The 115,343-nt window shown below is 35.8% G+C and carries 115 protein-coding genes, 3 other RNA genes, 1 pseudogene and 3 riboswitches (2 of these 122 running past the window's edge); of the genes and pseudogenes, 25 read left to right on the top strand and 94 right to left on the bottom strand.

The features are described from left to right. The 7 genes and pseudogenes from ACXY7N_RS06985 to ACXY7N_RS06955 all read right to left on the bottom strand — a co-directional run. Positions 1-215 carry the 5' portion of a hypothetical protein gene (locus ACXY7N_RS06985; RefSeq protein ID WP_016134062.1) on the bottom strand. It extends 502 nt beyond the left edge of the window, so only the first 215 of its 717 coding nucleotides appear in the window; the start codon lies at positions 213-215; its stop codon lies off the left edge, out of view. A 27-nt stretch (positions 216-242) separates the two neighbouring features. Then, a complete protein-coding gene (locus ACXY7N_RS06980) occupies positions 243-1,580 on the bottom strand; it encodes a transglycosylase (protein ID WP_488592343.1) in 1,338 nt (445 codons plus the stop codon). 29 nt (positions 1,581-1,609) lie between these two features. Beyond that, positions 1,610-3,253, bottom strand: a complete 1,644-nt coding sequence (locus ACXY7N_RS06975; protein WP_016134060.1) for a flagellar motor switch protein — start codon at positions 3,251-3,253, stop codon at positions 1,610-1,612. A gap of 133 nt (positions 3,254-3,386) precedes the next feature. Beyond that, positions 3,387-4,946, bottom strand: a pseudogene (locus tag ACXY7N_RS06970) (Hpt domain-containing protein); the annotation flags it as partial. Between the two features lie 129 nt (positions 4,947-5,075). Continuing rightward, positions 5,076-5,444 carry a response regulator gene (locus tag ACXY7N_RS06965; protein ID WP_000940570.1) on the bottom strand — a complete coding sequence of 123 codons (369 nt, stop codon included), beginning with the start codon at positions 5,442-5,444 and terminating at the stop codon, positions 5,076-5,078. 150 nt (positions 5,445-5,594) lie between these two features. After that, on the bottom strand, positions 5,595-6,272 hold the full coding sequence (locus ACXY7N_RS06960) for an OmpA family protein (protein WP_016134059.1): 678 nt from the start codon (positions 6,270-6,272) through the stop codon (positions 5,595-5,597). A 22-nt stretch (positions 6,273-6,294) separates the two neighbouring features. Further along, positions 6,295-7,128 (bottom strand): flagellar motor protein MotP, encoded by an 834-nt coding sequence (locus ACXY7N_RS06955; RefSeq protein WP_016134058.1) that lies wholly within the window; start codon positions 7,126-7,128, stop codon positions 6,295-6,297. Between the two features lie 172 nt (positions 7,129-7,300). Here ACXY7N_RS06955 and ACXY7N_RS06950 point away from each other — a divergent pair, with 172 nt between their 5' ends. After that, positions 7,301-7,903, top strand: coding sequence for an HD domain-containing protein (locus ACXY7N_RS06950; protein WP_088083532.1), 603 nt, complete (start codon positions 7,301-7,303; stop codon positions 7,901-7,903). 27 nt (positions 7,904-7,930) lie between these two features. On the opposite strand, the gene hfq is transcribed toward ACXY7N_RS06950, so the two are convergent. Further along, a complete protein-coding gene (gene hfq / locus ACXY7N_RS06945) occupies positions 7,931-8,119 on the bottom strand; it encodes an RNA chaperone Hfq (protein WP_071743559.1) in 189 nt (62 codons plus the stop codon). A 49-nt stretch (positions 8,120-8,168) separates the two neighbouring features. Next, the gene (locus ACXY7N_RS06940) at positions 8,169-8,387 is read right to left on the bottom strand and encodes an aspartyl-phosphate phosphatase Spo0E family protein (RefSeq protein ID WP_071743560.1); all 219 of its coding nucleotides are present in this window, start codon (positions 8,385-8,387) and stop codon (positions 8,169-8,171) included. A gap of 239 nt (positions 8,388-8,626) precedes the next feature. On the opposite strand from ACXY7N_RS06940, the gene ACXY7N_RS06935 reads away from it, so the two are divergent. The 6 genes from ACXY7N_RS06935 to ACXY7N_RS06910 all read left to right on the top strand — a co-directional run bounded on the left by ACXY7N_RS06935 (position 8,627) and on the right by ACXY7N_RS06910 (position 13,353). Next, on the top strand, positions 8,627-8,746 hold the full coding sequence (locus tag ACXY7N_RS06935) for a YjcZ family sporulation protein (RefSeq protein WP_000120179.1): 120 nt from the start codon (positions 8,627-8,629) through the stop codon (positions 8,744-8,746). Positions 8,747-8,911: 165 nt separating this feature from the next. Next, positions 8,912-9,379: a VOC family protein gene (locus ACXY7N_RS06930; RefSeq protein ID WP_071743561.1), complete on the top strand. Its 468-nt coding sequence runs from the start codon at positions 8,912-8,914 to the stop codon at positions 9,377-9,379. 5 nt (positions 9,380-9,384) lie between these two features. Beyond that, positions 9,385-10,599 carry an MFS transporter gene (locus ACXY7N_RS06925; protein WP_488592342.1) on the top strand — a complete coding sequence of 405 codons (1,215 nt, stop codon included), beginning with the start codon at positions 9,385-9,387 and terminating at the stop codon, positions 10,597-10,599. Positions 10,600-10,727: 128 nt separating this feature from the next. Continuing rightward, entirely contained in the window at positions 10,728-11,177 is a 450-nt protein-coding gene (locus ACXY7N_RS06920) for an ArsR/SmtB family transcription factor (RefSeq protein WP_488592341.1), read from the top strand. Positions 11,178-11,196: 19 nt separating this feature from the next. Continuing rightward, positions 11,197-12,417, top strand: coding sequence for an MFS transporter (locus ACXY7N_RS06915; RefSeq protein ID WP_488592340.1), 1,221 nt, complete (start codon positions 11,197-11,199; stop codon positions 12,415-12,417). A gap of 219 nt (positions 12,418-12,636) precedes the next feature. Next, entirely contained in the window at positions 12,637-13,353 is a 717-nt protein-coding gene (locus ACXY7N_RS06910) for a sulfite exporter TauE/SafE family protein (RefSeq protein ID WP_488592351.1), read from the top strand. A 208-nt stretch (positions 13,354-13,561) separates the two neighbouring features. Here the strand turns inward: ACXY7N_RS06910 and ACXY7N_RS06905 are convergent, their stop codons facing one another. The 4 genes from ACXY7N_RS06905 to ACXY7N_RS06890 all read right to left on the bottom strand — a co-directional run bounded on the left by ACXY7N_RS06905 (position 13,562) and on the right by ACXY7N_RS06890 (position 16,225). After that, entirely contained in the window at positions 13,562-14,146 is a 585-nt protein-coding gene (locus ACXY7N_RS06905; protein WP_016134049.1) for a type 1 glutamine amidotransferase family protein, read from the bottom strand. 87 nt (positions 14,147-14,233) lie between these two features. Beyond that, complete coding sequence (gene nfsA / locus ACXY7N_RS06900) at positions 14,234-14,968, bottom strand: oxygen-insensitive NADPH nitroreductase (protein WP_098405160.1); 735 nt, start codon at positions 14,966-14,968, stop codon at positions 14,234-14,236. Between the two features lie 213 nt (positions 14,969-15,181). After that, positions 15,182-15,499 (bottom strand): magnetosome magnetite crystal formation protein family, encoded by a 318-nt coding sequence (locus ACXY7N_RS06895; protein WP_016134047.1) that lies wholly within the window; start codon positions 15,497-15,499, stop codon positions 15,182-15,184. Between the two features lie 147 nt (positions 15,500-15,646). Then, positions 15,647-16,225, bottom strand: a complete 579-nt coding sequence (locus ACXY7N_RS06890; protein WP_488592339.1) for a YdcF family protein — start codon at positions 16,223-16,225, stop codon at positions 15,647-15,649. Positions 16,226-16,385: 160 nt separating this feature from the next. Here ACXY7N_RS06890 and ACXY7N_RS06885 point away from each other — a divergent pair, with 160 nt between their 5' ends. Then, positions 16,386-17,051, top strand: coding sequence for a DUF421 domain-containing protein (locus ACXY7N_RS06885; RefSeq protein ID WP_016088556.1), 666 nt, complete (start codon positions 16,386-16,388; stop codon positions 17,049-17,051). Positions 17,052-17,085: 34 nt separating this feature from the next. Here the strand turns inward: ACXY7N_RS06885 and ACXY7N_RS06880 are convergent, their stop codons facing one another. Both ACXY7N_RS06880 and ACXY7N_RS06875 read right to left on the bottom strand, forming a co-directional pair. Next, complete coding sequence (locus ACXY7N_RS06880) at positions 17,086-18,441, bottom strand: MATE family efflux transporter (protein WP_098405157.1); 1,356 nt, start codon at positions 18,439-18,441, stop codon at positions 17,086-17,088. A 138-nt stretch (positions 18,442-18,579) separates the two neighbouring features. After that, positions 18,580-19,410, bottom strand: coding sequence for a MerR family transcriptional regulator (locus tag ACXY7N_RS06875; protein ID WP_488592338.1), 831 nt, complete (start codon positions 19,408-19,410; stop codon positions 18,580-18,582). A 267-nt stretch (positions 19,411-19,677) separates the two neighbouring features. Between ACXY7N_RS06875 and ACXY7N_RS06870 the strand changes: the two genes are divergently transcribed. After that, positions 19,678-20,841, top strand: coding sequence for a cation:proton antiporter (locus tag ACXY7N_RS06870; RefSeq protein WP_016088559.1), 1,164 nt, complete (start codon positions 19,678-19,680; stop codon positions 20,839-20,841). Positions 20,842-20,903: 62 nt separating this feature from the next. Here the strand turns inward: ACXY7N_RS06870 and ACXY7N_RS06865 are convergent, their stop codons facing one another. From ACXY7N_RS06865 to ACXY7N_RS06830, 8 genes are all read right to left on the bottom strand, one after another. After that, complete coding sequence (locus ACXY7N_RS06865; protein WP_116349644.1) at positions 20,904-21,182, bottom strand: DUF3986 family protein; 279 nt, start codon at positions 21,180-21,182, stop codon at positions 20,904-20,906. Between the two features lie 82 nt (positions 21,183-21,264). Then, positions 21,265-22,614, bottom strand: a complete 1,350-nt coding sequence (locus ACXY7N_RS06860; protein WP_116349643.1) for an aspartate aminotransferase family protein — start codon at positions 22,612-22,614, stop codon at positions 21,265-21,267. Between the two features lie 190 nt (positions 22,615-22,804). Next, the gene (locus ACXY7N_RS06855; RefSeq protein ID WP_016088562.1) at positions 22,805-24,355 is read right to left on the bottom strand and encodes a solute symporter family protein; all 1,551 of its coding nucleotides are present in this window, start codon (positions 24,353-24,355) and stop codon (positions 22,805-22,807) included. Between the two features lie 2 nt (positions 24,356-24,357). Further along, the gene (locus ACXY7N_RS06850) at positions 24,358-24,699 is read right to left on the bottom strand and encodes a DUF485 domain-containing protein (RefSeq protein WP_016088563.1); all 342 of its coding nucleotides are present in this window, start codon (positions 24,697-24,699) and stop codon (positions 24,358-24,360) included. Between the two features lie 224 nt (positions 24,700-24,923). Beyond that, on the bottom strand, positions 24,924-25,553 hold the full coding sequence (locus tag ACXY7N_RS06845) for a sterol desaturase family protein (RefSeq protein ID WP_488592337.1): 630 nt from the start codon (positions 25,551-25,553) through the stop codon (positions 24,924-24,926). 82 nt (positions 25,554-25,635) lie between these two features. Then, positions 25,636-25,929, bottom strand: coding sequence for a hypothetical protein (locus ACXY7N_RS06840; protein ID WP_016088565.1), 294 nt, complete (start codon positions 25,927-25,929; stop codon positions 25,636-25,638). Between the two features lie 19 nt (positions 25,930-25,948). Then, positions 25,949-26,581: a LysE family transporter gene (locus tag ACXY7N_RS06835; protein WP_016088566.1), complete on the bottom strand. Its 633-nt coding sequence runs from the start codon at positions 26,579-26,581 to the stop codon at positions 25,949-25,951. A 138-nt stretch (positions 26,582-26,719) separates the two neighbouring features. Continuing rightward, positions 26,720-27,448, bottom strand: coding sequence for a YqcI/YcgG family protein (locus tag ACXY7N_RS06830; protein WP_016134041.1), 729 nt, complete (start codon positions 27,446-27,448; stop codon positions 26,720-26,722). A gap of 262 nt (positions 27,449-27,710) precedes the next feature. Here ACXY7N_RS06830 and cspB point away from each other — a divergent pair, with 262 nt between their 5' ends. Together cspB and ACXY7N_RS06820 are read left to right on the top strand one after the other, a co-directional pair. Continuing rightward, on the top strand, positions 27,711-27,908 hold the full coding sequence (gene cspB, locus ACXY7N_RS06825) for a cold shock-like protein CspB (RefSeq protein WP_001161731.1): 198 nt from the start codon (positions 27,711-27,713) through the stop codon (positions 27,906-27,908). A gap of 119 nt (positions 27,909-28,027) precedes the next feature. Next, a complete protein-coding gene (locus ACXY7N_RS06820) occupies positions 28,028-28,276 on the top strand; it encodes a DUF2564 family protein (protein WP_016088568.1) in 249 nt (82 codons plus the stop codon). A gap of 33 nt (positions 28,277-28,309) precedes the next feature. Here the strand turns inward: ACXY7N_RS06820 and ACXY7N_RS06815 are convergent, their stop codons facing one another. The 3 genes from ACXY7N_RS06815 to ACXY7N_RS06805 form a co-directional block, all read right to left on the bottom strand. Further along, a complete protein-coding gene (locus ACXY7N_RS06815) occupies positions 28,310-28,486 on the bottom strand; it encodes a zinc-finger domain-containing protein (RefSeq protein ID WP_000358801.1) in 177 nt (58 codons plus the stop codon). 12 nt (positions 28,487-28,498) lie between these two features. Next, the gene (locus tag ACXY7N_RS06810) at positions 28,499-29,158 is read right to left on the bottom strand and encodes a ribonuclease H family protein (protein WP_016134040.1); all 660 of its coding nucleotides are present in this window, start codon (positions 29,156-29,158) and stop codon (positions 28,499-28,501) included. A 148-nt stretch (positions 29,159-29,306) separates the two neighbouring features. After that, entirely contained in the window at positions 29,307-29,795 is a 489-nt protein-coding gene (locus ACXY7N_RS06805; RefSeq protein ID WP_016134039.1) for a QueT transporter family protein, read from the bottom strand. A gap of 6 nt (positions 29,796-29,801) precedes the next feature. Beyond that, a riboswitch (PreQ1 riboswitch) is annotated at positions 29,802-29,846 on the bottom strand. Positions 29,847-29,978: 132 nt separating this feature from the next. Between ACXY7N_RS06805 and ACXY7N_RS06800 the strand changes: the two genes are divergently transcribed. The 3 genes from ACXY7N_RS06800 (at position 29,979) to ACXY7N_RS06790 (ending at position 32,227) form a co-directional block, all read left to right on the top strand. Continuing rightward, positions 29,979-30,851: an aldose 1-epimerase family protein gene (locus ACXY7N_RS06800; RefSeq protein ID WP_016088571.1), complete on the top strand. Its 873-nt coding sequence runs from the start codon at positions 29,979-29,981 to the stop codon at positions 30,849-30,851. A gap of 70 nt (positions 30,852-30,921) precedes the next feature. Beyond that, entirely contained in the window at positions 30,922-31,308 is a 387-nt protein-coding gene (locus ACXY7N_RS06795; RefSeq protein ID WP_000573873.1) for a reverse transcriptase-like protein, read from the top strand. 13 nt (positions 31,309-31,321) lie between these two features. After that, positions 31,322-32,227, top strand: coding sequence for a DMT family transporter (locus tag ACXY7N_RS06790; protein WP_016088572.1), 906 nt, complete (start codon positions 31,322-31,324; stop codon positions 32,225-32,227). Between the two features lie 2 nt (positions 32,228-32,229). Here the strand turns inward: ACXY7N_RS06790 and ACXY7N_RS06785 are convergent, their stop codons facing one another. Beyond that, the gene (locus ACXY7N_RS06785; protein WP_001195212.1) at positions 32,230-32,490 is read right to left on the bottom strand and encodes a DUF6123 family protein; all 261 of its coding nucleotides are present in this window, start codon (positions 32,488-32,490) and stop codon (positions 32,230-32,232) included. A 182-nt stretch (positions 32,491-32,672) separates the two neighbouring features. Between ACXY7N_RS06785 and ACXY7N_RS06780 the strand changes: the two genes are divergently transcribed. Continuing rightward, on the top strand, positions 32,673-33,233 hold the full coding sequence (locus tag ACXY7N_RS06780; RefSeq protein ID WP_016134038.1) for a cysteine hydrolase family protein: 561 nt from the start codon (positions 32,673-32,675) through the stop codon (positions 33,231-33,233). Between the two features lie 42 nt (positions 33,234-33,275). Here the strand turns inward: ACXY7N_RS06780 and ACXY7N_RS06775 are convergent, their stop codons facing one another. Next, entirely contained in the window at positions 33,276-34,136 is an 861-nt protein-coding gene (locus ACXY7N_RS06775) for a GNAT family N-acetyltransferase (RefSeq protein WP_098404959.1), read from the bottom strand. A 122-nt stretch (positions 34,137-34,258) separates the two neighbouring features. On the opposite strand from ACXY7N_RS06775, the gene ACXY7N_RS06770 reads away from it, so the two are divergent. Continuing rightward, on the top strand, positions 34,259-49,291 hold the full coding sequence (locus tag ACXY7N_RS06770; protein ID WP_488592336.1) for a DUF7507 domain-containing protein: 15,033 nt from the start codon (positions 34,259-34,261) through the stop codon (positions 49,289-49,291). Between the two features lie 66 nt (positions 49,292-49,357). Here the strand turns inward: ACXY7N_RS06770 and ACXY7N_RS06765 are convergent, their stop codons facing one another. The 6 genes from ACXY7N_RS06765 to ACXY7N_RS06740 form a co-directional block, all read right to left on the bottom strand. Beyond that, positions 49,358-49,498 (bottom strand): FbpB family small basic protein, encoded by a 141-nt coding sequence (locus ACXY7N_RS06765; RefSeq protein ID WP_016088576.1) that lies wholly within the window; start codon positions 49,496-49,498, stop codon positions 49,358-49,360. 349 nt (positions 49,499-49,847) lie between these two features. Next, positions 49,848-50,714, bottom strand: coding sequence for a 5'-3' exonuclease (locus ACXY7N_RS06760; RefSeq protein ID WP_016088577.1), 867 nt, complete (start codon positions 50,712-50,714; stop codon positions 49,848-49,850). Positions 50,715-50,844: 130 nt separating this feature from the next. Beyond that, positions 50,845-51,570 carry a P-type ATPase actuator domain-containing protein gene (locus ACXY7N_RS06755; RefSeq protein WP_098560734.1) on the bottom strand — a complete coding sequence of 242 codons (726 nt, stop codon included), beginning with the start codon at positions 51,568-51,570 and terminating at the stop codon, positions 50,845-50,847. Between the two features lie 343 nt (positions 51,571-51,913). Further along, positions 51,914-52,079, bottom strand: a riboswitch (M-box (ykoK) riboswitch). A 125-nt stretch (positions 52,080-52,204) separates the two neighbouring features. Then, entirely contained in the window at positions 52,205-52,591 is a 387-nt protein-coding gene (locus ACXY7N_RS06750) for a DUF350 domain-containing protein (RefSeq protein ID WP_000606861.1), read from the bottom strand. Continuing rightward, positions 52,588-53,823 carry a glutathionylspermidine synthase family protein gene (locus tag ACXY7N_RS06745; protein ID WP_488592335.1) on the bottom strand — a complete coding sequence of 412 codons (1,236 nt, stop codon included), beginning with the start codon at positions 53,821-53,823 and terminating at the stop codon, positions 52,588-52,590. Before ACXY7N_RS06745 ends, ACXY7N_RS06750 begins: the two co-directional genes overlap by 4 nt. Positions 53,824-53,826: 3 nt before the next feature. After that, positions 53,827-54,138, bottom strand: coding sequence for a hypothetical protein (locus ACXY7N_RS06740; RefSeq protein ID WP_000169030.1), 312 nt, complete (start codon positions 54,136-54,138; stop codon positions 53,827-53,829). Positions 54,139-54,221: 83 nt separating this feature from the next. Here ACXY7N_RS06740 and ACXY7N_RS06735 point away from each other — a divergent pair, with 83 nt between their 5' ends. Continuing rightward, positions 54,222-54,671 carry a hypothetical protein gene (locus ACXY7N_RS06735; RefSeq protein ID WP_488592334.1) on the top strand — a complete coding sequence of 150 codons (450 nt, stop codon included), beginning with the start codon at positions 54,222-54,224 and terminating at the stop codon, positions 54,669-54,671. A 54-nt stretch (positions 54,672-54,725) separates the two neighbouring features. Here the strand turns inward: ACXY7N_RS06735 and ssrS (ACXY7N_RS06730) are convergent. From ssrS (ACXY7N_RS06730) to ACXY7N_RS06710, 5 genes are all read right to left on the bottom strand, one after another. Further along, a non-coding RNA gene (ssrS, locus tag ACXY7N_RS06730) (6S RNA) lies at positions 54,726-54,909 on the bottom strand. Between the two features lie 21 nt (positions 54,910-54,930). Beyond that, positions 54,931-55,113, bottom strand: a non-coding RNA gene (gene ssrS, locus ACXY7N_RS06725) — 6S RNA. A gap of 116 nt (positions 55,114-55,229) precedes the next feature. Then, positions 55,230-56,063, bottom strand: a complete 834-nt coding sequence (locus tag ACXY7N_RS06720) for a sulfurtransferase (protein ID WP_016134032.1) — start codon at positions 56,061-56,063, stop codon at positions 55,230-55,232. A gap of 2 nt (positions 56,064-56,065) precedes the next feature. Continuing rightward, positions 56,066-56,338: a YpbS family protein gene (locus tag ACXY7N_RS06715; RefSeq protein WP_488592333.1), complete on the bottom strand. Its 273-nt coding sequence runs from the start codon at positions 56,336-56,338 to the stop codon at positions 56,066-56,068. A gap of 21 nt (positions 56,339-56,359) precedes the next feature. Beyond that, positions 56,360-56,827, bottom strand: coding sequence for a GNAT family N-acetyltransferase (locus ACXY7N_RS06710; RefSeq protein WP_016134030.1), 468 nt, complete (start codon positions 56,825-56,827; stop codon positions 56,360-56,362). 72 nt (positions 56,828-56,899) lie between these two features. Here ACXY7N_RS06710 and ACXY7N_RS06705 point away from each other — a divergent pair, with 72 nt between their 5' ends. Then, positions 56,900-57,154, top strand: a complete 255-nt coding sequence (locus tag ACXY7N_RS06705; RefSeq protein ID WP_000369740.1) for a DUF3931 domain-containing protein — start codon at positions 56,900-56,902, stop codon at positions 57,152-57,154. Positions 57,155-57,157: 3 nt separating this feature from the next. Here the strand turns inward: ACXY7N_RS06705 and ACXY7N_RS06700 are convergent, their stop codons facing one another. Then, positions 57,158-60,817, bottom strand: coding sequence for a dynamin family protein (locus tag ACXY7N_RS06700; protein WP_488592332.1), 3,660 nt, complete (start codon positions 60,815-60,817; stop codon positions 57,158-57,160). 549 nt (positions 60,818-61,366) lie between these two features. On the opposite strand from ACXY7N_RS06700, the gene ACXY7N_RS06695 reads away from it, so the two are divergent. Beyond that, positions 61,367-62,530: a DUF418 domain-containing protein gene (locus ACXY7N_RS06695; RefSeq protein ID WP_088083514.1), complete on the top strand. Its 1,164-nt coding sequence runs from the start codon at positions 61,367-61,369 to the stop codon at positions 62,528-62,530. Positions 62,531-62,545: 15 nt separating this feature from the next. On the opposite strand, the gene pbuX is transcribed toward ACXY7N_RS06695, so the two are convergent. From pbuX to ACXY7N_RS06630, 13 genes are all read right to left on the bottom strand, one after another. Further along, on the bottom strand, positions 62,546-63,868 hold the full coding sequence (pbuX, locus tag ACXY7N_RS06690; RefSeq protein ID WP_016134027.1) for a xanthine permease PbuX: 1,323 nt from the start codon (positions 63,866-63,868) through the stop codon (positions 62,546-62,548). 3 nt (positions 63,869-63,871) lie between these two features. Continuing rightward, positions 63,872-64,465 (bottom strand): xanthine phosphoribosyltransferase, encoded by a 594-nt coding sequence (locus ACXY7N_RS06685; RefSeq protein WP_000866483.1) that lies wholly within the window; start codon positions 64,463-64,465, stop codon positions 63,872-63,874. 106 nt (positions 64,466-64,571) lie between these two features. Continuing rightward, positions 64,572-64,673, bottom strand: a riboswitch (purine riboswitch). A gap of 116 nt (positions 64,674-64,789) precedes the next feature. Next, positions 64,790-65,536: a type I methionyl aminopeptidase gene (locus ACXY7N_RS06680; protein WP_431153470.1), complete on the bottom strand. Its 747-nt coding sequence runs from the start codon at positions 65,534-65,536 to the stop codon at positions 64,790-64,792. Positions 65,537-65,694: 158 nt separating this feature from the next. Continuing rightward, positions 65,695-66,168: a GNAT family N-acetyltransferase gene (locus ACXY7N_RS06675; RefSeq protein WP_033659654.1), complete on the bottom strand. Its 474-nt coding sequence runs from the start codon at positions 66,166-66,168 to the stop codon at positions 65,695-65,697. 45 nt (positions 66,169-66,213) lie between these two features. Then, the gene (gene ypwA / locus ACXY7N_RS06670) at positions 66,214-67,731 is read right to left on the bottom strand and encodes a carboxypeptidase (RefSeq protein ID WP_016134024.1); all 1,518 of its coding nucleotides are present in this window, start codon (positions 67,729-67,731) and stop codon (positions 66,214-66,216) included. A gap of 101 nt (positions 67,732-67,832) precedes the next feature. Further along, entirely contained in the window at positions 67,833-69,770 is a 1,938-nt protein-coding gene (locus tag ACXY7N_RS06665) for an ATP-dependent DNA helicase (RefSeq protein ID WP_016134023.1), read from the bottom strand. Between the two features lie 138 nt (positions 69,771-69,908). Then, on the bottom strand, positions 69,909-70,091 hold the full coding sequence (locus ACXY7N_RS06660; protein WP_000376898.1) for a DUF3921 domain-containing protein: 183 nt from the start codon (positions 70,089-70,091) through the stop codon (positions 69,909-69,911). Positions 70,092-70,152: 61 nt separating this feature from the next. Beyond that, positions 70,153-71,292 carry a THUMP domain-containing class I SAM-dependent RNA methyltransferase gene (locus ACXY7N_RS06655; protein ID WP_000521222.1) on the bottom strand — a complete coding sequence of 380 codons (1,140 nt, stop codon included), beginning with the start codon at positions 71,290-71,292 and terminating at the stop codon, positions 70,153-70,155. 180 nt (positions 71,293-71,472) lie between these two features. Next, positions 71,473-71,863: RNase P RNA component class B (rnpB, locus tag ACXY7N_RS06650), an RNA gene on the bottom strand. A gap of 87 nt (positions 71,864-71,950) precedes the next feature. After that, positions 71,951-72,286 (bottom strand): cell division regulator GpsB, encoded by a 336-nt coding sequence (gpsB, locus tag ACXY7N_RS06645; protein WP_000622428.1) that lies wholly within the window; start codon positions 72,284-72,286, stop codon positions 71,951-71,953. A gap of 97 nt (positions 72,287-72,383) precedes the next feature. After that, positions 72,384-72,938: an SLOG family protein gene (locus tag ACXY7N_RS06640; protein WP_088083498.1), complete on the bottom strand. Its 555-nt coding sequence runs from the start codon at positions 72,936-72,938 to the stop codon at positions 72,384-72,386. A 56-nt stretch (positions 72,939-72,994) separates the two neighbouring features. Further along, entirely contained in the window at positions 72,995-73,429 is a 435-nt protein-coding gene (locus tag ACXY7N_RS06635; protein WP_016134022.1) for a CotD family spore coat protein, read from the bottom strand. Positions 73,430-73,585: 156 nt separating this feature from the next. Next, positions 73,586-74,086 carry a YppG family protein gene (locus ACXY7N_RS06630; RefSeq protein WP_088083496.1) on the bottom strand — a complete coding sequence of 167 codons (501 nt, stop codon included), beginning with the start codon at positions 74,084-74,086 and terminating at the stop codon, positions 73,586-73,588. Positions 74,087-74,262: 176 nt separating this feature from the next. Here ACXY7N_RS06630 and ACXY7N_RS06625 point away from each other — a divergent pair, with 176 nt between their 5' ends. Next, entirely contained in the window at positions 74,263-74,454 is a 192-nt protein-coding gene (locus ACXY7N_RS06625) for a YppF family protein (RefSeq protein ID WP_088083495.1), read from the top strand. Positions 74,455-74,481: 27 nt separating this feature from the next. Here the strand turns inward: ACXY7N_RS06625 and ACXY7N_RS06620 are convergent, their stop codons facing one another. After that, complete coding sequence (locus ACXY7N_RS06620) at positions 74,482-74,826, bottom strand: YppE family protein (protein WP_016088611.1); 345 nt, start codon at positions 74,824-74,826, stop codon at positions 74,482-74,484. A 15-nt stretch (positions 74,827-74,841) separates the two neighbouring features. Next, a complete protein-coding gene (locus tag ACXY7N_RS06615; protein ID WP_001252039.1) occupies positions 74,842-75,084 on the bottom strand; it encodes a hypothetical protein in 243 nt (80 codons plus the stop codon). Between the two features lie 85 nt (positions 75,085-75,169). On the opposite strand from ACXY7N_RS06615, the gene ACXY7N_RS06610 reads away from it, so the two are divergent. Beyond that, complete coding sequence (locus ACXY7N_RS06610; RefSeq protein WP_001982922.1) at positions 75,170-75,346, top strand: hypothetical protein; 177 nt, start codon at positions 75,170-75,172, stop codon at positions 75,344-75,346. Between the two features lie 309 nt (positions 75,347-75,655). Here the strand turns inward: ACXY7N_RS06610 and ACXY7N_RS06605 are convergent, their stop codons facing one another. Then, positions 75,656-76,681, bottom strand: a complete 1,026-nt coding sequence (locus tag ACXY7N_RS06605) for a DUF2515 domain-containing protein (RefSeq protein WP_016088613.1) — start codon at positions 76,679-76,681, stop codon at positions 75,656-75,658. A 103-nt stretch (positions 76,682-76,784) separates the two neighbouring features. On the opposite strand from ACXY7N_RS06605, the gene recU reads away from it, so the two are divergent. Further along, a complete protein-coding gene (gene recU / locus ACXY7N_RS06600; RefSeq protein ID WP_016088614.1) occupies positions 76,785-77,387 on the top strand; it encodes a Holliday junction resolvase RecU in 603 nt (200 codons plus the stop codon). Positions 77,388-77,452: 65 nt separating this feature from the next. Further along, complete coding sequence (locus ACXY7N_RS06595; RefSeq protein ID WP_088083494.1) at positions 77,453-80,146, top strand: PBP1A family penicillin-binding protein; 2,694 nt, start codon at positions 77,453-77,455, stop codon at positions 80,144-80,146. 23 nt (positions 80,147-80,169) lie between these two features. Here ACXY7N_RS06595 and ACXY7N_RS06590 read toward each other — a convergent pair whose 3' ends face one another. The 10 genes from ACXY7N_RS06590 to panB form a co-directional block, all read right to left on the bottom strand. Further along, the gene (locus tag ACXY7N_RS06590; RefSeq protein ID WP_088083493.1) at positions 80,170-80,688 is read right to left on the bottom strand and encodes a YpoC family protein; all 519 of its coding nucleotides are present in this window, start codon (positions 80,686-80,688) and stop codon (positions 80,170-80,172) included. Between the two features lie 3 nt (positions 80,689-80,691). Then, positions 80,692-81,339, bottom strand: coding sequence for an endonuclease III (gene nth, locus ACXY7N_RS06585; RefSeq protein WP_016088617.1), 648 nt, complete (start codon positions 81,337-81,339; stop codon positions 80,692-80,694). Between the two features lie 15 nt (positions 81,340-81,354). Then, positions 81,355-82,062 (bottom strand): DNA replication protein DnaD, encoded by a 708-nt coding sequence (dnaD, locus tag ACXY7N_RS06580; protein WP_016088618.1) that lies wholly within the window; start codon positions 82,060-82,062, stop codon positions 81,355-81,357. 121 nt (positions 82,063-82,183) lie between these two features. Then, positions 82,184-83,371, bottom strand: a complete 1,188-nt coding sequence (aspB, locus tag ACXY7N_RS06575) for an aspartate transaminase AspB (protein ID WP_016134017.1) — start codon at positions 83,369-83,371, stop codon at positions 82,184-82,186. An 18-nt stretch (positions 83,372-83,389) separates the two neighbouring features. Next, positions 83,390-83,893 carry a cell wall elongation regulator TseB-like domain-containing protein gene (locus ACXY7N_RS06570; protein WP_016088620.1) on the bottom strand — a complete coding sequence of 168 codons (504 nt, stop codon included), beginning with the start codon at positions 83,891-83,893 and terminating at the stop codon, positions 83,390-83,392. 7 nt (positions 83,894-83,900) lie between these two features. Continuing rightward, the gene (locus ACXY7N_RS06565; RefSeq protein WP_000358352.1) at positions 83,901-84,071 is read right to left on the bottom strand and encodes a YpmA family protein; all 171 of its coding nucleotides are present in this window, start codon (positions 84,069-84,071) and stop codon (positions 83,901-83,903) included. 250 nt (positions 84,072-84,321) lie between these two features. Next, positions 84,322-87,126 carry an ATP-dependent DNA helicase DinG gene (gene dinG / locus ACXY7N_RS06560; RefSeq protein ID WP_098986207.1) on the bottom strand — a complete coding sequence of 935 codons (2,805 nt, stop codon included), beginning with the start codon at positions 87,124-87,126 and terminating at the stop codon, positions 84,322-84,324. Positions 87,127-87,254: 128 nt separating this feature from the next. Continuing rightward, positions 87,255-87,638 carry an aspartate 1-decarboxylase gene (gene panD, locus ACXY7N_RS06555; protein WP_000490176.1) on the bottom strand — a complete coding sequence of 128 codons (384 nt, stop codon included), beginning with the start codon at positions 87,636-87,638 and terminating at the stop codon, positions 87,255-87,257. 12 nt (positions 87,639-87,650) lie between these two features. Continuing rightward, positions 87,651-88,499, bottom strand: coding sequence for a pantoate--beta-alanine ligase (gene panC, locus ACXY7N_RS06550; protein WP_016088622.1), 849 nt, complete (start codon positions 88,497-88,499; stop codon positions 87,651-87,653). Next, positions 88,499-89,335, bottom strand: a complete 837-nt coding sequence (panB, locus tag ACXY7N_RS06545; protein WP_016088623.1) for a 3-methyl-2-oxobutanoate hydroxymethyltransferase — start codon at positions 89,333-89,335, stop codon at positions 88,499-88,501. The genes panC and panB overlap by 1 nt, the downstream gene beginning before the upstream one ends. Positions 89,336-89,746: 411 nt before the next feature. On the opposite strand from panB, the gene ACXY7N_RS06540 reads away from it, so the two are divergent. After that, complete coding sequence (locus ACXY7N_RS06540) at positions 89,747-90,136, top strand: cupredoxin domain-containing protein (RefSeq protein WP_016088624.1); 390 nt, start codon at positions 89,747-89,749, stop codon at positions 90,134-90,136. Between the two features lie 121 nt (positions 90,137-90,257). Here the strand turns inward: ACXY7N_RS06540 and ACXY7N_RS06535 are convergent, their stop codons facing one another. The 7 genes from ACXY7N_RS06535 to ACXY7N_RS06505 are packed head-to-tail and all read right to left on the bottom strand — an operon-like array spanning position 90,258 to position 95,812. Then, a complete protein-coding gene (locus tag ACXY7N_RS06535) occupies positions 90,258-91,238 on the bottom strand; it encodes a biotin--[acetyl-CoA-carboxylase] ligase (protein ID WP_016088625.1) in 981 nt (326 codons plus the stop codon). Beyond that, positions 91,223-92,416 (bottom strand): CCA tRNA nucleotidyltransferase, encoded by a 1,194-nt coding sequence (locus ACXY7N_RS06530; protein ID WP_088083491.1) that lies wholly within the window; start codon positions 92,414-92,416, stop codon positions 91,223-91,225. The genes ACXY7N_RS06535 and ACXY7N_RS06530 overlap by 16 nt, the downstream gene beginning before the upstream one ends. After that, positions 92,403-93,548: an N-acetyl-alpha-D-glucosaminyl L-malate synthase BshA gene (gene bshA / locus ACXY7N_RS06525; RefSeq protein ID WP_016088627.1), complete on the bottom strand. Its 1,146-nt coding sequence runs from the start codon at positions 93,546-93,548 to the stop codon at positions 92,403-92,405. Before bshA ends, ACXY7N_RS06530 begins: the two co-directional genes overlap by 14 nt. Next, on the bottom strand, positions 93,545-94,249 hold the full coding sequence (bshB1, locus tag ACXY7N_RS06520; protein ID WP_016088628.1) for a bacillithiol biosynthesis deacetylase BshB1: 705 nt from the start codon (positions 94,247-94,249) through the stop codon (positions 93,545-93,547). Before bshB1 ends, bshA begins: the two co-directional genes overlap by 4 nt. A gap of 11 nt (positions 94,250-94,260) precedes the next feature. Next, positions 94,261-94,656 carry a methylglyoxal synthase gene (mgsA, locus tag ACXY7N_RS06515; protein ID WP_000684760.1) on the bottom strand — a complete coding sequence of 132 codons (396 nt, stop codon included), beginning with the start codon at positions 94,654-94,656 and terminating at the stop codon, positions 94,261-94,263. A gap of 14 nt (positions 94,657-94,670) precedes the next feature. Then, complete coding sequence (dapB, locus tag ACXY7N_RS06510) at positions 94,671-95,471, bottom strand: dihydrodipicolinate reductase (protein WP_088083490.1); 801 nt, start codon at positions 95,469-95,471, stop codon at positions 94,671-94,673. Continuing rightward, a complete protein-coding gene (locus tag ACXY7N_RS06505) occupies positions 95,471-95,812 on the bottom strand; it encodes a nucleotide pyrophosphohydrolase (protein WP_016088629.1) in 342 nt (113 codons plus the stop codon). The genes dapB and ACXY7N_RS06505 overlap by 1 nt, the downstream gene beginning before the upstream one ends. Positions 95,813-96,423: 611 nt before the next feature. Here ACXY7N_RS06505 and ACXY7N_RS06500 point away from each other — a divergent pair. Beyond that, positions 96,424-97,305 carry a YitT family protein gene (locus ACXY7N_RS06500; RefSeq protein ID WP_016088630.1) on the top strand — a complete coding sequence of 294 codons (882 nt, stop codon included), beginning with the start codon at positions 96,424-96,426 and terminating at the stop codon, positions 97,303-97,305. 28 nt (positions 97,306-97,333) lie between these two features. On the opposite strand, the gene ACXY7N_RS06495 is transcribed toward ACXY7N_RS06500, so the two are convergent. The 21 genes from ACXY7N_RS06495 to spoIVA form a co-directional block, all read right to left on the bottom strand. Next, the gene (locus ACXY7N_RS06495) at positions 97,334-97,975 is read right to left on the bottom strand and encodes a uracil-DNA glycosylase (protein ID WP_016088631.1); all 642 of its coding nucleotides are present in this window, start codon (positions 97,973-97,975) and stop codon (positions 97,334-97,336) included. A 99-nt stretch (positions 97,976-98,074) separates the two neighbouring features. After that, a complete protein-coding gene (locus tag ACXY7N_RS06490; protein ID WP_033659816.1) occupies positions 98,075-98,755 on the bottom strand; it encodes a zinc metallopeptidase in 681 nt (226 codons plus the stop codon). Between the two features lie 112 nt (positions 98,756-98,867). Next, on the bottom strand, positions 98,868-99,656 hold the full coding sequence (gene ypjB, locus ACXY7N_RS06485; RefSeq protein WP_016134013.1) for a sporulation protein YpjB: 789 nt from the start codon (positions 99,654-99,656) through the stop codon (positions 98,868-98,870). 107 nt (positions 99,657-99,763) lie between these two features. Further along, on the bottom strand, positions 99,764-100,450 hold the full coding sequence (gene lit / locus ACXY7N_RS06480) for a lipoprotein intramolecular transacylase Lit (RefSeq protein ID WP_016088634.1): 687 nt from the start codon (positions 100,448-100,450) through the stop codon (positions 99,764-99,766). Between the two features lie 25 nt (positions 100,451-100,475). Beyond that, on the bottom strand, positions 100,476-101,066 hold the full coding sequence (gene lhaT, locus ACXY7N_RS06475; protein ID WP_098560751.1) for a lipoprotein heptaprenylglyceryl N-acetyltransferase LhaT: 591 nt from the start codon (positions 101,064-101,066) through the stop codon (positions 100,476-100,478). Positions 101,067-101,186: 120 nt separating this feature from the next. After that, positions 101,187-101,954, bottom strand: coding sequence for a menaquinol-cytochrome c reductase cytochrome b/c subunit (gene qcrC, locus ACXY7N_RS06470; RefSeq protein WP_000554603.1), 768 nt, complete (start codon positions 101,952-101,954; stop codon positions 101,187-101,189). A 43-nt stretch (positions 101,955-101,997) separates the two neighbouring features. Further along, on the bottom strand, positions 101,998-102,672 hold the full coding sequence (gene qcrB / locus ACXY7N_RS06465; protein WP_000932700.1) for a menaquinol-cytochrome c reductase cytochrome b subunit: 675 nt from the start codon (positions 102,670-102,672) through the stop codon (positions 101,998-102,000). Continuing rightward, entirely contained in the window at positions 102,673-103,185 is a 513-nt protein-coding gene (qcrA, locus tag ACXY7N_RS06460; RefSeq protein ID WP_001290420.1) for a menaquinol-cytochrome c reductase iron-sulfur subunit, read from the bottom strand. It abuts the gene before it with no gap. Positions 103,186-103,328: 143 nt separating this feature from the next. Continuing rightward, positions 103,329-103,784 carry a YpiF family protein gene (locus ACXY7N_RS06455; RefSeq protein ID WP_016134012.1) on the bottom strand — a complete coding sequence of 152 codons (456 nt, stop codon included), beginning with the start codon at positions 103,782-103,784 and terminating at the stop codon, positions 103,329-103,331. A 153-nt stretch (positions 103,785-103,937) separates the two neighbouring features. Beyond that, on the bottom strand, positions 103,938-104,474 hold the full coding sequence (locus tag ACXY7N_RS06450) for a ReoY family proteolytic degradation factor (protein ID WP_001095923.1): 537 nt from the start codon (positions 104,472-104,474) through the stop codon (positions 103,938-103,940). A gap of 73 nt (positions 104,475-104,547) precedes the next feature. After that, positions 104,548-105,810 (bottom strand): tetratricopeptide repeat protein, encoded by a 1,263-nt coding sequence (locus tag ACXY7N_RS06445; RefSeq protein ID WP_016134011.1) that lies wholly within the window; start codon positions 105,808-105,810, stop codon positions 104,548-104,550. Between the two features lie 445 nt (positions 105,811-106,255). Further along, the gene (gene hisC, locus ACXY7N_RS06440; RefSeq protein ID WP_016134010.1) at positions 106,256-107,368 is read right to left on the bottom strand and encodes a histidinol-phosphate transaminase; all 1,113 of its coding nucleotides are present in this window, start codon (positions 107,366-107,368) and stop codon (positions 106,256-106,258) included. A 104-nt stretch (positions 107,369-107,472) separates the two neighbouring features. Further along, the gene (gene aroB, locus ACXY7N_RS06435) at positions 107,473-108,558 is read right to left on the bottom strand and encodes a 3-dehydroquinate synthase (RefSeq protein ID WP_016088639.1); all 1,086 of its coding nucleotides are present in this window, start codon (positions 108,556-108,558) and stop codon (positions 107,473-107,475) included. Further along, positions 108,558-109,730: a chorismate synthase gene (gene aroC / locus ACXY7N_RS06430; protein ID WP_016134009.1), complete on the bottom strand. Its 1,173-nt coding sequence runs from the start codon at positions 109,728-109,730 to the stop codon at positions 108,558-108,560. The genes aroB and aroC overlap by 1 nt, the downstream gene beginning before the upstream one ends. Before the next feature lie 273 nt (positions 109,731-110,003). After that, on the bottom strand, positions 110,004-110,450 hold the full coding sequence (gene ndk, locus ACXY7N_RS06425) for a nucleoside-diphosphate kinase (RefSeq protein ID WP_000415885.1): 447 nt from the start codon (positions 110,448-110,450) through the stop codon (positions 110,004-110,006). Positions 110,451-110,574: 124 nt separating this feature from the next. After that, positions 110,575-111,537: a heptaprenyl diphosphate synthase component II gene (gene hepT, locus ACXY7N_RS06420; protein WP_016088641.1), complete on the bottom strand. Its 963-nt coding sequence runs from the start codon at positions 111,535-111,537 to the stop codon at positions 110,575-110,577. Between the two features lie 31 nt (positions 111,538-111,568). Further along, a complete protein-coding gene (menG, locus tag ACXY7N_RS06415; RefSeq protein ID WP_016088642.1) occupies positions 111,569-112,282 on the bottom strand; it encodes a 2-heptaprenyl-1,4-naphthoquinone methyltransferase in 714 nt (237 codons plus the stop codon). 29 nt (positions 112,283-112,311) lie between these two features. Continuing rightward, a complete protein-coding gene (locus ACXY7N_RS06410; RefSeq protein WP_016088643.1) occupies positions 112,312-113,061 on the bottom strand; it encodes a heptaprenyl diphosphate synthase component 1 in 750 nt (249 codons plus the stop codon). A gap of 212 nt (positions 113,062-113,273) precedes the next feature. Then, on the bottom strand, positions 113,274-113,843 hold the full coding sequence (gene folE, locus ACXY7N_RS06405; protein ID WP_001151482.1) for a GTP cyclohydrolase I FolE: 570 nt from the start codon (positions 113,841-113,843) through the stop codon (positions 113,274-113,276). A 120-nt stretch (positions 113,844-113,963) separates the two neighbouring features. Further along, positions 113,964-114,236 carry an HU family DNA-binding protein gene (locus tag ACXY7N_RS06400; protein ID WP_001043860.1) on the bottom strand — a complete coding sequence of 91 codons (273 nt, stop codon included), beginning with the start codon at positions 114,234-114,236 and terminating at the stop codon, positions 113,964-113,966. 299 nt (positions 114,237-114,535) lie between these two features. Continuing rightward, positions 114,536-115,343 carry the 3' portion of a stage IV sporulation protein A gene (gene spoIVA, locus ACXY7N_RS06395; RefSeq protein ID WP_016082263.1) on the bottom strand. The gene runs 671 nt beyond the window's last position, so 808 of the gene's 1,479 nt are visible here — the last part of the coding sequence; its start codon lies beyond the right edge, outside the window; its stop codon occupies positions 114,536-114,538.

Here is a 115,343-nt window from a genome sequence, read left to right as displayed (position 1 = left end):
ATCTCTTTAGAAAGCATTTCCTTCATAACCTTTCCATCACCTAAACTTGCAAGTAAAATCCCTATTTCATTATTTTTCGAAATAATCTTAGACTGTCCAGTAAACACTAGATTGCTATGCTTTCGTTCTTTCTGGATTTCATGTTCCGAAATAGCTGCAGGCTGTTTTAATGGTTGTAGCGTCTTATCTTCAATTGTCGTACGTTTAATTTCCATTTAAGCGCCTCCACTACTATGAAATACTTAGCCCCATTCTTTATTACTCTTTAAAACTAAAAATAGTACGAATAAACCTGACATGATAGCAAATACATTAGAAGCTTGTATTCCCTGTTCACTTTTTGCTTCTTTCTTCTCTTCTGGCTCTTCTTCTTTTTCTTTCTTTTTAGAAACAACTTGATTGTTATTTTTATTATTTTGAGCCTTCGCTTTATTTACTTCCTTGTTGTCTGTGAGAGGCTCTTTTATAACATAAGTAATTTTTTCTTTCTCTATCAATGGTTCTTTTATAAGATCATTTACTTTCTCTTCTTTTTTCAGAATTTGAACAACTGGCGGTTTTTCTTCCAAAAGCGGGATTTCTACTTTCGAGTCTTCCTGCTTCTCAGTTTCTTTCTTATCTTCTAATTTATCTTCATTCTCTCGTTCTTCTACCTTTTTATCATCTTCTGTTTTTTGCTCCAAAACAGAAACGATATACTCACTTTCCTCAATTAGTTTATTGCCGGCCGCATCCACTATCTCTACAAGTAATTCGTATAAGCCAATTGGCAACGCATCCGTTATTTCAAATACTTTTTGCCAATCCATATCACGCTTATTGTAATCTAATAAAAATGTAGTCTCTTTATTTTCTTTCCCCTTTAATGTCACGCGGACCTCTTTCACAACCGATTCTTTGTCTGCTGCCTTCACTCGCACACGTATAGAATCGCCTTGTTTCCGTTCAATTAAGTTCTCTGTTGCTTCATCAATAGTAACCTTCTGCAACCTCGGTAACTCTTTATCTATAGTTGGCGTTTCATTATTTATATGGATGAGCGGGACTTTCACTTCATTTTCAGTGAGTTCTTCTTTCTCATTTTCTTTATAGCTTTGAATGAGCTGCAGATTCCAATCACCTTGCAAATCAAAAGTTTCGACCTTGTAGTTAGCAATCCATCGCTTTGTTTCCTCTTCATACTTAAACGATAGCATTCTTTCTTGTTCATACTGATCGCCGTTTTTTGTCAAGCGCAAAATACCGTTTATACTTTGGACATTTTGCTCTTTCGGCTCTACAATAACCCGCACTTCTTCGCCAACTTTTAATTCCGGCTTATTTACTGTAATAACCCCTTGATCCGTCTCTATCTTTTTTTCGACCTCTTGTTCATTTGCTACTTCTTGTTGTTCCTCTTTATCCTGATTCACTTCCACTTGCTCTGGCCGCTCTTGCACTTCTTTGTTTTCTTCTTGCATATTCACTTCATTTATTTTTTGAGCTGGCTCAATTTGTTCTTCCGCCTGACTTTGCAGAGGGACGAACAGACACATATGTATGAATAACCAGCTCATTAGAAAAAACTTTACGTTTTTCATCTACTAACTCAAACTCCTATTTCAACGACTTATAGCGATTTCGTCACTTTTACTCCGAAAAATCCATCTACATTTACAAGTTCACCATACGCCACTAATACATCATTTACATAAATACGAATCGGTTCATCAATATCCTCATCTAGCACAACTGCTTCATTCTCTTGTAAACTTAAAATATCTTGAATGGTTTTCACTGTACTTCCAAATACAAATTTCACATTCATTTCTACATTTTGTAGAATGGATGTATCCATATACACTGGCTCAATTTGTTTTACTTCTTTAAATTCAATAGGTTGTACAACAGGTTCTACAATTTTTTCTTCTTCAATTTCTTCCGTAACAATCTCTTCTTCCTCTGCCACCATTGGATATAGAAGTCTTCTTACCATTTCTTTCGCTTCTGAAATCGGTAAAATTTGATACATTTTCGATTGAAGCAGGTCGCCAATTTCAAGATTGAACGTAATTTGAACGAGTTCGTCCACTTTCATTGACTCTCCCAAATATTCCATTTCTTCTTTTAAGGTTACAAATTTAACATTTGGCGGTGTCATGTCCATTTTTTCTTGAAACATTTCTGACATCGCCGTTGCAGCATGCCCCATCATTTGGTTCATGATTTCTTTAATACCGCTCAGTTCTAATTCACTAAGCTCTTTCTCTGGATCAACTTCCCCTGTTCCCATCATCATTAAATCTACCATTGTTAAAGCGACATCTTTTGTAAATACGAATACATTCTCATTCTTTAGTCCTTCAACAAAATCAACATTTAAAATAACAAACGGGACTGGTACTCCGTCATAATGACGAACATTGATTGATTCTACATTGGGCGTACTAATTGTAACTGGCTGATTTAAAAGTGTTGACAATACTGTAGAAGCGGAACCAATTGAAATATTTGCAATTTCACCAAGGACATCTTTCTCTTCTTGTGTTAAATGCTCTTTTTCAACTTGTTCTTCTACAATCTCCGTTTCCACTACTTCCGCTGGCTCGTCTTTTTCTTCTACTCCACCAGATAATTGCATTAATTTATTTACCATTCGTTTCGCATGTTCAACTGAAACAATTTGCACAAGTTTAGAGTTTACAAGATTATCTATCTTTAAATCAAACGATACTTTAACAATCGTTTGATTCCCATCAATCTCAGAAATTTTCTCCATTTCTTCTGATAACTTTACAACTTTAATTGTCGGCGGAGACATATCTACTGTATCTTGAAAGAATTCTGACATAGATGTAGCTGCGAACCCCATCATTTGATTCATCGCTTCTTGTACAGCACTTAGCTCTAATTCACCAAGTTCTTTTCCGTCTTCCACTTCACCTGTTCCCATCATCATTAAATCAGCAATGGATAATGCAACATCTTGCTTAAGGACAAGAAGGTTTTCCATATCTAATCCTTTTGTAAAATGAATGTTTAATACAACGTGTGGAACTTCGACGTCGCTTGAATCATATAAATCTACCAATTCTATGCGAGGAGCAGTAATGCTTACTTGCCTATTTAAGATTGTTGATAATACAGTCGAAGCTGAACCAAATGATATATTTGCAATTTCGCCAAGAATATCGCATTCTTGAGGCGTTAAATGCTCATTTTCTTTTTCTAGCACAATTGTGCTCGTATCCCCTTTTGTGTGTTGCTCAGGCATTTTCTCTGCCTCCTCATTTCTGTTTTTCTATCAAACGATATAAACTCTCATTTTATTTTAACAAACTTATTATATAAAACGTTAATATGTATTTATTCCCACTTTTAGATTCGTAACGATTAACCAAAAAGCTCCTAAATGTACTACCTTTTCCTTCTTCAGAATCAATAATTAAATGTCCACCTAAACTATGGATCGTATGTTTTACTACATCTAATCCAACGCCACGACCAGAAAGGTCGGATACAACTTCAGCTGTACTAAATCCTGGTTGGAAAATCAAATCAAATACTTCACGATCCGTTAATTTATTTGCCTCAGATTCTGTTACAACACCATTTTTAATCGCTTTTTCTAATACTTTCCCTTTATGAATTCCATTTCCATCATCCGTAATTTGAATAACGACATGATTTCCACTATGAAACGCTTCTAATTTAATCGTACCTGTCTCATTTTTCCCTGCATCACGACGTTGTTCAACAGTTTCAACACCGTGATCAATTGCATTACGAATTAAATGGACGAGTGGATCACCGATTTCATCAATAACAATTTTATCAACTTCGGTGTCTTCACCTGTAATTTGTAAATCGATTTTCTTCCCTAAATCTTTTGCTAACATACGTACCATACGCGGGAAACGATTGAAGACCGTTTCAATTGGTACCATACGCATGTTTAGTAGTACATTTTGAATATCTTTTGAAATATCGCCTAATCGATTTAAATGCTCAATTAACTCCTTATTTTGAATCCTTTGTGCCAATTCATCAATGCGCCCACGTTCAATTACACTTTCTTCAAACATATTCATTAATCTTTCGATTTTTTCTAATTGAACACGTATGGAACGATTTTCCACTTTACCACTTTTTGTCTTCCCATTACTTTTAGCTGGTGTAGCACTAGCAGGTTGCTTCGATATTTCTTTAGTTGATTCCACCTGCGTAGCCACTTGTATAACTTCTTGTGTAGCCAATTCTTCTGAAACTACTTCTTTTGATGTATGTCCTTGCTTCACTTCTACTTTCTCAATTTCAGAAACATGAAGCACTACTTGTTTTAATTCTTCTTCACTTTGATCAGTATCCATAAATACTGTGAACTCAAAACCGAAAGCATCTGCCTCAATTTCTTCAATACTTGGAACTGTTTTTTGTACATTCCCTACATTTTGCAGTGCCTCAATACACATGATTGCACGTACCGCTTTTAAAATAGCTTGTTGCTCGACAGTTATATGCACTTCATGTGAAACTGCATCATCATTATTTATAGGTTCTTGCTCAATATATCCAACAGGATTTTCTACATTGCCATTCAATAATGCTTCTAATTTCTGCTTAGTTGTAACTACATCAATATTGCCCATTCCGCCTTGTTGCACATCTGCAACCATCTTCTCTAGATTATCAATGCACTCAAAAATCACATCAATAATCTCCGCATTTACAACTATATTCCCATGACGAATTTCATCTAAAACGTTTTCCATTTTATGCGTTAAATCCGCCATTTCCGTAAATTCCATACTCGCTGACATACCTTTGAATGTATGGGCTGAGCGGAATATTTCTCCCACAACATCCATATCGGCAGGATTTTGTTCTAAAGTTAGCACATTTTCATTTAGTGATTGTAAATGTTCTTCTGATTCCTCAAAAAATATATTTAATAGATCTGTTTGCATTTTAATCCCCTACCTGTCTAACAAACATTTCATTTATGTATAACAATTTAGTGTTTTAAAACAAGAAAAAAGGGGGCCACACGCATATCCGCTATCAATGTTTAGATTCCTTGTGGCACCCCTTCTATATTAGCTGTTTGCTACTTTTGTTAAAGCTTCAATTACTCGATCCGCTTGGAATGGCTTTACAATAAAGTCTTTTGCTCCACCCTTAATTGCATCTAATACCATACCTTGTTGTCCCATTGCAGAACAAATAACAACTTTTGCACTTGAATCAATTTTAATAATTTCTTTTAATGCTTCAAGTCCGTCCATTTCTGGCATAGTAATATCTAATGTTACAATATCCGGTTGAAGTTCTTTAAACTTCTGAATTGCTTCTACTCCATTCTCTGCTTCACCAATAATTTCAAATTCAGAATTACTTTTTAATAAGTTTTTAATCATCGTTCGCATAAACATCGCATCATCTACAACTAAAATTTTATGTGCCATTCTTTTTAATTCTCTCCTTCTATGTATAAGTATATCTTAATATTTCATCTTATCATTCTCACTCATTATACAAAATAAAATGATAAAATTTAATATTTTTTAAAAAGAATTTTCGTATTTTTATTATTTTATTATTAAAATGATAATATACTATTCTTTTATGTAAATGACAACGCGACGGTTTTTCTCCCAATTTTGCGGTGAATCATTTGGTACAACTGGCTTTGTGTCTGCATATCCTACCGCAGCTAGCCTTTTATCATCCACATTATACACTTCGATTAAGTGGTGAATCATATTTGCTGCTCTTGCTGAAGACAGCTCCCAGTTAGAAGGGAATTTGTCATTATGAATAGGCCTACTATCTGTATGCCCTTCAACAACAATCGGATTTGGTACTGATTGGAAAAACCCAACTAATTGACTTATTATCTCTTTCGCTTCTGGTTTAACGTTCGCGTCACCCGTATCAAATATTAAATTATCTACTATAACGACGCTTACTCCCGTATCCTCTCGATATACATTCACTTGACTAATACCGTTATTATCTACATATGCTTTTAACTTTTTATATAATTCGTCCATTCTCTTTTTAGAGACCATTTTTTCATCATTTTTTTCATGTGAAATATCTGGTATTGTATTTTCCATTACTTTTGCATCTACTTGCTCCACGTCACTAAACTTTTCAAGCATCTGTGACAATTTTACTGCATCCTGCTTTGATGTAGCAACTAGTAATACAAAGAAAGTTAATAATAACATCGTTAAATCTGTAAAAGTCGTCATCCAACGAGGCGATCCCTTTTGCGGTCGTTGCATCATAACCATACCACTCCTTGAAATATTAGGCTGCTCGTTTTACTTTTTTTATCTTTGTTTCGTATACATATGTATCGAGTTTCAACTTTAATTTAGAAGGAATTTGACCGCGATATAATTCTGAAATTGCTTCAATAACAAACTTCTTCTCTGTATATAAATCTTCAATACCACGATACACTTTTTCAGCAAGAGGGATTGCAATCATATTTGCAAGTACTGACCCATACAATGTCGTTAACATCGCAACTGCCATCCCTGTACCAATTTGCGATGTGTCTTGCAAGTTTTGAAGCATAATGATAAGACCGATTAAAGTCCCTATCATGCCCCAAGCTGGAGCGAAATCGCCAATTTTATCTAGTAATGCTGCCCCTTTTCTTAACTCATACACTTCCGTTTCAACATCTTTCATTAACACTTCTTTTAATTCATCTTCATCGTAACCACTTAACATTAATCGAATTCCTTTTTGAATAAAAGGATTGTCTACTTGCTCTCCATCAACTTCTAAAGAAAGCAGGCCATGTTTTTTAGACTTTTTCGAAAAATCAACAAACAAATCCGTTAACTGTTCTAAATCTGCTTCTCTTCTATGTAAAACAGTAAAAATACTTTTCGTATATTTTTTTATTTCTCCAAATCGATATGCCACAACAATTGTCGCTGTGGTTCCCCCTATGACAATTAAAATAGATGAAACATCTAAAAAGTTTTTAAAAGCTTTTATTCCACCGCCACCAATCATAATTGCCGCTATCACTATAGCAAAACCTACTATAATGCCAACTGGGCTAGAAATGTCAAACTTCCTTTTTCTTCTTTGTGGTCTAGCTAATCCTTGATTTTCGTCTCCCATATTCCTGCCCTTCCCTTTTCATTTTTATAAAACATTTTTTTATTTTAATAATGCGTTTTCACATATAATATGTATTATACGCTTATCATCTATTTATCGCAATATACTCATAGAATTGACACATTTTATTTCCATATTAGAATTACAGTATAGAAATATGAGGAGGATCACGATGGAACATAACATTTTACAAGTCATTGCACTAGCAGAAAAACTAAAATATGAAATGCGGCATAGCTGGCTTTCTAACGGACGTCAAGAAAGCGTTGCTGAACATACGTGGCGCATGTCTCTAATGGCCATTTTAGTTGAGCCTTATTTGGATCAAAAAGTCAATGTTGAAAAATTACTTAAAATGGTTATTATTCACGACCTAGTCGAGGCAGAAGCTGGTGATATTCCTGCTTTTGATACAATGAATAGTCATGAATTACAATTACAAAAACAAATAAATGAGCAAGAAGCAATTTTAAATATTAAACGCACATTAAAAGGTTCTCTCGGTGAGGAATTATATGATTTATGGATGGAGTTTGAAGCGAAAGAAACGTACGAAGCAAAAGTTGCTAACGCACTTGATAAACTTGAGGTGAAAATTCAGCATAACGAAGCTGATATTGATACGTGGCTACCAATTGAGCATAAAATGACATTCCAAGTAGCAAAGCATACAAACTTTGATTCTTTCCTATCTAAATTACAAAAACTCATCGAGCAAGATGGAGAAAAGAAATTACTAGCTGCCGGCATTGACGTTGAAGCTTGCAAGCAATAATGAAATAAGACACTCAATATGAGTGTCTTATTTCATTATTGTTGATACAGCCTGCTTGTAAATAAGTTGTTGTTTTCCATCAACTAACATTAAAACGGTAAATTTGTCTATCGCAACAACTTCTCCTACTATTCTAACGCCACTCTTTAAAAAAACTGTAACAATACCTTTTTCTTCTTTTATTTGTTTATATAGCTCTTCTTGTAAATGTTCCAAATAATTTTCTCTCCTTTTCGCAAAATATCCTAATATAAAAAACTACAAATTATTTATGTAATTTATCTTTTACATTCATAAACTTATTAATAAGTATATCTAAATCTCGGCTAAATAACAAAACTTTATCATGTTCCAATCCATGTCTAGCAACAAGTTGGATTAGCTCTTTCTTTTTGTTTTCTATTTTATTGTGTAATTTTCCCATCTCCATCTCTTTACTAAAACTCCCTTTTCCCATAATATTACTTGTAAAATTATAGTACAAATCTTCTCATAAAAAAATATAAAAATGGCTTTTTTTACAATTTTTATATTTTTTTATGAACAAATCGCAAAATATATAACAATTTCTTCACATATCCCTAGCACAATATACAATCAAAATGACCATACAGGCGTTTGTCTAATTACAAAAGAGACTGGCTCCTTTTCCATACAAAAAACATACTGTATATAGTAGTCCATGAATTATATAGATTAACTTACTCAAAAGGAGGAAAACATATGAGCTATGGTGGAAGTTGCGCTGGTTTCGGCGGTGGATTTGCTTTGCTTATCGTACTATTCATCCTTCTAATCATCATCGGATGTAGCTGCTGGGGTGGCGGCGGATACGGATACTAATATATCCTATCCTTAACAAATGAACGAAAAACTATACGAAAACAGCTCATGTTTGAGCTGTTTTTTCATACTTTCGTATGAAGTGATATCCCTCTTTTTTGTGATTTCAACTAATAAAAAAACGTTTACTATGAAATAAGAAATATTTTACTAAGGAGGATTACAATGATTAAAGGTCTTTACGAAGCACATTTACCTGTCAGTAACTTAGAGATATCAATATCTTTTTATGAATCACTTGGACTGAAATTATATAAAAGAGGAGATGATATTGCTTTCTTTTGGATTAAAGAAAATGAAAGTTGGCTCGGCCTTTGGGAAGGCAAAGAATACAAAGTTAATTATCATCCCTCTTTACGACACATCGCCTTTCAAGTAAGCTTACATGATTTAGAAAATGCGATTCATTGGCTAAATCAAAAAGGCATTTCAGCACGAAAAGATTTCGGAATGGAACCAATTGAACCGATTGTTTTTCCAGAATTAGCACATGCCGCCGTATACTTTAACGATCCTGACGGAAATAGTTTAGAATTGATTGCACAATTACCTGTTGGACTTCCTACAGCGGAGAAAGTGTACTTAAGCGAGTGGAAAAAACAAGTTCAAGCATCATCATTACATAAAGATTAAATTTTATGTCAGTTTCTTATTCCACACTTCTAAAAACAAATAAAAACTTCAATAAACTATTTTACGGGCAAACGTTAAGTGTACTTGGAGATTGGTTTCATACTGTAGCTTTATTAACATTCGTCTATAGCATAACGGAATCTCCGTTTATGATTGCACTCACCTTTATAAGTAAAGGTTTACCACAGCTACTTCTTAGCCCTTTCATAGGCGGAGTTGTAGATCGTTTTTCTAAAAAGAAGATTCTGATTTTCACCGATATTTTACGAGGCATGATCGTCCTCACTTACTTATTTGCACTATATAAAATTGAGATTATTTTCATTTCCAATATATGTTTATCCGTACTTTCTTGTTTATTTGAACCAGCTAAACAAGCAACCTTAAAAAATATCGTACAACAAAATCATTTCGTAACCGCTAACTCTCTTTCTAGTACAATGAATGGTTTTATGTCTATTATGGGAGCTTCTTTAGGCGGGATCATTGCACAATCTTTACATATTGAGTTCGCTTTTTTAATCAACAGCCTGTCATACTTTATTTCAGCCTATTTTATTAATAATATGAGCGTCCCTTCTCATGATACTTGTAACAAGAAAAAAGCATTTTTTACTGATATAAAAGATGGTTATACATACATATTACAAACGAAAATCATTTTAACATTAATTCTTGTCGGCATTTCATGGGGCATTATCGGAGGTGCTTATCAGCTACTTCTAACGATCTATGCCGCAAAAACTTTCCACGCCAATATCGGAATTTTATATACGGTTCAAGGGGCTGGGCTTATGATGGGAAGCCTCCTCGTTAATCTTTATATGTCTCATAATAAAGAAAAAATGAAAAAAGCATTCGGTTGGGCCTATTTCCTACAAGGAATTTTCTTTCTCGGATTCATTTTGTCCGATCAACTTATTATCGGTATCATTACTCTATTCTGTATGCGCATAGCAGGAGGAATCATCGTTCCACTGGATACGACATTACTTCAAACCTACACGCACGAAAATATGATTGGTAAAGTTTTTTCATTTCATTACTCAATTTACGGTTCTCTTATACAGTTATCTACGTTCATTACAGGAGGGCTATTAGAAATCCTTTCTCCTCAAATTATTGGTAGTTTTCTAGCTATATGTTGTATTTTTGTTAGTTTTATATGGCTGTTTTTATTTTATCGCGGGGAATTTAATGAAGAATCTACCTCCACTTAATAGCATGTTTATGTACATGCTATTTTTATTTATGTCGAAATATAAAGAAAAAAGACGATTTATTTTCCTTACGTTCTAATTTTTTAGAATGTACAATAAATTTAGATTATAAGAAAGGGGATAGCATAATGTTTGACGATAGACTTACTATTTCAGCTGAGCAGCAGAAGCTTATTTCCAATGCAACTCGCATTCAAATTCTTCACCTTTTAAAAGACGAAGCACTCACTACAAAGCAAGTAGCTACTAAACTAAACAAATCTGCTGGTAGCGTACATTATCACGTTCAAATTTTATATGATGGAGGGTTACTTGAATTAGTAGACACGAAGGAAAAACGAGGAATTATTGAAAAATATTATAAAGCAAAAGCTGCTCATTTCTATATTGAAGAAAGCGGCACAGAAGGAACGAATACAGGTAGTCATATTGTTTCTCATTTATTTTTAACTCCGGAGGAATTACAACAGCTTACTTGGGAGATTACACAAGTTTTATTACGCTGGGAAAACAAAACCGCTCGTCAATCAAACTCTGAAGAGGAATACGCTATTTCCTGCAGGATTAAAAAACAATGAAAGAAAGGGCCATTTGTTCATGAAAAATAAATTATTATTATTGTCGGGAACAGGAATTTCTCGTTTAGGTGATTTTATGTATCTCATCGCTCTAAACTTAATGGTATTAAATAGCACAAACTCACCTGCTGCTGTAGCAGGACTATGGATTGTTGGCCCAATTGCCACCGTTGTTACAAAAATATGGTCTGGTAGTATAGTAGATCGATTAAACAAACGGTCCATTATGCTCATCACAGATATAATTCGAGCAGCTCTCATCGGCTGTATTCCACTATTTGATTCTATTTGGGCCATTTATATTTTTATCTTTTTGACTCGCATTGCTACATCATTTTTCGATCCAGCTTCATTTTCTTATAAAACAATGCTCATACGAGCTGAAGAACGCGCTCAATTCAACGCTTGGAATAACTTTTGTACAAGCGGGGCTTTTATTGTCGGTCCAGCTCTTGCTGGAATACTTCTCACCACGTACTCTACATCCTTTGTTATTTACTGCAACTCACTTTCATTTCTACTTTCTACTATTCTCATTTATTTCTTACCAAACATTACATTACAAACAAAGCAAAACGAAGAGGTTGCAAATACTTTCGTACAAACATTACGAAGTGATTTGAAACAAGTTTTTTCATTTGCTCGAACTGAAACTTACATTATTCTCATATTCGTTTTATTTCAAGCGACTATGCTTGTTTCTATGGCACTCGATTCACAAGAAGTTGTTTTCACAAATCAAGTACTGTTTTTATCCGATATAGAATACAGTATGCTTGTGAGTATAACTGGAGCTGCTTACGTTTCCGGTTCATTTCTTGTCTCTCTCTTTGCCAAACGATTACCAATTCAACATTGTATCGGGTTAGGGATGATTTTCACAGCAATAGGCTATGTAATTTTCGCCTTTTCAAATTCATTTATCGTCGCAGCGAGCGGTTTCATTTTACTTGGCATTTCTTCATCATTTGCTGGTACTGGCTTTATAACATTTTATCAAAATAACATCCCTGTACATATGATAGGACGTATCGATAGCGTGTTTGATTCCATAAAAAATTTCATTCAAATTTTTTTCGTTTTGGCAATTGGGGCATCCGCACAATTTCTTTCCGTTCAAATTACTGTAATAAGTAGCTCATTACTCATTCTTTTCCTTTCCTGTTTATTAGCAATCCGGGTAATGACGCCTTCACGAGAAAAATATTTTAAAGCTACAGGTTCATCACTAGAATATTAACTGCAAGATAAAAAGCGGCTATTTTGCCGCTTTTTTCCCGTATTAAAGAGCAGTAAGATCCCCGCGAAAGCAAAGAAGCTAGGCGAGGGCGGGCTGCCAGTAAAGGTCCGCTTGATGTGGTTTAATAATCAGTGGGGATGCCCTCCCACTGATTAAAGTTTCACCTTATGTTAAAATATGTATTAGATTTAATTATGTAGGAGGGCTTTTTTAAATACTATATTCATTTTCATATGTATTATATTAGTAGCTTCTATTTTACAAACAAGCACAGGTTTTGGCTTTTCTATTATGGCAACACCTTTCTTACTCATGGTATTTCTACCACAAGAAGCTATACAAATAAATATCATTTTATCGTTAATTATTTCTATATCACTCATTTGGAAAATAAGAATGGACATTGATTGTATTCTACTGAAAAGATTCATTTTCGGAAGTATACTTGGTGTTCCTTTTGGTATTTTCATTTTCATTTCCATTAACATCAACACTTTTAAATTAGCAATCAGTATCCTACTCTTACTATTAACGTTGATGTTAATATGCAACTTTAAGATTACATCAACAAAATCTAGAGATTTCTTAGTGGGCGGATTATCCGGTCTTTTAACGACAAGTATCGGTATGCCAGGACCACCCCTGTTACTTTACTTTACAGGAACTGATACGAAAAAAGAGAAGTTGAGAGCAACTACTTTAGCTTTTTATCTATTTATATATTTCATTAGTCTACTAACTCAAATACTCTTTACTGGCACAAACAAAACAATTTGGCAATCAAGTTTTTATGCTATTCCAATCGTATTTTTAGGTTTGTTTATAGGTCAAATTATTTTCAAATGGCTTAATCAACAGATTTTCAAAATATTCACATATATCCTTTTGAGTTGCACGGGTATGTATCTTCTTATTGAAAGTTTGTATTTATTATAAGTAAGTTTTTCAAAATACAAGATGCTTTAGATTTTGTAATAACATATAAATTCAAACGAATTTATTACTATATTTTTCAGTGCGGTGGAAGATTGCACATCAAAAATAAAAAACATATTTTAGAGATACAAAATCATAAATAAAATACCTAAGTTCAGAAAGTGGTATCCACATTCTGAACTTAGGTATTAACAATTTAATTATTCACTTATACTAACGTTTCATCACAAAGCTCTGTTACATTTTTAAAGTATTGCAAGTTCTCCTTCGCTTCAGTGTCATTAAATAAATTAAGCTGCTTCATTATTTCAGTAGCAAATTCAACGTACGCAGACCCTACAGCTGTTATTATTTTTCCATCAACAGTTACATCTTTATTTTGTTTATATTCCCATTCATGTAAATGCGCTAATTGTTTTTCATCTGATGTTAATGATGTTGAGAATTTCTTCTTATTAAGTACGCCTGCTGCATGTAGTAAAGATGTTCCTGCACAAATACCCGCTATCCATTTATTCTGCTTATGTAATTCGTTCACGATAGATAACAATTGTTCATTTTCTAAATGGTCAAAAATATGCCCTCCTGGCACAATAAACACTTCATAGTCTGCTACTTCAACCTGCTCGATAGAGACATGTGGTTGACACAAAAAACCACCTTCTCCTGTCACTGTTTTTCCGTCTACAGTTGCTGTTATTATTTCAAATTCCTTACTTATCAAAAATAAACTCGCTATATTCACTTCAAATTCTGCAAACCCATCAAATAAAAAGATTAAAGCTTTTTTCATATTATCCCCTCCCCCTATACTTATTCGAAGACAATCACTTTTCTCCTCCAAAAAAGGGCAAACCCGTATGCAGGTCTGCCTTTTTACTCATTTCTTATTAAATCCTTTTTCACTTAAAAACTCTTTCATATGCATTCTTTTTTCTTTAGACATAAACGAACTCATTGATTCCGTCCATGTTATGCTTTTCTTGTTTGCTGATCTTTCTTTGTAATACGAGTTCATCGTTTCATCGTATTCATTTAATAATTCATCATATTTCTTTTCATCATATCCATTTTCATGAAGGATTGCTGCTACTGGTAAACGTGGTTTCACTCCATGATCTTCATCTGGTACACCGACTGTCATTCCAAACACAGGATATACTTTATCCGGTAAATGAAGCAATTCACTCACTTCCCTCGGGTTATTACGAATGCCACCAATATAACAAATACCGTACCCTAACGATTCTGCTACTAACGCTAAGTTTTGCGCAAATAGTGAAGCGTCTACCGTTGCTACGATAAAGTCTTCTACTCCTTCATGCTTTATCTCTGTACCATGTTTTTCACATGCCATTTCAAGTCGTTTTAAATCTGCACAACAAACAAAGAATGCTGCGCAGTCTTTCACGTGACGATTTCCAGATAACTCTGCTAGTTCAGCCTTTAAGTCTGGATCTGTTACATATATAACAGAATAGGCTTGTACAAAATGCGAGGAAGCCGCATGCTGTGCAGCTTGCACCATTCTTTCTACTACATCTTTCGGAATGGATTGTTCTTTATATTTACGAACTGAAACGTGTTGCTTCATTTTATGTATGATCTCATTCATGAAAATCACTCCTTTTTCTCTTCATAATGAAAAATTAACATATCTTTTTCAATATTCACAACTTATAAGCACAAAAAGAGCAATTCTTTTTGAATTGCTCTTTTTTAAATCATTTATTAGTACGATAAATGAAATTATATTGACGATTCGACAAGGAATATCGACTTCACTGACAAATACCGACATATTTACAGCAAATTATTTCTGGTCTTATTACGCCGTTTTCAAAACTTTAATACCTTTTACGATATTCCAAATGAAGTAATAAATCCCTACAAGAATGAATACAGCATATGTGATCATCATGCCAATTCCAGCACCATCAGATTGATTGAAGCTTAAACCATATATGCCTGATAATGCTAATCCACCAAATAAGATTGCATATGGGAAAATATGTGACCAAAATGCTTTTTTCGCGTGGTATTTCACTTCATCCTCCGCAACGAAGTACACGATAATTGGTAGTAAAAATGGTGCAAAAAAGATACTAAAGTAACATAGTGAAGATAATATATTATTTCCTTTCATCCGATTCACCTCTAAATAATTTTTGTTATCTTCATTATGTCAGGAATCCATTCTAGAAACTATCGCTTTACCTTTCATGAACATGACATATTTGTAAGATTTCCCTCCAAAAAAATCCCGTCTGGACTTCCAAACGGGATTTTTTCTCTATATTCGATTCATAAACCAATATTGCGTAATGGCTAAATACTCTCGTATATTTGATGGAATGACAATTCGCGTCGGTGTTTTGGCCGGAAGACCTTCTAATTGTAAACCTTGTTTGGCTGCTATTTTTTTCGCTCTAAACATATGGAAATCGTTTGTTACGATCATTCCTTTTTTCATATTGTCCGGAATTAAAGGTTTTGAGAATTTAATATTTTCATCTGTACTCGTTGACTTATCTTCCATTACTATGCGATTTTCTGCAATTTTTAGTTTCATTAAACCATTTTTCATTGCTACTGCTTCTGAAATATCTTCTCCTTTTCCTTTCCCTCCAGACACAATAGCAATTGTTCTCTCATGTGATTTTAAATACTCAGCTGCTTTATCAATACGATATTGCAAGGAATACGATGGTTCCGTCCCATTTACTTTCGATCCTAATACAATTATATAATCAGCATCATAGGCCGCATTCATTTGCCCATGCTTATAAATGTTATATTGTAAAAATCCCACATAAACAGCGCAAACCATTATAAATCCTATAATATATTTAATTATTTTCTTCTTTCTCATATCCATATACTCCTATGTTTTTTGTTTCTTTCATCATAATATCCATTTATTTGTTTGTATACAGACAAATTCCAATTCACCCTAATTTATCCTCTAGAAAGTAATATTTATTTTCCTTTCGGGAACAGTAAGTACAACTTTGCACGAAGGAGTGTCTCTATTGCTTCTCTTTTTATGTAACGTATCGTTCTTTTTCATCTTATTTTTACTATCACTTAAGATGCTCGGTAAATCAGCTTTAGCACAACTAACTCCTCATGATTTTGGTGCTATTATCTTTTTATCCTATTTAGCTTTTCAAGCCATACCAGTCTCTGGTGCTTTACAAGCTTTTCTTGGTATGGTCGTTATTACATGTTTGCATTTAATCCTTACAAAATTAAGCCTATTCAACAAACTAAATCGTTTTATTCTCGGGCACCCTATCATTTTAATTAAACATGGTGACATTATTTTTGAGAACTTACAAAAAAGTAGATATCCCATCGCTGAATTACTTTCTAACCTTCGCGTCGCAGGATACCCAAGTGTTCATGAAATTGAATACGCTATTTTAGAAGCCAATGGAGCCATTAGTATTTTACCAAAACGTGAACTTGTACCATTAACCCCAAAAGATTTGAACATAGATGTTACGTATGCCGGATTACCAATTGCTCTTATCGTTGATTCACAAATTCAATACGATAACTTAAAGCTAATTCATAAGGACGAAAAGTGGTTATATAAAGAATTAAAAGAAAAAGGCATCACAAATATTAAAAACGTTGCCTTTGCGTCTGTTCAAGAAACAGATGGATCTTTTGCTATTAGTTTAAAAAAATAAAAAATCCCCTTACTTGCTCAAGGGGATTTCTTCATTATATTACTTCTTTCTCTCCTTCCATGTTTAATGGAACAGGATGTTTCATACGATTCATCGTAAATACGATAATCGCTGTCAACACTTCCGCTACTGGCATAACGAGCCAAATTCCGTTTATCCCAAATAACTTTGGCATAATCCATAACAATGGAATTATAAATAGTAACCCTCGGCTCATTATAATAAGCACTGATTTCTTCGTTTGTCGCACTGATTGGAAATACTCTCCATACACAATGTTATAGCCTAAAAATACGTATTGGATAAAGAACAAACTAATACCTGTTAATGTTAACTCCAATAATTCTGGAGATTGGACATCAAATAGACCAATAATATATTTCCCGAAGAATAATCCGACAATTATTGCAACGCCTCCGAGTACAACTGCAATTTTCACAGCAAACTGTAAACCTTCACGCAATCTTTCTGCTAAATTTGCACCGTAATGGAAACTAGCAATTGGTTGCAATGCAGCACCTACACCGAAGAATAATAGTAATGTCATCGCGTGAATACTATTTACCATCGCATAGGAAGCAACTCCTACTTCTCCTGCATATTGGACGAATGCGATATTAAAACCAATCGTTACGATTGCGACCGTACTTTCTGTTGTAAAGCTTGGGAAACCTATTATCATAATTTGTTTAATCGTCTCCCATTCAAAATGGAATTTCGTCCACTTTAAAATACTACTTTTTCTAAAGAAGTGAGTTAATAATACGAGGAAGCCAATTGCTGCTGAAAGAATCGTCGCTGAAGCAGCACCTGTTACGCCCCATCCAAAGATGAAAATAAAGATATAGTCAAACACTATATTTAATACAGCAGTTACAACTAGACCTGCCATTGCTAAATTAGGATTTCCATCATTTCGTATAAATGTACTTAAAATATTTTCTAAAACGTATATCATTCCAAATGTTAATAACACATGTAAATAGTCTAACGCATACGGTAAAATCACTTCATTTGCACCGAATAAGTATGCTAAATCTTCTATTCTCCATAAACAAATCGCTGCTAAAATACCTACGATAATGACTGCTACCGTCATAGATTGAGTAAAAATAGACCTTGCTCTTTCTAATTTATTTTCACCTAGTGCAATGGAATATAGCGTTGCCCCGCCCATTCCGATCCACAATGAAATCGAGAAGAAAATTGAAAACGCTGGAATAGCGACGTTTACTCCTGCTAAACCGTTCGCTCCAACTCCTCTACTAATCATAACCGCGTCAATCACAATATTAACTGACATTAATACCATTCCAAGAACGGCTGGTATTAAATAAGAAATAAATAAACTTTTAATTGGTTTTTCTCTTAATTTTTCTGTTACTTCCATACTAGTATGCTCCTTTTTTCAACGCTCTGTTCACAGTTTAAACCTTCAAGTAACTTGAAGGTCAAGAGAGAATTAAAAAATAGGTAACTGAATTATACTAATGAATGTGAATTTGTAATCATTTCAAAGGTTTTCACCTTATTTTTTCACTACAGGAATTTGAATTTCCGTTACTTGCTCCTCCGGATTTTCTGTTACAGACCAATCAATTAATGCAATCTCAATCGCATCTCCGTCTACTTCATATCCCTCTTGATCAATGTATTTCATTAACTTCTTATATGTTTCATCAGTTTCTTCATATGGTCCATGGTGATATACACAGGCAAATATACCTTCTTTAATTTCATCTGCACTATGTACTTGAAAAGGCATGTAATCCAAAAGAATAAAAACACTGCTATATGCTTGAAACTCATTTTGCATGAGTCCTTTTTTCGCAACAGTTACACCAATATCTCCAGAAAATAAACTATCATCCATTTGCCTCATATTTTTTTGCAACGAATGGATATAGTACTCAAACATATCATCCGTCGTATTCGGGGCAACCGCAATTGCTGTAATTTTTCGCTGCGGGATCTCTTTAATTACCATTTGTTCAGCTTTTGCTTTTGTTGCTTCCTTAATTAAATGAATTCTATGCTCCATTTTCGCCAAAGCATACTCAATTTCTCTTTGTTTTTTCAACATCATTTCTTGTTGTTTTTCTAGTAAATTGAGTGCGTATGCTGGATTTCTTTCATCAATATATTTCTTAATTTCCTTTAATGAAATATTTAATTGGCGTAAAAACTTAATCGTATCTAATAGTGAAAATTGATCGATTGTGTAATAGCGATAATTTGTTTGTGGGTCCACAATGGACGGATGAAAAATTCCCTTTTCATCATAATAACGTAAAGTAGATTCCGCTATATTATGCATTTTTGCCATTTCTCCAATTGTAAAACGTTTATCTAATAACATATTTCTTTCTCCAATTCATAAAAATGTAGCCCTATTTCTTCTTATTATATAGTGATTCCCTCCATATCTAAATCGAATCCTATCATGAAAATCTGCTATTTTTTCATTGATTTTTCATACATTTTATTATATATTAATTACAGGTTCAAATTACGAGTTCAAAAGAACTTGTAATCAGACCCTTTGTTTAATGGGTTTTACATATTTTCATTAGGCAAATTCCGAGAAATCGTATGATAAAAATAAAAATGATAAGGAGAGGATCCGATGGAATTCGAATTTTTCTTTCAAATTGCACTTATTTTATTAAGTACAAAGCTTGCTGGTGATCTTAGTGTTAGATTAGGTCAACCTTCTGTACTAGGTAAATTAATTGTCGGTATCGTTATCGGTCCAGCTGTATTAGGTTGGATTGAAAATTCAGAGCTTCTAACACAATTAAGTAATGTCGGTGTTATTCTTTTAATGTTTATGGCAGGACTTGAAACAGACTTAGAAGAATTAAACGCAAATCGTAATTCTTCTTTAGCAGTTGCACTTGGAGGTATCGTTCTTCCATTCGTAGGTGGTTACGTTTCTGGTCTTATTATGGGAATGGAACAAGGAAATGCTGTATTTTTAGGATTACTTCTATGTGCGACAAGTGTTAGTATTTCCGTACAAACACTTCGCGATTTAGGAAAGATGAAAACACGTGAAAGTACAACGATGCTTGGTGCTGCTGTATTTGATGACATTCTTGTTGTTATTTTATTAGCATTTGCAATGAGCTTCTTAGGTACAGACGATGTTAACTTAACAATGGTTATCTTGAAGAAAGTTGTATTCTTCGCTTCTATTATTTTAATCGGATGGAAAGGTGTTCCTGCGATTATGCGCTGGTTATCACCACTACGCGTATCTGAGTCTATCGTGAGCGCGGCTCTTATCATCTGTTTCTCATTCGCATATTTCGGCGAACTATTAGGAATTGCTGGTATTATCGGTGCTTTCGCAGCTGGTATCGCTATTTCTCAAACGAACTACAAACATGAAGTAGAAAAGAAAGTAGAACCAATTGCTTACGCTATGTTCGTTCCAGTGTTCTTCGTAAGTATCGGTATGAATATTACATTTGATGGTATTGGCAATCAAATTTGGTTCATCCTAGCTTTAACAGTCATCGCAGTATTAACGAAACTAATCGGTTGTGGATTCGGTGCACGAATGACTGGATTTGACGCTAAGTCTTCTGCAATTATCGGTGCTGGAATGGTTTCTCGTGGTGAAGTTGCACTTATCATCGCAGGAACAGGACTTTCTTCAGGTCTACTAGCACAAGATTACTTTACAGCTATCGTTATTGTCGTTATTTTAACTACAATGATTACACCACCAATGTTAAAATACACTTTTGGTGCAAAAGATAAAGCACTGAAAGCAAGTAAATAAGTTTCATATAATAAAAGGAGATTGCTACCTTATAAGATAGCAATCTCCTTTTTATTGTATCTTTAAACAATCCCGTTCTTTTTCAACCATTTTTCAAAAATAATTCGTGCTTCTTCATCATCAATATCATTACGAAATGAATACACCATAATACCATAATCATCTATATATTCACCTAGCTTCATTTCCTCCACTTTCTTATAAAAATTGCCTGCCTCATAGTGCGGAATATAAGCATCCCAAACTGGTTCATGTATTCTTTTGTATGCCGTCACCTCTAAATCATGTCCATCTTCATAATATCCGATGTGATAATGTTGACTAGGATCATATTTCTTCATATTAATTCCCCTCCCTTTGAAAATTTATCATATTTCACATAATAAACAAAAGCGAGCTGTATATTACAGCTCGCTTCATTCATTAAATACGTTCCATCGCCGTCTTCAACGTTCCAACAACGAAAGCAATTTCTTCACTTGAAATAACAAGTGGTGGTGCTAATGTTAAGACGTTATTATATCCTGCTGTTGTCATGCCGTTTCGTCCTATAATTAAACCTTTTTCTTTACAAGCATTTACAACACTTGCAATTTTATCGTTATCAATTGGCTCTTTCGTCTCTTTATCATTTACTAGTTCGATTCCAACTAGTAGACCTTTTCCTCTAATATTTCCAACTAACGGATGTTCCCCGATTTCTTCTTTTAATTGCTCTAATAAAAGCGAGCCCATTTGTGCAGATCGCTCAATTAAATTTTCATTTTCCATAATCTCTAAGTTTTTAAGCGCTAATGCACAAGCCGCAGGATTTCCACCAAATGTATTAATATGACGGAAGAATTCATATTCTCCCTTCCCTTTAAATGCTTCATATATTTCTTTTTTCACAGCTGTCGCTGATAACGGTAAATATGCACTCGTGATCCCTTTTGCCATCGTAATAATATCTGGCTTTACATCATAATTCATAAATCCAAACGCTTTTCCTGTACGTCCGAAACCGCAAATCACTTCATCACTAATGAGTAGTGCACCGTGTTTTTGACACGTTTCATGAACAGCTTTCATATAGTCTTGTGGCGGCATTAAAATGCCTCCGCCCGTAATAATTGGTTCCATAATAAAAGCTGCAATCGTTTCACTTAATTCCCATGTCATGACACGATCTACTTCTTTTACACATTCTACATCATAAATGTTCTCTGTTTCTATTTCAGGCATACGATAACAATCTGGCGGCGTTACATGTAAAAATCCTGAAGCAAATGGCTCATATTGATATCTACGTTGTGCTTGTCCCGTCGCTGCCATCGTTGCCATTGTATTTCCATGATACCCGCGGTAACGTGACATAAATTTATAACGATGTGGTTCACCTTTTTGAGCATAGTATTGCCTTGCTATTTTAAAAGCTGTTTCGTTCGCTTCCGAACCACTATTAGAGAAGAAAATAACATACTCTCCTCCAAGCCACTCATTTAATTTTTCTGCAAGCTTTATAGCCGGTTCATGCGATTGTGACATCGGAAAATATGATAATGTTTGTAATTGCTTATAAGCCGCCTCTGCGAGCTCTTTTCTTCCGTATCCACTATTCACACACCAAAGACCACTCATTCCATCTAAATATCTTTTTCCTTGTATATCTTCAACCCAGCACCCTTCTGCTTTTGCCCCTACCATTGTACTATTTGGACTAAAGGGACGCATTCCGTGCCACACATATTGCTCGTCTTTTGCTAATAATTCATCAGTCTGTTTCGTTTTCATCATTTCTTCCACCTTCCATAACAACTTATTTTTCACAAAAGCTGCGCTGGTGCCATGATGATTTAAATTTCTCCCTGCTTATTTTCATTCCACAAAATTAAGACAAATCCTACTTACAAAGCAGTATTATTTACAAGAAAATGACAAAAGAAAAAGGAGCTTTTCTTATCTATCGAAAAGCCCCTCTTTTTTAATGCGAAGACGCATCACTAATACCATGACCAGTATTAGATTTCACAAGAATTTCATCAAATTTCGCTGCATCTTCTTTCTTACTAGATAACACAGTTCCTAAATACGCTGCAAGAAATCCGAGCGGAATCGAAATAATTCCAGGTGTCGTATATGGGAATATCGCTTCCCCAACAAATATAGCTTTTCCAGCTACAGGGTTCCATACATTTGGGCTTAACGCTACAAGAACAATGGCTGATACAAGACCAACAATCATACCAGAGATGGCACCCGTTGTATTAAAGCGCTTCCAATATATTGTGAATAATATAACTGGCAAGTTTGCACTCGCTGCAACCGCAAATGCTAATGAAACTAAAAATGCTACATTCAATGTTTGAGCAAATAACGCTAATATAATAGATAATACCGCTACTCCAATAGACGCATAACGAGCCATGGACACTTGCTCTTTTTCCGTTGATTTCCCTTTACGAAGAATCTCATTATAAAAATCATGTGCGAATGCTGATGCTGCTGTTAATACAAGTCCTGCCACTACAGCTAAAATTGTTGCAAAGGCAATGGCTGATACGAAAGCAAATAAGAAATCTCCACCTAACGCTTTAGCTAATAAAGGTGCTGCCATATTACCAGCAGGGTTTGCTTTCATAATTGCCTCATTTCCTACAAACGCCGCTGCTCCAAATCCTAAGAAAATTGTCATAATATAAAATGCACCAATTAACCATGTAGCGTATACAACAGATTGACGTGCTGTTTTTGCATCACGTACTGTAAAAAAGCGAACAAGAATATGCGGTAATCCTGCAGTACCAAGGACTAGTCCTAAATTTAAAGATAGCGTATCAAGACCATCTTTATACTTTACTCCTGGATTTAAAAACGAATCTTTTAATGGTGTAGCTGTTTTCATTTGCGCAAACATTTCAGTCACACTGAAATTAAATTTAGAGAAAACGATAACAGAAATAATAAATGTACCAGCCATAAGTAGTACAGCCTTAACAATTTGTACCCAACTCGTCGCAGTCATTCCGCCAAAAATAACGTACACTGTCATTAATGTACCAACGATTAAAACTGATGTCGTATATTCGATTCCTAATAATAATTTAATAAGTGCACCAGCCCCAACTAATTGTGCAATCATATAAAAAATCGAAATCGTCATCGTATTAAGCGCTGCAACTCCGCGAACTTTTTTCGCATCAAAACGCGCCGCAATCATATCTGCTAACGTGTACTTCCCTAAATTTCTAAGCGGTTCTGCGACAAGGTATAGAACAACTAAATAAGCAACTAAAAAGCCGATACTATAAAAGAATCCATCAAACCCAGTTAACGCGATCGCCCCGGCTATACCAAGAAATGACGCAGCAGACATATAATCTCCCGCAATGGCCAGCCCATTTTGCCAACCAGTTAATCCCCCTCCAGCCGTATAAAATTCACTCGCATTTTTCGTTTTTTTCGATGCAAAATAGGTTATGACTAGCGTACCAAGGACAATAATTAAAAATAGTGCAAACGCAGTCGTATTCAAGTTCAGCCCCTCCCTTTTTGCATATCTTGTAGAATTTTTTGCGAGATTTCATCAAATGATTCCGCCTTTTTGCTATAAATCATACATAATGCCCATGTCATAATAAATTGTGCGAAAGCAAATACCCATGCCCATGTAACATCACCAAATGCTGGTGTATTGAGCACCTTTGAATACGATGTTAAAATAGGTAGTGCAATAAAAAAGCTTAAAAAGAAAATACTCATCGGAACGATAAACTTCTTTTTCGTATTTAATAGCAATTGAAATTCTTCTGACTGAACAACCTCTGTATAATTCACCTCATTTTGTAACTTACGTGCTGACGTATCATCTCGTTTCATTCTCCGATCCCCTCTCTTACTAGAAATACAATTCCCCCTTGCATACCTAAAGACTAAATTTTATAAATATTCAGAAACTTATTTTCATTTTAGACAATCCATACATTCCTGCAAAGATTTTTCGATAGACATTTTTCGGCATTTTTCCCTAAGTTTTTAATATACTTTTTCAAAATAAAGCAAAGCTACAATTACTTTTCTCTTCATTAAGACAGAAGTAGCGCTTATCGCACTACTTCTGTCTTTTTCTCTTTTTCTAAATTACGAGCTGTTTCGCTTAATTCAACGTCTTTTCCATCTTTAAGTGTTCCAAATAGGAAATCAAATACTGGATTTGAAACACCAAACCAAAACTTTTCATTTTTATAATGGTGTAATATGTGCTGTTTTTTTAACCATCTTCCAAACTTAGTGAAAGGACGAATTGGCTTATGCGCAATATAATGTTTCCATTCATAAACGAGAAGCATGATAATCATTCCGATTCCGAATGAAAGTGTAATAGTAACACTTTTTGTTATACCGTATGATATAAGTAAATATATAGTAAAGCTAGGTATACTAAACCATACAGGCAAAAATAAAAGTTTTAAATCATCTGGATATACATGATGATCATAATGTAATCTTCTTAACATTTTTAATAAAAATACGTTTTTAGGTGGCTTTAAATGAAATAAAAACCGATGTGTCATATATTCGTTAAGCGTATAAAAAACAATACCAAACAAACACGCTAACATACCGACCCATGTAAAAAATTGCATTTTTAAAATAATGATGAAAATAAATAGAATACTATACATAATAACGATATCATGTTGTAAAAAGAACTCTTTCCCCACTCTCTTCATCTTTCTTCCCCTTCTCCAAAAAAACAGCCGCAACATATCGTTACGACTATTTCTTTTATTTTCTATTCTTATTCTATTCCCTTTACAAATTTGCCTGTTGCTCTATTGTCGAGAAAAAATTATTCGATCCAAATATATTTTGCTTCGGAATAATATGTTCCACCGCAAACACTGTTACTTCTCCTCTTTGTACCTCTCCAATAATGAGCCCAAGTACTTCATGATTTACCGCAAACGTTGGTTGCTTTGTTTGTAGTAATCTTGCTGCATTATGAAATACCGCTTCATATAGTGGATTCCTATCAGTAATTTCTTTTCGGATTTTTGGTGCTAACGTAATAATAATTTCTTTTCCGTCAATAGTGGTTCGATACATAAAAATCTCCCCTTCAATCTTATGTGAACAACTGTAAAGCTTTGTATGCAAAATGGATAGAATATCCTACTAAAATAATACCTGCTCCGGCTGTTATATAGCCAAGTGCTTTTTGCTTTAATAAAGTTCTGCCAAAATGGACAGAAAAAGCAATATTTAAATTCCATAAAATAATACCAACGATAATACAAAGGCTGTACAAAAAGGCTTCTTGTTTCGTTACCTTGGTAAGCAATGAGCTAAGTGTACTTCCGTATATACCAAACCAAAAAACAAGATTTAATGGATTGGATATCGCAATTAAAAAACCTGCCATAAACGATTGTTTAAGGCCACCTACCTCTTCTTTTTTATATTCCATATTCGAGTGGAAGATTCCTTGTTTTACACTTTGAAATCCTAAATAAAATAACAAGAAAAACCCTGTACAATACATAAAAGCTTGTACATATGTATACATAAATACAGAAGATAAACCGAAATAGATGAGAAGCATAAACAAAATATCTGCAGTCATTCCACCAATTCCAACAACCCATGCATGCCAAAAACCTCGTTCAATTCCTCGTTTTAACATTTCAATATTAATCGGACCTACTGGTGCAGCTAATGAAATACCTAATACAATTTGTTGTATAATCGCTCCAAACATAGCTCTATCCTTTCTACTTCCTTTACTATTAAGTAATGATGTAATGTTTAAAAATAGACTAGCTTTCATCAAAATATTTACTACTAAAATACCCTTTTTTATCCAAAATATGCAAAAGAGCCATCCCGATGATGGCTCTTACTTTTCTATCCTATGAAGAAAAGGGCATTTTCCTTTTATCGGCTCTACATCGTCTCCTATGAAGTATTGTTTCCATTCACGATGATCCGGATCACCATAATGACTAATGTTAGGATGTTTCGGCAACTGATCCCACTTTTCAACTCGCTCCCGGACCGTTTGTCTTGAATATGCTCCTTTAGGGCGATCCCCTTCTAATCCATCAAAGATAGTCCGTGGCTGAAACCCAATAACGAGAGAATTCCCTAAATGCCTAGTTTTTCGTTGTTTATAAGCTGGCGCATTTCCAAATGCGAATATCGGTTCCCCACCAAATGAAAATTCCCATAAGTAATGGTCTGGGTCTTCAGGAATTTGCTTCGGCCATGTTTGATTATCGTTTTCATGTAAATATTGTAGTACTTTCCAAAAGTAATCACGATAATATTCAAGTGATTGTTCTTCACATTCCGGCTCTACAAAAAGAAAAAAGCCTCTTCTTACAATTGGCCGCTCTTTCATTAACTCTAAAAAAGATAACATTGTATGTGGCAAATGACTCCAATCATTATGAGAAAGAAATGAATAACGAAGTTCATTCTTTTTCAAAGCTGTTAAGCCGAAATAGCACGGGAAAGTTGGTTCTAACACGACACTCGAAAAATTTTGAAATTCTTTTGTAACCCAATTTGGTATGTCAGTTCTCGTTCTCATTCCTTCATTATCTAATAAATAAGACTCATTCATTCTTTCACCTCATTATGTATAGCATTCAATTAAGAATATTACATACTCGGCCTGTCCTATACCTATTTAAAAATTCGGCTGAAAAATTATTTAAAAATACAAAAAAATAAAATCGCTTACTTGACTAATTTCTACCAATTCGTGTATATTTAAATTAATCATTTAGCAGAATATTCAAGATTATAGCATTTTTAGTTTATCTTATCTTTCAAATGAATTTCACTAAATGAAAAAAGCAAATGTTTTTAGGAGGAATTGTAACATGCAAGGAAAAGTAAAATGGTTTAACAACGAAAAAGGTTTTGGATTTATCGAAATGGAAGGCGCTGACGATGTATTCGTACATTTCTCTGCTATTCAAGGTGACGGCTACAAAGCTTTAGAAGAAGGCCAAGAAGTATCTTTCGATATCACTGAAGGAAACCGCGGACCTCAAGCTGCTAACGTAGTAAAACTTTAATCCAACATATGACAGGAGGTTACCTTACTTGGTAACCTCCTTTGTTATTCCTTTGTATATTTCCGTTTTACAGAGCAAAAACTATGTGAAATGCGCAATATACAAAGGAGGAAGTAATAATGGGATCAGAAGTAAATGATTTTGAAGAAGTGAAATTCCGTGTAGAAACAGCACAAAAAATGGTAGGATCAGCGACAATTTCAATGGATCCAGATACATTAGAGCATGCTACTACTGCTGTAGAAGAAGCTCGCTCTCAGCTTGAAATTATGAAATCTGTTGCGACAGATTTAGACGAGCCCTTTCTAATGAATGAGGAAAAGAAATTAAGCAAGTGTGAGCATCAATTAAATGAAGCGAAGCATTAAAAAAACATCCAGAGAATGTTCTCTGGATGTTTTTTATGACAACTGTTCTCCATACTTTTTCAATGTTTCTCCAACTGTACATTGACGTATACAAAATGAATGGGCATAATATTTACTATTTGTCTTCCGATTATGTTCTCGCAAAAAACACCCTTCACAATATGTTTCTAATAAGTCATTTACCTCTGTAATGAGTTGCTTTTTATCCACCGTTGCACCTCTCTATTCGGTTATTTCTTTATGACTATCGATAACTGTTCCTTCTAATGCTTGCGTTGCTAATTGATGTGCTTCTTTATTTTGTTTTCTAGATATTGGCTCACATACAAGTTTTAATTTCATTTGCTTCGCTTTTTGCTCAATTTGGTCTAAATAATGATTTAAATGCTCATCATAGCAAGGCCATTCCCCAGCCAATTGTTGTAATACCACTTGAGAATCACCGCGAAGTGTAACTGCTTCATACTTAATGCCTAATTCCTCGAGTATATTCATACCGTATAATAATGACGCATATTCCGCTTCATTATTATCATATATACCTTCTATATATGCATTACGGCGAATTCGGTATTTTGTATTTCCTTTTTTATAGTATACACATATACCTACTCCAGCTTCTTTCGTCTGTACATCATAGCCGCCATCAAAATAAACGAGTATTTCTTGGGGTTCTTCCTCCACTTGTTTGCTCAGCTTCTTCATTTCCTTTAATGACCATTCTGCATCCATTTCATCGTAAAATAACAATTCTTTCACTCTTCCTGTTTTCTCGAAATCCTCCGCAAATTGCAATACATCTTCTATGTTTATATAATCTGTCGTTAATTCCGTCTGCAAACCGCTTTTTGTTTTATACAACCAATGAATTTTATATTTCATACTAGATTCCCCTTATATAAGACTTCTTATATGTAGCCAGCTAATGAAAGCCTCAATTTATTTTATTATATTGTATCAAGAGTCGAAGAATTATATTCAATATTATCACATGCAAAAAGAGCTATCCCTATAGGAATAGCTCTTTCATCTATTGCATAAATCTTTCAAATCGTACTCGCTTATTAATCCAGTACATTACAGGCATACCGATCGCCATGACAACAAATTCACCGACTGCACATGTTAACCAAGACAACATAAATGGTAAACCCAATGCAAGATGAAGTTCAATTGCAATCATAAACATTGTAATTGTAAAAATAACTGTATTAAAAATCATACGAGCCCAAATACCTTTAATAAATCGCATAGATATAATCGTTGCAACTAGCGCCAGAATAGATTGCCCTACTCCAAATACTAAATCGTAAGCGATCATAGGTGAGAAAAAGAGATTCGTTAAAAATACACCTAATACAATTCCGTAAATTGCTTTCTTATTAAATACAACAAGATGATTAAACATCTCTGAAATACGAAATTGTACATTCGTAAAGCCAAATGGCTGAATAAGCATAGAAACAGCAATATATAATGCCGCTAAAATACCATTACCGACTAATGTTCTAATATTCATGACAAAATCTCCTTAGTTTTTTTACGTGGGATGGTTTCGAACCACGTTATTCGTTTTTTAAGCAACAAGATTATATTCTACGCAATACACACTCTTTCGTCAATAGATTCCTATCATGAACTACCTTTTTTCTTTTAGACAACGTATAATAAAACATATGAAAGATTTAGGAGGTTTCACTTCATGACAGCAACAATTCAAAATGAAAAAGTGATCGTTTCCATTTCTGACAAAGGTGCAGAATTACAAAGCGTTCGCTTAAAAGAAGATAACACTGAATACTTATGGCAAGGCGATTCTACTTATTGGGGGCGCCGCGCACCAATTTTATTCCCAATTGTCGGCCGATTAGTAGATAATACATACTACGTAGATGGTAAACCATATTCTTTAACACAACACGGCTTTGCTCGTGATCTTACATTCTCTGTACAAGAACAAAGTGAAACGAAAATCACTTATATTGTAACTAGTAATGAAGAAACATTAAAAAAATACCCATACGAATTTGAATTACTCGTTTCTTATGAGCTAGACGGACAAATCGTCCATGTAACATATGAAGTACATAACCCTGCTTCAAAAGAGATGTTCTTCTCAATCGGAGCACATCCTGGTTTCAACTTCCCCTTATTAGAGGGCGAATCATTTACAGATTATCATTTAGCATTTAATGGTTCTGAACGCTTAGAAACAAGCGTATTAGAAGGACCTTATCTTTCAAGTAAAAAACAATTAATCGCTGAAAATACGAATGAATTACCACTTACATACGATTTATTTAAAAATGATGCGCTTATTTTTGAAAATATGAATACGGATGAAATCTCTATTCGTTCTCATAAACATGATAAATTTGTAAAAGTAGAATTTGACGGATTCCCATTTGTCGGCGTATGGACACCAGGTGAGAACGCACCTTTCTTATGTATTGAACCTTGGTACGGAATTGCTGATGAAATAAATCCAGCAAAAGATTTGAAGGAAAAAAAAGGAATTCAATCTTTACAAGCGAATGAAACATTTACATGTCGTTATAGTATTACAATCGGCTAAGTTACTCTATCCCCTACTTCAAAGAAACATATAAGTAGGGGATCATCTTATCATTTGGAGGTTTCACATTTTGATTGAAGTATATATTGATGGTGCATCAAAAGGAAATCCTGGTCCTTCTGGTGCAGGGGTGTTTATTAAAGGGGTGCAACCAGCTGTACAATTATCACTGCCCCTTGGGACAATGTCCAATCATGAAGCAGAGTACCACGCTTTACTTGCGGCATTAAAATATTGCACGGAGCATAATTATAACATTGTCTCATTTCGTACAGATTCGCAACTTGTTGAGCGAGCTGTTGAAAAAGAATACGCAAAAAATAAAATGTTTGCACCACTATTAGAGGAAGCACTGCAGTACATAAAAAGTTTCGATCTCTTTTTTATTAAGTGGATTCCAAGTAGTCAAAATAAAGTCGCTGATGAATTAGCTAGAAAAGCTATCTTACAAAATTAACGGGGGTATGGGTGTGAAAAAAGATTGGATTGCTCCTCTTGCTTTATTATTTGTCTCTTTTATTTGGGGAGCTACGTTTGTTGTCGTTCAAAATGCAATGTCTTTCGTTGGTCCATTTACTTTTAATGGTATTCGCTTTTTATTCGCCGGAATTATTTTATTATTCGTTCAACTGATTTTCTCAAAAAAAACTTCAAAACAAGATATAAAACAGAGTAGCCTCGCTGGATTAATCGTTGGATTCTTTTTATGTGTTGGCTATGTATTACAAACATTCGGCTTACTTTATACAACTTCTTCAAAAGCTGGGTTCTTAACAGGGCTTAGTATCGTTATGGTACCAATTTTGTCTTTTATCTTTTTAAAACAAAAAGCTACCCTTTTTATCGTAATTGGCATTGCGGTAGCAACAGCAGGATTATACTTATTAACGGCGGGTGATTCTTTTCAATTAAACATTGGAGATATACTCGTTCTCGGCTGTGCAGTAGCTTTTGCTGCCCATATTCTTGTTAACGGCTTCTTCTCTAAGAAAATATCACCTTTATTACTAAGCACATCACAAGTATTAGCTGTCGGTATGTTTTCTTCTATTTGCGCCTTTTTGTTTGAAGATTGGGAAAAATTATTTTCAGTAGCACTATGGACGAATTCTTCCTTTTTATTCGCCCTATTTCTAACTTCCTTATTCGCGACATCCATTGCTTTTTTCATTCAAACATCAGCACAAAAACATACGTCTCCAACGAGAGTAGCAATTATTTTCGCAATGGAGCCCGTATTTGCTGCATTAACAGGCGTTCTCGTTGCAAACGAACAACTTTCTATTTCTGCTATTATCGGATGCCTATGTATTTTCCTAGGCATGGTTTTTGTTGAATTACCTTCCAAAACAAAAAAAGAAGCGCAGGCTGCATGAAGTTACGCTTGTAACTTCCGCATAAAAGCCTTAGCGCTTTTTTTATCTGTAATTTCTTCTTCTTTCAACCGTTCTAATAACGCAACAAAATAACTTCCATCAAACTGTAATTGATGTTTAATTGTCGCTTCTATTGCTGCGTTCACAATTCCATCAGATGCACCAGTATATCCTTGTCCGAACATAATAAATCCTTGTGCTTCCTCTGATAATTTAAATCCTTTCGTATGTAAGAATGAAAGATAATCTTCTACTGTTTGCATGTTATTCCCACCTACTCAAAAATTCTCCATCTCCTATCATACATGTTTTTACACGCTATGAGAATGAAATTTCTTTGACAACTTTGTAAATCTATCGTCTACTGCATAGACAATAGAGGATTTCCTTGTAATATGAATGAATATGTATAGTGGAACTTATTTCATATTAAAGGGGAGACACGATGAAACAAGCACTATTAATTATCGATGCGCAGCAAGAATTACTGGATGGAAATGAACAAGAAAAAGAAGTTTTTCGTAAAACCGAGTTATTATCTACACTAAATACAGCCGTACAGAAAGCGATAGATGCAAATGCCCTTATTGTTTTCGTAAGAGATATCGATGTTGCTTCTGGTAGCGGAGAAGGATTTGAAGTACATAATGAAATTAAAGTACCTCAGTCTGCAATCCTTATTAATAAAGCAGCAACAAACTCATTCTATGGCACTTCTCTACTTGAACTTTTAAAAGAAGAAAAAATTAATCATATCGTTATCGGTGGATGTAAAACAGAACATTGTATTGACACTGCTGTTAGAACAGCAACTGTACAAGGCTTTGATGTCACATTAATTAAAAACGGTCATTCCACAACTGATTCTAACGTGTTATCTGCAGAGCAAATTATTAGTCATCACAATAAAATTTTACATGGGCATTATAACGTCGATCATTTTTCAGTTGTTAGGGATGTCGAAGAAGACCTTTTTCAACCTATTCATGATCAATATCGTGATTAAATTAACTGTAAAAAAGAATCCTTTTCACAAAAGGATTCTTTTTTATCCAAAAATTTGTGCTGCAATGCTATATAACTCATTATTCCTTTTTAATAATTGATTGCTATTTTTCATCATAATTGGTGGTGTATTAAGCTTTTTAAAACCAGCAACCTCTAATTCTTTCATAAAATTGTTCTTTCCTTTTGGTACATCAATTCTCAATTTACCATTATGATCTCTTGCTAAATGATGAACAATTCGCATTGCCATCGCATCATTTTTAGCAACGACTGGTCCTATTATTTTATTTTCTGGTGTTTGTACGCTTAAACCATATCCTAGTACATTTTGTTCCTTACCCTTCACAACGATACACTGTTCACTTTGTATAATTCTTTTCTTTAAAAACTCTTTTCTATTTGTTCCAAATGCATATTCATCTATTTTTATTATTTCTTCTAAATTCCCCTCTTCATAATCCATCATATATTCTTCATTTCCTGCATATTTATGATTCGCATTATATGAGTTACATATGTATTTAGAAACATCGCTCACTGCCCTGAACCCTAACTTTTCGTATAAAGGCTTTCCCTCATCCGTAGCAATAAGCATAATTGGAGTTTGAGCTGATACGGTCATAATGCATGAATTCGTTATTGCCTTTCCAATCCCACTTCCCTTATAATTCGGATGTACAATCACCATTCCGATAGACGCTAATTTCTCCCCATATAATATAATTGCCGCGCTAGCAATAAGCTCCTTCCTCTCATTCCACACACCGTATACAATACCTGAGTCAAAAATAGTCTCAATTTCTTTCCTGTTATAATCCCACCCAATATAAGAAGATAATGCTACAATATCGCCTATTTGTTCGTCCCTAAGACGCTCCACCTTAATTTCCAATTCAAGCATACTTCATCCCCTTATCTAGACATTTAAATCATTATTATCAAATCAACTTGTACATGTTTCACTTTATCTGTCACACACATATCCTATTTTGACCAAGACTATATTGTAAATGAGGTGACAACATGCCCATTACGAATCGATTTTCTACCACCACTAACGGCGCACTCGCAATTACAGGTAATACACTCGGGTTAAGTAAAATTAGTAATCAAAACCGTGCTGGTACAATCGGGGCAATTGGTGCATTCGTAACTACGAATACTGCTTTACAAGTACCTACTTTTCCTGCTGGTACAACACTAAACTATACACAAAATAGTTCTACCGCTATATTAAATATCCCTGCTGGTAGTACTATTCTTTACGCAGAACTTGTTTGGGGTGGAAACTATTTATCTCGTGATCAAAACATTACGAGTGTATTAGGGAATCCGGTTTCTTTTACAACACCTGTTTCAACATACTCGATTACCCCTTCAGCTGTTACAGCTTCTAATCAAACATTCGTTTCTGGATCTGTCACATTTGGATTCTATACACGATCCGCAGATGTAACATCACTCGTGCAAGCTGCTGGATCTGGATCCTATACAACTGGCTCTGTCCCTGGACTTGTTGATCCTCTAGATGCTTCTAACGGGGCTATCAATTCTTCTGGATGGACGCTCATTGTCGCTTATCAAAACGGTTCCTTACCCGCAAGAAATTTAACAATTTACGTAGCTGGTAACCGTGTTTCTGTAGAAACTGGTAGTGCAGATGTATCTGTCTCAGGATTTTTAACACCTGCCGGGGGACCTGTAAGCGGGAGATTGTTTATAAGTTCTACTGAAGGGGATGCTGATTTAACTGGAGATCAAGCATTATTCGGACCAAATTTCAGTTCATTAAATGCTTTATCTGGGCCAAATAATGCTGTAAATAATTTCTTCGGTTCTCAAGTTAATAATGCTGCTGGAAATTTAGATACAACTGGGACATTTGGAACAAGAAATCAAAGTGCTTCTACAAGCACAAATATATCCGCCGGCCGGCAAGGTTGGGACATTACTTCCATTGATATTTCTCCTTATTTAACAAACTCACAAGTTTCCGCCGCAATCCGTTTAACAACTAACGGAGATGCCTATATGTTAAATACAGTCGGTTTACAAATCAATATAAATTCACCAAATATACAAGCAACGAAAAACGTGAATAAAAGTGTCGCTGCCATTGGAGATGTTCTCACTTATACCGTTACTATCCCTAATACCGGGCTTCTGCCTGCTAATAACGTTACTTTTACAGACATACTCCCTAACGGCACTTCCTTCATACCTGGAAGCGTGACGATAGATAACGTACCACAAACAAATGCAAATCCTGCCGCTGGTATATCTCTCGGAACAATTAATAATAACTCTTCTCGTACAGTAACTTTCCAAGCAACTGTCGTTTCTCTTCCAAATCAAAACCCTATCTCTAACACCGCTAATATTACCTTTCAATATACACCAATTGCCGGAGGAACAACCTTTAACGGTCTCGCAACAAGCAACTCTGCAGGAACACAAATTAATCTTGCAGATATTAATGGCACAAAATCAGTTAACAAAATCTTTACCGATATTGGCGAAACGTTAACTTACAGTATTGCCTTAGCTAATATAGGAAATATCCCTGCAACTAACGTTATATATACAGATCCAATTCCAAGTGGGACTACTTTCATTCCAGGGAGTGTAACTGTTAACGGAGTTACTCAAGCTGGGGCAAATCCCGCAAATGGGATATCAATTGGATCTATTGCTGCTAATTCTACGACTACTGTTTCATTTCAAGTACTCGTTCCTTCTATCCCGCAAACAAACCCAATATTAAATAGCGGTACAACAACTTATCAATACATTCCTGTACCAAATCAACCAGCAGTAAGTGGGACTGATACGACGAATATTGTCTCTACTCAAGTGAATAATGCTACTGTAACTATGGCAAAAGCAGTAGATAAAAACTATGCAGATATTGGCGATACACTGACTTACACTGTTGCCTTTACAGCTACAGGTAATACGAATGCGAACAATGTTATTTTTACAGATGTCATTCCTAACGGAACCACTTTTGTCCTTAACAGTTTAACAATAGATGGCACGACACAAGTTGGAGCAAATCCTGCTAATAGTGTGAACATTGGATCTATCCCAACTGGTACAACAAAAAATATTTCATTTCAAGTAGTAGTAAACACAATACCTGCGTCAAATGTCGTATCTAATGGATCCAGCGCTTCTTATCAATATACTGTAAATCCTAGCCAATCACCCGTTACAAAAAACATCTCTTCTAATCTTGTTTCCACTCAAATTAACAACGCGAATGTAACAGTAACAAAATCAACAAACAAACAATTTGCCACAATTGGCGAAACGATAAGTTATACAATCCTTATTACAAACAGTGGAAATACAGCTGCAACTAACGTGCAACTAACAGATCCACTTCCAAATGGAACGATATTGACTCCTGGTACTGTAACACTAAACGGCGTTTTGCAAAATGTAGATTCTCTCATTGCCTTACCTATCGGCACAATTCCTGGCGGAGCTACTTTTACCCTTTCTTTCCAAGTAACAGTCATCAATATTACCGCCCAAAATCCTATCATTAATAATGCTTTCGCCTCTTATCAATATACTGTAAATCCAAGTCTGCCACCGACATTGAAAACAGCAAATTCTAATTCTGTAACATCAACAATTAGACTAGCAAATCTTCATACTAACAAGTCTGTAAATCAAACGTTTGCGGAAGTTGGAGATGTATTAACTTATACCTTTTCTCTTACAAACGATGGAAATGTTGCGGCGAACAATGTAGTACTATCCGATTCAATTGCAAATGGTACTGCCTTTGTACCAAACAGTGTTACGATTAACAGTGTTGCTCAACCAGGTGTTACACCAGCTAGCATCAATATTGGTAGCATCAATGCTAATACTACAATTACAGCTTCATTCCAAGTAGTAATAACTAGCATTCCAAACCCAAATCCTATTTCAAATAGCGCTTCCATCTCCTATAACTTTATCGTTGATCCAAACGCTTCACCTGTAAGTAAGAACACTACTTCAACCACTACATTTACTCAAGTAAACGATGCAAATGTCATTTCGGCAAAAACGGTGGATCGAGAGTTCGCTACCGTTGGAGATATATTAACTTATACCATTCTTTTAACGAATGCAGGAAGTGTTTCTGCTGATAGTCCCACTTTCGTAGATACAAATCCAGATGGCACTACCTTTATTCCAAACACTTTCCTTATTAACGGTTTACTTCAAAATAATGCAGATCCAAATATAGGTGTTCCGTTACCTGCCATTCCTGCTAACGGCTCACTTACCGTCTCTTATCAAGTAACTGTCACCTCTTTACCAGTACAAAATCCAACAATAAATTCATCTAGTACACAATATAGCTTTATTCTAAATCCAGGTGATCCACCAACTATAGAAACATCTTTAAGTAATACTGTAAGTACACAAATTAATTTAGCAAATGTAATTATTTTCAAAAATGTAGACTTAACTATCGCAGATGTTGGGCAACCAATCACATATACAATTGCCTTAGCCAATCCTGGGAATACTCCAGCAAATAATGTAGTTGTTACCGATATACTACCTCCTGGCACAACTCTTGTACCAAATAGTATTTTTATAGGTGGTGCTTTACAGCTAGGTGCGGATCCAAATGTTGGCCTTCAAGTTGGTACGATTCCAGCAGGCGGAATTACAACTATTGTTTTCCAAATTAGTACAAATAGTTTACCTTCACCAAATCCAGCGCAAAACAGTGCTACACTTCAATATAGCTTTATCGCCGATCCAAATTTACCTGCTATTGTTAAAAATGCTACTAGCAATATAGTAACAACACAAATTAACACCGCTAGTATTGTTGCTACGAAACTAACAAGTACAAATTTCGCTGATGTTGGCGATATCATAACCTATGCAACTATTTTAACGAATAACGGCAATATCCCTGCCTCTAATGTAACGTTTACAGATAGCATTCCAGCTGGTACCATCTTCCTTCCTAATACTGTAACGATTAACGGTGTCCCTATAGCTAATGCAAATCCTGCTAATGGCATTTTAATTGGTACGATAGGAGCAAATTCATCACGTACTGTTGCATTCCAGGTTTTTGTACCAAGTATCCCTGCTGTAAATCCGATTACAAATCAATCGGGCACAACATTCCAATACACGTACGATCCATCCAAACCTGCTGTAATGCAGATGGTTGCTTCTAACACTGTACAAACAACTATTAATAACGCTACGATTACCTCTACGAAATCTGCAGATAAACAGTTTGCTAACGTAAATGATACGATTACTTACACGACCACTTTAACGAATACTGGAAACACTCTGGCATCAAATGTGATTTTTACAGATGTAATTCCAAACGGAACATCATTTATTCCTAATAGTGTAACAGTAAACGGGAATACACTCCCTAATACAAATCCAGCAAGTGGAATTGCAATTGATCCAATAAGTCCTAATACAAGTACAACAATCTCATTTCAGATAAAAGTAAACTCCATACCTAGTCCGAATCCAATTCCGAACCAAAGTAATACTACGTACCAATACGTCGTAAATCCTAGCTTACCTCCAGTATCCGCCAATACGTTAAGTAACGTAATAACAACTCAAATTAATAATGCTACTATTGTCGCTACGAAGTCTGTAAATACACCGACAGCTGCAATTGGTGATATCGTGACCTATACGATTGCAGTAACAAATACAGGTAATATCCCTGCTAGTGCAACTGTTTTAACGGATGGGCTTGGCGCAGGGGCTTCCTTTATCCAAAACTCCGTAACGATCAATAATGTTCCACAACCAGGATTAGATCCATCACTTGGTGTTCACTTAGCAGATATTTCGCCAGGAGATACTGTATTCATTACTTTTCAAGCACAAATTTTAGCGATACCACCTAGTGGCACATTAACAAATAATGCTCTTGTAAATTATGAATATACCGTGAATCCAAACCAATCACCTGCTGTTGGTAGTACAATTACGAATACGACGGTTACTCCAATTATTGATGCTACTTTAGTTTTAAATAAAAATGCGAGTACAACTTTCGCTACGATTGGTGATACGATTACATTCACTTCATCTGTTACAAACACAGGAAATACTACTGCAAACAACATTGTTTTTACAGATGCAATTCCAAACGGTACTTCCTTTGTCCCAAATAGCTTTAAAATAAATGGTGTAACCGTCCCGAATGCAAATCCACAAAACGGTATCAATATTGGTAACTTGAATGCAAATGCATTGATCACACTCAGTTTTCAAGTAAACATTACAACGCTTCCAAACCCTAATCCAATTCCGAACAAATCATCGCTTCAATATAGCTTTATTGTTGATATAAATGAGCCGCCTGTTTCACGAACAGTTCAATCCAATAAAACTTTTACACAAGTAAATACTGCTTCCGTTATCGCAACAAAAACTGCAAACAGTGCATTTGCTACTGTTGGAGATACAATTACGTATACAACTACCCTCACGAATAGCGGAAATACTACCGCAAACACACCTGTTTTTATCGATATATTACCACCTGAATTTTCATTCGTTCCTGATAGCGTACAAATTAACTCCATCCCACAACTTGGATTTAGGCCAGATAGCGGGATTTCTTTAGACTCAATTCCAGTTGGAGGAACGACAACAATTAGCTTTCAAGCTATTGTCGGCTCAATTCCAGCTACAAATCCAACATTGAACCAATCTAGCACAACATACTCCATCATTGTCGACCCTACCCAGCCACCGGTGACAGAAACAGCTACAAGTAATCCAACTTTAGTTCAAATTAATGAAGCAATTATTCAAGCAACGAAAAGTGTGGACCGTATCTTTTCTGACGTCGCACCTGGAAATTCATTTTTAACGTATACTGTTTTATTAGAAAATATAGGGAACACAACTGCTACTAATATCATTTTTACAGATCCGATTCCAAATAATACAGTATTTATAGAGGATAGCGTTCGAGTAGGTGGGGCTTTATTACCTGGAGTAAATCCAGCGAACGGGATACCAATTGGAGATATTATTGCAGGAGATTTTATAAACGTTACCTTCCGTGTGCAAGTAGTTAGCATCCCAAATCCTATTTTTACAATCGGACCTGGAGGACCAAACTCACCAGTTGTAAACGGAGCTTCCATTGATTATCAATTTATGACAGGACCGAATTTACCACTCGTTTCAAGAAGTACGACATCCAATCCTGTTTCGACACAAATAAATTCTGGGGAAATTGTGGCAATCAAATCTGTAGATAAAACTTTCGCAACGATTGGCGATACAATTTCTTATACAATTACATTAAGTAACCCTGGAAATGTCACTTCACAAAATATAATTTTTACAGATATTTTACCTGAAGGAACAACATTTATTTCCGGAACTTTGACAAATGATTCTGGTACACAGCAAATTGGAAATCCAGCTAGCAGGATTCAGATTGGAAATATAAATCCAAGTGGAACGGCCGTTATAACTCTCAATGTACTTGTTACAAACATTCCAAGTATAAATCCAATTTCTAATTTTAGTTCTGTACAATTTGCACATGTGGTTGATCCTAGCCAACCTGCCGTATCACAAACGAATGTATCTAATGCTGTTTCGACAACAATTAATAGTGCAATATTAACAACCCAAAAAAGTGCTGATAAATCTATCATTTCCGTCGGTGATACAGTTACGTATACAACTACGATTACGAATACAGGAAATACACCAGCTACGAATATTACCTTCACGAGCGCAATTCCAGCTAGCACTACCTTTATACCAAACTCAGTCACAATAAATGGAGTTCAGCAATTTGGTGCGCAACCAGCACTTGGAGTAACTATACCAAACATCGCTCCTGGTGAAACCGTAACCGTTACTTTCCAAGTAAATGTTCTTTCTGTTCCCCCTTCAAGTTCAATTATGGGTAACGATACAATTTTATATTCTTACACTGTTGATCCAAACGGAACTCCTGTTACAGCTTCTACTTCAACGAATATCGTTACAAACCCGGTACTAGATGCTATGATAACGATGGTAAAATCGGTCGATCAAACACTTGTAACATTAGGTGATACCATTACCTACACGACGCTTTTGACAAATACCGGTAATACAAACGCTACGAATATTACTTTCACTGACCTTATACCAGATGGTACAACGTTTATTACTGATAGCGTTATAATAGATGGCATCACACAAATCGGACTCAACCCTAATACAGGTATAACAATTGGATCAATTGCTCCTAACAAATCAATATCTATAGCATTTCAAGTTACCGCTACTTCTACACCAGTCCAAAATCCTATTGCCAATTCCGCTACTGCTTCTTACACATTTATCGCTGATCCAAATGCACCGATTGTTTCAAGAAATGTTACTTCAAACACAACATTTACTACAATTAATACAGCTACCATTCTTTCATCTAAACAAGTTGATAAAGCATTTAGCCACATCGGAGATACTCTCACTTACACTGTCGCTTTAACAAACAATGGAAACTCATCTGCACAAAATGTTATTTTCACAGATACTATGCCGAACGGAACTACATTTATTGCAAACACATTCTCCATTAATGGAATTCCTCAAAGTGGTGCGAATCCAACAAACGGTGTAAATATTGGGCCTATAACAGCGGGGGCTACAGTAAATGTTTCCTTCCAAGTAAACGTGACCTCATTACCAGCCGAAAACCCAATTGTAAATTTCTCATCGACATCATATCAATTAGTCTCACCGCCTGATGCAGAAACTTCAATTAGCAATCCTGTTTCAACGCAAATTAAAGAAGCCATATTATCTATGACGAAGAATGAAAGTGCATCCTTTGCAGATATCGGGCAAACTGCTTTTTACACTACTTCTATTTCCAATATAGGAAATACGGATGCAGCTAATATAGTATTCACAGATGTATTACCAAGTGGACTCACATTTGTTCCTAACACACTAACTGTCGATGGCGTTTTACAACCGAATGCGAATCCAAATACAGGTGTATTACTTGCAACACTTCCACCAAATGAAATATACAGTATCGTCTTTCAAGTTACGGTTAACAGCATTCCACCTATTAATCCAGCACCGAATACAGCATCAACGACATATGAGTTTATTGTTGATCCTGTTAATCCTCCAGTATCGAGTTCAGCTACTTCCAACACTACGCTTCTTCAAATAAACAACGCAAATATTATAAGTACAAAAACAGCAGATCTTACTTTTGCTGATGTTGGTAATACAATAACATTTACACTTAACCTCCCTAATACCGGGAATGTGACCGCAACTGATGTTACCGTTATCGATATACTTGATAGCAATTTAACTTTTGTTCCAAACAGTTTCACAGTTAATGGGCAAACCATTCCAAACGCTGATTTATCTACTGGTGTAAATATAGGTTCCATTAATGGTGGTACTACGGCAATCGTCACATTCCAAGCAACTGTTACTACACTTCCAACACTGAATCCAATATCTAATTCTACTTCAACCACATATCATTACGTCGTTGATCCTAGCCAGCCACCTATTACAACTTCCAATCAATCTAATACAACGACCACACAAATTAATAGTGCTATCCTTACTGCACAAAAAAATTCAAATGTATCAACGGTAGATATCGGGCAGGATATCATCTACACCGTTACAATTACAAATAGCGGAAATGTTAGTGCAACGAATGTTATTTTTACCGACCTTATTCCAGACGGAACTTCCTTTGAACCGAATAGTTTTACACTTAACGGAATTAGCATCCCAAATGCAAATATAATTACAGGTGTTCCAATTGGTGATATCGCGCCAAACCAATCTGTCATCGTAGCATTTCATATTAATGCCAATGAAATTCCGCCTATAAATCCAATTTCCAACCAAGCTAGCGTTAGCTTCCAACATATCGTTAATCCAGCAAATCCTCCAGTTTCAAAAAATATTACTTCTAACAACGTCACAACAAAAATTGAAAGTGCTATTTTAAACACGATTAAAATCGGAGATAAAGCTTTTGCAACGATCGGTGATACAATTACGTATACAACTACGATTACGAACACAGGAAATATTCCAGCTAACAATGTTGTTTTCTCAGACCCTTTACCGACATGGACACAATTTGTTGCAGGATCAGTTGTTGTTGATGGCACTTCATTATCATCCGCTTCTATTATTGACGGTGTTGGTATAAATACAATCAATCCAAATCAAACTGTAACAATCATATTCCAAGTTCAAATTGTAAGCAATCCAACAACATTCACTCCTGAACTCCAAAACTTAGGATTTGTTAACTTCCAATATAACGTAGGCAATGCATTACAGGCTCAACCTGGCAATGTGGAAACGAACGTCTTCGTTACTTCTATTAACTCAGCAATACTTTCAGCTGTAAAAACTGCTAATACAGCTTTTGCAAATATCGGTGACACGATCACTTATACCATTTTAATTCAAAATAGTGGAAATACAAACGCTACGAATGTAAACTTCTCAGACCTGATTCCAGCAGGAACGACCTTTGTTGAAAATAGTTTTGTTGTAAATGGAAGTACCATTCCAGGTGCAAATCCAAATAACGGAGTTAATATCGGAACCGTTAGCGCGGGTAGTTCCTTAACTGTTACTTTCCAAGTCGTAGTTACATCTACTCCACCTTCAAATCCAATTACAAACGTTGCATCTATTCAATACACATTTATTGTTGATCCGACTGCTCCTCCTGTTACAGGCACAATAAATTCTAATAGCGCTTCAACACAAATTAATAACGCTACTGTTACAACTGTTTTAGAAGCAAATCGAACAATCGTATCTATCGGAGATGTAATTACGTATACAGCAACATTAACGAATACTGGAAACTTCCCTGCAAACTCTGTATTACTCATTAACGGAGTTCCTGAAGGAGCATTATTTGTTCCAAATAGTGTCACGCTTAATGGGGTTTCACTGCCAGATGCAAGTCCAACTCTCGGTATTCCAGTTGGTATTATCGCACCAGGTGATTCTGCTACTATTACGTTCCAATTTCTTGCAAACTCTATTCCACCCCAAGGAGCAATTATAAATCAAGCACTTACAAGTTACACGTATATTGTTGATCCGAGTCAACCTCCAGTTACAGCAACATCTTCATCTAATACGGTTACTACAGCTGTCGTTGATGCATCATTATCTGTAATTAAAAATACAGATTCTCTCGTACAATCTACTGACGGTACAATCACTTACACTGTAGTCGTTCAAAATAACGGGAATACTACGGCAAATACAGTTACTTTAACAGATTTAGTACCAGAAGGAACGGCATTCATTCCGAATAGCGTGACCATTAATACTATTTCAGTTCCAGGTGCTGATCCAAACGTAGGGATACCATTAAACTCTATCGCACCGTTAGAAATTGTCACCGTCACATTCCAAGTTACCGTTCAATCCATTCCAAGCGTGAATCCAATTTCTAATATAGCCCGTATTGACTATACTTTTATCGCCGATCCAACTGCTCCTATCATCTCTCGAACAATTACGTCTAACCCAGCTTTCACACAAATTTCGGATGCGAATATTCTTTCTTTAAAAGCAGTCAATGCACAACAAGCAACAACTGGCGACATTTTAACCTACACAATAACACTAGAAAATACCGGAAATATTCCAGCTACAAATCTCATATTTTCAGATACTATTCCAGAAGGGACTACATTCGTAGAAAATAGTTTTACACTTAACGGAACAGCTATACTTGGTGCCAATCCAAATGTAGGTGTTACTTTGCCTAACCTAGCAGCAAACGCTACTCACCTGATTTCGTTCCAAATTCTTATTAACGCTCCATTCTCGCAAGAATCGATTACAAATCAATCTAATACAACTTATACAATTCAGCCAGATCCAGGGCAACCTCCTATTAATGAAACATCTACAAGTAATATCGTCATTACAAATTTCGTGCAAGCACAATTAATAATTACAAAAACATCCAATCCAATAACTGTGGATATTGGTGGAACTATACTTTATATTTCGGAAGCGAGAAATATAGGCAATGTTGACGCAATAAATATTATTTTCACAGATTCTATTCCAGCTGGGACTACATTCGTTCCCGATAGTGTCACAATTAACGGTGTACTTCAGCCTGGTGTAAATCCTGAAAATGGAATACCAATTGGAACGATTCCACCAAACAGTTCAAAAACAATACTATTTCAAGTACAAACAAATAATCCACCTACTGAAACCGAAATTGTAAATCAATCATCTGTAAATTATCAATATGTAAGTATTCCTACAGCTCCACCAGTGAATCGCTCTGCAAATTCTAATATCGTTACAACATCACTACAAAATGCAAATATTATTTCTGTTAAACAGGCCGATGTTACTTTCGTATCAATCGGGCAAAATATTACGTACACAAATACACTGCAAAATGTAGGAACCGTGCCAGCTAACAATACCGTGTTCATTGACAACATTCCAGAAGGTACTATATTCATTGAAGATAGCTTATCAATAAATAATGTGATTCAGCCTGGTGTGAATCCTGAAAATGGAGTAACTCTCGGCACGATACAACCAGATGAAACAGTCACTATTTCATTCCAAGTACAACTTACAAATATACCAGAGGGCAATACAGTCATTAACATTTCAGGCACTTCATATGAATACCAAATTGACCCTAGTTCTCCTATTATTCAGCGTAGATCGTTATCAAATGCAGTAAACACTGAAGTGCGGACGGCGAATGTTCGTGCAATTAAATCCGCTAACAGATCTATTACACGTATCGGTCAAATCATCACATATACAGTCGCCGTTACAAACGCTGGTACAGTACCTATTACAAATACTCTCCTAATTGACGCAATTGCTGCTGGCACCACATTCATTTCAAATAGCATCCTTGTAGATGGCATACCAAGACCTAATGAAAATCCAATTACCGGTATCAATCTTGGTATTATCCTTCCAAATAATACGATTATTGTTACGTTCCAAGTAAATGTAGTCTCTATACCACCACAAAATAACATTAATAATATCGCCGTCATTCACTATGAGTATCGACCAGACTCAAGCGCACCACCAATTTCAGAAACGACCTCTTCCAATAGTACAAATATACAATTTATTGATGCTATTCTTATTGCTACAAAATCCGCTAATACTGTATTAGCTAATATTGATGAAACCATTGTATATACAGTATTCATTCAAAATAATGGATCGACTACAACTAACTCTATCTTTTTTACAGATACTATAGCGGATGGAACAGTATTTATTCCAGGAAGTGTAATAGTTAATAATACTGTACTTCCTGCAGCAGATCCGAATATCGGCTTTTCCATTCCTAATGTCGCAGCAGGTCAAATGGCTACAATAACATTCCAAGTTTCCGTTACAAATTTACCTGCTGTAAATCCAACACCTAATACTGCAAACATCGTCTACGACTTTATTTTCAATCCTGACTTTGCACCAATTCAAAAATCCACTACTTCCAATACTACTTTCGTTCAAATTAATGATGCTGATGTCGTTTCACTTAAAACTGTTGATTTGACCTCTGTAACGATTGGTGACATTTTAACTTATACAACAACTTTAACGAATACAGGGAATACGAATGCCACTGCTGTTATATTTACAGACAATATTCCTGATGGAACAACCTTTATAGACGGTAGCGTTTTAGTAAATAACATTCCACAGCTTAACGCCAATCCAAGTACCGGTATACTTGTAGGAACGATTGCTCCTAACATTTCTATCCCAGTCAGATTTTCTGTTACCGTCGTAGCTCTTCCAGCTAGCGGCCATGTTCAAAATCAATCAACTTCTCGTTATACGATAAACGGGGAAGAAGAAATATCGACTAGTAACATTACCTTCACTGAAGTTATTTCTGCTAATGTAATTGCGACAAAAACAACACCTATCCAATATGCTGACCTACAAACTATCATCCCTTATACAATTTCCATCATAAATAACGGAAATATACAAGTGGAAAACATTATCGTTACAGATATCATCCCAGCAAATACGAGCTTTATAGAGAATAGCGTTATTGTGAATGGCAACGCTCGTCCAAATGACAACCCACTTAATGGTATACAAATTGATAACATTCCGCCTAATACGACAGCCACTATTCTATTCCAAGTACGGGTTACTTCCATTCCACAAACAAATCCAATCTCTAACACGAGTACAATTCAATATGAATACACAGTACCAGATCAACCACCTATTACCGAAACTATTATTTCATCAGCTGCTGTAACAGAAATTCATCATGCGAATTTGAATAGTAATAAAGCTGTTGACCTTGCATTTGCAACGGTCGGTGATACGTTAACGTATACGATTACACTCAATCAAACTGGTAATGTTGCAGCAAATAATGTAATCATTCAAGATATTATTCCTCAAGGTACTACGTTTATAGAAAATAGCGTCATTGTAAACGGAGAAACTCTTCCGGGAGTGAATCCAGTAAGTGGCATACCAATTGGCACTATAATAGTAGGTGGAAATGCTATCACTTCCTTCCAAGTAACTGTAACTTCTATTCCAACACCAAATGAACTCAACAACGAAGCAATTACTACTTTTAACTATATAGTCAACCCAAATAACTTACCTGTTACAAATACGACTACAACAAATACTGTCACAACAACTGTCCAAAATGATAATGTCGTTGCCACCAAGTCTGTTAATACCACGAATGCATTACCTAGTCAAACTTTAACGTATACAATTACAATTACGAATAGCGGTAATGTAACGATTGAAGATCTTCTTGCCATAGACACTGTACCAGTAGATACAACCTTCGTTACGGGCAGCGTTACGATTAACGGAATTAATCAGCCTAACGCAAATCCTGAAAATGGTATTACGTTAGGAAACCTTGCTCCTAATGAATCTGATATTATTACTTTCCAAGTAACAATATCTCCTTCAACTCTTCAATCTGCAATCAATAACGATGCTTCTGTTTCCTACACTGTTACCATTGATCCGAATGAACCGCCTATTACAATTACAAAGCAAACAAATACCGTTACAACAACAGTAGTTGATCCGATGGTTCGCATTGAAAAGACAGCTGATAAATCTATCGTAACAACAGGAGAGACCATAACTTTCACATTGGAAGTAATAAATCATTCACCAATTCCTACAATCAGTACTTCTGTCCTAGATATCATTCCAGCTGGTACAACATTTATAGAAAACAGCGTAACAATTAACGGTACTCCTGTTCCAAATGTTCGTCCAGACACTGGTATGAATATCGGCGCTTTACCTGCAGATGGAGTAGCAACGATAACATTTGAAGTTCTAGTCACTTCTATTCCTTCAAACAATACAATTGTCAATTCCGCAACAGTTACAGCAGCTTTCCAATTGACACCACAAGAACCGATTATTACTTTCATTGTTAATTCAAACATTGTACGCATACCAGTTCAATTTATAACTGCAACAGTAGTAAAAAACGCTTCCGTCAGCTCAGCTTATTTAAACCAATATTTTGATTATACGGTGCGTATTACGAATACTTCTGATATTTCACTTTCAAACGTTTCTTTACAAGATACCATTCCAGCAGGTTTACAATTTATGAACGGTACTGTCTTTATTAACGGTGAACGTTCTCCACTAGCGAATCCAAATATCGGTTTCCTAGTCGCTACTACTTTGGAACCAAACGAAACAATCAGCGTGTTATTCACAGTGCAAGTGATAAGTCCACCTGTTAATAATGAATTTAAAAATACGGCCAATATTTCGTTACAACTTCAAGTCTCGCCTACCGATCCACCAATTACAGTAACCGTTACAAGCAACGAAAACATTGTCGCCTTTATTTCAGACAATCCAGATGAAACACTTCCAAATTTAAATTGCTTCTTTGACGGGGAACGTTTTATACGCGTTACTCCTCGAAATATACGAAATTACTTTTGGGCTTGGATTTGGTGGAGGTAATAAAAAAGAAAAAGCTTGTAGTTTGGATAGTATCCAAACTACAAGCTTTTTTCATAAGCAAAATTATCAATTGCTAGCAGCACTGTATGCTACATGTCGTTTCTCAATTCTCTCTTCAATTTCTTTCATATTTTCTTTATTATTTAATAGTGATTGTTTATTTTCAATTAATAATTGTTTAAAAGATTTTCTCACTTTTTTTCTCATTTTCATTGTCCTCCTTGGGGGATGGTTTATATAAAAGATAAGGAATTATCTGTGTGCCCTTATAATAATTGATTGTTGTGAATTCCATTTGAACTTCATATGAAAATTCTGTTTATTTTCTGACAACTTTGTGAACACACAAAAAGAGATTCTCCTAAAACCATTTTGAAATTGCTTCATTTAATTATACAAATTACCATTTCCATCATCTTATATCGATTTATCTTGTCGAAATATTTAAAGTTTCATTACACATATTCCCACTTACTAAGAAACTGTTTTCCAAAACAAAAAGAAGGTGTCACCAAGTCAAAGTTCGACTTATGCAACATCCCTCTTACAAAACTATTTATAGCATATTGATTAATATTTCAGGTCTTCCCCAATTCATTTCTTCACAAACGAATCTAAGTTTTTCTTCATCCATTGTGTGCAATCCTTCTTCTAGTGAGCATGAAATTGGAACTTCACAGTGAATTTGTGCCAATTGTAATGAAATATCTAAGTTCTCTAAATCACTTTCAATCTTTGTACGCTGCGCTTTCGTTAATGATGATACATTTTCTAGTACAGCTGATACTGTTCCATGCTCTTGAATAAGCTTATACGCTGTCTTTTCACCAATACCTTTTACCCCTGGATAGTTATCACTCGTATCTCCCATGAACGCTTTCGCATGCACGATTTGCCACGGCTCTACGCCTTTTTCTTCCATAATTTTTTCTGGTGTGTAATATTCGTAATTTCCAATTCCTTTGCGCAAGAGCATAACTGTAACGTTCTTATCAACAAGCTGAAGTAAATCCGTGTCACCTGTTAAAATATAAACTTCCGCTTCATTGCAGTATTGTTTTGCAAGCGTACCGATACAATCATCCGCTTCATACCCTTTCATACCGATAACTGGAATGGACAATTTCGCAGTCATTTCTTGTACTAAATCAAATTGCGGAATTAATTCTTCAGGCGGCGCTGCACGATTCGCTTTATAATTTGAGAACGATTCTGTTCTAAATGTCGTACTTCCCATATCCCAGCATGTTACGATGTGTGTTGGTTCAATTGCTTGCATAGCTGTTAATAAATGTTTCATATAACCATGAATCCCGTTTGTAGGGGTACCATCTTGTCGTTTCATAAATTGTCCGTAGACACTTGTTGCGTAAAAAGCACGAAATAATAGTGCCATACCATCAACTAATAATACTTTTTTCATAATTCCTCTCCTACCCAAAAAATAATAACCCCACGTCATCACGTAAGGTTATATAAATAGATTACCATTCTACGTTTTTTCAACTTTGTCTATTATACATTGTTTTTGTATATTTAGCATCATTTACACATTAGGACGTTCTACTACAACAAGTATGAAGAATTCCTGAATACGTATTTTTCCCAGTCGAAACAACTACAGCCTTTGCATTTCCGCCAACAATATACGTCCCTTTGAAACATACATTTTCAAGTTCAAGTGGATTATAGTCTTTCATTCGTTTTAAAGGAATAAATCGTTTACGCTCAAGGTGATAGCAACTTTCAAATTTCTCAATACTTACATCTTTTCCTGTTAGCACAGATTCATTTACTAATAAATCATTCGCGTAAATGATACGTACATCTGCTGGTACTGTATCGCCTTCTGAAAGAAAAATCATATCACCAGGAACAAGTTCTTGTACTGGTAAATTCATCATTTTTAATTCACCGTTTAAACCTGTTACACTTGAACACGCTACTCGAGACACAGTAATTTTCTCACATTGTAATCTATCACGCACATGTTGTTTTGAAAAACCTGGGATCATTCCACTTAGCTTCATCATTACTTCTGCAATACGCGCTCTTTTTGAAGTTAATTCATTTCGGCCGTATACTTGAATGCGTTTTTGTGCCTCTTTCATAGATAATCCGTCTCTTGTTGTTTTAAAATACGCAAATACAGATTTTACATCTCTCGTTGCGATTTCAATTAATAAATCTTTATTTTTTTGAAGCATTGTTTGTTCTTTCATTGATTTTTTACTTAATTTATATGACGTGTTACCCACAGTTTTGTTTGCATATAACATAATATCGTCTCCTCCTGTACAACATAGGAAGAAACGCTTTGTTTCTCAATTTTTCCACTTTACCGCGAAAGTGTCTAGCGCTTAAACGTGCATATAAACGCTACATTACGATAAATATAGAGGGAGGAACAAGTCGTTTCCTGCCTACATCATATATTTTTGATTTGAAGTATATGGGTAACGGAACCGAGTCAGAATTTGACATGCTCCTCACCTCCTCGTTTAATTTTATAGTTTATACTATGAAACTACTCATAGCTTGGTAACAAAAAGACCCTTACTCCGAAAAGAGTAAAGGTCATGACATACACAAATAAACGATTCCTAATACAATTAGAAATCTACGGACCTCTCCCTCGCCGAGTTTTAGCACTGTATAGCATAGGTTCATTACCAGCTACGTTAAGAAAAACCTTAATTCGATCATTCCTGTTGACCCATTGGCGTCTCTCGACATTTTTGGGCAGTAGCATTTCTCTATACAGGAGCCTCACCTAACAGAGACTTATTTTTATTATATAGAAAATGTTACTCTTATTTAAAATAGATGTCAACAGTAGCCTACAATTTTTTCGAAAGGTATGGCAAACTAACGTATATAAAATAAAAAACCTCACGTTGTAACGTAAAGTTTTTAATAAGTTATACAACCAGCAATTACAATCCCAATGGAAAGCGATAAAAACATAAGAAAAAGACCGACTGCTTGATTATCTTCTTCAAGACTTTTGTTTATATTAAAGCGTGGTGTAAGCCACTCAGCTAAATAATAAACGATAATTTGAGCCAAAATACCAACTGCTCCCCACGAAACCATATCAAGAAGTGAAATAGAATTAGCTGCTGTCGAATATAAAACAATAGCTAACCCAAGTAATCGCCCTCCAAGTACATAGCTTACCGCCTTATTTCCTTGGGCCATTAGCTTAAATTCTTTTACTTTCGTTGTTACTTCCATTAGGAAAAGACCAATGCATAAAAGTCCCAATGTTACTGCTAAATATAATAAAAAATTAATCATATACTTTCCTCCTTTTTTATACCTACCGGTAAATAGTAAGATTCATTCCCCGTAATTTTTTCCCCTGCGCGAATACCGATACTGCTCGCTTTTCCGGCAATTAAAAACGAACCAAACACATACGACAGTTTCTCCATCCCTTTCTCTGTTTCCAAGGATACGACTGGAAGTTCTGTATACTTTTGAAATATCGGCAGTGACGCTTTATACGTTTGGTGTGCATTTTGAAGCATAATATGTCTGTCCTTATCGCGAATAGTAATTGTGTCCCCTTCTCTACCAAATGAAGGTTTTTGAACGAAAGAACCTTTTCCTAAAAATAAATCTGGTTCTAGATATGTAGGTAACATATATTCTTTAATCCACTGTTGTTCCTCATTTGTATAAAAGGCCTCTTCTTCTGCTAACCCCCAAATAAGACACTGGATTGATTTTGGCTGAAGTAAAAATGCTGACAATGGATTTATTATAAAAAGCTTTCCAGCTTTTACAAGTTGCAACAGTTCCACACCTACCAAGTCTCCTGTTTCAGGATCTTGATCCTCAATTAAATCTTCTATCGGATATGTTTGGCGATATAAAACATCAATCTGTACTCCATCCCTATCCACTAAAGCATCTTTTGTAATTCTAAGTTCTGACATTGGCACTACTTTATTTTCAACATGACATAACTGACTCAAATACATGGTCGTATTCCAATCCTCAATATGTTCATGATGTGCTGTAAAAACAACATTTGGGTTGTCTATTCCCTTGGTCGCTTCCATTATGGCTTTTGTAATACCAGAAGATAGTAATCGCTCTTGATCCGAGTTTGGATCATCATAGCCTAGTTTCTCGCAAACTTTTCCATTCATTTGAAAACATTCCATAATAAAAGTTGGTGTATCACTATTAAACTCGAGCATTTTAATTTGGTTATCACCTGTTAAAACGAAATCAAACCGCGAAATAACAGATTCAGGATATAACCCTTTCATTCTAATGAACGATAAGCTCGCAGGAGGAAACCCAAGTTCAAGAAGCTGTTCGTTACTTAAATTACGCAAAAGTCTAGCAGTCTTGAAAAATATTTTCCCCATTCGTTCAGTTGCTAATTGTAATTGTTTCATAGTCTGATTTGTTATAGAGAAAATATGAAACAAACTATACTCAGATTCATATAGATCCGACCAAAAATTCGGATATTTCGAATAAAACTCTTTTCGATCCCTTATGTACTGCGACATATTTTAGCCCCCAAATCCTCCCTTTGAACCGCTTCCAATTCCACCTTTAAATTCCGCAGACGATTGATACGATTTAAACGCCGATGAATTTTTAAAAGTGGATTTATTTTGATAGTATCGCCCACCATAAAAGTAATGCCCACGATAACCTGAACTACTATCATCACACTGCCATACCCCAAGTTCATCATCCCAATCCCAATCTGAACAACTATTATCATTCGGTTTTGGGGGAAGATCTTGTGCGCAGCCAAATAAGGTGCCGGTCATTAAAGACGTTACGACACCGCCTACTAGCCATTTCGTTTTTGTCACCTTCGCACTCCCCTTTTTAAATTCTATTCCTATTATATAAGATGGCATGATAAAGTAGAAGAAAAAGGAAGAAGAGGGATAAAATGCGCTTAGAATATCGACTTAATGATAAAACAAAAGGGTATCCTGCTTTATGGAACTACGCAAATATTTCTAATTCTGAAATCATCGCACGCATGACTTGTGAATATTTTATAAAAGATAAAAATACATATGTTGTTACTGCAACTTCAGTAGATCCAGACGGAACAGTAGTTATATATATTCAACAAGAAACTTTTTCTAACGATCCTTCAGATCCTACTTACTTCCACATCGGTTTTGAAATTAGAGAGCTAAAGGATACGAGTTCAAACTTGATTGAAAGTAAAGATGTATGGAACTATGAAGAAATTTTACCATCTCTTCATTCCGATATCATATTTATTCAGCGCGACGGCATGCATATGGAGTTCACTTTAGATTCAAGAGAGATTGATGAAGACAGAAAGTGCTATATTTATTATGGAAACTTCACAGTTGAATCAAGATAACATGGATAAATGTACGCAACAAAAAAACCTTACGTATAAAACGTAAGGTTTTTATTTAGCCCCACATATGCCGTTCTCTCTAGATGTCCATAAACCTGCTCTCACAGGTGGATGTTCTCACAAATGTTTGTAACTTCCTTCTTAAAAAGATGGCATGTTAGCTACATTTAAATATTGAACTTCCATATTAAACTTATTGGTTTAAGACATGCATAAGCTACGTACACCGTAGGAATTTTATATAATGTTAGTTGAAATAAGACCCCCGCACGTGCCGCTCCTCGTAAATGTCCAAAAACCCGCTACTCGCAGGTGGATGCCCTCACAGTTACCGTACATCTTCCTCCACAAGGAAGGCTTGATGATGGTCGCTAAATATTGAGCTTCCGTATAACTAACATCGGTTTTAGACATAAATAAGTTACGTACACCGCAGGATGTATTATTTACTTGTCGTTATATTATCACATTGTTTCCAATGTGTAAAATACAAAGTTTTTCGAGCAATTTCTTGCTTGTGACCTTATTTTAATACAAATTATTTTTGCATGCAAGTGATTAATCTTCTTCTTTAGCAATTTGATTTTCTGGATAAGAAATCCAATCACTCCAGCTACCTGCATACAATTTAACATTTTGGAATCCAGCTAATTTCAATGCAAGGATATTTGGACATGCTGTAACACCAGAACCACAATATACAATTGTTTCCTTATCTTTCGAAAGGTTTTGGAATCGTTCTTGTTGCTGTGCTTCATTCTTAAATTGTCCTGATTGCAGCATTCCATCCTTCCAAAAATAGTTTACTGCTGTTGGAATATGTCCTGCTTTTGGATCAACTAGTTCCTCTACACCAGCATAACGTTTTGCCTCTCTAGAATCAATTAACGTAACATCTGCACCTGCATGAATATTCTCTCTGACCGTTTCCATCGTTACAAGCATACGATCTTGTATATTGGCTTTGAATGTTTTTCGTATAGCAACAGGCATTTCCGTTGTTACCGGTAGTCCATTCTCTTTCCATGCTGGAAATCCGCCATCTAATATATATACTTTCTCATGTCCTACATAGTTTAGTAACCACCAGAAACGGGAAGCATTTGCACTCGCTTGACTGTCATATGCAACTACTGTCGTATGTTCATCAATACCAGCTCGCGAAAGCTTGTCTGCAAACTCCTCGATATTTGGCAACGGATGACGACCACCATGTTCTGTTACAGGACTTGATAAATCTACATTCAAATCAAAATATAACGCATGAAGAATATGTTCTTCCTCATACTTTTCTCTACCCCAATTAGGATTCGCTAAATCAAAACGACAATCGATTATACGGACGTTCTCATCTTCTATATGCTCACGTAACCATTCGACTGTAACTATCATCTTTAACGACCTTCTTTCTCTTGCAAACGACTTACATACTCCATAACCATTTCTTCTGTAACATATTTACGCTGTAGTGTAACACCATTTTTTGCAAGAGCATTAATTTGCTTTGTTACACCATTAATGACATCAACCGAAAATTCTTTCCCATTTGACGCAAGAGATACGGCTGCTTCAATAGCTGCTTCACGCTGCGCATCTAATTGTAAACATGCTTTTACACTTTCATTTTGTTTACGAGAATGTGCTGTAATTGCTTTATGTACTTCCATCTTCTCTTCCCCCTAAATAAGTTATACGTTCTGAGTCAATTCCATTGCAAGCCGAATCATATCACGGCATACAATCCCATTTTCAATAATCTCTTCTTCATAATGCTTCGAAAAGTAATCAAAATCAATAGAAAAAATACGAAATCCACATTTTTGGTATAAAGCAAGTTGTGAAACACTAGAATTGCCTGTACCAACTTCAAGTTTTGACATACCATATCCTTTAGCAATTTCTATGGCATGACTTACTAGCTTCTTCCCAATCCCTTTTCCTTGCAAATGCTCTACAACCGCAATATTCATAATTTCCATCGTCTTCGGCCTTGTTTCCAAAAGAACATATGCACCGATAACACTCTCCTCTTGCTTAGCTACATATGTTAACCCTCTTTGTACATATGCATCAATTTGCTGCTCACTTGGATCAGCAAGCAGCAATAAAGATTTCGGTATAGCTTCTTTCGAAATAGGTTCTATTACAACAGACATAAAAAATTCCCCCTTCTCTATTGTTCTAAACCCTCCTTGTCTACCATAAATAATAAAAAGGAGGGATTCACCATGGACAACAATGAGAAAAAGTGCAACGTCATCTCTATTGATGGAAAGAAGAAAAAAAGCGACACGTATTCCTATCCAAAATTAGTAGTAGAAAACAAAACATATGAATTTTCTTCATTCGTCTTATGCGGTGAAACACCAGACGGCAGACGACTTGTTCTTACTCATATGATTTCTACTGATGAATTTGCAGGGTTTGTAAAATCTTTAGATACAGTACTGCAAAAGAAAATCGAACGAATCTTTTTCTCATAATGATTATATAACATAAATTTCTCTTTCAATCTCTACTAACTGCTTTTGCAATTGTTCTTTACTTTGTTCATATAGTGATACATCGATTGTTTCAGCCAATGCAAATAATATACTTTCATAATAGTTCATCACATCTTGCTGCATCACTTTTTGGAATAAGTTCCATTTCATATCCCACTCTTGCTTATAATGATGAACAAATAAATCTTTTTCATCAGCTACATAATTTGATACAAGCGGTTCTAATACCGCTTTAGCATCTTCTTGCATGAAAGCTTTATCATTTTTTTCAAAAAAGCTTTTTTCATTTTTAAAATGTGCTAGTGCTTTTTTAAAATCTTTTACTTCAACTGACGGGAACGGTTCTTTATGTGTAATATCTTTATATTCATAATCCACTGTTCCACTCATAGAAATTGATTTATTCTCTGCTTTACAGTTCAATACAATTTCATTCTTTGCACGCTTCATCGCTTCATCTATCCATTTTTCAAGACGTAATGATGTCGCACGCATTTCTTGTAATAAATCATGCTGAATAAATGCTACTAATTCCATAACGCATTGTTGCAACTGCACTTTCACATTTCCATCCGTTCGAAGTGACGCTGGATTAATAAATTCAGTAAACACATCGTTATAGCGTAGGAATAGACGCTGGTGCACGTAATAAAGCAATTCTTTCACTTCATTTTGCATTGCCTGCTCTTCGGCAAGCACACTATATGATGAAATAATATGAAGTAGCTGATCACGCTCTGCTTCATATTTTTTTGTTTGCTTCTCTTTCTCTTCATTCCCCTGCTTTGCACCATTTATCATATTTACTAAAAGCTGATCTGCTCCTTGTAATGCACCATATAAAGCATGCACAGATACAAGCATCAAATCTCTCATCATAAAGGATGTAAATGATTCCTCAAACTTAGCAATCCCAGAGTTTTGTAAAATACCATATTTCTCTTTTTCAATATTCTTTCCTTGTTTCTCTTCAAGCGCACATAAACTTGAAATTGCAAATAAACGCGGATTTCTAATACCGTATTGCAGTAGCTGGTCTGCGATATAACCTTTTACCATTTCAAGTTCTTCTTCAGACTCTGCTAAATCGGCTGCATTAATTAAGAAGAACATTTTATCAAGAGCAAAGGTATCCTTTACACGACCAAGCTGAATTAAAAATTCACGGTCAGCACGAGAGAACACATGATTATAATACGTTACAAATAAAATAGCATCTGCGTTTTTAATATACTGGAATGCAACGTCCGTATGGCGGGCGTTAATAGAATCCGCTCCAGGTGTGTCTACAAGCGCTACTCCTTGCCTTGTTAAAGCACAATCATAATAAAGCTCCATGTACTCAACAAAACACGATTTTTCTTCATTCGCTACATAATCAGAAAACTCTTCTAATGTAACTTGTACTTGCTCCCCTAAATGAGCAGAAACCATATCATACCCTTTTTGTACCGCTCGTAAAAAGCTAAATGTTGTTTTTTGCTTCCCAGTTGGTGAAGGATATTTCATAACTTTATCAATTTGTGCTAACGCCTCATCTAACGTAGTAACCTCATAATGAAACAGCTTATAAACAGCTTTCATATCTTCTAATAGAGCTTGCTTTGATTTGAATTGAACCATTACTGTTCCGTGTGGTTTTTCCTCTGTAACCGGCAAAATTTGATTAATCGTTGCCGTTGTCGGATTTGGTGATACAGGAAGTACCTTCTCACCAAGCAATGCATTGGCAAATGATGATTTCCCAGCACTAAAAGCTCCGAATAACGCTACTGTAAATTGTTTCGTTTCCACACGACGCCTTTTTTCTATTACCTCTTGCTGTACATGTTTCAGCGCTGGCAATGGCTCTAATATCGTTTCAGCTTTCTTCACTTTCTCTAATATACGCTGAATATTTAAAGCTGCCGTTCCTTTTATCTCTTCTTCATGAGCCGCTACGTTATCATTTACAATTTCCTGCTCTTGTAGTGTGAATTTCTCACTAACAATTTGTTTTTTACTTTGCAATATCTCCTCTATTTGCAATCCTTCTGGTGTAGCAATACGCTCATGCCAAACATTTTGCAAATAACTTTCATATGTCTCCAAATTGTTACTGTATTGCAATTTCGTTTCTTTTGCCGTTTGCAACATCGTATATTTTTCTATCTCTTCTTCAATACGGGCAACTTCTTCCTTCACCTTTTGCTTTAAAACGACTGCACTTTTATCAAAAATTTGCTGTGCTTTTGCAAAATAACGTTTCTTCAGTTCATTCGCTACATCCGCTGTATAAAGAAGTAAGTAATCACCTGTGAAACCTGCACCTTGTTTAATGACTTCGGCTAACATGTCTGGTCCAAAAGCAATTTCTAATGCATATATGTCTTTCCCAATTTCCTCTGTAAACAATCCTTCTTCTTTTAAGAAGGCAACAATAAATTCTTTCACATGAAAATCAAGTTGTGTTTCAACAGTCTTTTGCAAGGCAGAATAAAAAGCATCTAAACGTCTCTGTTTTTCTTGCTCCGTCTTTCCTTTCGCAAATAGCAAACCGACCTTAAACTTAGTTAATTTCGTTTCTAAATACGCATTTGCCAATTCTCTCATTTCAAATGGCATTAAATACGCGTTATCTAATATAGCTTGTAAGCCCTTTATAAATTCGTTTCTCACATGAGATTCTTTACTAGTCTCGCGATGTTTCGTTTCCGTTAGCTCTTCTTTCTTTTCAACTATCTCTGAAATGGAAAGCGGTGATGCTAACTCTTCCTCATATTTCAAAAGAGCTTTTTCATTTTCAGAAAGAATAAACGAGAAATGTTCCCCCATTAAATATTCTGTTTCTCGCTCCATTCCATCTCTTACATACTGCTCTTTTTCTTTCATAATAGAAGTAATTAATGTTTCTAAGCTTCCAATTTCATTATGTGTATGGTTCATCATTCGTAATGAAGTATAATACACTCCATCTACTTCAATATCCCAGTTAGAGAACGATTGTTTTACACTATCTTTATAATCCTCAAACGATAATTCATTTTCTTTATGTTTATCTATTTGATTTACAACGAGATAAACCGTTTTATTACGTTGTTTCAATTCTTTAACAAATTGTAAATTCACTTCCGATTGGACGTGATTATAATCCATCATATAAAAAATTACGTCTGCTAGATGCAGCGTTGATTCTGTCGCTAGTTGATGGGCATCATCTGTTGAATCAATCCCTGGTGTATCAACTAACATAACACCCTCAGGAATTGGCGCATCATTCCGATAAATGTGAACACCAATTACCTCATCACCGTCTTTACAAATTTGTTTTAATTCTTCAGCTGAATATGCACCGTCATACTCGTACTGTTCTCCAGATTTAACCGTTACAACAACACGATCCATCCCTTTTTCAATTTTGACAACGTTAGCGCTTGTCGGAATTGGACTTGTTGGTAATAACTGTGCTTTATATAGATGATTCATCATCGTTGACTTCCCTGCAGAGAAGTGACCGCAGAACGCTATCATAAGCTGCTCTTGCTTATATTTTTGAATCACCTCAAACAACTTTAAACTATTCTCTGCATCGCCGTGTTTTTGCCACTCTTCATAAAAACAAACAAGTTTTTTCATACCGTTTGTCTGTACTATGTTTGTCATCCCCTTGTTCCCCTTTATCCAAGATGTATATACTATACCCGCTATTTGCGAGCTCGTAATCAGTGAGAGTTACCCCTACCCATTGATTACAGTTTCACTTTACTATCATACTAAATTTTCAGCATATTCTCATTAAAAATAAAAAATCCCTTTCATTCTTTTTACAAATGAAAGGGATTTTATGTCATATCACTCATTTTGCTGTTCCTACTCCATTTAAAACATACTTTGCAATAACTGCATATACAGCAACTGTACCTGCTACTAATGCATATACCATACTCATGCACCAACCTTTTTTTGATAATGATTATCACTTTTGAATACATTTTATCATTAAAGAGAATCATTATCAACACTTTTCATAAAGAAAGCCCCTTATAAGAAGGAGCTTTACTGCCTGTTTTGAAGAAGGTTAAAACTTGTTGTGCACTCTTATTATATCTCATACTACGCAACTTAATAGTTAAAAAAAATGGAAATCTACCCTATACCCTCCATCTTACATTTTGTATAATAAAAGGGAATTACTTAACAAGGAGGAAAATAATGACACAAAATATTACGCAAGGCGAGAGGATACACTCCATCGATATTATTAGAGGAATAGCTGTACTGGGTATTTTTCTTGTAAACTGGCCTGTTATCGCTGGGATTGACTCACGTGATCTTTCAGGAATTTATGAGGGGCTAGATAGCTATATCCGTCTGTTTTACGATATGTTTATTCAAACAAAGTTTTATACTATCTTTTCATTTTTATTTGGCCTAGGCTTTTACATTTTTATGACTCGCGCTGAAGCGAAAACAGATCGACCAAAAACTTTATTTGTTCGTCGCTTACTTATTTTATTATTATTTGGTTTCTTACATTACGTTCTTTTATGGGACGGAGACATTTTACATACGTATGCAATCGCTGGATTTTTCTTATTTTTATTTTATAAGAGAGAGCCTCGTACCATTTTAATATGGGCAATCGTTTTATTAAGTATTTTTCAGTTTCTTATGCTAATTGCTAGTATTGGGATTGCCTTCATACCAAAGGAGGAACTTGGGTTATCCTTACCAATCATGCCACTTGAAGACTGGGTGTCACAAATACAAAATCGTTTCCATGCATTTTATGCTGATGGAATTGAACTAAACGTATTCATGCTCCCAGAAACAGTTGGGCTATTTTTACTTGGTTTATATGCCGGCAAAAAGGATATTTTCCGCCGTACGAAAGAATTAGATCCAAAGCTTAAAAAATGGCAAATTATTATGTTCATTTTAACATTGCCAATGTGGTTCTTCATGGTCCGTTATTTCTTATCAAAACCATCTTATGAACCAATTTATATGCAGGCCTTTACAATGTTTAGCGGAAAGACATTATTCATTTTCTACATTTTCACGCTCATGCGCTTATTACAAAAAGAAAGATGGCAAACATTATTACGACCATTCCAATACGTTGGACGAATGGCGTTAACAAACTACATTTCACATACAATCGTTACGTTACTTGTATTCGGACTATTGTTCAAAAATGATTATCTTGCTCCATTATGGGTAGGACCACTATTCTGCATCGGTTTCTACACATTACAAATCTTTATTAGCCGCTGGTGGCTATCACGTTATCAATACGGACCACTTGAGTACATTTGGCGTCTTGGTACGTACGGGAAAATGATGCCACTTAAAAAGAAAAGCAAGGTCTCATAACGAGACCTTGCTTTTTTACGCTTCCCTTACTGCACTTTGCATAGACACTGGCTCTTCTTTTACTTTCGCTTTACGCTGCGGCACCATATTAAATACAATATTTAAAAGTACTGCTGACGCACTTCCAAGTACAATTCCGTTATCTGTTAAAATACGAATGTTTTCAGGAAGTTGTGAGAATAATGTAGGAACAACTGTAACCCCAAGCCCAATTCCTACAGAACATGCAACGATTAATAAGTTTTCTTGTTTACCAAAATCAACGCTACTTAACATTTTAATACCATATGCCATTACCATACCGAACATCGCTAACATTGCACCGCCAAGTACTGATTTCGGAATGATTGTTGTAATCGCTGCGATTTTTGGAATGAACCCAAGAACGATTAACATACCACCACAAGTATAAATAATAACGCGATTTCTTACTCCAGTTAATTGAACAAGTCCTACGTTCTGAGAGTATGTTGTATATGGGAACGCGTTAAAAATACCACCTAACACCATCGCTAATCCTTCTGCGCGATAGCCTTTTGTTAATTCTTTTTCACCAATCTTTTTATTGCAAATATCAGATAATGCAAAGTAAACACCTGTTGCTTCCACAATCCCTACGCAAGCAACTAAAATCATCGTAATAATTGGCGTCAATTCAAATGTTGGTGTACCGAAGTAAAATGGCTGAATACCATGGAACCAATCAGCCTCTCCAACCGCTTGCAAGCTTACTTTCCCCATAAATGCTGCAACGATTGTACCAAATAAAAGACCTAATAAAATAGAGATTGAACGGATAAATCCGTCAAAGAAACGATACATAATGATAATAAATAGTAACACACCAAATGCTAATGCTAAATTTTCAAGACTACCGAAATCCTTGCTTCCTACTCCTCCAGCCATATCATTAATTGCTGCTGGAACAAGTGTAACTCCAATTACGGTAACGACAGATCCTGTTACAACTGGTGGAAACAGTTTTACAAGCTTTCCAAATAATTTCGCAAAAATAACAACGAATAACCCGGCAGCAATAATTGCTCCATAAATAGAAGACACGCCGTATTGTTTTCCGATTGCAATCATCGGCCCAACCGCTGTAAATGTACAACCAAGTACAACTGGAAGTCCAATACCGAAAAAGCGATTTGATAATGCTTGTAAAATTGTCGCAACGCCGCACATTAATAAATCAATTGAGACTAAGTATGTTAACTCTTTTTGATTTAAACCAAGTCCGCCGCCGACAATAAGCGGAACGATAATTGCGCCAGCATACATAGCAAGCATATGCTGCATACCAAGCGATGCGATTTTAAATGGATGTTGCTTCATCGTTTATTTCACCTCCGCAGTTTCTTGCTGTACAAATGTAACTGTGCCGTTATCAAGTGATGCAATTTCTGCTAGTGACTCAACACGAACTCCTTGTTCACGAAGCTTCTTTCCTCCATCTTGAAATGCTTTTTCAATAACAATACCAATTCCTGCAATACTCGCTCCAGCTTGCTCTACTAAACTCATTAAACCTAAAGCAGCCTGACCGTTTGCTAAAAAGTCATCAATAATTAAAACACGGTCATTTTCATCGATATGATTTCGAGATAATGAAATTTCATTCGTTTCTTGTTTCGTAAATGAATATACGTTTGCAACGTACATATTATCTTGTAACGTTAACGATTTACGTTTTCTTGCAAAGATTACTTTTACACCAAGCTCTAATGCAGCCATAACTGCCGGTGCAATGCCTGAAGATTCAATCGTTACGATTTTTGTAATGTTCTCTTCTTTAAAACGTTTAGCAAATTCTTTTCCGATCTCTTGCATAAGTACTGGGTCAATTTGATGATTCAAAAATGCATCTACCTTTAATACGTCACCAGATAAAACCTTTCCTTCGTTCAAAATCTTTTCTTGTAATACTTTCATGTTTGTTCCCCCTCTTATGCAATAAAAAACTCCAAAAGCCGCCACCACTCGTTACAAGTGAGAGACGCGCTTTTGGAGTTTCGCAAAAAAGAATGCTAAACAAGCAAATATATTCGTCCTCACTCATAGTCAAAGTATTTACGGTACTTCGGTAGAAACTTGCAGGCCATATCCCCGCGATTATATGAGTGTAGCTAACTATTTATTTTATAGAAGGATTATAACGCACTTTTTATACTTTGAAAAGCATTTATCAAAAAAACACGTACAAAATTTTAAAAACCACTGTTTTCGTTCGAGTTTTGTAAACTCTTACATAACATTTCAAAGCGTCGTTAAAATAATCGGCCCCTCTTTTGTAATCGCAATTGTATGCTCATATTGAGCTGATAATTTCCCGTCCATCGTTCTCGCAGTCCATCCATTTAAATCTACTTTAGAATATCGCATACCTACATTTACAATTGGCTCAATCGTAATTACCATTCCTTCCTGTAATTCTGGACCTTGTCCTTGTTTGCCAAAATGAAAAATCGCTGGTTCTTCATGAATCTCTTTCCCAATCCCGTGCCCCGTAAAGTCTCTTGCGACAGAAAAACCTTCATTTGCTACATAACTTTCAATTGCATAGCCAATGTCTCCTACATGATTACCGATTATCGCCTGATCAATTCCTTTATATAAAGCATTCTCAGCTGCTAACAATAACCTTTTCGCTTCATCAGAAACACTTCCAACTATATACGTCCATGCAGAATCTGAGAGACCACCTTTTAAGTTTACTACCATGTCGATTTTCACAATATCTCCTTCCTGTAAAGGTGCATCACTAGGGAAACCGTGACACATTTCACCGTTTACAGATGCGCAGATTGCGTATGGATATCCGTTATAACCTTTCTGTTCAGATCTTGCACCATGCTTTTCTAAATATGCTTCAACAAACGTATCAATTTCTTTTGTCGTAATACCTGGCTTTATCATTTTCGCAATTTCTCTATGACATGAAGCAAGTAATTTTCCAGATTCGTGCATCAAATCTATTTCATTTTTCGTTTTAATTGTAATCATTCTACCTCTCCTTGCTAAACCTGCTATTTGCTACTAAAGTTCAATCATACACATCCTCTGTCAAAATTTCAAAACTCCCAATTACAACAAGTACAAAAATATGTATCCTATATTTCTAAATCAAAATAAAAAAAAAAACAGAAGCTCCCCTCTGTTTCTTAATCATTTTTACATATATAATTCATTTTCAAAAACTCAAAACAACTACCATTTGTTTTCTGTATATATGTTCCAATTGCTTCAAATCCTGCTCTTTTATACACTTTAATTGCTCTTTTATTAAATGTCGCTACTGATAGTGTTATATCATTGCACCCGTATTTTTCTTTACTAAAAGCTAGTCCGGCGTTTACGAACTGTAAACCAAATCCATTTCCGGTTATATCAGGTCTCATTCCAAGACCTATATCAACCGTTCCATTATTTATTTTACAAACAGTAAAGAACCCAATAAGAGTGCCATTTTCCTTCACAGAAAATGCATGATCTCCTCTACTCTCATCATGTAAAAACTCAGCTAAATCTTCTTCATCTGCCCCTATATCGTAAAAGGAATATCTCCCTTCATAATGCCAGTTATATGCAATTTCTTCTGCTTCTTCTTGCCTCATTACTGTATATGTATAATCCATTCTCCCATCCCCTTTAAAAAAGAGCTGCAATTAAGCAGCTCTTTTTTATAACTCATAGATTTCTTTATACTTCGCTTCTAAATAATCTGCTAAGTAGTTTGCGTTTAATCCTTCGCCTGTCACATCTTCTAAAATTTCCAGTGGCTTTTTCGTTTTACCGTATTGGTGAATATTTTCTGTTAACCATTCGCGAATTGGCGTTACGTTTCCTTCTTCTAATAATGCATCAAAGTTTGGAATGTCATTTAACATTCTTTGCTTAAATTGCGCTGCATACATGTAACCAAGCGCATAAGATGGGAAGTATCCAAATGAACCACCAGCCCAATGGACATCTTGCAATACACCTTGTGCATCGTTTTCCGGACGAATTCCTAAATATGCTTTCATCTTATCATTCCAAGCCGTTGGTAAATCCTTCACTTGTAATGTACCATCAAATAATTCTTTCTCAAGTTCATAACGAACCATGACGTGAAGCGGATATGTAAGCTCATCTGCTTCTATACGAATAAACGATGGCTTCGATTCGTTAATCGCATCATAAAACTCATCTACTGATATATCATTGAATTGACCATCGCTATACTCTTTTAATAAATCATAATTTTTCTTCCAGAATGATTTATTACGACCGATAAAGTTCTCAAAGAATAGTGATTGTGACTCATGAATACCCATAGATGTTCCACTACATAGCGGTGTACCTTCAAATTTTTCTGCAATATTTTGTTCGTATACTGCATGACCACATTCATGAATTGTTCCAAACACAGCCATGCGGAAATCTTTTTCATCATAGCGTGTCGTAATACGAACATCCCCTCTATTTAATGTAATCTCGAATGGATGTACCGTTTCATCAAGACGACCTGCTTCAAAGTCATAATTCAATTGCTTTAATAGCTCTAATGTAAAGTTTTTTTGTTTTTCTTTTGAAAAATGTTCTGATAAAGCACTTGTCTTTAATCTCTTTTGTGACTCCGATATTTCTTTTACGAGCGGAACGATACGTTCACGAAGTTGACCAAATACGTGATCTAACACTTCTACTGTAATACCTGGCTCATACATATCTAATAATGTATTATATTTATATGTTTCGTAACCCCAATATGTAATAAATTTCTTTTTGAATTCAACAATTTTTTCTAAGTATGGACGGAACATTTCGAAATCAGATTTTTCGCGAGCTTCTTCCCACACACTTTCTGCTTTCGCTTCTAATTTCACATATGCCTCGTATTCCGCTTGTGGAATTTTCTTATTTCTATCATATTCTTTACGACACTCTTCAACCATTTTCTTCGTCGTTTCAGATAGTTTATCTTCACTTATTAAAGCTTCAAGCTCTGTTAAATAGTTCCCCATCTCATCTGAAGTCGACATGGCAAACACTTCTGATGAAAGCATACCAATTACTTCCGAACGCTGGTCTACACCCTTTTTAGGCGCACCTGTTCTCAAGTCCCAAAACATTAAGCTTAATGCTTCTCCGTAATTCTGTATTTTCTTCACATATGTTAAAAATTGTTTTTCTACTTCATATGTAGCTACTGTCATCGTATAAAAACCTCCCTTTTCTACCTCAAACTTAATTCGACATGGAAATCTAAATTCCTTTTATAATAGAAAAAAAGCTTGGCAAGCGCCAAGCTTTCTCCTTATAATTCTTTACCTTCTACTGGTAGTACGTTTTTCACCGCTTCTACCACTTTCTTATCTTCTGTATCAGATAAGAAGATCGATATAGCACCTTTATCGTCGCTCGTACGAATTAAACGGCCAATCCCTTGACGAAGACGTAAAATCATATATGGTACATCTACATCCCAGAATGGGTCATTTACATGTTTACGCTTTGCTTCAAACACAGGATCGTTTGGAGGGAATGGTAATGACCAAATAATAACATGTGATAATGATGAACCAGGAATATCTAAACCTTCCCATAAATGTACGGCACAAAGCACAGTCTCTTCTTCATTTTGGAAACGAGAAACGAGCTGACTAATTTCTTGATCCCCTTCATATAAGAACGGAACTGACATTTGCTCTTTACTTACATATTCTTTAAACGCTGCAAGCTCTTGCGTTGTACGGAATAATACAAGCGTACGTCCATTTGTTTTCTGTATATTTTCAAGTGTATATTGACACTTTCTTTCCCATTCATTTTCTTTCGTATGTGATAGTAAGTTTACTGCCATTTGCTCTTCATAATCAAACGGTGAGGCAACTGAGAATGATAAGTAATCTTTTACCCCTAGGCTATTTGCTGTAAATGCGAATGAATCGTTATTAGATAGCGTAGCAGAAGAGAAAATATACGGGATTTTCTTCGAGAATACTTTCTCTTGTAACACTTCTTCAACTGCACGTGGCATGATCACTAACGTGAAGGCTCCATCACCTTCTTCACCCCACGTAATTACATTTTTCTCGTGCATGAACAGACGAAGTGAATGTTCTAACACATCTAAATGTTCATCAACGATATTTAAGTCATACGTGTTTACTGTATGCATTTCACTTTCAAATACTAATGCATCACCGACTTCACCAATTTTCGCATAAAGTCGCTTCGCTTCAGCTGTTACTTTTTCTGTCACAGTAATTTCTAAACGATCAGAACCGGCGATTTCCTTTTTATGTTCTTGTAAAACATCAAAGAATCGCTCTGTTTGCCAAATTGTTTCTTCTACTAAATGTGCGAACTCTTCACGAATATCGTTTTGCAACAATCTTGTTAACAGTTGCTCCATCATCGTTTGCTTTAAACGATACGTTAAAGCTTTTTGAGCTGCGTATTCTACAAGATGACCTTCATCGAATACAACGCAGCTACTTTCTGGTAATAACGGAATTTGTCCTTCACGCTTACGAGCATCGTACGTCCAAATATGATCCATATAGAAATCTTGAGAACAAATAATTAAATCTGCTGCTTTACGATAATGCTCGCGAGAAAGCGTTTGACCACAACGATGACGAGAATCACAAGTGAAGCAATCTTGGAAGTAATCCCAATTTACTTTTGACCATTCCTCATCATTTAAAAGCGGAAATTCTTTTCTGTCACCGTAGTGAGTAAAGTTTTGCATCGTACCATGATCAAATACAAACTGCGGTAATTCATAATATACATCCTCAATTACTTCTGGAGCTCGTCCACTCATAACATCTTCAAGCTTACGTAAACATAAATAATTATCCATTGATTTCGCAAGTCTTACATCGACTGCTAAACCTAATGCTTCAGATAATTTAGCAATGTCCCCTTCTTCTTTCACAAGCTGCTCAATTAACGTTTCATCAGCACAAGCGATAATAGCTGGTTTTCCAGTATAACGTGCATAGCAAATTGCATATAGAAGATATACAATTGTTTTCCCTGTTCCTACACCCGCTTCTGCGAACATTACTTTCTTTTCTTGGAAAGCACGCTCTAATTGAAACGCCATAAAAATTTGTTCATCACGCTCTTCAAAGCCTTTTTCCGGAAGGATGTCGTAAAATACATCTCCAATCCATTCATTCAACTTATCATAAAAATTATCTTGTTTTCCTACTTCAAATGGTAATCTCTTCTCAGTAAACATCCTTAGCCTCCAACCAAAAAGTTTTTCTATAAAAAGATATAGTAACTGCTACTCATATGTGTGCAGCCACTTTCCCCTGTTGCCATACATAGAAATACACGAAAAAAAATTTTCCTTTCGAAAAAGGAAAATTTTCTTCTATATTAATGACTTTAAATACCGTTTATCAATCGCTGTTTCATGTGAAAGAGCTGACAAATATTCTTCTTGTGCTTTTTGTATTTCATCTACAATCACACCTTGACTATCCACTTCTTTCCCGAGCTCATCATACGTACGGTGAATAGCTTTTTGAATCATTGATAATTGGAAACTATCCATATCAGTTCCTCCTTTACGCATTACATAATAGCCAGTATATGCGCGCTGGAGGAGTTTTATACTATGAATTACGCGGTGGACGTTTTCCGAAGTATTGGTAGTAATCTGTACGGATAAATCCGTTAAACAGTTTACGTTTCTTTGATGCATCTTTTCCGTAGCACTTCTCAAATGCTTCGTAACTTGTTAATACATACGCTGACCATGTGTCTAATGGACGGAATACTTGTCCCATTTCTTTGTACAATTGTTCAACAAGCGCTTTTTCACTTAAACGTTCTCCGTATGGAGGATTCGTTACAACATAGCCATAATCCTCTTTTGTCGTGAAATCTTTTACTTGCATTTGTTTAAATGTAATTAAATCACCTAAACCTACTTCTTCTGCATTATCTTGAGCAACTCGAATCATACGATGATCAATATCTGATCCGATGATTTGCAGTGGTTGATTATAGTTCGCTAAATCTTCAGCTTCTTGACGAGCTTCACGCCAGTTTTGTTTACCGATCCAGCCCCACTCATCTGATGCGAAGCCACGGTTAAATCCTGGTGCGATATTTTGTCCTATTAATGCTGCTTCAATCGGAATTGTACCTGATCCACAGAAAGGATCCACGAAAGGACGATCTGGCTTCCAGTTTGTTAATTTAATTAAAGACGCAGCTAATGTTTCTTTTAAAGGAGCTTCCCCTTGATCCATGCGGTATCCACGTTTATGAAGCCCAACACCACTCGCATCAATTGTTAATGTTGCAATATCCTTGAGCATTGCAATCTCAATACGGAATAACGGACCATCTTCTTCAAACCAAGTTGTACGTTTATATGTTGTTTTTAATTTTTCAACGACAGCTTTTTTCACGATACGTTGGCAATCCGAAACACTGAACAACTCAGATTTTAATGATTTACCGATTACAGGGAACTCTCCATTCTCTGGAATATAGTCTCCCCAGTTTAATGCTTTCGTTTTCTCAAACAGCTCATCAAATGTTGTCGCTTTGAATTCGCCAACTTTAATTTTCACACGGTCCGCAGTACGTAACCATAAGTTCGTGCGACAAATCGCCTTTTCATCTGCTTCAAATGTTACTTTGCTGTTTTCCACTTGGCATTCATAACCAAGATCACGAACTTCTCGAGCAACTAATGCTTCAATACCCATGGCCGCTGTTGCGATTAAAGTAACTTTTCCCATTTGCATTCACCTCTTATGTATAGTCAAACAATAATTAACAGCAATTTGTCCTATTAATTATTACATTTTACGAAGAATTTTCTCATTAACCATTTTAACTCATAATTTATAACTTCATACAAATAAAAAGCCCTCCTCTAACAAAGGAGAGCTGAGTTATTTCATAGTTGGTTCATAACGTTCTGTAAGCCATGTTCTGTTCCTTTGTACTGCAAACGGCCCACGCCTCGTACTCCGGTGGCAATCATCTATCTACAGGTTATACAACCTGTCCTTTCCCATCGTTCATTTCCTTGGAAAAGATTCCCCTACCATTATTTGGGTTTCTCGCTCGTGGGGTTTACCTCGTTCCACTCCTATCATTTCTTCAAGGACTTCGTCACTGTGGCACTTTAAAGGTAGTTAAACCATATCCGAAAGGACTTAGGTTTTTTCCCTGCCGTTAAACCAGCCTTACAGCCAGAATACCCTAGCTTATGAATTGGCTAGGCACGAACACTACAGCCATCTCAGGCCGTGCGAGCATGGACTTTCCTCTACAACGTTGGCGTTGCAGCGATTACCCAAACGTTATGACATCCATTAGTATAGTGGAAACAAAAAGATTTTGCAATGTTTTTTTCTATGTAAAATGCTTTAACCTTTTTACCACCAGAAATTATTCGTATAACTTACTTCCAAATACAGCTTTTTCTAAATTAGATAGACGTTTTAAAATGTCCGTATTCGTGTTGTTATATACAGGTTGTGCAACTGGTGTTTGTACCGGTTGTTGCGGAACTTGTGTTGCCGCTACTTTCTGTTCTTCTAATTCACGTTTCAAACGAACATTTTGTTGTTTTAATTGATCAAATTCCTTATGAAAGGCTTCATAATCTTTAATAATCATATCAAGAAACTTATCTACTTCTTCTTGTTGATAACCTCTCATACCTGTTTTAAATTCTTTTTCTAAAATATCTTTCGCTGTTAATTTAATTTTATCCGAAATCATTTTCTTCACCTCAAATTTTTGCCAAAGCTTTCATTAACTAAATTTTTTCAGAAACAATGCTTTTTGTCAATCAAATATACGAGTACTATATTACATATTACTCTGCATTATTCCACTGTTCCTCTTCCATTATATCTTGTAAATCAGAAAAAAGAATGAAATAACTGTGATAATTTTCTATTTCTCCTTTTTTCTTAGCTACTTCTACAATATATTTAGGGCTTCCAGGCTTTTCTTCATCATATACAGCTAAAAGTGCATCGCTTTTTTCAATAAAAAATTGATTCTTTAATTTAAATTGCTCTGGACTTTCATACTTCCGTTTCGTAATACTATCAATGTGATCTGCTTGCGAAAGAATAAATTCGTAATATTCACGGTTATCTTCCTTCCAATTTTCTTCTTGTTCTAAAAAAGGAGTAAATACCGCTAATTTTAAATCTGGATATTCTACTTGAATCTCAAAAACAACTTCAGCAGCCCATAATTCGACTCCTAACTGGCCGCTTATAATCACCCACTCCAAACCATCTTCTACAAAAGCAGTTAATTTACGACGCAGCGCCTTTTTTATACATTCTACTCCTGGATGATCATTTTTAAATATGCCAAGTTCAAATGGCTTATATCCTGTTACAGCAACAACTTTCATATCTACACCTCAACTACAAAAAAAGAACTAGCATTTCGCTAGTTCTAACATATCATTTACTTTTTAAATATTCCACCAACGTTTGGTCCAATATTCGGACCTACTGGTGATACATTGTTTGGTAAAAATGGTGATACATTTGGTCCTGGTCCAAATGGTGACACGTTTGGTCCTGGTCCAAATGGAGATACTTGATGTCCAAAATGTCCATGATGTCCATGATGTCCATGACCACATGGTCCACATCCGCCGCCAAATCCTGGGTCAACTGGATCTACAACATTTACATTTGAGTTTGTTTGTGGGAAGAAGTTTTGGTTTTTAATTTGTTGATGATGTACATGTGTTGTATGTGTTGGGAAAATGTGTGGCACCACCGTTGTTGAAAAAGAATGTGTTACACACTGTTTCGTCGGATGAATGACAGGAGCAGTTGTACAGATAGGTCCTACAGGCTTATGCCCTCCAAAACAAGGATGACAATGATGCATAGTTTTTTCTCTCCTCTCTCGTTAAAAAAATCTGACTACACTTTACAATATGAGAAAAGAGGGAAAGCCGTTTGTTATATATACCCATTTATTAAAAGGAAATTTGTCTAGCCTTCTGCTTTATACGTAATGCTTTTTATAGACAACCCCCTATGATTACTTACCAAAAAAACCTCCAACTTGCTTTACAATACCTGTCACTTGGTTCATCGCATTCATCATTTGTCCAGCTGTATTCATCATTTTATTTACATCATAGTTACCATCTGAGTTTTTAAATTGGGAAACAAAACTAGAAAATTGACTCGGTTGCTGTTGTTGTTTTTGTTTATTCTGCGTCGGGTACGGTTGTTTTGGTGGATAAAACATCGCTTGTTGATTTCCATAGGGAGATGGTGGTGGCATATAGTATTGTGAATTCATATAGGGTTGCTGTTGTTGATCCATATAGGGCTGCTGTTGTTGATTCATATAAGGTTGTTGCTGTTGTTGTTGATTCATAAACGACACTTCAAATGGCTGGTAATAATTTTGATTTCCATAATGAGGCTCGAAAGGATACATATTATACCGTAAATATGTATCCGTATTATACTGGTACATATTTTGCTGTGTATATGGATTAGTTTGCTGATATACGTTTGATTGTTGAAACATGCATTCTCTCCTCCTTCACATAAGTTTCTACATATATAATATGTACCAGTAAAATAATATGTGTGACGGAGTATCTGTCTATTTTTGTCGGAAGTTTAAATTTTTAAAAAATTAAAAAAGAAAACCCTTCCATGCTATGATAATGAAGAAGAAGATTCTCATGGGGAGGAATCAACATGGTATTAGGGGATTTAAAACAAGCGTTTTCTCAAAAAAAGGGGTATTACACAGAAAATGTAAATGAATTGTTAGACTTTGCGAGACATTGGTATCTCGAAGGAAAAATAGGCATTTCAGATTACCGAATATTAATAAAAGAATTAGAAATAAACGGTGCAACAAAACCTTCAACAATGACAGAAGCATAAAAAAAAACAAGAGGGTTTCCCCTCTTGTTACTTACATTGCTCAATTATATTTTGCAAAGTATACGAAATGGCTTGGTGTGTTTCAAAGAATCGCTTACCTTTGCCTTTATTTACAAAACATTGCAATACATTTGTTTGTAAATTATCGTACACTTGATCAATTTGCTGTACATGTATATACTTCGGGTTTTCTTCCTTAATCCATTTATAAGCTAATTCTTTCCACACTTTTAATTCCTCATCTACCATATCTACAAATGGTTTCATATCCTTATAAAAATCGTATTCAATCATTTCTCTTTTTTTCACATTTGCTTCATTATTATACTGCATAAGTTTTTCCGAAGATTGTATTAATGCTTCATACTTCATTTTATTCCCACCTTATTATGCACTCACTACGACGTTTTGAAATGCCTTCACCCAATTCCCTTTTTCTTCGTGATGCACTAATTTATTTTCCATATGCTCAATATGCATTTCTGTTATTTCTATCTTATTACATATTTTTTCACTCTTATCCTTCAATGCATGATTCATTCTAATCCCTATATTCATTTCCAGCAAATCGAGAGAACTTAACATTTGATCCATTGTTTTCATTACATCTTCCTTCTGAACCATCGCCATATACAAAACGCCTCCTTCTTTGCTTTTCCTTTGTCATGTAATTTCGCCGAATGATTTCTCACTCCTGCCCACATGACAAAACTAGTTGTTATTCGTCAAAGAAATCATTTTGTATGTGATTTATAGAAATGGTAACAATACAAAAAGGAGGTGTATGAAAATGGCAAAGAATAAAAACGAAAAAAAGAAAAAACAAAACAAACAAAATAAACCCGAGACTGGCAATCCAAAGTTAGATGGTCCAAACTTCCCTGCTACATAAAGTGAAACTTTAATCAGTGGGGTTTTGTTCATCCACCACTGATTATTAGCCTTCACCAATCGGGCTTTTACGGGCAGCCCGACCCCCGTCTCAAAATTCTTTACTTTCGCTGAATTTTGAGACGGGGTCTTCTGCCCGTTAATGCGGGATAAAATGCAATTTTAGTACTTTTACAAAATGCTCATTTCTGAAGCATCCTTAATCTCTTATATTCATTAAGTTTTGAGATTGAATTTTTCGCACACATGGCAGAATTACTTCACATTAAGAAGTCCCGTCTTCATTTATGAAGACGGGACTTCTTTTTTATTATATCACGAACTCATCTATCCTTTTAACAAAACGATTTACGATAGAAGCAGCGTAGATTTGCTCCCTCTTTCTTTTATACCATTCTGTTATATCAACTTCACCCTTATACTTTTTCAGTAAAAACAGCTCATTTATTTCCGTATCCCTACAAAACCAATCTCTCATACTTATTTCCTTATGTGCAACAACAGGATAAACCTCTCTAAGGGCTGGCGTACAAGATTTTCTAGCTTCTCTTACATAATGTTCATAATCTTCCCTTGATCCTGTGTGTATAGTTTGCAATGCAAACCTATGGAATAAACTTTTATAATTTGGATGAAACAGTAACTCCGCTAATTTCTTCCCTAACTCTATACGCTTTTGTAACGTTTCAAATTGATAAACGGAAAAACCATACATATTCCCTTCAACGGTTGGAAAAATAACGGCACTAATATGAAGCATTTCTTGTAATTTAAAAAGTGCCGTTTGGAATACATGTTTTTTAAAATATGTATTCTCAATAATTGGTTTTTGAATTTTATTTTGCTCATTTATAATAAGCGCTGTCATGAGCCTATTTATATCTTTTTTCTCCCAAAAATATATCCATTCTTTTTCCATAAAAATTGATACGTTGAAATATTGTAACAAATAGAATAGTGGTATCTGCCTCCTCTTACTTTCTTCGTATAACAACAGCTGAGGAAATGCATCTAAAAAAATAATCCAATTAGCTTCTTCATACGTCAAAAATAAATGTTGTTTTACTGTTTGAGGTAAAACAGTAGCATAATACCTCCCCTTTAAATCAGTCATATTCCATCCCGCATTTCTCGAAACCATACTCGCTAAAAAAGCCCACCTAATTTCACTATTTCTTACATAATATTCTTGATAAGACTGTGTACGAGAAACGTTGTCCATATTAGCTATTTCCATTTCCCTCTTAATGTTGGAAACGATTGTTTTTTCTTCTTCTGTACAAATCATATTTTTACGATTTTGTGTAATTTTTTCATAATCATTCCATGTAAACATGAATAAGTCATCATACCTTTCTTCAAAAAGGTCACATCTTTTTTCATTTTTTGTTATAATCACCTTTGTAAGTAATTCTTAGCAAGTTGGGAGTGGACACACTATGACCATTCGTTACCCAAATGGAAAACGGTACAATCAAGCTTCACAACCTCAAAAAACACCAATTAAAAAGCATACTTATAGTAATAGAGGTATGTCCCTTGAAGAGGAATTGAATGAAACAAATGAATATTACTTAACCCATAATATTGCATGTGTACATAAAAAACCTACACCTCTTCAAATTGTAAAAGTAGATTACCCCGCTCGAAGTGCTGCAGTGGTAAAAGAAGCGTATTTTAAACAACCTTCTACAACAGATTACAACGGTGTATATAAAGGGAAATACATCGATTTTGAAGCAAAAGAAACAAAAAATAAAACCAGCTTTCCACTTCAAAACTTCCACCTTCATCAAATTGAACATATGAAGCAAGTAATCGCTCATAATGGAATTGCATTTGTTATTATTAAATTTACACTTTTTGATGAACTTTATTTATTAGATGCAAAACATATTATTGCATTTTGGAATCGACAAAATACTGGTGGACGGAAATCGATTACGAAAGAAGAAATAGAAGAGCATGGATCTTTATTATCATGCGGTTATCACCCTCGGATTGATTATATCCGTGTACTAGACACGGTTTATTTTTCGTGATAGAGTCATCACTAAGGCTCTTTTTTCGACTTTTGGGGAGAGAATGAAAGGTAGGAGAAAGTATAATGTCAGATAATTATCGTTCTCGTACAGAACGAAATCATGTAAAAAATCAAAAGCAAAAGCAAGAAACAAATAAAGAAAAAAAACCAAAGAAAAAAGGCTCCTTTTTTAAAAAATTCCTTATAGGTTGTCTACTTCTTGGTATCGTTGGTCTTGTAGCTGGCGTTTCCGCTTTCTTTGTTATGGTGAAGGATGCTCCAAAATTAGACAAATCAAAACTTGTCAATCCTTTATCAACAAAGTTTCTTGATAAGAATGGGAACTTTTTCTATGAATACGGTGCTGAAAAACGAACCCACGTCACTTATGATCAAATTCCAAAAGTAGTTGAAAATGCATTCCTTGCAACTGAGGATTCACGTTTCTATGATCATAATGGAATTGATTTTAAACGAACTACAAAAGCAGTTATGGAAAATGTCACTGGAGGATTCGGATCTCAAGGTGGTAGTACGATTACACAACAAGTAGTCAAAAACTATTTTCTAACGATGGACAAAACTGCTAAGAGAAAAGTACAAGAATGGTACTTATCTTACAAATTAGAGCAACAATACTCTAAACATGAGATTTTAGAAATGTACTTAAATAAGATTAATTTAGGTAACCGTTCATACGGTATTGCGACAGCAGCGCAAAAATATTATGGTAAAGATTTAAAAGACTTGCAATTACATGAAGCTGCTATGCTCGCTGGTTTACCCCAAGGTCCAAACATTTATGATCCAACAAAAAAGGAAAATGTTGAACGAGCAACAAATCGTCGTAATGTCGTATTATCATTAATGAATCGACATGGTTATATAACAAAAGAAGAAATGAATAACGCCGTTAAGATCCCAGTAACAGAGGGTCTTCAACCGTCTTCAGAAATAACTGAAATGAAGTATCAAGCATTTTTAGATGCTGTTGTAAAGGAAGTTGAAAAGGAATATCCGGATATAAATATCGGTTCAGACGGTTTAACAATTCAGACAACACTTGATCAAGATGCTCAAGATTACGCTGATAAAATTATGGATGGGAACCTTATTAAGTATCCGAATGATCAATTCCAAGGATCATTCGTATTTATGGATACACAGTCTGGAGAAGTTAGAGCAATTGGAGCTGGGCGTAAAGAAAGTAAGTCTACTTTCAAAGGTCATAATATGGCCATTGATTTAAAACGCCAAGTTGGTTCAACAATGAAACCAATTTTCGACTACGGTCCAGCAATTGAGAATTTACAATGGTCTACATACCATCAATTAAATGACTCAGAGTATACGTATTCCAATGGTAAAAAAATACGAAATGCAACAAATAGTTACAAGGGTGACGTTTCACTACGTGAAGCTTTGAAAAAATCATTAAACATCCCGGCTTTAAAGACAGCCCAAGCGGTTGGCCTTCCTAAGTCACAAGCGTTTGCTGAAGGCTTAGGCATGACATTTAAAGACGGAAAAACATATGAATCAACAGCAATTGGTAGTAACGATAGTTCTCCATTACAAGTAGCTGGGGCGTATGCCGCATTTGGTAATGACGGTGTGTATAACAAGCCTCACTTCGTAAAAGAAGTCATCTTCCCAGACGGGAAAAAGAAAAACTTTAAACCGAAAGAACAACGTGCAATGCACGACTATACAGCTTACATGGTGACTGACGTTCTTCGTGACGTAGTAAGACCTGGTTCTGGTGGTACAGGTCCTACAGCATACGTTTCAGGTATAGACGTAGCTGGTAAAACAGGAACACAAAACTTTGATGAAGACGTTATAAAAAAATATGGTATTCCAGCTGATGCAAACAGAGATAGTTGGTTCGCTGGCTATTCACCGCAATATACAATGGCTGTTTGGACGGGTTACGAAAAGGATAGTCCAGAAAATTACATTGGTGATCGCTCTACTAGAATTGCGCAACAAATGTTCCAAGTAATGATGAGCAAATTCGCTACAGATAAATCACGTTTTGAACGTCCTTCTTCTGTACAAGAATTAAATGGTGAATTGTACGTAAAAGGTGCTAAGAAAGATGCAGTGAAACAAATTAAAGTAGATGCACCTAGTGGTCTTAATGTTACTTTCGATGGGGCTAGCACAGTTACACTAAACTGGTCTGGACCAGCAGAAGTTGATGCGTATGCAGCAAGCTATAAAGCGACTGACGGTTCGAGTGGTAGCTTATCAATAAGTGGTACGACAGCTACTCTTGGTGGTATTAAACCAGGCGTTACTTACAGCTTCTCTGTAGTAGCGAAAAAAGGTACAGGAACGAGCCCTGCAGTTGGTGCATCCTTCACTGCGCCTGGTGGAACTCCAGACGCGAAAAAAGCTGAGGATGAGGCTAAGAAGAAGGCTGACGAAGAAGCTAAGAAAAAAGCTGATGAGGAAGCACAGAAAAAGGCTAATGAAGATAAACTAAAACAAGAAGAATCTAAGAAAAAAGCTGATGAAGAGCAGCGTAAACAACAAGAGCAACAAGAACAACAGCGTAAACAGCAAGAACAACAGCATAAACAGCAAGAAGAAGCTCAAAAGAAAGCTGAAGAAGAAGCTAGAAAAAAAGCTGAAGAAGAAGCTAAGAAAAAGGCTGAAGAAGAAGCCAAGAAAAAGGCTGAAGAAGAACACAAACAACAAGAACAACAACAGGATACTGGAGGAGATACTACTCCTCACGCAGACGGAAATGTTATTGCAACAGAGTCTTAATACACAAAAAGAAGTCCTTTCTCTTAACGAGAAAAGGACTTCTTTTTTGTTATCATTTTCTTTACATATAGCTTTTCTATTTCAATATACAACTGCGCTAACTGAATATATGAATGATAATTATTCGGTTTCTTTATAATGAATGAATATCGCTCCATAAAATTAACTGGTTGTACTTCCAATTTATTCGTATAACCTTCCATTTCATTCAAACAATGAACAGGTTGCTCATTTAGCCAATATACAATCGATAACAAATGTGCTGCAAAAAGAATCATTGGACCCTCAGCTTCTTGCTTCTTTCTGTTTCGAAATAGTGTTGCAATGTCTTCATGCTTACTTTTCCATACATTCAACAGTACAGGAATACTATTTTCAATTTCATTCCACGGCTCATATTGTCCTTCAATATCAAATATAAAGTAAGTATTTTGTATTATTTCTTCAAAAGACTGTTCTGTATGATACTCGATCGAATCTACACTTTCTTCAAAAAATGGTAAGCACCGAAATTCTTTCGGTATTTCTATCACTCGCTCCATCCTTTATTTCCCCTTCATTCGCTTCTTTCCTTCACGACATACTTCTAGTAAGCGGCACTCTTCGCATTGTGGTCGCTGTGCTTTACAGTGATAACGTCCAAAGAAAATCATACGGTGATGTGTAACGCCCCATTCATCCATCGGAATTTTCTTCATTAAAGTCTTTTCCACTTCTAACACCGAATCTTTCCATCTACAAATCGCTAGCCGTTTACTCACTCTCTCTACATGCGTATCAACAGCAATTGCCGGAATGCCAAATGCTACCGAAACAACTACATTTGCTGTTTTTCTCCCTACTCCTGGTAATTTCGTCAGCTCGTCACGGTCTTCTGGAACTTTTCCGTTATAATCATCCAGCAACATCCGGCACAACTTTTGAATATTTTTTGCTTTATTTCTATACAATCCAATAGAACGTATATCTTGTTGTAACTCTTCTAAAGAAACACTTAAATAATCTTCTGGTGTTTTATATTTTTGAAATAAATTTTTCGTCACTTTATTTACAAGCGCATCTGTACATTGTGCAGATAATGCTACCGCGATTACTAGTTCAAACGGATTATCATGAATTAATTCACAATGTGCTTCTGGATACATATCCGCCATTGTGTCTAAACAATAGCGAATTTGCGTTTTATTTAACATATACTTCCTCCTACATTACTGCTCCAACCAATTATAAAAAGGCACTTTCCCAGTAAATTTCGTCTCTTGTTTTGTCGTTTGCTGCGTTCGTTGTTGATTTTCTCTAAATTTCCGTCCTTGGTTTTGGGCTTGATCTACTGTTTTAATACCATTCTTTTTCCACTCAAATAAAATACGATCAATATATCGGAAATTAAGCTTACCACTCATTACAGCTTCCCTGAGGGCCGCTTGAATTAAATTCGGATGATGTTGATCTTGATCTTCCCACATTCCCAACGTTTCACATTCAAATGGAGAAAGTGGTCTTCCAAATTCTTTTTCAAATACTGTATATAAATTTACTTGCAGTTGTTTTATTTCTTTTTGTTCGTCCTCTATTGATTCATTCATAAAGAAATGCAATATTTTTTCCCATAGCGGTTGTAAAGAATAACTTTCACACATCATCGCTTCTGATTTTTGTCCACCTTCTAGTGATAAAAAACCTTTTTGAATCAATGTCTGAATTACTTCCATACATTTCATTTCCGTAATGGTCATCCGTTCTGAAATCTCTGACGGAGTCGGAAACGAATTGCCCGATTCTAAAAATGTGTGTACATGAAGTACAACCATAAATTCCGTTTCATTTAACCCTAATTTTTTATAATGCATCATAAGTAATTTTGGAATTGCAATGCTTCCCTGCTCAAACCACTGTAACATCATTTTCTTTTTCATCACCAAACACCTCGCTCTCTAGTATAACACACCTTTCACTATTTCTTTTTGCCACAATTCGTCAAAAAAACCTTCCTATTATGTAGGAAGGTTTTTGGTATTGTGTTAATAAAATATACAGTTAAGCTTGCACTTTACTGTTCATAAACGTATGAATGCGTTCTAATGCTTTCTCCACTTGTTCAAGAGATGTCGCATATGATAAACGAACGTTATTTGGAGCACCAAATCCTGTACCTGGTACAAGAGCCACTTTTTCCTCTTCTAATAGAGCTTTTGCCCAATCATCAACAGTTTCGTATCCTGATAAAGCTACAGCTTCTTTTACATTAGGGAATAAGTAAAATGCACCTTGTGGTTTAATGCAAGTAAAGCCAGGGATTTGAATTAATTTATCATAAATAATGTTTAATCTCTCTTCAAATGCTTGACGCATTGTTTCTACAGGTTCTTGTGTGCCTGCATATGCCGCGATTGCACCGTATTGAGCGATTGAAGTAGGGTTTGACGTACTATGACTCGCTAAGTTCGTCATCGCTTTAATAAGCTGCTTATTTCCTGCTGCATATCCAATACGCCATCCTGTCATAGAATGAGATTTAGATACACCATTAATAATAAGTGTTTGTTCTTTTAATGCATTAGAAAGCTGGGCAATTGAAGTATATTCTGCTCCACCATAAATTAATTTTTCATAAATTTCATCTGAAACGATTAAAATATCATGTTCTAAACATACTTCTCCAAGCTGTTGTAATTCCTCTTTGCTGTAAATCATTCCTGTTGGATTGCTCGGTGAATTAATAATAACTGCTTTCGTTTTCTCTGTAATTGCCTCACGCAGCTGCTTCGCTGTAATTTTGTACTCATTGTCTTCCAGGCCTTCTACATAAACTGGCTTACCTCCAGCGAGTTTTACTTGTTCAGGATAACTTACCCAGTAAGGAGTTGGGATGATAACTTCATCTCCTTCATCAAGTAATACTTGGAATAATGTATATAATGCATGCTTTGCGCCGTTACATACAATAATTTCAGACGGATCATACGCAATTCCTTGATCACGAGTAAACTTCTTCACAATTTCTTGTTTTAGCGCTTGTAAACCACCTGTTGGTGTATACTTCGTATGTCCTTCTAACATCGCTTTATGTGCAGCATCCATAATATGTTCTGGTGTATTAAAGTCAGGCTCTCCTGCCCCTAATCCAATTACATCATGACCTTCTGCTTTTAATGCTTGTGCCTTTGCTGTAATTTCTAAAGTTGAAGACGGTGTTAAAGCAGCTACTCGCTTTGCTAATTTCATTTGTAGTTCCCCCTACATCTATTTTTCAATGCTGTAGTGACCAGCATAAACCCCATTTTGAAATTCTAGATAGTAATACGTATAACGATCTTCCTGATCAATATATGTAATTTCCCACAACGGAATATCGTTTTGAGCACCTAATTTTACTTTTATAATTTCTTTTGGCTTTGGCTTCGGCTCATCGCCTTTTCCTGTAGCTTGTTCAGCCAACTTTTGCAAAGCCTCTTTTTCAGGAATACCCTCACTCTTTTTCTTCACAAGGACATTCCCTTTTTTATCAGGTACCCAAACAATAATTTGTTCTCCTTTTTCGTCTACACCTTGTACGACTGTATATGAAGAATTCCCATTATAATAATCAACAGATTTTACTTTTGTAAGCTTTGCTTTTTCCTTTGCAATTTCTACAGATTTTTCCTCTTTAGGAACTTTCTTTTCCATTGCTTTATTATAAACATACGCCCCATATATTCCGCTAGCAACGATTACGATAACGATTGCAAAGATCCACTTTTTCATTGTATCACTACGTTCTGTAAATCGTAAATACAGCTGTTTCTTTATCTTTTTCGTCTAATGCTAATCCGAACATGAGGTCCTGCTCTTTTAACGTACGATTCAAACTATCAACGATTTTATACAAGTCAGACGAATATTTAATACGCGTCGTTGATAGGACTTCGATTTTCTTATCCATGAAAAAACTCCTCCGTTACACAAAAATTTCTAATTATAGAAGAACGCAATGCGGTTACAATAAGAGTACATTCTTTACAACCCCTGCTTCATCACCCATCTATTATAGCAGGACATGTACAGCAAAAAAAGGTTTCAAGTCGAAAACCACTACATTTTGTATACAAGAAGTAAGAAAAATAAAATTCCTCCTACCCACATTTTTTACGCCTGAAGTTTAAATGTACTTCAGGCGTATTTTTCTTCCAAATTTATTCATTTGATTGTTCCTTTAATTGTTCTAACAATTCTTCTAACGGCCCTTCATAGAGCGGGACAGTTGGGATTGATTGTAAAAAATGTTTTCCATAAGAAGAGCTTGTCAAACGACGATCTAATACAAATACCGTTCCAGTATCTGTACTTGTTCTAATCAGACGACCAAATCCTTGTTTGAAACGCAAGATTGCTTGCGGGAGTGCTAACTTAGCGAATACGTCCTCTCCTTGATTTTTTAACCACTCTCCTTTTGCTTCCATCATCGGTTGATGAGGAGGCGTAAAGGGAAGCCGGACAATAACAAGGCAACTAAGGGCATCTCCAGGTATATCTATCCCTTCCCAAAAACTACTTGTTCCTAACAAAATTGATTTGTCGAACTCTTGAAATTTACGAATGAGACGACTTCGGCTCTTATTATTCACACTTTGCGTCAATAATAAATACCCTTCTAATTCCTCATCATTTTTCAAATTCGTATACGCTTCTTTCAACATTTCATACGAAGTGAATAAAACAAGCATTCTACCTTTTGTAGCTTTCGCTATTTTTGCAATATGTCCCGACACTGATTCAATATATTCTTCATTACTTGCTTGCTTAATAAAAGGCACATCCGTTGAAACCATTAATTTCATCTGTTCTTCAAAACGGAAAGGTGAAGGAACCTGTAATGTATTAGGAGCAAAATCATGTAAACCTAGCTCTTCTTTTATATAATCAAATGAATCGTTTACTGTTAACGTTGCTGATGTAAAAATAACACTCTTTTTCTGTGTTAAAAATTCATCAGCAAATCTTTCACCAATATGAACAGGCTGCGCATATAAAACTGTTGAATGAATTGTTCCCTTCGTTTCAGTCTCCATCCATGTCACGTATGAATTTTTTTCTAAAATGAGTAATTGTAAAGATTGTTCCATCTTTCTCAATAACTCAATTAAATGCATAAATTCACCTGTAACAACATGCATCTCCCATTCTAACTTACTTTGCAATATATCAACTTGCTTCTCAAGTGTAGTCAACAATTTCCTTACATCGTATACAAAACGATTTGTTAACTCGGTAATGCTATCCCATAACTTACCTTTCTCTACTTCCGTGTTATATCGATAAATGACTGGCATATTGCTTATCCCTTGTTCCTGCTTTGTTTGCTTAAAGATAAAAGCACGTAACATTTGGAATAGCTCATCCGCATCAAATTTCAATTCCTTCAAACTATGACTCACCATACGGAAAGTCGAACGAGAGGCTTGTTCTGATTTTTTCATCATTTTATATACTTTAGAAAGTACATCATCTGTTTCTAGCGTACCAAGACGAGATAAAACTAGCTGGAAATACATACAGGAGAACTGTTCACCTAATGTTCTACTCGCCGCTTCCTCGATATGATGAGCTTCATCAAAAATAATATGTTCACATGAAGCAAATAGTGGTTCTTCACTTGAAAAATCTTGAAATAATAACGCATGATTTGTAATAACGATATCTGCAAATAATGCTTTATTCTTTGCTCGTTGATAAAAACAACGACTATACCAGTTGCTTTGCATCCCGCCTGGACTATGTACATCACTACAAATACGGTTCCAAAGTAACTTTCCGCCCTCAGGAATATTTAATTCATCCCGATCGCCAGTTTCCGTTTGCAATAACCACACTAAAATTTTGGCCTTTGTGAGCGCCATATCATAATTTTTCTCTTCCTCTTGCAAAGCATATTCAAATTTATGTAGACAAAGATAATGCTTTCTTCCTTTCAACAGAGCTACTTCAAATGAAAATGGCATTATTTTCTGTAATAATGGAATTTCTTTTTCTAATATTTGTTGTTGTAGTTGTACAGTTTGGGTACTTATGATGACAGGTTCTTCTTTTTTCGTTGCAAAATAAATACTTGGAAGCAAATACGCAAGAGTCTTTCCTGTTCCTGTTCCTGCTTCTATTAGTGAAAACCTAGAATCTCTTAGTGCTGTATATATTTCCTTCATCATAATCTGTTGGCTTTCTCTTTTTTCAAACTGTGGCATATTCAATTCAAGTTTATCGATTGTCTTATGCAAGAAAGCATCAAATTTAGATGAACATGTTTCACTGAGATTTAAAGAATAATTCCGTTTTCGAAGCGCAATATTTCGATACACTTCATACCCCTCTGCCTCTTTTTTACCATGCATCATTTTCTTTAAAATATTTTCAGCAAGTACATCCGCTATATCACTTTGAAAAACATCGCTCAATTCATAAAGCGATTGCAAGGTGACAAGTGGTAACTTTTCAATTTCATTTAAAAATTGTAAAAACAATTCCGCTGTTGCAAGAGCATCACTATCGGCACGATGTGGTTGATCGTGCTCTAGTTCATGTTGTTTAGCTAAATCACGTAATTTATAACTATCAGCCGTCGGCAAAAGAATTTGCGCCAACTCAACTGTATCAACTTTTGGGCAATGTACTTCTGTATATCCAGCCTGCCTTAATTCTTCCGTTAAAAAATTCCAATCAAAGTGAACATTATGTGCAACGAAAGCTGCACCTTGTAATAGCTCAACAACCATCGGGGCTACATCTTGAAATAACGGGGCTTGCTTAACCATACTCTCATCAATCCCTGTTAGCTCTGTAATAAATGGCGGAATCTCTCTCTTCGGATTAATAAAAGATGAAAAAATCTCTAATATCTCTCCATCTTCCACTACAACAGCTGCAATTTGGGTAATTTTATCCTTCCCATCCTTCCAGGAGTTCCCTGTCGTCTCTAAATCCACAACGACATAACGCTTACTCATATATGTAACACCTCAATTTCTTACCTATCAAACACATAATTATATAATGTTACTATACCACGTTTTATCTCATCTTAATGAAAAGATGCACAAAAAAGCTATCTCCGTAATAGAGATAGCCTTCTTACTTATAATATCGTACCCGCTTTTTCAGCACCTAACATTTCAATAATTTGATTATCATCGTCTAATACTGCAATTTTCGGCTCTTGTTTATGAATATTTTCTTCTGCCACTAAACCGTAGCAAATAATAATAACTTTATCCCCTGGCTGTACAAGCCTTGCAGCTGCACCATTTAAACAAACAACACCGCTACCGCGTTCTCCTTTAATAACATATGTCTCTAAGCGAGCACCATTATTGTTATTTACAATTTGTACTTTTTCATTTTCTACAATATTTACTGCATCCATTAAATCTTCATCAATTGTAATACTACCTACATAATTTAAATTTGCTTCTGTTACTGTAGCGCGATGTAACTTCGCTCTCATCATTGTGCGAAACATAGATGCTCCCCCTTATTTAACCGTTAATGTTATATTGTCAATTAATCGTACATTCTCAAATTTAACTGCAATTGCTAAAATGATTCGTCCTTCAATTTTATCTATTACTTGTAGTGAAGGATAGGCATATAAATCAGCATAATCTACAGTGCCTTTCGTATACGTCTCAATATACTCTTTCACAAGAGTTGTAATAATTTCTGAATTACGTTCGCCTGCCTCAATTCTTTCTTTCGCTACACATAGACTGCGGTATAAATGAGGAGCCTCTTCACGCTCTTCTTGTGATAAATACACGTTACGAGAACTTTTCGCTAATCCATCTTCTTCCCTTACAATATCCACTGGTACGATCGTAACCGGAATATTAAAATCAGCGACAAATCCTTCAATGACAGCAACTTGCTGTGCATCTTTCATACCGAAATACGCACGCGTTGGTAATGTAATATTAAACAGTTTCATTAGTACAGTCGCAACACCAGCGAAATGACCAGGTCTTTGTTTGCCACATAATACATCAGTACGCTTCACAACTGCTACTGTTGTCGTTTGTTCTGCTGGATACATTTCTTCTACGCTCGGATAAAATAAATAATCTACACCGTTTTCTTTTGCTACATTTTCATCTCTATCAATATCACGAGGGTATCGATCTAAATCTTCATTCGGCCCAAACTGTAGCGGATTGACAAACACGCTTAAAACGACAATTTCATTTTCTGCTCTTGCCTTACGTAATAGAGTCGCATGACCTTCATGTAAATAACCCATCGTTGGAACAAAACCAATACTTTTTCCACTTGTACGAAGTTCGTTTGTAATGTGCTGCATCTCTTGCACTGTAGTTACGATTTTCATTATTGTTTTCCTCCGTATAACGCTAAGCATTCTTCCTCTTTCATTGTGAATGAATGTTTTTCTTCTGGAAATTGTCCTGTCTTTACTTCAGTAACGTATTGTGAAATCCCTCGCACAATCTCCTCTTGAACAGACGTATATTGCTTCACAAATTTCGGAACACGATTTACGCCGTATGAGATAAGATCATGATAAACAAGTACTTGCCCATCTACCTTTCGCCCTGCTCCAATTCCAATCGTCGGAATTGTTAGTTGCTTCGAAATTAATTCTGCTAACTGCATTGGCACACATTCTAACACAAGCGCTATCGCACCAGCTTCCTCACATCTCTTCGCATCTTCTATTAATTTCTTTGCACTTTCAGCATCTTTTCCTTGTACTTTATACCCACCTAGTACTCCTACAGATTGAGGAGTTAAGCCTAAATGTGCCACGACAGGAATTCCCGCATTCGTCAAGTAATGAATAGTTGATACCACTTCCCCTGCACCTTCTACCTTCAGTGCATGAGCACCACTCTCTTGAACAATACGGCGTGCATTCACCATCGTATCTTGCAACGACACATGATACGACATAAATGGCATATCAGTTACAATAAACGTCTCTTTCGCTCCTCGGCGTACAGCTTTCGTATGATGAATCATATCCTCTACTGTTACAGGTACTGTTGAATCGTAGCCGAGCACAACCATCCCAAGGGAATCTCCAACTAGAATCATATCAACTTCAGCTTCTTCTGCTAACTTAGCAGATGGATAATCATACGCCGTTAGCATTGTAATCGGCTCACCTTGCTCTTTCATCTTCAAAAAATCTGTTTTTGTTTTCAAAAACTACTCCTCCTTTATGCAGGAGAGAGGCGATGGCCGAAATCATATAAAAAAACCCCTCTGGCCATAAAAGGGCAGAAGGGTTGTGTGTTAGTCGGCATTATTCATCCCTCTGTCCCAGTCCGTTATTGGATCAAGGCAGAATCCAAGTTATTAGTTTTCGTATTCTTCGAATCATGGTGCAGTTCGCTCTGATACTGCCCACATTCGAACTAATTATAGCAAACTCCGAAAAGGAATTACTACATTTTTTTGAAAAAATAATTTTTATTCTCATTACGGTATGTGAAATTTTTTTATAACTGACGCAATCATAGAAAGATAAACAGCTTTGTTTACATGCATAGTATAACTCTTAAAATATTGATGCAAGTTAATTGAGGAAAAGTACTTACAAAAGGAGAATGGCGAATGTCTATGAACAAATGGTTATCTCGGTTCATCAGTTTGCTTGTGATGATTGTATGGTGTATGACTTTAGGATCCTTCAATGTCTTTGCCTCAGTTAACGTCGGCACACAACCTATCGATTCAACAAAAGTAATTGAGGTCGAACTGAATGATGATTACTTTAACCCCAATATCATCACGATTCCGATTGAAGAATCAACAACATTACTATTAAAAAATAAAGGTAAAAACGAGCACACCTTTACAGTAAAAAAACTCGGCATTGACGTCATAGTTGAGCCAGAAAAAGAAAAAAGTATTACCGTGAAACCTAAAAGTACTGGTACATATGAATTAATATGCCGGTACCATCTCCTTAAAGGAATGGATGGCAAAGTAATCGTCAAATAACAAGTAAGAACAACCGGACGATACGTAAAATGAAAATTAGTTATTAAAAAATTTATTATCGTATTGCAAGATTAGCTCAAAATATGGAAATAAAAAAGAAGTTCCAAAAGAGGAACTTCTTTTACTTAATTTCGATATCCGCAGAATGAATATGATGTACTTTTCCCTCATGGTCCTCTAGAAGTAATACACCTTCTTCTGTAATCCCTTTTGCTAGCCCTGTAATCGACTGTCTCATCGTTCGGGCTGTAATTTCTTTCCCGATGCTCACAGCGTAACTTTCCCAAAGAATTTTAATAACAGAGAAACCATTTTGTAAATACTCTTCATATAATTTTTCTAGTTGTAAAAAGATTTGTTGCATAAGCTCTGCACGAACAATTGGCTTACCGGATTCAATTGCTAAAGAAGTAGCAATATGCTGAATTTCCTCATCAAAATGTTCTTGCTTTTGATTCGCATTAATACCAATCCCCATAATAACAGCATTAATTTTATCGGGATCCGCCTGCATTTCTGTTAATATACCTACAGCCTTTTTACCTTGAATTAAAATATCATTCGGCCATTTTATTCCTACGTTTACACCCGTACACTTTTCAATTGCTTGTGCAACGCTCACAGCCGCTAATAAAGTAAGTTGTGGTGCATGATGAACAGGGATTGATGGACGTAAAATAATACTCATCCAAATTCCTGTTCCTTTTGGTGAATACCATTTCCTGCTTAAACGACCTCTGCCCGACGTTTGTTCTTCTGCCACAACAATCGTTCCTTCTTCTGCGCCTTCATAAGCAAGTTTTGCTGCAATATGCTGCGTGGATTCAACAGTTTCTTCAAAATATACCGTTCTACCAATATGTTTCGTTTGTAACCCTAACTGAATTTCATTAGCAGTTACTTTGTCTGGCTTACCCGCAATGCGATAACCTAATCGACGCACAGCTTCAAGTTCATATCCCTCATTCCGAAGGTCCTCCATATGTTTCCACACAGCGGTTCTTGAACAACCAAGTTTATCACTAATCGTTTGGCCAGATACAAACGCGCCATCCGCTTCCGAAAAAACTTGCAATAACTGCTTTCTTATAGTAGATTGCATTCTTGCAGCCACTCCCTTATACACTCTTTCTCATTACCTACGTTTCCTTGTACGATTGCTTCCTCAATTTTTTGAATCATTTCAGCGACCCACGGACCGGGCTTTTTATTTGCCCAGTTTAATAAATCATTCCCAGTCACATTCATTTCTTGGCGACTCTTGATTGGCAATACTTCAAACAACGTTTGTACTCGTTTAACAGCTGTATGATCATAGCTTTCAATCATCGCTTCATATACTCTTTCGGCCATTTCAGCGATATGAAGTCCCGTTTTATAAAGAAGGACTGTATCCCAATCCTTCTCCTTTCTCGTACGAATTGTTAATAAAACTGCGACGATATCTTTTATTTTTTTATTCGAAAACTTCCATTGACGCAAAAAGACAGATGGATGCTCTTCTCCGATACAATATAAGAAAAATGCCCATGCCTCAATGTCCGTTTCAAAAGAATCCCAGTTATACTGCGTAGCTTTTAATAATCTCTCTTCTGACATTTGTAAATATGGCAGATGAGAAAATAGCTTCGTTTCTACTAATTCTTGCAAGCCCTTCACGCAATATGTACCAGTTAACAGTTTCTCAAATTCCACTGTAATTCGCTCAATTGCAATATGTTCCAGTAAATGTCCATATGTTTCAATTGCTTGTTTCGTTTTCATTTCTAAAGAAAAACCTAACGTACTTACGAAACGAATACCACGCATCATTCGCAGGGCGTCTTCTTGAAAACGATCCGCAGCATTGCCAACTGTCACAATTTCTCTCTTTTGAATCGCTTCCTGTCCAGCAAATAAATCAACCATTTCGCCTTCTTCTGTCATCGCAATTGCATTCATTGTGAAATCACGACGTTTTAAATCCTCTTCTAATGAACGAACAAATTGAACACTACTAGGTCTTCGAAAATCTTCATATTCGCTCTCTGTTCGAAAAGTGGTTACCTCATAAGGTTCACCATTTTCTACCACAATTACAGTTCCATGCTCAAGACCAACAGGAACATGTCTTGGAAATATAGCCATCACTTCTTCTGGTAAAGCAGATGTCGCAATATCAATATCTCCAATCGGCCTATCGATAATAAGATCTCGTACGCTTCCACCGACAAAGTAGGCCTCATGTCCTTGTTGCTTTAAAGTCTCAATAATAGAGCTAGCTTTTTTAAATCTTTTCATTTTTGTCATCCCTTAGTACATCATAGTAAATCGTTTCATATTGTGAGACGATTTTTTCAGAGCGGAACTGCTCGTAAACACTTGCTCTTGCTCGCTCTCCCATATTACGGTGAAGTTCTTCATCCTTTAATAGCTGAATGGCTTGATTTGCCACTCCTGTTGGATTGCCAACTTCACATAAATATCCTGTTTCGCCATGTTGAATGACTTCTGGAATACCTCCAACCCTTGTTCCGATACAAGGTACACCACACGCCATCGCTTCTAATAAAACAAGACCAAAACTCTCCTTCTCTGAAAGAAGCAACATTAAATCACTCATCGCAAGTAGCTCTGCAACATTATCTTGCTTCCCTAAGAATAAGACGCGATCTTCAATATGTAGATTTTTCACTATCTGTAAAATCGTGCAAAATTCTGGTCCATCTCCAACAAGAAGCAACTTCGCATCTACTTCTGTAACAATTTTAGCAAATGCCTGAACAACATCTTGCACACGTTTCACTTTACGGAAGTTTGAAATGTGAATTAGTATCTTTTCACTCTCACTTATACCGTATTCTTTCTTTAATTGAGACATATCACGCTTGAAATATACACGTTCGTCTATAAAGTTATATACCGTTTGAATGTTTTTATTTGGTTTTACAAGCTCATGCGTTTCGTTAATTAATGAATGCGAGACAGCCGTCACAACATCAGATTGCTCAATACCAAAACGAATTAAATTATTTAGCGAAGGGTCGGAACCTAACACAGTAATATCTGTTCCATGCAAGGTTGTAACAATTTTAATACGCTCTCCAATCATTTGTTTTGCTAAATAAGCACAAATTGCATGTGGTATTGCGTAATGCACATGTAAAATATCTAGGTTTTCTCTTTGTGCAACCTCTGCCATTTTACTCGCTAACGCTAAATCGTATGGTGGATATTGAAATACAGAGTATTGATTTACCGTCACTTCATGAAAATAAATGTTTGGATACACTTTATTTAACCGGAATGGTAAACCCGATGTAATAAAATGAATTTCATGCCCGCGTTCCGCTAATTGCTTTCCTAATTCTGTTCCAACAACCCCAGAACCACCTACAGAAGGATAACATGTAATACCTATTTTTAATTTCATTTACATCCCCCTATTAAATCAGCATGTAATAAAACCGGTTTCTTACTCATAAATCCCTCGGCATATAAGACTCCAACTTCTTTTCCAAACATTTTCTCTCGAGCGACCACAGTTTCAACATAACCTTCTGTTAACGGCGTTTTCACACCATCACTACCTGTTGAAAACTGACTTTCATATGCTTCTAATGCTTCCACTTTTATAGAAAGGTACTCACTTATATCTATACAAAAATTCGGTTTATGAAAACCATTAATCATATAATAATAAAAAGACTCCACACGATGTGGTGGAAGCTCTGGCATATATTTACGAATTCCCGCTGAAAAAATAGCTTCTTCCACAAGTTTTGCACAATTCGCATGATCTGGATGACGATCTTCATAATACGGCGCAAAAACTAGTTTTGGTTTATATGTACGAATCACCTTTACAATTTCACGTATATACTCTTCTTTCATATACAAACCACGGTCTGGCATCGCTAAATTCAGTCTCGTTTTTACTCCCATTATACGAGCTGCCGCCTTTGCTTCTTCTTTTCTCAATTCTATTGTTCCATTAGAAGAAAGATCAGCTTCTGTTAAATCACAAATACCTACTTCATACCCTTGCTTCGTATATTTAGCAATGGTACCAGCCATGCCGATTTCAACATCATCGGCATGAGCACCAAACGCTAATATATGTAATCCACTCATAATTGTTCCCCTCATTTTCTTAACTTGCGGTAATCTAAATCTCCTCGCTCTAATGCGTGCATTAACATTTCAGCACTTGCCATATTCGTTGCAAGTGGAATCGCATATACATCACATAGACGAAGCAATGCATTTACATCTGGTTCATGCGGCTGAGCCGTTAGTGGATCTCGGAAAAAAATCACCATATCCATATCATTTTTCGCAATCATGGCACCAATTTCTTGATCACCACCAAGAGGACCCGATTGATATCTTGTTACAACTAAACCAGTTGCCTCCATAATACGAAGTCCTGTCGTCCCTGTTGCAAACAATTCATGCTTCTCAAAAATTGGTTTATATGCATACGCAAACGAAACCATGTCATTTTTCTTTTTGTCATGTGCGATTAAGGCAATTTTCATCCGTTGTCTCCCCTTTAGTCGATAATGTTTTCTAATCCGTACACAAGATGATCTAAATTCATTACTGTATCAATTGATAGTTTTACACCTGACATAAAGGATGCACGATTGAATGAATCATGGCGAACCGTTAACATTTGTCCATCTCCACCAAACATTACTTCTTGGTGTGCAATAAGTCCTGGTAAACGTACACTATGAATGTGAATGCCGTCTACATTTGCACCACGAGCACCTTCTAATTGCTCTACTTCATTTGGGTGACCTTGCTGCTTTGATTCACGGTTTTGACGAATTAATTCTACTGTTTTTACAGCTGTACCAGATGGTGCATCTAATTTTTGATCATGATGCAATTCAATTACTTCAACATCTTGGAAGTACTTCGCTGCTATTTGTGAGAATTTCATCATAAGAACTGCACCAATTGCAAAGTTCGGAGCGATAATTGTTCCTACTGCTTTTTCCTTCGCATTCTCTGTTAATTGCTTTAGTTCTTCTTCTGTAAATCCAGTTGTACCAATAACAGAACGAAGTCCACGCTCAACTGCTAGTGTAACGTGTTGTTTTCCAACTTCTGGCGTTGTTAAATCTAACAACACATCTGCTTCTACTTCCTCTAAACAAGTATGTAAATCTGCGTAAATTGGCGCTTGTAACGCTGGCATGCCCGGTAAATCAGAGATTTTCTCTCCACCATGCTTATAATCCACTGCTGCTACTAAATTAAAATGTTCCGTTCTTTCCATAAGAAGGACTGCTTCATGTCCCATACGTCCTCTTGGTCCAGCGATAATTACTTTAATTTCTTTCATTATTCTTTCTCTCCCTCATCAATACGTGTCCAGCGATCTTTATCGCGAGTATTAAATTTATTCATTACAATGTTATGTGCTGTTTCTAAATCAATATTTAAACTATTTGCCATACAAATCATAACAAATAATACATCTCCAAGCTCTTCTTCAATACTACGTTCTGTTTCAGTTGTTTTCTTCGGTTTCTCACCATAATAATGATTAACCTCTCTTGCAAGCTCCCCCATTTCTTCCGTTAAACGAGCCATCATTGCAAGTGGACTGAAATAACCTTCTTTAAACTGACCAATATATGCATCTACTTCTTTCTGCATATCCTTCATCGTTTTTGTTTCCATACAATTCACCTCTAATCCTTCCTCTTTCATGTTAGCCAATTCATCGCGATTTGACAAATATTATTCCCCGCAAAACACCTATTTGCGACCCTTTTTTGGATAGACTATAATAAAGTGAAACTTCTTTTGCATGCTTTTCGCAAAAGATTAGTTGAACCAATCGGGTTCCTACGGCTGGTTTGTCCTTCTTCAGAGCTTTATCCCCTACCAGCCGTTGGAACGGGGTAAAGTGAAACTTCTTTTGCATGCTTTTCGCAAAAGATTAGTTGAACCAATCGGGTTCCTACGGCTGGTTTGTCCTTCTTCAGAGCTTTATTCCCTACCAGCCGTTGGAACGGGGTAAAGTGAAACTTCTTTTGCGGTTTTTGCAAAAGATTAGTTGAACCAATCTGGTTCCTACGGCTGGTTTGCCCTTCTTCAGAGCTTTATCTCCTACCAGCCGTTGGAACGGGGTAAAGTGAAACTTCTTTTGCGGTTTTTGCAAAAGATTAGTTGAACCAATCGGATTTTTGTAGCCTTCACTATTTTCACTAGCAACTAGAAATTACTTATCATTATGTTTTACCGTTTCAGCGGAGCAATGCAATCTACATAATTAGGGGGATTTCTATATGACATCAAATTTGAGAATTCGAAATATCATTTTCATTTTAATCGGTTCCGCTATTTTTTCTTTCGGTATTGTGAATATCAATATTGAAAATCACCTTGCAGAAGGTGGATTTACCGGTATTACACTATTATTGTATTTTCTATTTAAGTTTGATCCTTCTTACTCAAACTTACTTTTAAATATCCCTATATTTTTTATTGGTTGGAAGTTACTTGGAAGAACGACATTTTTATATACACTAATCGGCACCTTTAGCGTATCTTTATTTCTATGGATTTTTCAGCGTTACGAAGTTCTCAACTTACATTTAAACTTACAAAATGATATGACACTCGCGGCTTTATTCGCTGGGGCATTTATTGGTATCGGTCTTGGGATCATATTTAAATATGGCGGGACTACTGGCGGTGTAGATATTATCGCGAGACTCGCTCATAAATATGTTGGCTGGAGTATGGGAAAAACGATGTTTATGTTTGATGCTATCGTCATTATCGTCTCTATTCTTACCTATTTATCATACCGCGAGGGCATGTATACGCTAGTTGCTGTTTTTATCGGGGCGAAAGTCATTGATTTTATGCAAGAAGGAGCCTATGCGGCGAAAGGAGCAACTATTATCTCAGATAAAAACGATGAAATTGCTGCCAAAATTTTATCTGATATGGAGCGCGGAGCAACCTTTTTAAAAGCTGTTGGATCATATACAAAAGTGGAACGGAACGTATTATATTGCGTTGTTGCTAAAAATGAAATCGTGAAATTAAAAAATATTATTACTTCTGTAGATCCTCATGCCTTTGTTGCTGTAAGTGACGTACATGATGTAGTTGGTGAAGGTTTTACATTGGATGAGAATAAAAATCCGTTACATACATAAATGCAACTAGAAAAGCTCTTTAGCTTTTCTAGTTTTTTATTACATATTTTTTAAGTTTCTCTAAATCCTCATAAATAAGCTCCAATAAACTCCGATTATAAAAAATGGAAGCAGGATGAAAAGTCGGGAAAATATGATATTCTTTCTCTGACCATGTAAACGCTGCACTTTGCATATCCTTTAATTTTTGAATGGGCTGTTTTAATAATTGTCCGTGCACATCTGTTATTTTTGTATTTTTTCCTGTCAAACGTTGAAGGCCGATATTTCCAAGTGTGACGATAAGCTTCGGGTTTATTTTCTCTAATTCATAATCTAACAAAGGGGCATGGGCAAGTATTTCTCCTTGATTTGGCGTTCTATTATACTTTTTCTGTATGATTTCACCATTTCGTTCTTTTTTCCCTCGCCACTTATAAGGTCTGCTCCGAACAGCGCTCGTAATATATACTTCTTCCCTTGTAACGTGAATCCGTTCTAAAAAACCCATTAATTGTTTTCCCGCTCTCCCGCTAAACGGAATCCCATTATGAATTTCTGTTTCACCAGGCGCTTCTCCTAGCAACATAAATTTTGGATTTTCAGGACCTTGTCCACTTAAAAATCCTTCTAGCTGATAAGAAGCACTTTGTTCTTTCACTTGTTTTACTAAATGGCTCGGATATTTCATTTCCCCCACCACCTTTCCACATTACTTCTATTATTTCTATTTGTAATACATTATATAATTCAATCACAAAACAAAAAAGACTATCAAAATTGATAGTCTTTAGTCGTCGCTACGCTGCATACCAGTATACATTAATACGAGACGTAATAATTCAAATACTGCTACAGCTGCAGCCGCTACATATGTTAATGCTGCCGCATTTAATACTTTACGAGCTTGCCCATATTCATCTGTTGATACGATACCTAACGCTTCAATTTGCTGCATTGCACGCTTTGATGCATCAAACTCAACTGGTAATGTAACAAGTTGGAACACAACACCTGCTGCCATTAAGATGATACCTAATAACAATAAGTTAGACATAGATGCAAAGGCACCAATCATAATAAATATCCAAGAAATATTCGATCCAAAGTTTGCAACTGGCACTAATGAATGACGAATACGCATAAAGTTATAATCTTTTGCATCTTGAATTGCGTGTCCTACTTCATGTGCCGCTACTGCTGTTCCAGCAACTGAATGACCGTAATAGTTATCTGTTGATAATCGAACTGTTTTGGCAGTTGGATCATAATGGTCTGATAAATGACCTGGTGTTTCTTCAACAGCGACATTGTATAATCCATTTTCATCCAAAATTTTTCGAGCCACTTCTGCTCCTGTCATACCTGATGTTGAATAAACTTGTGAATACTTGCTATAGGCACTACGTACTTTTGACTGTGCATACAACGGTATGATCAAAATGATCGCGAAGTAAATTAAATAAAACATCATGAATCTCTGAACCTCCATTGAAGTTTTAATTATAGTACTTCTCATTCTATTTTCTTCTGCCACCATTGTCAATGAATAAACCTTACAATCCGTATCTTTATTTATTACATTATCTATTCTTAGAGTGTACATTACTTTTTCTTTTTTCTCTCTCGCCTTTATACTTTCTCCATCCAACATAAGTTAATGTGAATAAAATAAGACCTCCAGTAATTGTCATAAACCAAATAAGAGAGGGTGCAATTTCATCTTTTTTTACTGTGTGAAATATTTTTTGCAAATCCCCTTTAATGATTCCTAATTGCATTTGCCCACCTTTCGTTTTTAACATAACGTTACGAAATTCATCCAAATAGGATAGATGGACATTTACACGCTGCACTTCGTTTTCTGGCAAGGCGATCATTAAGCTTGGATAAATAATATTAAATTCATGTAAAAATGTGTTTAACGTTTGTTGAAACTGTCCCGTATCTTCTTTTTCCATCGCTTTTTCCATTTGAGAAAAGGCATCCATTACTTTTCTTTCTCTTTCCATCCAAAGTGGTTGATACTTTGATACTTGTGCATCAACCGCGAACTGTAGGGCTAACACATTATCAATTTTAACTTGTTTACTTACATCTTCTTCCACGAGTGATTGTTTCGCCTTGTCATAAGCTAAAGAAATAACTCTAACTTGATCTGACGTTACTTCTTGCTTCTTTTCATTCCCCTTTATTACAAACTGTTCCGAGAAATGTTGTAAGACTTGTACTGCTTTTTCATCTTCATTACGCTTCACTAATTGTAATGAGTCGTCTAACAACCCTGTTAGTTCACTCCACTCTTCAGCATATATACGTAACGGAAACATTATAATTAGAAATGCTATCAATCCAATTAATGTTCTCTTCATCACGGTCCCCCCTATAACTACTAGTACAAAATATGTTAATTTGGACAAGAATAGAACAGAACTGAACCGAAAAATATATTATCGTTTTACAAATAAAAAAATTCTCTTTAAGCAGAGAATTTTTCCTTTGAAATCCTTTTCTTTTTTACGAAATATCTATACAAGCTATAACAAAGTATGCTACCACCTAAAATAAACAATAAAATAACACACGCAGCATGCATAAAGAATTCTTCTGGTAGCATTAATATAATCGGATCCGTTTCAATATCAAACATCCAATAATCATTACTGAACAAAAGCTTATGGAATAATACAAAACTCTTTTCAAAATTAATAGCAATCGGTAACATGAGCGCTATCGGAAAAATAATTGTTAAAATCGATCCGTGTAGTAAAAACTTTTCATTTTTCTTTTTTAATAAATAAATGCCGCCTACCATTGCAATCATAATTGTCGCATACATCACATATTGAATCTTTACTAAAATATTTTTAACATCTACAAAATGAATACGGCCATTTGTAGACATATCTAATGTTGGCAACTGTAATGCTCCATCATAAAACGGCGATAAATATGTGATAAGCACATCATAGTTTCTTTTAATATCATCCTTTGTCATATCCGCTAAATCTGGAATATTTAAAAAATCAATTTCAAAATAATATAGCCATTTTCCGTATACAACCGCAGTTGTTGCGAGTGCAAATATAGAAAATGCTATGCTGTATGAAACAGCTATCGTAATCAATCGATCCCATATTTTTGTACCACTCTTATTTTTCTTCATTTTCTCCCCCTACATGTCTTAACTATCATAAAGAAAACTGTTTTCGGTTCTCACGCAAGCAAGAATAATATGTAATACATAGTGTAGCGATGCTTAGCCAGAACGTAAAATAACCAATTTCTTCTACAAACAAATGCATAATTCCATATCTCGGCATTTGCCAAAATAAATAATCAATTGCATCATTATGTAATGTCCATATAGCTGCTACCGCAAAATGCCATTTTTTTATACGGTAAAACGGTGCATATAACAATCCTTGTACTGCCATCGCAAAATGCGAAAGCATTAACATATACCCCATAACACCAATAGGACCTTTTACATAGATCATAATTGCATTTACAACAACAGCCCATATCCCATATTTTATTAAAGTAACAATCGCTAACGCCTCTATTAATCCCCAATTTCTCTTTATTAAAAAAGCAATTAAAACAAAGACAAAAAAGAGACTCGCCATCGGGCTATCGGGTACAAACGGCCAAAATATAGGGGAAGTTTCTTTTAATTGATTTCCATACCATATAAATCCGTATATTGTACCTAATATGTTAACAACTAATAAAAATAATAATACGGAGCGTTGTCTTAACATTGCATACAAGTAAACCAAGCTGTATGTCCAACACCTTTCAAACAAAGTCATTCTTTCCTCAAACTCTACTCTATTATATAGTAAATTTTCTTTCATCAAAATAAAAAGCTGACTACAAATTTTGTAGTCAGCTTTTTATTATTTTTTATTATACTTTGCAACGAATTCCGAAAGCTTCTTCAGTTCCTCATCTGTACCTTTAAATACACCTTTAGGCATCGAACCTTTTCCTTCTTTCGCAATTTTAGCAATTTCTTCTGGCTTTAAAGTTAAGTTTTGCAGTGCTGGTGCTGCTGCCCCGCCCTGTAAATTGTCACCGTGACATGTTAAACAAGTATTTTTTTGCATTAATTTATAACCGTCATCATTTTTATCAACTGGTGCTGTTTTTACAATTGCTCCTTGTTTTTTTGCAGCTTCCCAGTCGTGGTGTGCTACAGATTCCCAAGTTAAAAAGATAATCGATGCAATTGCTAAAAGCATAAATCCCGTTGCTACAGGACGCTTCAATGGGCGTCTTTCTGGACCTCGATCAAGAAATGGAGCTAACAGTAATGCGCCAAACGCAATCCCTGGCATAATAAACGCTCCAATTACAGTAAATGAGCCAGAAGCATAAGAATACTTTAATAACTGATACAAGAATAAGAAATACCAATCTGGAAGTGGTATATATCCAGCATCAGTTGGATCCGCCATTCTCTCAAGTGGTGACGGATGCGCCACTGTTAAACATAGATAACCGATTAAAAAAACTGCACCAACCATCCATTCTTTTAACAAGAAATTCGGCCAAAATGCTTCTGTTTTCCCTGGGTATTCAGAATAGTCTTTTGGAATATTTGGTTTCCGAGCTACTGGTACCCGAGAATCTCCTACAAACTTCATCCCTTTGCCGCGATGCATAATCTCCCTCCTTTAGTTCTTTCCCCTTTAATTTAGCAATCTCTTATAGCGGACCGGAAATACCTTGTTTGCGAATCATGATGAAGTGGAAGGCCATTAAACCTAGAAGTGCTGCTGGTAAGAAGAAGACGTGAATAGCAAAGAAGCGAGTTAATGTTTGAGCGCCAACAATTTCGGAATGACCAGCGAGTAATGTTTTAATATAAGGACCAATGAGCGGCGTTTGCTCTGCAATTTGAATCCCTACTTTCGTAGCAAATAACGCTTTCATATCCCACGGTAATAAATATCCGGTAAAACCAAGACCTAACATAACAAAGAAAATAAGAACACCAACAATCCAGTTTAACTCACGAGGCTTTTTATATGCACCTTGGAAGAAAACTCTGAGTGTATGTAAAAACATCATTACAATGACGAGACTAGCACCCCAGTGGTGCATACCACGAACAATTTGTCCGTACGCAACCTCATTTTGTAAATAATAAACCGATTCCCAAGCATTTTTAATATCAGGCACATAATACATCGTCAAAAACATTCCAGATAAAATTTGAATGACAGTAACGAAAAAGGTAAGTCCTCCAAAGCAATAAACGAATGCAGAGAAGTGATGTGCCGGGTTTACATGTTCAGGTACTTCATGATCAGCGATATCACGCCATATTGGTGTAATATCTAACCTTTCATCTACCCAATCATAAATTTTATTTAGCATCTACTTCGCACCCCCTCTTGGCTTCGCTTTTCCTAAATACAGCGTTCCATCTTTCACTTTAGATTCGTATACATCCAGTGGAGCAAGGGGCGGCGTGCCTTTAATGTTCATCCCGTCCTTTGTATAACGGCCCCCGTGACATGGACAAAAGAATTGATTCGGATGTGCTTTGTCCGAATTCCAGTTCACTGTACATCCTAAATGTTTACATACTGGAGAGAACGCAACAATGTCTCCGCTTTCATCTTTATGAACCCAAGCTGATTTTGGCTCTTCGGACTTGTACCAACCATCAACCTGCTTCACCTTAAAGTCGAAACGTTTCGGCTCTGTTGTAATATCCTTTACTTGTGCAACAGCAACCATATCCGTTCCCGCTTCTTTTCTTAACACCGGATCAAGCGCAAATCGCGTCATCGGCATTAAAATACCCGCTGCCATAAAGCCTCCTACCCCTGTAAGGGTGTAATTTAAAAACTGTCTTCTTGACACACGATGTTCTTTCTCGCTCACGAAAATTTCCCCCCTCTATCAGAAATTGTCCCCTCGTGATAAATTATATAAAAAATAAAAACTAGGACACTATCATGATATAATACGCTCATGCACAGGTCAATATCATACTACTCATAATAATAAGAACTTTCTGTTTATTATTACTTTCCCCATTTTTCTTCTAACATCACCATTATATTTTTTATATGTGCATGAATAACTTCTCTTTTCGCTTGATCACTAAATTGTTCTAACGCTAATGAAGGAAACCAAAATAAATCTCCCTGTAATTCTTGCATATCTTCTTTCCACGAAAAATCACTTGTAACATAAGCAATATGCTTAAAACCTTGCTTTTGTAAATGATTTGTCCATTCTTGCAAACGACCTTTTTCATTTTTTTGACTTTCTACTAAATACGTAAATGCAGGTAGTAAAAGCACTCTTCCTTTATATTCTCTTTCTAGTTCCATACTCAACAATTCGATAAATTCACCTTGTTCTACTACCATTTTCATTTCTTTCGCTGCCGAAATTGATAAAAGTGGTATAACACCTGTATCTACATACTCTCTTGCTTGCTCAAACTGTTCTACATCTTTTACAACCCATTTCAAATTTCTTCCCTCCCTCCCCTATAAATAACAGAACTTTCACTTTATATATATTAAACCATACTAAAAGAGGTAAAAAAAGAAAAACTACCTATATTAAGGTAGTTTTTCTTAAAAAGTCTGAAATTTGTAAAACTTTATGAATCCAAATGAATTCTATAACATCTTTAACTCCGCTGTTAACCTATGAAACGCTTCCTTATCTTGCTTATCCAGCGCTTCATCAATTTGTTTCAAGAGACGTTCTCTTCTAAAAGAAAATACACTTTCTTCTAAAAATCTTTCTGCAAGTAAACGATCTTTTTCATTTACTTCAATATGCTTTGGTAAATACGGGTTTTCTTCTAATACAGCTACATAATTTGCATTTTGAAACGATGATTTAAAATTGAGTTGAATATAAATATCCTCATCTCGATTTAAACGAATATCATGAAACGATTTTTCAGCATCTGTTGTCATAACATTTTGTTTAAAAAAGTGAAATGGTGTGTCTTTCACACAATTCGCGGACATCACTAAACCACGCGGACAATACTTTGCATGCTCTACGAAGTGGACTTTATGCATCAATTGGTCGTGACTCATTAAATAATTCAAAATCCATACACATTCACGCTGTTTCAGTTGGTAATTATTCAAAAACCATTTTACAAAATCCTTCTTCTCGTTTACAGAAACAGGGGTATTCATAGCAATTAAGTCCCTCCTCTGTCTTTCTCTTTTCTTTTTAGATTCAAGAAGCGGCATTCAGTTTCCTTCCAACTTATGAAAAATCCTCTAAATTATATAACAATTCTTCAATATGAATTTGTGTCGGGTCTAGTTGTATTAACTGAGTAAATACTTCTTTCGCCTCTTTTCGCATTCCTTCTTCCAATAAGAAATAACCGTACTCTTCCAAGAAGTCTGGATGATTCTTAAAAGAAGTATATGCACTTTCATAGTGTTTTAATGCATCCGAATACATTTCTAATTGTTTTTTTGCAAACGCAAGATCCCAAAGTAATTGTGTATCTGGTTCTCCGCTATCAATCGCACGCTCTACAACTGCAATTAGCTCTTCATACTTTTCTTGTTCTTTTAAGATATACGCATATTTTAATGTTGCACCTAAATGTCCTGGATCTAACTCAAGCGCTTTTTGAAGCACTTCTTCTGCTTCCGCTATTTTTCCTAATTTCGCCGCAATGTTCGCTAATTCTACATAAAATGGTACAGAAAGCTCATCTACTTTAATTCCTTCATGAAGTGTTTCATAGCTTTCTTGAAGCATTCCTTCTTTTTCATAACTTTTCGCTAAATACATATACAACGATGCATACTCAGGATCTAATTCTTTTAGTTCTTGCCAAGCACCAATTGCTCTTTGGTATTCTTCACCTTGGTATAATGTGAAGGCATATCCAAATAATGAGTGGATATCTTTTTGTTCCTCTAAACCTGCTTCGTAGTAAGAAATCGCTTCTTCCCAATTTCCAATCGCACTTAACGTTTCTGCGAGGCGAAGTGCAATGACAACACCTCCCATTACTTTATGTTCCGCTAATAGCGACTCATAATGAGTGATTGCCTTTTGTTCTTCACCTTTACTACTATATAACTCTGCTAATCCAAACGTAATAACAGGTTCTTCAGGCATCATTTCTTTCGCCTTTAATAGTTTTTGTTCTGCTACATCATCAAAACCTTGCATTTGGAATAAATCCGCAACAAGTAATAACGATTGAACATATAAATCATCATTTTCTGGAATGTCATGAAGCACTTCAATCGCTTCATCTTCTTTGTCTAGATCAATATATAATTCTGCTAAAAATACAGTGAATTCACTTTCTTCCGGGTACAATAAACGCAAGTCTTCTGTAATAGCTAACGCTTCATCCGTAAATCCCAGTGTATGATAGTAACGAGCAATATCATATTTCTCTTCATCATTCGCAATTTTTAATTGTTCTTTTAATAATTGTAATCCTTTTTCCGCTTCACCATTTTCAATATATGAAACAGCCTGTTCAAACTTTTGCATAAACGTCTCCTTTAATTCTAAAAAATATTCTTTTCTGTTCATTTCCCCCGCTATTTACGGGCAGTAAGACCCCCACCTCAAAATTCAGCGAAGACAAAGAAGTTTGAGGGGGGCGAGCTGCCCGTTAAATCCCGATTGGTGCGGGCTAATAATCAGTGGGGATAAACATCCCCCCACTGATTAAAGTTTCACTTTATCATAAGCAACTAGATGTAAGAACGCAACCTTTTGAATGAGCATAATTCTTCTTGTACTTTCACTGATAACGATTCGAATATGACACCGATACCGCATTACTACTTTCTATTGTACCGTTTTCTTTCATTACCGTGCAAATAACTTCCCTTATTAATTATTGACCCGCACGGATTGAGCTTTACAGGCCTTCTTCACCAATCTTTATTTACATAAAAAAGACTCCTATAATAGGAGCCTTCACACACTCTTAAGAATATGTTTCTTCTTTCTTTACTTGCTCTTTTACAAGCTCTTTCAATAATTCTATAATTTCATCATTTTCTTCTTTCAAACCAACAGTAATACGAATACCATCATGTATACCAAATGCAGCACCAGAACGAACAATATATCCTTTCTTCATTAATCGTTCGAAAGCCTCATTACCAGTAATGCCCAGTTTTAAGAAAATGAAATTTGTTTGAGACGGATAATAGAATACGTTATATTCCTTACAAAATGCGTAATATTGATGTAACCCTTCTTCATTCTTTTTCACACATTCTTGTAAAAATGCTTGATCTTCTAATGCAGCAAGTGCTACAGATTGGGCTACAGTCGATGTATTGAATGGTAACCTTGCTACTTCTAGCTGACCGATTAACTTCGCATTACCAACCGCATATCCGATTCGGAAAGCAGCCAAACCATATGCTTTTGAAAACGTGCGTAAAACCATAAGATTTTCATACTTTTCAAGAAGTGGTAATGTTTGCGGATAGTCTTCTGTCCCCGCATATTCATAATATGCTTCGTCCATAATAACGAGCGCTGACTTAGGAACTGATTCTAAAAATGAAAGTAATCTTTGTTTCTCTACATATGTACCTGTCGGATTATTCGGGTTACAAATCCATACAATCTTCGTTTTGTCATCCACTTGCTGTAACATCGCATCTAAATCGTGAATGCCATCTTTAAGTGGTACTTCACGAACTTCTGCTCCTTCAATAACAGCATGGTGATGATATTGAGAAAACGTTGGATTCGCCATTACAACATTTGTTCCTTCGTGTAGTAATGCACGACTAATCATTTGGATGACTTCATCTAATCCACTACCAAATAACAGTTGTTCCTCTTTAACCCCTAAATATTTTGCTACTTTTGTCCGAAGTTCAAAGGCATATCCATCTGGATAAAGAGCGTATTGACTCGCTAAAGAAGTTAATGCTTCTGTTACACGGGTAGAACAACCGAATGGATTTTCGTTCGATGCTAATTTCACAATTTTTGATAATCCATATTCCCTTTTTACTTCTTCAATATTTTTCCCAGGTACATATGCTCTCAAAGTTAACAATTGCTCTTTCACTCTCATTTTTCTTCCCCCAGTCATTTTATTCAACTCGATTACAATACGGTAATCGGTTATCATAACCGTCACTATTACGAGAATACCGCTAAACAAGCACTTCGCACTTCTTAAACCATATCCTTTTGAAATGCCTCTAACGCAATATGAACAGTCTCATCTGGAATAGATACGACATTCACTACCCCATATTCCTGCATTAGCACCATATGAATTGTCCCAGCATTCGCTTTCTTATCTTGTTTCATCAATTGAACAAGACGCTCTACATTCAAATCACTTGGCATTTTTGGATAGCCGTACTTTAAGAACCACTGCTTCATCTCTTCATAAGAAAGATCAACCTTGTACACTTGCTCACTTAAGAATATAGCAAATAACATTCCAACCGCTACTCCGTCACCGTGAGTAATATTTCCATACCCTAGTTCTTTTTCAAGAGCATGGCCTAACGTATGTCCAAAGTTCAAATGGGCACGTACACCTTTTTCTGTTTCATCTTGCGATACAATATTTGCCTTTACAGGAATCGCCTTCGTTAATATATGAATTAACTTCTCATCACGAAGATCCGTTAATGTTTGCACTTCTTCTTTTAACCAATGATACAGCTCTACATCACCAATAAGAGCATGTTTTATCACTTCTGCATAACCTGAACGCCACTCTTTTTCAGGAAGAGACTGTAAAAATGGCGTATGATATACAACTGCTTCTGGTTGATGGAATGCACCTATCATATTTTTACCTAACGGATGATTGATCGCTACTTTCCCGCCTACTGCGCTATCATGAGCTAATAAAGTCGTCGGAACTTGAACAAAGCGAATTCCACGCATAAACGACGCAGCAACAAAACCAGCTAAATCCCCAATCATCCCGCCTCCAAGTGCAATAATTAAAGAATTTCTATCTAATTTATTTTCAAGAGCTGACGTATGAGCCGCATAGAAATTTTCAAAAGACTTCTCTTTTTCGCCACTCGGTACAACGAATGAAAATACTTTTTGCTCTATTTGCAATGCATCTACAACTGTCTGTAAATGTAAAGATGCAACAGCCTCATCTGAAATGATCATGATGTTTGATACAAATGGCCGCATGTTTTGAACGATTGTTGTCAAATGTGACAACGATTCTTTTCCTACATGTACATCATATTCTTTTGATTTTGTTTGAATATGTATGTTTCCCATTAAAATCCCCTCGCATATTCATTATGTTTCTCAATATTTTCACGAATAAGGTCCATACGATCTAATCCGAATTGTTCTATTAAAGCTGTCGCTAATTCCCAAGCCACAACCGCTTCTGCAACGACACTAGCTGCTGGCACTGCACAACTATCTGAACGTTCAATGCTCGCTGTAAAAGGCTCTTTCGTATCAATATCTACACTTTGAAGAGGTTTATATAGTGTAGGTATCGGTTTCATCACACCGCGCACAACAATTGGCATGCCAGTCGTCATACCGCCTTCTAATCCACCTGCATTATTTGTTCTTCGTGTATATCCATGCTCCTCATTCCACAGAATTTCATCATGAACTTCACTTCCCGGTCTATGTGCTGCTTCAAAACCAATTCCAATCTCGACACCTTTAAAGGCATTAATGCTCATAATTGCGGATGCTAATTTTGCATCCAGTTTTCGATCATAATGCACATAGCTACCGACCCCAATTGGCATTCCTTCCACAATCACTTCAACGATTCCACCGATTGAATCACCATTTGCTTTCGCATCATCAATTGCTTTCATCATTTGGCTACCAGCTTCTTCATCTAAGCAACGTACAGGTGATGCTTCTGTAATACTTTTTAATTCTTCAATTGAACGATACGTAATTTCCTTAGCCTCAACACCGCCAATTTCAATTACATGGCCCGCCACTGTAATACCAAGTTCTGCTAACACTTTTTTAGCGACCGCACCAGCAGCAACACGTACTGTCGTTTCGCGTGCTGAAGAACGTTCCAGTACATTTCTCATATCTCTATGTCCATATTTAATCGCACCATTTAAATCAGCATGTCCAGGTCTTGGTTTTGTTACTTTCCTTTTCATTTCTTTTTCTTCTTGTTCCGTCAAAGGCTCTGCGCCCATAATTTTTGTCCAATGTGCAAAATCACGATTTTCAACAACAAGTGCAATTGGAGAACCTAATGTCTCTCCATGTCTAACACCACTTGCAATTTGCACTTGATCTGTTTCAATTTGCATGCGCCTACCACGCCCATACCCCTTTTGCCTTCTAGCTAACTCTTCATTTATATCATCCGCTACTAAAGGCAGTCCTGCCGGAACACCTTCTATAATCGTTGTAAGTTGTGGACCATGAGATTCACCCGCTGTAATATATCGCATACGTCATTCCTCTTTTCGTATATGTATTTATCCCGCTATATTAAGCAATGATATTATCTTTCATTACTCTAAAAGTATAAAAGAAATTAAATAATACATCAGCCATTCGCTTATTCTCCGATAGGCCTTTTACTTTACATATCAATATATCATAACAGCTCTAACTTCGTAACTAATTGCAATAAAAAAAGTGCAAGAAGAATACCCCTATTCTCCTTGCACTTTCTACTATTATCACAGTTATTAAAGCGTTTACAAATTATTTCAAAATAATTAGTAAATCCATTCATTCATTAATTTTGAGTAGTCAACTAATTCTTCTTCCTTAAAGAAAATAGCAATCTCGCGCTCTGCACTTTCTAACGAATCAGAACCATGGATAATGTTTTTCGCAACAGTTACACCGAAATCTCCACGAATTGTTCCAGGAGCTGCTTCATGTGGTCTTGTTTTACCCATCATGTTACGAGCTGTATCTACTACACCTTCACCTTGCCATACCATTGCAAATACAGGGCCAGATGTAATAAAGTCTACTAATTCACCAAAGAAAGGTTTCTCTGTGTGCTCAGCATAGTGTTGTCCAGCAATTTCCGGAGTGACTTGCATTAATTTTGCACCAACTAATTGAAAGCCCTTTTTCTCAAAACGAGCTACGATTTCCCCAATGAATGCACGTTGTACACCGTCTGGTTTTACCATTAGAAATGTTTTTTCCATAAAAAATCTCTCCACTTCTGAATTATGTATGTAATTGTATATCCCCACACACATATTAACACCCTTATCACAATTGTGCAATAGTTTTGAAATAGAGAGATTATTTTATTTTTTAGAAAAAACACTAAAATTTTCGTTTCCCAATATACTTTGCTACATTTTGTAATGCATACTTTGCTTGTCCACGTGGGAGTGGTTTTATGATTTCTAATGCTTTATGTAAATAACGTTCACTAAACGCAAATGCCTTATCAATAGCTGCACTATTTTTCACAGCCTCAATAATTTCTTTCATTTCATCCGCTGTTGTATTTTCGTGTACAGATGTGATTTTCTTACGAAGCACTGGATCTTCCATAGCGTATAAGGCAGGAAGCGTAATATTCCCTTGTAGTAAATCTCCGCCAGCAGGTTTTCCAAGTTTCTCTTCCGTTGAAACAAAATCTAAAATATCATCAATAATTTGATACGACATCCCTACGAAATAGCCATACCAAAATAGTCGATTCACCGTATCACGATTAGCCCCAGCAGCAATCGCCCCTAGTTGGCAACTTGCAGCAATTAATAATGCTGTTTTTCGCTTTATTCTTCTTAAATATGTTCGTAAATTTTGGTCATAATTGTATTTATCTTTAATTTGTTCAATTTCACCTTTACAGACTTCTAAAATGGTATGCGATAGCGCCTGATGCGCCTCTGGAATTTCGATATTCGTTATACATTCAAGAGACTTCGCGAATAGATAGTCCCCTGTATACATCGCAATACGGTCCCCCCATTTCGCATTCACAGTCGCACTACCACGTCGTAAAAAAGCAGCATCAATAACATCATCGTGAACAAGAGAAGCCATATGAATAAGTTCTAACGCAACAGCTACATGCTTAATTGCATCTAACTTATAATCTCCAAATTTCCCCGCAAGCAACACAAATACAGGACGAATTCGCTTCCCACCTGCTTCAATAAGTTGTAATGCCGCCTCTTCTACCAATGGTTGTTCAGAAGCAACTGTCTTTTTTAATTCTTTTTCTATCACATTAATATCCGATCGTAAAAAAGAGTACATAAGTTGTAACTTCATATTGTTCACCTTAACCTAAAACTTCTTTTTTCTATTTTGATTCTGGTTTCATACCTAAATGCATCGCTGCTACCCCAAAAGTAAACGGCTTCACTTGTATACGTTCAAGTCCAGCTTTTTCAAACATATTAGCCAATTCTTTCATACCTGGGAATGTACTAGCAGATTCTTGCAGCCATGAATATTCTTTATAACTTTTCGCAAATAACTTTCCAAATAACGGCATGATATATTTAAAGTATAAAATATACCCTTGTCGAAAACCAATCATTGTTGGTTGAGATGTTTCTAAACAAATTACTTTTCCACCTGGTTTTACTACGCGCGTCATTTCTTTTAATACGTGCAGATAATCCGGTACGTTACGTAAACCAAATCCAATCGTTACATAATCAAATGTGTTATCTTCAAATGGAAGTTCCATTGCATTCCCGTGTAGAAGTTCTACTTGTTTTAATTGTAACGCCTCTACCTTTTGCTTACCGACAGATAACATATTTTCACTGAAGTCTAAACCAACAACCTTGCCCTGTTCACCTACCGCTCCAGCTAGCGCAATGGTCCAGTCCGCTGTCCCGCAGCATACATCAAGAGCCTTGTTACCTGGTTTTACATCCATAATGCGCATCGTCTCTTTACGCCACGCTTTATGTCTTTGAAAACTAATTACAGAATTCATCACATCGTATTTATCAGAGATTTTCTCAAATACATCATGTACTCTTTCTTCTTTTGATTGTTGCATGCTCGTACCTTCTTCCAATGTAAAATTGCTTATGTCTTCGATTTATCTCTTAACACAGAGTTTATGTCGCTTATGTCTGTGTGGTTTTCTAAAAATTGATTTTCTTTCTTTCTCAATTCCATCATCCATCCATTAATAACTGGTTCTGCATCCGCTTTATCCCTCAAAATCGATTGAACTGCTTGAAAAACAGGTGAATGTTGTTTATTAGCATACAGTTCACATTCTTTTTGGAGACGATTTTCCCCTAATACATACGTTATAAATGGCTTCCAATGCGATAAATGAAAATGATCACATGTTTTTTGCAAGAGTGCAGACTCAATCGTTACTACACTTTCCATTATGTCATCCATCGTTTTATGCGCTTTTTGATATAACATTATTTTGTGTTCATTAATTTCTTTAATTCCTTCAGCAAGCGCACGAATTAAAACAATATCACGATTCATAGACAATAAGTAATAATATAACCCGCTATAGTAATCGCCTGCAAGTACTGTTAACTGGCGACGTTTATGCGATTCATTTGCTTCTGCCCCTGCTTTATTTGATACTCTTTCATGTGTATCAAGTGCAATTTGCACAAGCATAATCGTTACTACATAATGCTCAATTTGTTCTATATGTAAATTTGCACCTTTTAAAGCACCATATAACAATGCTATTTTTTCTTCATCAATAAATGGTTCTTCAATATAGTTTATAAAATAAGGATGGCGTAATTTCTCCATCAATTTCTCTCTTATACCCGCATACCCTCCGTAGATGTCACACACAAAAATCACCCTTGTTTTCTAATTCATAAAACTTATTATAACACATACATACTATTTTCTATAACCAAAACTTGGCTACTCTTTCCAAACTTCCATCGAACTAAATAACATCTTCCATTCTTTTTAGTAGTCTTTCTATTCTCACTCTGCCTTCCTAAAACTATATCATTTATTTACATAAAAAAAAAAGAAAAGCAGTTTCCCACTTTTCTTTACTTCGTTTTAATAAAAGATAAAATTTCACTACGTGCTGCAGCATCATTTTCTAGCACACCACGCACTGCTGTTGTTACTGTTTTCGCACCTGGCTTTTTCACACCGCGCATCGTCATACACATATGTTCTGCTTCTACTACTACCATTACACCATGCGGCTCTAGTACTTCCATAATAGAGTTCGCTACTGTTGATGTAATACGTTCTTGCAGTTGTGGACGACGTGCAATTGTATCTACAGTACGAGCTAATTTACTTAACCCTGTCACTTTTCCGCCTTGCGGAATATATGCAACGTGAGCAACTCCATAGAATGGAACTAAATGATGCTCACACATCGAATAAAACGGTATATCTTTTACTAGTACAAGCTCCTCGTGATCTTCTCCGAACACTTTATGCAAATGTTCTTTCGGATCTTCATGCATACCCGAGAACACTTCTGCGTACATTTTTGCAACACGCTTTGGTGTATCAAGTACTCCCTCACGATTTGGGTCATCTCCGATTGCCTCTAAAATAAGGCGTACTGCATGTTCAATTTGTTCTAAATTAACTTTTGCCATCCGCTAGCCCTCCCGAAAACCTAAAAGTGATACGAACACATTCTAGCATATTTATGTTTTTAAAAGCAAAAAGAAGAGTTCCCCAAAAGGAAACTCTTCTTCCCTGTTAATATGTAAGGATTATTTAACCGCATCTTTTAACGCTTTACCAGGTTTGAATGCAGGTACTTTACTTGCAGCGATTTCAATCTCCTCACCTGTTTGTGGGTTACGACCTTTACGAGCCGCACGCTCACGAACTTCGAAGTTACCGAATCCGATCAGTTGTACTTTATCACCTTGTTTTAAAGCTTCTAAGATAGAATCAAAAACAGCGTCTACTGCTTTTGTTGCGTCCTTTTTAGAAAGGGAACTTGCTTCTGCAACAGCATTGATTAAATCTGTCTTGTTCATGCCATTCACCTCCTCCCAAAGATAAGACTGTATAATGATCATAAAATGAGTCTTACTTTCATTTGTAGGCAATTTTTGCAAATTCTATACTACAAAGATGTAGATAAATCATTATCAACGCCTATATTATACGATTCTCCTTTATAATTCAATATTTTTAAGGAAATTGTTACTCTTAAAATGTGAAAATCTGATGAAACTTGACAATTTACAACAATATATTAGATAATGACTGTTTATTTTTCTATTTCATAAGCAAAAATCAAAAAAATCCCTCTACGATGAGAGGGATTTTTTTCTTATAATATAATCGCAATTAATCCGCCAGATCCTTCATTAATAATTCTTTCTAGTGTTTCTTTTAATTTATATCTCGCATTTTCTGGCATTAAAGATAGTTTCGCTTGAATGCCTTCTCGCACAATAGAGCTAAGCGAACGTCCGAATATATCAGAATTCCAAATTGATAATGGGTCATCTTCAAAATCTTGCATTAAATAACGAACTAGTTCTTCACTTTGCTTTTCAGTACCAATGATTGGCTCAAACGTTGACTCCACATCTACTTTAATCATATGAATAGATGGAGCTACAGCTTTTAATTTCACACCAAACCTTGAACCGTGACGAATAATTTCTGGCTCATCTAAGCTCATGTCAGCTAATGCAGGCGCCGCTACACCATATCCTGTTTGCTTTACCATACGTAGGGCATCCGCCACTTGATCATATTCTATTTTCGCATGAGATAAATCGAGCATAAGCTTCAATAAATGATCTTTCCCTCGAATTTCTACTCCTACTACTTCTTTTAAAATCTGATCGTACAATTCATCTGGTGCATATAAATCAATCTCTGCTACGCCTTGCCCCATGTCAATGCCAGCTAGGCTCGCTCGATCAATAAATTCATACTGACTAAACTGCCAAACGACGCGGTCCACATCACGAAGACGTTTTATATCCTTCACAGTCTCTTGAACAGCTTCTTGATAACTTCGGCGTAACCAATGCCCTTCATTTAACACCATTACCCAGCTCGGAAGGTTAACATTCACTTCTAAAACCGGGAACTCAAATAACGCCTCTCGCAGCACATTGTACACA

Source organism: Bacillus sp. 5w2 (genome assembly GCF_054353775.1).
The sequence above is the reverse complement of the archived record's forward strand: the minus strand, read 5'-3'. Positions and strand labels throughout refer to the sequence as shown.

What these genes read in the sequence shown, in the direction of transcription:
- ACXY7N_RS06500 (WP_016088630.1), top strand. Translation starts at nt 96,424, where the DNA reads ATGACATCAAATTTGAGAATTCGAAATATCATTTTCATTTTAATCGGT.
- panC (WP_016088622.1), bottom strand. Translation starts at nt 88,499, where the DNA reads ATGAAAATCGTAACTACAGTGCAAGAGATGCAGCACATTACAAACGAA.
- ACXY7N_RS06780 (WP_016134038.1), top strand. Translation starts at nt 32,673, where the DNA reads ATGAAACAAGCACTATTAATTATCGATGCGCAGCAAGAATTACTGGAT.
- ACXY7N_RS06695 (WP_088083514.1), top strand. Translation starts at nt 61,367, where the DNA reads ATGACACAAAATATTACGCAAGGCGAGAGGATACACTCCATCGATATT.
- dnaD (WP_016088618.1), bottom strand. Translation starts at nt 82,062, where the DNA reads ATGAAAAAGAAAATGATGTTACAGTGGTTTGAGCAGGGAAGCATTGCA.
- ACXY7N_RS06950 (WP_088083532.1), top strand. Translation starts at nt 7,301, where the DNA reads ATGGAACATAACATTTTACAAGTCATTGCACTAGCAGAAAAACTAAAA.
- ACXY7N_RS06905 (WP_016134049.1), bottom strand. Translation starts at nt 14,146, where the DNA reads ATGAAAAAAGCTTTAATCTTTTTATTTGATGGGTTTGCAGAATTTGAA.
- nth (WP_016088617.1), bottom strand. Translation starts at nt 81,339, where the DNA reads ATGTTAAATAAAACGCAAATTCGCTATTGTTTAGACACAATGGCGGAT.
- ACXY7N_RS06760 (WP_016088577.1), bottom strand. Translation starts at nt 50,714, where the DNA reads ATGAAAAAAGTATTATTAGTTGATGGTATGGCACTATTATTTCGTGCT.
- ACXY7N_RS06745 (WP_488592335.1), bottom strand. Translation starts at nt 53,823, where the DNA reads ATGTCGCAGTACATAAGGGATCGAAAAGAGTTTTATTCGAAATATCCG.
- cspB (WP_001161731.1), top strand. Translation starts at nt 27,711, where the DNA reads ATGCAAGGAAAAGTAAAATGGTTTAACAACGAAAAAGGTTTTGGATTT.
- ACXY7N_RS06805 (WP_016134039.1), bottom strand. Translation starts at nt 29,795, where the DNA reads ATGAATATTAGAACATTAGTCGGTAATGGTATTTTAGCGGCATTATAT.
- ACXY7N_RS06915 (WP_488592340.1), top strand. Translation starts at nt 11,197, where the DNA reads ATGAAAAATAAATTATTATTATTGTCGGGAACAGGAATTTCTCGTTTA.
- nfsA (WP_098405160.1), bottom strand. Translation starts at nt 14,968, where the DNA reads ATGAATGAGATCATACATAAAATGAAGCAACACGTTTCAGTTCGTAAA.
- ACXY7N_RS06540 (WP_016088624.1), top strand. Translation starts at nt 89,747, where the DNA reads ATGTCTATGAACAAATGGTTATCTCGGTTCATCAGTTTGCTTGTGATG.
- dinG (WP_098986207.1), bottom strand. Translation starts at nt 87,126, where the DNA reads ATGAGTAAGCGTTATGTCGTTGTGGATTTAGAGACGACAGGGAACTCC.
- ACXY7N_RS06620 (WP_016088611.1), bottom strand. Translation starts at nt 74,826, where the DNA reads ATGAAGTATGAAGCATTAATACAATCTTCGGAAAAACTTATGCAGTAT.
- ACXY7N_RS06450 (WP_001095923.1), bottom strand. Translation starts at nt 104,474, where the DNA reads ATGAATACCCCTGTTTCTGTAAACGAGAAGAAGGATTTTGTAAAATGG.
- ACXY7N_RS06715 (WP_488592333.1), bottom strand. Translation starts at nt 56,338, where the DNA reads ATGGAAGTACATAAAGCAATTACAGCACATTCTCGTAAACAAAATGAA.
- ACXY7N_RS06400 (WP_001043860.1), bottom strand. Translation starts at nt 114,236, where the DNA reads ATGAACAAGACAGATTTAATCAATGCTGTTGCAGAAGCAAGTTCCCTT.
- ACXY7N_RS06735 (WP_488592334.1), top strand. Translation starts at nt 54,222, where the DNA reads ATGCGCTTAGAATATCGACTTAATGATAAAACAAAAGGGTATCCTGCT.
- ACXY7N_RS06975 (WP_016134060.1), bottom strand. Translation starts at nt 3,253, where the DNA reads ATGCCTGAGCAACACACAAAAGGGGATACGAGCACAATTGTGCTAGAA.
- ACXY7N_RS06665 (WP_016134023.1), bottom strand. Translation starts at nt 69,770, where the DNA reads ATGTTTACTGAGAAGAGATTACCATTTGAAGTAGGAAAACAAGATAAT.
- ACXY7N_RS06875 (WP_488592338.1), bottom strand. Translation starts at nt 19,410, where the DNA reads ATGTTATTAGATAAACGTTTTACAATTGGAGAAATGGCAAAAATGCAT.
- ACXY7N_RS06840 (WP_016088565.1), bottom strand. Translation starts at nt 25,929, where the DNA reads ATGTATCGAACCACTATTGACGGAAAAGAAATTATTATTACGTTAGCA.
- panD (WP_000490176.1), bottom strand. Translation starts at nt 87,638, where the DNA reads ATGTTTCGCACAATGATGAGAGCGAAGTTACATCGCGCTACAGTAACA.
- ACXY7N_RS06615 (WP_001252039.1), bottom strand. Translation starts at nt 75,084, where the DNA reads ATGGCGATGGTTCAGAAGGAAGATGTAATGAAAACAATGGATCAAATG.
- ACXY7N_RS06755 (WP_098560734.1), bottom strand. Translation starts at nt 51,570, where the DNA reads ATGTTATATGCAAACAAAACTGTGGGTAACACGTCATATAAATTAAGT.
- menG (WP_016088642.1), bottom strand. Translation starts at nt 112,282, where the DNA reads ATGCAACAATCAAAAGAAGAAAGAGTACATGATGTATTTGAGAAAATC.
- ACXY7N_RS06820 (WP_016088568.1), top strand. Translation starts at nt 28,028, where the DNA reads ATGGGATCAGAAGTAAATGATTTTGAAGAAGTGAAATTCCGTGTAGAA.
- ACXY7N_RS06640 (WP_088083498.1), bottom strand. Translation starts at nt 72,938, where the DNA reads ATGAAAGTTGTTGCTGTAACAGGATATAAGCCATTTGAACTTGGCATA.
- ACXY7N_RS06770 (WP_488592336.1), top strand. Translation starts at nt 34,259, where the DNA reads ATGCCCATTACGAATCGATTTTCTACCACCACTAACGGCGCACTCGCA.
- ACXY7N_RS06685 (WP_000866483.1), bottom strand. Translation starts at nt 64,465, where the DNA reads ATGAAAGTATTACAAGAAAAGATTTTGAACGAAGGAAAGGTTTTATCT.
- ndk (WP_000415885.1), bottom strand. Translation starts at nt 110,450, where the DNA reads ATGGAAAAAACATTTCTAATGGTAAAACCAGACGGTGTACAACGTGCA.
- ACXY7N_RS06880 (WP_098405157.1), bottom strand. Translation starts at nt 18,441, where the DNA reads ATGGAAGTAACAGAAAAATTAAGAGAAAAACCAATTAAAAGTTTATTT.
- ACXY7N_RS06920 (WP_488592341.1), top strand. Translation starts at nt 10,728, where the DNA reads ATGTTTGACGATAGACTTACTATTTCAGCTGAGCAGCAGAAGCTTATT.
- ACXY7N_RS06570 (WP_016088620.1), bottom strand. Translation starts at nt 83,893, where the DNA reads ATGAAAAAGTGGATCTTTGCAATCGTTATCGTAATCGTTGCTAGCGGA.
- ACXY7N_RS06445 (WP_016134011.1), bottom strand. Translation starts at nt 105,810, where the DNA reads ATGCAAAAGTTTGAACAGGCTGTTTCATATATTGAAAATGGTGAAGCG.
- ypjB (WP_016134013.1), bottom strand. Translation starts at nt 99,656, where the DNA reads ATGAAGAGAACATTAATTGGATTGATAGCATTTCTAATTATAATGTTT.
- ACXY7N_RS06890 (WP_488592339.1), bottom strand. Translation starts at nt 16,225, where the DNA reads ATGAGAAAGAAGAAAATAATTAAATATATTATAGGATTTATAATGGTT.
- ACXY7N_RS06605 (WP_016088613.1), bottom strand. Translation starts at nt 76,681, where the DNA reads ATGTTTACATGGAATGATTATGAAAAAATTACACAAAATCGTAAAAAT.
- qcrB (WP_000932700.1), bottom strand. Translation starts at nt 102,672, where the DNA reads ATGCTAAATAAAATTTATGATTGGGTAGATGAAAGGTTAGATATTACA.
- ACXY7N_RS06710 (WP_016134030.1), bottom strand. Translation starts at nt 56,827, where the DNA reads ATGTCTGTTGTAATAGAACCTATTTCGAAAGAAGCTATACCGAAATCT.
- ACXY7N_RS06535 (WP_016088625.1), bottom strand. Translation starts at nt 91,238, where the DNA reads ATGCAATCTACTATAAGAAAGCAGTTATTGCAAGTTTTTTCGGAAGCG.
- ACXY7N_RS06505 (WP_016088629.1), bottom strand. Translation starts at nt 95,812, where the DNA reads ATGGAAACAAAAACGATGAAGGATATGCAGAAAGAAGTAGATGCATAT.
- hepT (WP_016088641.1), bottom strand. Translation starts at nt 111,537, where the DNA reads ATGAAGTTACAACTTATGTACTCTTTTTTACGATCGGATATTAATGTG.
- gpsB (WP_000622428.1), bottom strand. Translation starts at nt 72,286, where the DNA reads ATGATTTCGGATAAAATTAAATTAACAGCGAAAGATATTTTAGAAAAA.
- ACXY7N_RS06495 (WP_016088631.1), bottom strand. Translation starts at nt 97,975, where the DNA reads ATGAAATATCCGAGCCATTTAGTAAAACAAGTGAAAGAACAAAGTGCT.
- ACXY7N_RS06930 (WP_071743561.1), top strand. Translation starts at nt 8,912, where the DNA reads ATGATTAAAGGTCTTTACGAAGCACATTTACCTGTCAGTAACTTAGAG.
- ACXY7N_RS06595 (WP_088083494.1), top strand. Translation starts at nt 77,453, where the DNA reads ATGTCAGATAATTATCGTTCTCGTACAGAACGAAATCATGTAAAAAAT.
- ACXY7N_RS06750 (WP_000606861.1), bottom strand. Translation starts at nt 52,591, where the DNA reads ATGATTAATTTTTTATTATATTTAGCAGTAACATTGGGACTTTTATGC.
- ACXY7N_RS06625 (WP_088083495.1), top strand. Translation starts at nt 74,263, where the DNA reads ATGGTATTAGGGGATTTAAAACAAGCGTTTTCTCAAAAAAAGGGGTAT.
- dapB (WP_088083490.1), bottom strand. Translation starts at nt 95,471, where the DNA reads ATGAAAGAAATTAAAGTAATTATCGCTGGACCAAGAGGACGTATGGGA.
- aroB (WP_016088639.1), bottom strand. Translation starts at nt 108,558, where the DNA reads ATGGGAAACATACATATTCAAACAAAATCAAAAGAATATGATGTACAT.
- ACXY7N_RS06925 (WP_488592342.1), top strand. Translation starts at nt 9,385, where the DNA reads ATGTCAGTTTCTTATTCCACACTTCTAAAAACAAATAAAAACTTCAAT.
- qcrC (WP_000554603.1), bottom strand. Translation starts at nt 101,954, where the DNA reads ATGCATCGCGGCAAAGGGATGAAGTTTGTAGGAGATTCTCGGGTACCA.
- ACXY7N_RS06660 (WP_000376898.1), bottom strand. Translation starts at nt 70,091, where the DNA reads ATGGATAGTTTCCAATTATCAATGATTCAAAAAGCTATTCACCGTACG.
- ACXY7N_RS06830 (WP_016134041.1), bottom strand. Translation starts at nt 27,448, where the DNA reads ATGAATGAGTCTTATTTATTAGATAATGAAGGAATGAGAACGAGAACT.
- lit (WP_016088634.1), bottom strand. Translation starts at nt 100,450, where the DNA reads ATGAAGAAAAATAAGAGTGGTACAAAAATATGGGATCGATTGATTACG.
- hisC (WP_016134010.1), bottom strand. Translation starts at nt 107,368, where the DNA reads ATGAGAGTGAAAGAGCAATTGTTAACTTTGAGAGCATATGTACCTGGG.
- ACXY7N_RS06700 (WP_488592332.1), bottom strand. Translation starts at nt 60,817, where the DNA reads ATGACAAACATAGTACAGACAAACGGTATGAAAAAACTTGTTTGTTTT.
- ACXY7N_RS06850 (WP_016088563.1), bottom strand. Translation starts at nt 24,699, where the DNA reads ATGAAACGAGATGATACGTCAGCACGTAAGTTACAAAATGAGGTGAAT.
- ACXY7N_RS06870 (WP_016088559.1), top strand. Translation starts at nt 19,678, where the DNA reads ATGGAATTCGAATTTTTCTTTCAAATTGCACTTATTTTATTAAGTACA.
- mgsA (WP_000684760.1), bottom strand. Translation starts at nt 94,656, where the DNA reads ATGAAAATTGCCTTAATCGCACATGACAAAAAGAAAAATGACATGGTT.
- ACXY7N_RS06935 (WP_000120179.1), top strand. Translation starts at nt 8,627, where the DNA reads ATGAGCTATGGTGGAAGTTGCGCTGGTTTCGGCGGTGGATTTGCTTTG.
- ACXY7N_RS06680 (WP_431153470.1), bottom strand. Translation starts at nt 65,536, where the DNA reads ATGATTACAATTAAAACGAAAAATGAAATAGATTTGATGCACGAATCT.
- ACXY7N_RS06965 (WP_000940570.1), bottom strand. Translation starts at nt 5,444, where the DNA reads ATGGCACATAAAATTTTAGTTGTAGATGATGCGATGTTTATGCGAACG.
- ACXY7N_RS06630 (WP_088083496.1), bottom strand. Translation starts at nt 74,086, where the DNA reads ATGTTTCAACAATCAAACGTATATCAGCAAACTAATCCATATACACAG.
- ACXY7N_RS06705 (WP_000369740.1), top strand. Translation starts at nt 56,900, where the DNA reads ATGGACAACAATGAGAAAAAGTGCAACGTCATCTCTATTGATGGAAAG.
- pbuX (WP_016134027.1), bottom strand. Translation starts at nt 63,868, where the DNA reads ATGAAGCAACATCCATTTAAAATCGCATCGCTTGGTATGCAGCATATG.
- ACXY7N_RS06860 (WP_116349643.1), bottom strand. Translation starts at nt 22,614, where the DNA reads ATGAAAACGAAACAGACTGATGAATTATTAGCAAAAGACGAGCAATAT.
- ACXY7N_RS06810 (WP_016134040.1), bottom strand. Translation starts at nt 29,158, where the DNA reads ATGAAATATAAAATTCATTGGTTGTATAAAACAAAAAGCGGTTTGCAG.
- ACXY7N_RS06845 (WP_488592337.1), bottom strand. Translation starts at nt 25,553, where the DNA reads ATGAAGAGAGTGGGGAAAGAGTTCTTTTTACAACATGATATCGTTATT.
- ACXY7N_RS06980 (WP_488592343.1), bottom strand. Translation starts at nt 1,580, where the DNA reads ATGAAAAACGTAAAGTTTTTTCTAATGAGCTGGTTATTCATACATATG.
- ACXY7N_RS06775 (WP_098404959.1), bottom strand. Translation starts at nt 34,136, where the DNA reads ATGCTTGAATTGGAAATTAAGGTGGAGCGTCTTAGGGACGAACAAATA.
- ACXY7N_RS06635 (WP_016134022.1), bottom strand. Translation starts at nt 73,429, where the DNA reads ATGCATCATTGTCATCCTTGTTTTGGAGGGCATAAGCCTGTAGGACCT.
- ACXY7N_RS06720 (WP_016134032.1), bottom strand. Translation starts at nt 56,063, where the DNA reads ATGATAGTTACAGTCGAATGGTTACGTGAGCATATAGAAGATGAGAAC.
- ACXY7N_RS06895 (WP_016134047.1), bottom strand. Translation starts at nt 15,499, where the DNA reads ATGAAAGGAAATAATATATTATCTTCACTATGTTACTTTAGTATCTTT.
- ACXY7N_RS06565 (WP_000358352.1), bottom strand. Translation starts at nt 84,071, where the DNA reads ATGGATAAGAAAATCGAAGTCCTATCAACGACGCGTATTAAATATTCG.
- aspB (WP_016134017.1), bottom strand. Translation starts at nt 83,371, where the DNA reads ATGAAATTAGCAAAGCGAGTAGCTGCTTTAACACCGTCTTCAACTTTA.
- bshB1 (WP_016088628.1), bottom strand. Translation starts at nt 94,249, where the DNA reads ATGAGTGGATTACATATATTAGCGTTTGGTGCTCATGCCGATGATGTT.
- folE (WP_001151482.1), bottom strand. Translation starts at nt 113,843, where the DNA reads ATGGCAAAAGTTAATTTAGAACAAATTGAACATGCAGTACGCCTTATT.
- ypwA (WP_016134024.1), bottom strand. Translation starts at nt 67,731, where the DNA reads ATGACAGTAGCTACATATGAAGTAGAAAAACAATTTTTAACATATGTG.
- ACXY7N_RS06800 (WP_016088571.1), top strand. Translation starts at nt 29,979, where the DNA reads ATGACAGCAACAATTCAAAATGAAAAAGTGATCGTTTCCATTTCTGAC.
- ACXY7N_RS06675 (WP_033659654.1), bottom strand. Translation starts at nt 66,168, where the DNA reads ATGGATTATACATATACAGTAATGAGGCAAGAAGAAGCAGAAGAAATT.
- recU (WP_016088614.1), top strand. Translation starts at nt 76,785, where the DNA reads ATGACCATTCGTTACCCAAATGGAAAACGGTACAATCAAGCTTCACAA.
- ACXY7N_RS06835 (WP_016088566.1), bottom strand. Translation starts at nt 26,581, where the DNA reads ATGTTTGGAGCGATTATACAACAAATTGTATTAGGTATTTCATTAGCT.
- aroC (WP_016134009.1), bottom strand. Translation starts at nt 109,730, where the DNA reads ATGCGATATATTACAGCGGGTGAATCTCATGGTCCACAACTTACAACG.
- ACXY7N_RS06590 (WP_088083493.1), bottom strand. Translation starts at nt 80,688, where the DNA reads ATGGAGCGAGTGATAGAAATACCGAAAGAATTTCGGTGCTTACCATTT.
- bshA (WP_016088627.1), bottom strand. Translation starts at nt 93,548, where the DNA reads ATGAAATTAAAAATAGGTATTACATGTTATCCTTCTGTAGGTGGTTCT.
- ACXY7N_RS06785 (WP_001195212.1), bottom strand. Translation starts at nt 32,490, where the DNA reads ATGCAAACAGTAGAAGATTATCTTTCATTCTTACATACGAAAGGATTT.
- ACXY7N_RS06865 (WP_116349644.1), bottom strand. Translation starts at nt 21,182, where the DNA reads ATGAAGAAATATGATCCTAGTCAACATTATCACATCGGATATTATGAA.
- ACXY7N_RS06955 (WP_016134058.1), bottom strand. Translation starts at nt 7,128, where the DNA reads ATGGGAGACGAAAATCAAGGATTAGCTAGACCACAAAGAAGAAAAAGG.
- ACXY7N_RS06490 (WP_033659816.1), bottom strand. Translation starts at nt 98,755, where the DNA reads ATGTTTTATTTAATTTACTTCGCGATCATTTTGATCATACCGTTGTAT.
- ACXY7N_RS06960 (WP_016134059.1), bottom strand. Translation starts at nt 6,272, where the DNA reads ATGATGCAACGACCGCAAAAGGGATCGCCTCGTTGGATGACGACTTTT.
- ACXY7N_RS06530 (WP_088083491.1), bottom strand. Translation starts at nt 92,416, where the DNA reads ATGAAAAGATTTAAAAAAGCTAGCTCTATTATTGAGACTTTAAAGCAA.
- ACXY7N_RS06765 (WP_016088576.1), bottom strand. Translation starts at nt 49,498, where the DNA reads ATGAGAAAAAAAGTGAGAAAATCTTTTAAACAATTATTAATTGAAAAT.
- ACXY7N_RS06655 (WP_000521222.1), bottom strand. Translation starts at nt 71,292, where the DNA reads ATGGGAAAAGTTACTTTAATCGCAACAGCGGCCATGGGTATTGAAGCA.